The sequence below is a fragment of the Paenibacillus enshidis genome (genome assembly GCF_042136365.1).
Taxonomy (GTDB): domain Bacteria; phylum Bacillota; class Bacilli; order Paenibacillales; family Paenibacillaceae; genus Paenibacillus; species Paenibacillus enshidis.
Genome location: NZ_JBHHMI010000004.1, coordinates 1 through 115,343, shown reverse-complemented (window position 1 = coordinate 115,343; position 115,343 = coordinate 1). Strand labels below are relative to the sequence as shown.

Genomic DNA, 115,343 nt, shown 5'->3' with positions numbered 1-115,343 from the left:
GACGCCAGCGCTCATTTCCATTTTGAGGTACGTAAATATCTGATCGATCATGTGCTGAAGCAGCGGCTCCAATGGCTCCGGCGGACAGTCGCCCTCAAGCAGTACCAGCACGAACACCTGGTCCGAGTAATCGAGCACCTCGATATGCCCCTCTGCCATCTTTTGCGCGTACCCCTGCACAGTCTCCCGGATAATATCCGCCGCTCCATAGCGAAGCAGCTGCCAGTCCCGCTCCTTCAAGCGTGTCAGGAATTCGGGACGATTGAGCTGCAGGCTGACAGCAAGCACGCGCTCGGGTCTACGGAGTCCCACGTAATCCATACGCTCTGGAGACAGCTCCTCCTGCCGATAACGCGTGGATAACAACTCGTGCAGAAACTGCTTTCTCAGATAGGGAAGCATGCGTCCGATCTCCTGCCTGTAGGTCCGCTCCAGCCTCTCGTGCCGCTCGCGCACGTCCTGCTCCAGCAGTACCTCGCGCAGCACAGCCTCAATCTCCTCCACTTCGGCAGGCTTCAGCAAAAAATGATTCACACCCCAACGCATCGCCGCGCGGGCATTCTCGAACTCGTCATAGCCGCTCAGGATGATAATCGGCAGATGAGGGTGATCACGCCTCAGCGTCTGTGTAATCTCAAGCCCTGTCATACCGGGCAAGTATACGTCTGTCATAACCAGATCAGGCTGCACGTGATGGAACAGCTCCAGCGCATCGACACCATTTGAGGCTGTCCCTGCAATGCACAGTCCAAGGGATGACCAGTCAATGTGGTCGGTCAGGGCCCGGAGCATATGCGGATCATCATCAATCAGCATAATGGTCTTCATGCACTCTCACCACCCAGCCAAAGATTCAACTGCTCCTCATTATCGATACGCGGCAGCGTGAGGGTCACCTGCACGCCGCCCGATTCAGCAACCCCCAGCAGAACACCATACGCCGTTCCGCAATACAGCTGAATGCGCTGATGCACATTGCGCACACCAATGCCGCTGGCCTCCTCCAGCTTCCATCCCTCCGGCAGTCCCTGGCCGTTATCCGTGATGCGAATGATCACTTTGGATTGCGGCCCGCCGGGTTCTGCCCGTATCTCCACCCGGATACGCAGCACTCCCCCGGCGGGATGGCCGTGCATGACGGCATTTTCAATGAAGGGCTGCAGAATGATTTTCGGAATGTAGCAGCCGCGCACACGCGGATCAATCTGTTCCTCATAATCGATGGAGAAAGGCAGACGCTCCTCTTGAATGCTGATGTAACAGCGGGCATGCTCCAGTTCATCCCTTACGCGGATAAACAGCCTGCCCCCGCTCAGCCCGATGCGCAGCAGCTTGCTCAGCTTTACGATCATACGGCTGATATCGCGGGCTTGATAATCCATGGCGCGCCAGTGGATCATATCCAGCGTATTGTATAGAAAATGCGGTTTGATTTGCGCCTCCAGCAGCCCGGTCTGGGCTTCCCGTTTCGCCCGGCTTTCCTCGCGAACCTGATCCAGCAGCCCGGTCAGCCGGGAGGCCATATGGTTGAAGCCATTCGCCAGATGGGCATATTCCTCGGTAAAGGACAGCTCGATGCGCGTGTCGAAGTCTCCGCCTTCCAGCTGCCGCATGTGTTTGATCAGCTGCCTTAAGGGCCGTACGATGCCGCGTACGAACAGCCATGCGAGCACAGCCGAACACATCAGTCCCAGAATGGCCACCCCCAGAACCTGCCATCCCGCCGATTTGACCGGAGTCAGCAGCGTGTGTACGGGAATGATCTGTATCAGACGCCACTGCAGCATGGCAGGCCGGGAATAGAGAACAAGCCGCGAGCCGCCCGGACCGGACACCACCTCGAACCCGTCCTCGCCACGCGCTGCGTGTTCCTCAAGCCAGGCCTGATCGATGACGGGGTCCGGCTCCCTGCCGGCTGCCAGCTCCGGGTCCGGCGAATCGGTAGAACTGCCGGCCGTTCCTGCCATGCCCGTTCCACCCATCTGCATGATGACGCTGCCCGCCGTATCCACGAGCAGCACCTGCCCGTCCAGCACAAAAGGCAGATCGGCAAACCTGCGCACGATGTCCTCACGGCTTAACCGGATCAGAACAAACGCCATCGTGCGGCCGCGACTGTCGAAAATGCGCTGGGCATACCCGATCAGCGAATGGCCCGATACATTCTCCTTCAGCGGCACCCAAGCTGCGTCCGCCTGCTCCAATGTGCCAAACCAGGAATCGGCAGCGATCGTATCCACAGGATAGATGCCATCTGCTGTCGTTACCGTCACACCGTTGAAGGCATCGGTGTACAGCTCCACGGAGGTGATGCCCTCACTTACCACCACGGTATGCTCCAGTATTTTGGCAACCTCACGCCGCTGGTGAATCTGCGTCAGCCTTCCGGCCCCGGTCGTTTCCAGCAGGTCCGACAGCTCGCGGTTGCTTGCCAGGGAATAGGCCGTGCCCGTCACGTTCGTGATGAAATCAAAGCCCCGCCGCGTGCTCTCGTTAAGGAGTGCCAGACGCGCCTTGCTGATCTCCGTAAACGTCACTGTGGAGAACGACTGGTAGGCAAGCCACACGATCACAGATACGAGCAGCAGATTAAACGCAATAAAGCAAGTCACCATCAATGTGGTGAGCTTGCTTTGCTGCAGCTTTTGGCGGATGAACAAGGACCAGCTTCGTACCCTCATGCGGAATCCCTCGCTTCGTCTTGGAATTAACCTTTGAGCCCGGAGGTCGCGATGCCTTCCACGAAGTATTTCTGACATACGATAAAGACGATAAAGCAGGGCACGAGTGAAAGGACGGACATCGCGAACATCGGTCCCCAGTCAGATTGGGAACTGGAATCAAGGAAAAGGCGCAGACCTAACGGCACCGTATACTTGCTTACATCGCTGAGATAGATCAGCTGACTGAAGAAGTCGTCCCATGTCCACAGAAAGGTAAAGATCATCGTTGTCACCAGCGCCGGGAAAGCGAGCGGAAGGATGACCTTGGTATAAATGCGAACAGGGCCGCAGCCGTCAATCGTGGCCGCCTCATCCAGCTCCCTGGGCAGCCCGCGGAAGAACTGTACCATCAGGAAAATGAAAAAGGCATCCGTTGCGAGCCATTTCGGCGCTACAAGCGGCAGATACGTATTAATCCATTCCAGGTGGTTGAACAGGATGTACTGAGGAATGAGCGTGACATGATGCGGCAGCATAATCGTCATCAGCATCAGGCCGAAGCCAATCGATTTGAAGCGAAAATCGAGTCTGGCAAAGGCATAGGCAGCCATGGAGCAGGAGATGACATTGCCCAGCACCGCCCCGAGCGACAGCATAACCGAGTTCGTCAGGAAACGGGAAAACGGATTGCCCTGAATCCCTGTCCAGCCGTTCATGTAATTGCTCCAGTTCCATTCCTGCGGCCAAAACCAAGTCTCCGTAAAAATCATATGTCCCGGCTTGAACGAGCTGCCGAGCATCCAGAGCACCGGATACAGCATGACAAAGGCAATGGCCGAAATCAGCACATGCTTCGTGACGATCCATGCCGTAGAGCTGCGTTGTCCGATCATGATTTTCCACCGTCCTCATAGTGCACCCACAGCTTGCTGCTGCGGAACACGAGCAATGTAAACACGCCGATCAGAAGCACGAGGATCCATGCCATGGCGGACGCATAGCCCATCTGGTAGAACGAAAATCCCTTTTTGTAAAGGTACAGGGAGTACATCAGCGTCGAATTGACCGGGCCGCCGCTGCCGTTGCTGACGACGAAGGCCTGCGTAAACGATTGGAACGACGTGATCAGTTGCATGACCAGGTTGAAGAAGATGACAGGTGACAGAATCGGCAGGGTAATGCTGAAAAAGCGCCGGACCGGTCCGGCCCCATCCACGGCAGAAGCTTCGTCATATTCCGGCGGAATCTGCTTCAGGCCTGCCAGGAAAATAATCATGGATGAACCGAACTGCCATACGGACAGCAGCACGATGGAATACAGGGCATATTTCGGGTTGGCGACCCAATCCGGCGCCTGGATGCCGATCATGGCCAGCAGCCCGTTCAGCAAGCCGTCGCCACCCAACATTTTGCGCCACAGCATGGCGATGGCCACGCTGCCACCGAGCAGTGTAGGAATATAATATACGGTACGGTAAATGCCAAGTCCGCGAATGCCTTTGTTCAGCAGCAGCGCCACCAGCAGCGCGAAGATCAGTTTGACCGGGACGGAGACGGCAACATAGGTAAACGTAACCTTCAGGGACTGGATGAACAACGGATCCGAAGTAAACATCGTAATGTAGTTGCTCAAACCGACCCATACAGGGGCGGTCAGGATACTGTAGTCGGTAAACGAAATATATAACGAGGCCGCCATGGGACCAAGCGTCAGCAGCAGCAATCCAATCAGCCACGGAGCGAGGAACAGGAGAGCTGCCCGGTTGTGGCCATATCTCCGTTTCACCCCCCTGGCCGCCATACGCTCGGCTTGCGTATGGCTGACCTGTGTTGCACTCATGTTATAACCTCCCGCTCATTTGAAGTCCGGACGTGTGCAAACCGTTACTTCCCTAAGGCAAGCGCCGCCTTGGCGTTGGCAATGAACTGTGCAATGACCTCCTGAGCGCTGCCCTGGCCGAATGCGATCTGCTCGCTTGCGGTCTTGAAGCTTGAATCCACTTCCGAATATCCTTGCGGGTATGGGGGATCAATCTCGCTGGAGTTTTGTGACACAATGTCGATAAATTTAAAAATCTCCTGCTCCGCGCCTGACAGCGAAGGCTGCAGCTGCTCACGAACGCTGGAATTGACAGGCACGCCGCGCTCCGAGCCCAGAATGGCGGTTGCTTCCGGATCATTCACCATAAAGTCGATAAACATGGCCACCTCTTTGGGATGCTTCGTTTTGGCATAACCGGAGATGAACTGGCCTGGCTTCAAGTATTCACCGATCTGCTGCTCACCCGCGCTATGGGGAATGACCTGGATCGCCAGCTTATGATCCTGATTTTTGTTGACCTGCTGGAATGTGAGCAACTGGTTCGACCAGGTAAACTCCATGGCAGCCGTTCCAAGAGAGATCGGTCGTGTCTCCAGCGCGCTGGTCGTGGAGGCCGTTACTTCGGCAGGGGTGGCCCCACCGTTCTCGCGGAGCGTACCCCACATGTCAAACCACTGCTGCAGTTCCTCGCTGGTTGCCGTCAAGGTTCCTCCATCAAACAGCCCCTTGCCCTTTTGGCGGATAAAAATTTCGAACATGTTGGTCGTTCCTGAAATGTCCACCGAGCCATAGAAGCCTTCGCCCTTGGCAGCCGCGATCTTGGCGGCAATCTTGCCAAAGTCCTCCCACGTCCAGCTTTCTTTCGGTTCCTCGATGCCCAGCTCCTTGAACAGCGTGGCATCGTAAATGACGCCAGGGGCGTTCACGCCAAGCGTGATGGCGTACAGCTTATCATCAACCGTCCCGGCCTTGAGCATGCTTTTGTCATGCTCCCCGGTACGCAGCTCCTTGCTTTCCGCATAAGGGGTCAGATCCAGCAGCGCACCGCGCCGGGCAAAGTCGGTCAAAAAGGCATAATCCATCTGCAAGATGTCCGGGGCGTTGGAGCCGGCGACCTGAGTGGTCAGCTTGTCAAAATAGCCATCCCAACCGGAGTATTCCGGTTTGATCGTAATGCCGGGGTGCTTCTCTTCAAACAGCTTGATGACTTTGGTCGTCAGATCATGGCGGGTCTGCGAGCCCCACCATGTCATGCGAAGCTCAATTTGATCGGCGGATTTCCCCTGGTTATTGCCATCGGAAGAAGACGACGAGCCGGAGGTTCCTCCCGAACAGGCTGTAGCGAGCAATAACAGGGATATGCAGCACAGGGCAACCCACTTTTTCATAGGCAGCATCAATGAATTTCCTCCCCTTTTCTTTTGTAATCGCTTACAAAAAATATTGTAGCGGGATTCCATCCCTGATGACATAAAGAAAAGTAAGCTATCCTGTCAAAAAAGTAAGGGGTTGCCCCTATGGCCGCAAGCGGCACATTTCTGTACCGCCTGCGGTTATACATCGCTTCTTGAGCCCGGGGATTGAGCCTATGTTCAATCTTCGATTCGGTTAAAGTTCCGTAGCGTTCTGAGCGCCTGCAGTGTAAGCACGCCTTGCCACTCTCTCCGGGCCTCCACCCATTCCTTTTCAAATTGATGCCAAGTCCAGTTCGGCTCCCACGAACCATCATCAGCCTGCTGATGAACAAGCAGGTCCAATTCGGCGGGAATGACTTCCGCATACTTTTTATAGTAAGGAGAAGCTGGAGAATGCACCACCTGCAGGGGATTTGCAACGTATCCTGTCCGTTCTCCGGTACGGCTGTCCACGCACCGATCCAGGAACTGCTCAAGTTTATCAGCTATCTTGCTTCCCTGTTCACTATCCAATCTTTCCGCCAAATGCAGGTAGCAGAACAATTCATGCATTTCGGACAGATCGCACTGATTCAGCAGGTACTCCATGGCATGATCGATCAATGGATTCAAACTCGCAAATTTAAAGACAGAGCGATAATCAATCAAAAAAGCAAGGATATCTGCATTGGGATTGCCCCAATGGTCTCTGAACACCCCATAATTCCACCAAACGGCTCTCGGATAGTTTTCAGCTTCCTTCGGGATCATGTCCCAGCCCTTTAACTCCGGCTGATATGTATCTTCAAGAAAATCCAGCGTATTCAGGATCATTTCTGTACGCAGCTCCGAGGGTTCTCCGATCTGCAATATCTCAAGGCCCCGTGTCGTTGCCAGCGCGGAAGATTCCGGGCAGCGGAGGTCCGGTTCCAGACCGTTCCCGAATCCGCCATCATCATTCTGATATGTCTTCAGTTCTGCAAGTACGGCATGAAAAGGACCGGACTCAAATTCATACTCAAACAGGCCCTTTTCCAGCCTCCTGGCCTTATGCTTCATAAATGCCGCAGCCTGCTCAAATCCGCTTTTGGTTAAAAATCCCATAAATAAACCTCCTCATTACAATTATGTCAGACAGTTAAAAGGATTATGATTTGGTTTTCCAGCCTTCACGGTCCGCCAAGCTTTGAATTTGCGCCGTATGATGCCTTACGTGCCAGGCGAATCTTTGCAAAGCAGCATCCAGCGTCATGCCGCCAAGCTGCTCGTTTCTGAAGGTTCTTTGATAATCTTCTTCACTGAGCGTACGCAGCAGCGCTGCAAAACGGGCATGCACCGCCTCGATAAGCAGCAGCGAAGCTTCCGCCCCCGCTGTATGATAATCTGCCCATTCGGCCCAGTCATCCTGCCGGTAGCCGGGGATGACCGGATTATCTTCAGTCAATCCGCGTCTGAAACGAACATACGCATTCATATTGTTGTCCGCCAGATGATGGATGACCTGCAGCACAGTCCAGCCACCTGGACGGTAAGGCGTTCGCAGCTGCTCAGGCGTCCACCCCTTCACAAGCTCCCGCAAAATTTGCGGCTGCTCTGCGATTTCCCCGATATACCGCTCCCGCTGCTCTTTCCCGGCCACAGGCACGTATTCAAACTTTCCGACAGGATACCGAAGCTCATCTGATGCTGGATTCATACTCTTTTCCTCCCCTTTCACACTTTCCTCCCTAGCAAGTATAACTGATCCGTTCACAAAAGACAGGCCGTCAGAGATAACAAAAACTTAACTCTACTAAATTTCCCTTCTAACAAAATGTAACAATATTGTTGAATGTAAATATACATATTTGAGGCCTCCAAGCCGATATTACTTACACATTGTGTTATTACAAACAGGTAAAAGGGGTCTATAGGTATGAAATCAATAACGAGAATGACACTGCATAAGAAACTGATGATCACCTTTATTATCGTCATGCTGATCCCCGCCGTGGCAGTAGGTGCTTTATCCTATAATTCCTCGGCACGCAACTTTGAGCAGCAGATGCTGGATAACGCGCAAGCCAATGTTGACATTGCCAACAAGATGGTGTCACAGCAGATCGGAAGCAAGACGGCGGATATTGAGCATTATGCGCAGCTGTTTAATGCTCAGGATGCTGCTGATCCGGAAGCATCCGGCCTGCGCGACAAGCTGGAGCTTTATCTGGCCACCCATTCGGAGGTGCAGAATTTCTTTATCGGAACGGAAAATCAGGATATTGTACGCGCCCGCGAGGATGCCTCTGACAGCAAAAGCGATCCGCGCGAACGGCCATGGTACAAGCAGGCTGCGGCGAAGCCTGGGCAGACCGTGATTTCTGCTGTTTCCATGAATTCGGACAATATTCCAGTGGTGTTTATCTCCCGCACCATTGCCGACGGACAAGGGGTACTCGGCTTGTCTCTTAACCTGAGCAAGCTGCAGGAGATGACCGATATTCAGGTAGGAAAGAGCGGATATATCCTCATCATGGACCAGAGCAAGCAGTATGTCACGCATCCGACCGAAGAGCTGGGCAAGGTCATTAATGCCGATTATGTAGATAAAATGTTTACTGCTGACGAGGATACATTTACATACAATTATGGCGGGCAGATGAAACAAATGGCCTTTTCCACCAATGAGCTTACCGGCTGGAAGGTGGCCGGAGCCATAATGAGCTCCGAAATCACCGATGCCGTCAAGCCGATCCGTAATACAACCCTGATCGTTATTATCGCTGCCATTCTTGTCATTGGCGTGTTGGCTACGCTGCTTATTCATTCGCTGCTGCAGCCGCTGAAGCGGCTGCAGCAGAATACGGAGCAGATCAGCGGGGGAGATTTGACAGTGCAAGTGGCTACCGCCCGAAATGACGAAATCGGGGAGCTGTCCCGCCATTTCCAGGGAATGGTCGATAACCTGCGCTCCATGATCCTGCAGGTGCAGGAGATGACGGACAGCCTGTCCTCCTCCTCTCAGCAGCTTGCGGCTGGGGCTGAACAGACTACTTCAGCCATTGAGCATGTGACACTCGCCATGCAGGAGGTGGCCTCAGGCACGGAGAAGCAGCTGATGACGATTCATGAAGGGGATGAGCGGATGCAGGAGATGTCCGCCGAGGTGGATCATATTTCTGCTTCCATGCAGCAGATGTCCGAGATTGCCGCCGCCTCCATTACACTTGCGGACTCCGGAAGCGAAGCGATCGGAGATGCTGTCATGAAAATGGACAGCATCCAGACGACCGTATCGGAGCTGGACAGTGTGATTGAAGATTTGAATACACGTTCGTCACACATCGGCAGTATCGTAGGCACCATCTCCGAAATTGCCAAGCAAACCAACCTGCTGTCCTTGAACGCGTCCATCGAGGCTGCCCGGGCAGGCGAGCACGGCCGCGGCTTCAGCGTTGTGGCGACAGAGGTCCGCAAATTGGCCGAGCTGTCCGCCCAGTCCGCACAGCAGATTACTGAGCTGATACACGATATCCAATCCGGTGTGGCAACCGCCACTGGCCGGATGGATGCGGCAAAAGAGCGCGTCGGCGAAGGTATTACGGCCGTGGATCTTTCCGGACGCTCCTTCTCCCGCATTCGCAAGTCGATCGGCAAGTCGGCGCAGCAAATCGATTCCATCGCTGTGGCTGCCGCCGAGCTCGCTCGGAATTCAACCACTGTCGTTCATGCCATGGAGGAGGTCGGCCGTCTTTCCCAGGAAACAGCGGGCAATTCGGAAACCGTATCCGCTGCGGCACAGCAGCAGCTTGCTTCCATGGAGGAGATCGGCAGCTCCGCCGCAGATTTGACCCGGATGGCCGAGCAGCTTCAACAGCTGGTTGCACGGTTTAAGCTGCATCCTTCCCACGGTAAGGCAGACCAATAATATTTATCATACAAAATCAAAGCCGTCCTCAGATAGATTGAAGGACGGCTTTGATCATAAATTAGGGTTTTGGAGATGATTTATCGGGACGTTTTAAGAATCAGCGCCGCAGTTCGATACTGTAGGCGTTTGCCGTCCCGATGCTCAGTTCGGCTACAGCCGCTTGTCCACTCACAACAGTCAGCCCCCCAGCCGCGTTACCGTTGATCAGGATATTATAAGATCCCGGCTGCAGTCCAGTGAGTGTCACTCTCGTTGTATGCGCTGTTCCGGGCGTGGTACTGGTTAGCGAGAAGCGGATATTGCTTTTGTCTTTGGCCACGGTAGCCGTCGTATAGATGTCGCGCTCCAATGACATGCCCAGCTTTTCCGTGATCAGATTCAGCTTCTGAAACACGCCATCCTTCGGAGTTACGACATAATTGCCCCCACTCTCACTCACCTCACAGCCATAACCATACAAGCCGAAGAGCGGGTCGACCACCACGTCAGCACTCAAAATTTTGATCGCGCCCCACAAGCCAAGATCGGCTTCGCCGGACATTCCCCGCCAGCCGTTGAATAACGGTCCGCCTCCAACGCCAAATGCCCCATAATTGCCTTTGGTCATTTGATAGGTCCAGGCCACCGCGCCGATATTGGCCGGGTCTGAGCTGATCTGCCCGGAGTTGATCGCGCTGAGGTTGCCAAGCTTGGAGGCATAGGTCAGGCGCTGCTCAATCTCCGGATTGGCGGAATGATTCCGCACCCAGTCGTCCATCGCATATCCCTGCAGAGCGACGGTGTACTGGAAGTTCCACCACGGTTCCCCGGTAATCGTAACCGGCACGGAGTAAAAATACCATAACGGCATATGCCCACGCGTGGCCCGCACTTTTGTGTTGATTTTCTCCTTCATGGTAAGGTTGTTGTTCATCTTCGCCAGCGTGTAGACGGATTCCTCGCCGGTATTGTCGTAGTTGTACTCCGACCCGTACGGGTACGTTGTATTTTTGAAGTTGTTGTATTTGGTTGCCATTTTACTCACAAGGTCGTTGGCCTGTGTCGTGTAACCCTCATCCCTTAGGGCCTTGATGATGTCAGGTGTCGTCATTTCGCCCATCAGACCGGTATTCCAGTTGTAAGCAACCGGACCATCGTAAAGGGCTTTGAAAATATTGTAGGCGCGCAGCAGGTAAGTCGTACGGGGTTGGATGTAACTAACCATGTTCGGGTACAGCTTGGCAATCTTGTACATGCTGAAATAGGTGTTGTACACGTGCGGATAAGCGTACCCCCGATAAGTTGGCGTCGTATTGGGCTCAGGCATTAAAAAGTCATGAATGAGATAGTCCGAATGATGCCCGTTCATCAGATTGGTCCAAATCGCCGTTTCCAGATACTTGTCCACTGCAGTGATTTCCGAGACGACCGGCTTCTGCACATTCTTCTCAGCCAGAAACTGGCCATGCGTATATCCCCAGTCGTCGCCCCAGCCCCAATATCCGTTAAACACGTTTCTGAGTGACTTGGTCTGCATCATCCAGTCATCGAAGACTTTGTCGCGCAGATCACCCGGCACATTCCACTGCTGCTTCTCGACCATAAAGGTCGCATGGCGCTGCAAAGCATCACCAATCGGCTCGATAGCGTAAAACTGCAGCACAGTTTTTTCGCCATTTCCGTAGTTGACGGTAATATTATTTTGACCCAGGCGGCTGAGCTGCAGCGAATACAAACGGTGACCCCCCGCCGCAGTACCAAGCGGAGTGATTGTCGTCTGGGAAGCATACTGCGCGGCGAGTGACGCAATCTGCTTATTCGTCCGCAGGCTGAACTTGGCGGTCTGATCCGTCGGCACGATCATGCCCGGGATGACGGTAACATCAATCATGCCTTCCCCATACAGCCTGTCTTTTACCGCCTGCTCATTCGCAGCTTTAAAAAATTTGAACGCATACGTTTTGCTTTCTCCAGGCGCCAGCACGAGGCTCGTATTTGGCAAATAACCGCGATTGGTGCTCTTGATCACATTGGAATGGATATAGAACACCGTCAAGCCTTCGGGCCAGCCGCCCTGGTCGGCCGCCCATGTGCTGCCAGAATGCTCTTCGATACGCCAGTTGTCCATATATTCAAAGCCTGCACCAGTGGAGGTGTCGGGCACCATAAGCAGTGTGTTCCCGATTCCGCTGGGCCGCTGAACCGTAATATAGGAATTGTTGTTGGCCACATTGGAGTGGGTAACGACCCGGGTTTCATAAATTTGTTCATTATTGCCCCCGGACCAATACTCATTGAACGGCAACGGCAGGCCGAAATCCCCGATTTCAAGGGGTTGTCCGCTTGTATTCGTCACTGTGATCGACCAGCGCAAATAATCGCTGACCAGAGAGTAGGATTCATCTACTTTAAAATTGCGAATGCCCTGCGCATTGCTGGAGTTTTGATAGGTCACGTTGACCGTGCTGCCATTCTGGCTCTGAGTCCGCCCGTCGGCGGAACGACTGCTCCAGGCTGTCGTCCATGCCCCATTATTCAGGCGGTACGTAAACATCAGCTCGCCCAGCCACTGGTGCTCAGATGTGTTTTGCTGCGGGGCGTTGCTGGCATTCATCACATAGTTGGTCGGGAAGCTGTCACCGACAATCTGCAGGTTCGTAATTTCTCCATAATTTCCGACCGTCACCCGAAAGTTTCCATTAGAGAGGTTGTAGACGGCTGCTTGTTTGAATTCTCTCATACGCTGTTCCCCCTTCATCTAATTCGCAATGACCAAAACAGCTCGCTCCTTCGAATTCATCCGATGCTGTAAACCACCCCCTTTAAGGAAGTAGGTAAACGTTTTCGTGAATGTTCCCACCGCCTGAAGAGGAGGGGGCTTCTTGTTTCGACGATCGCTGCCTTTCTGTAGGAAAGGTCTGACTGGATCTCCACAAGCGTTCGATGCGGCACGCATCCCGTTCGGGGCAAACCCTCCCTACGGTCTCGGTCCATCACGCTACGATGTTCAAAGCCCGCTGCAAAATGACTCGGGCCGAAACGATGTCTCGATCCTGCACCAGTCCGCATTCTTTGCATTCATGAAGCCGGATCGCCAACGTTTTGGGAACATCCGCACCGCATATGCAGGTTTGCGATGTGCCGTGGGCGGGCACTTGTACGAGTCGCTTCCCCTGTCTTGCGGCTTTATACGACAGATATGTGATGAACCTTCGCCATCCGGCATCCGAGATGCTTTTGGACAGTCGGCGGTTACGCATCATGTTCTTCACCTTCAGCTGCTCTACCGCAATCAGATCATGTCCCTGAACGATGCGATGCGATTGCTTGTGCAAGAAATCTTTTCGCTGCCGTGCCACTTTCTGGTGGATGTTCGCCACTTTCCGTTTGGCCTTCTGCCGATTGCGGGAACCGCGCGCTTTGCGGGATAGCTGCCGATGGGCGCGTCTGAGCCGTTTCTCCGATTTTCGCAGATACCGTGGGTTCTCTACCTTCGTCTCATCGGACAGCGCCGCAAACGTGTGTAACCCAACGTCGATGCCCACAGCTGTTTCCGCCGTCTGGTCGGCTTCTGCTGTCTCAATGTTCACACCGATCCCCATGATCCATCCGTCTGCATGCCGCTTTACGTTGATTTGCGTCACATTCGCCCGGTCGAACGGACGATGTATACGCAGACGAACAAAGCCGATTTTGGACAGATAGACGTATCCATCCCGGGCGAAAGTCTTGCCTACCGCACCAGGCTGAGGATATGTAAAGGAGAGATATCGGTCGGCGGACTTATAGTGAGGAAAACCCGCATCGCCGCGAAAGAACCGCTGATAGGCATCATCCAAACGCCGCAGGCAATCTTGTAACACTTGCGAATGAACTTCTTTATATTCGGAAAATTCCTTCTTGAAGGCAGGCAATTCATTTTGCTGCTTGGCGTAGGTGACGGTTTTGCCCTCTTGATTGTAGACGATATCCCGTTGCTCCTTCGCCCGATTGTACAGCTTCCGGCACAAGATCAACGTTCGAATCATGCGTTCTTCCTGTTCGGGGGTCGGGTAGAGGCGAAATTGATACGTGATTTGCACGAAGAGTCACCGCCTTAATGGGAACGTATATTCCCATCATACCACACAATCATTCGACTAGGAAAGCGCCGCCTCATACAATAGATAAGTGCATTTAGGCTTCGCCTAGCCGAGATTTATCCCCTCCTCAAAGTTTTGTGAGCGCTGCTTCCTGAATAAGCTTCGAACAAAACTCGCTTCGGAAGCATAGGCTCAGAGGAAGCGGACTTCTCACGGAAACATGTTAAATCCTGAACGCGTCCTCCTCTCTACAAATCTATTATATGGAATTATCTAAGATTGGAAATGAATACCTGTCCTACTCCGCTCATGGTGATTTCCCTTCCAAATAGATGCTTGACGAAAAGCCTGAGGCGAATTTACTCTATGAATTGAAGTTATTCTTTAATAGAATCTAAATCTCATAGCGCATTGCCGCTGAATAGGAGAGCCAAAGTTGAATAAACAGGAAATACATAACAAAGGAATCGCCTTCAGCATAAGATCAGCCGTCCCTGAAGACGCGCAACAGCTATCCGAATTAAGATTGCGGATTGATGGCGAGACCGAGTATCTGGACAGGGAACCCGGAGAGGCCTTTATAGACGTTCCGGGATTCGAGCAGTTGATAAAAACAGACACAGAGAAGCCACGAAACTTGTTTTTGGTGGCCGAGGTTGGTGACCGGATCATCGGATTTTCCAGGTGCGAAGGCAATGATTTAAAACGGTTTTCCCATAAGGTTGAGTTTGGAGTTTGTGTATTGAAGGATTACTGGGGTTATGGTATAGGAAAAAATCTGCTTCAGGAGTCGATCGGTTGGGCCGATAGCACCGGCATTCAAAAAATGACCCTGAACGTACTGGAGACGAACGACAAGGCCATTTCACTGTATCAAAAACTGGGCTTCGAAATGGAGGGTGTACTAAAGAACGACAAACTGCTGGCCGGCGGCAGGTTTTACAATACAGTGGTGATGGGCAGGTTAAAAGAATAAGCCGTCCCCTCTCTTCGGAAGAGCTGGAGGACGGCTTGTTCGTGTTGCTAATCAAATACTGGCGCTTCTAACTGGCACATTGGACAGAGCAACCTTCTCACCGTTCCGGGATGCAGACAGCATCTCTGCTTCCACGAGCCTGACGGAGAGAAGCGCGCTTTCCGGTGTCGTTCTCCGGATCGGCTCCCCGCTCATGACACGCTCCAGGAAGTAGCGCAGCTGCGGATAATATCCCATTTCATCCGACAGCTCGGCCACAAAGCCCGGAGCGTCGCTCGGGTGAACCTTGACCTTGCCGTTTTCAAACACCAGATTGCCTTTTTCAAAATTCACCCGATATGTCATCGAGAACCCGAAATCCCCTTCCAGCGTCCAATCCACTTGGGCATTCAACACTTTGCCGTCCTCGTAGTGATAGTGGGTTGAGGCAATATCGTATCCGCTGCCCGGGATACAGCTGCGGGCGATGGTCGATACCTGCTCTGGCATCCCGAAAATCCACTGGATGACGTCGGAATCGTGAATATGCATATCAAGCAGCGCTCCCCCGCTGCGCTTGGCTTGCAGCAGCCAGCCCTTTGGAGCCTCGCTGCCGCGAAAGAAGTAGCCGCCTGTCACCTGTCCGAATCTGCCGCTGTCCACCGTCTCCTTCAGGTAGACATAAGCGGGCCAGAAGCGGAGACATTGGCCGATCATCAGCTTTCCCCTGCTTGTGCGGGCAGTCTCTGCCATGCGTGCCGCTTCATCCGAGTTGATAGCCATCGGTTTTTCGCAAAACACATGATAGCCCCACTGCAGCAGATCACAGGCGATATCCGCATGCAGATCAGTAGGCAGTGTAATATCGATCACATCCAGCTTTTCGTTCTGCAGCATGTCCTCCAAATCCTTATATAGCCGGAAAGCGGACAGATCGATTGGGCTTGTGTCCGTCTCTGTGGAGATATTGCCTTCCACCTTCTCATGCTTGAGCTCGTCAATCCGCACATCGCAGATTGCCGCCACTTGAATGGGCATGCCTTCCCTCATCATACGGACATAGTTTTCCAGATGCATATGTCCCATAAACCCGTAGCCTACCAATCCAATGTTCAGCATAAGGCTCTCCTCCCTGATTCAATCACTTTGCATCCTGCAGGATGGCGTCCATCGAGCTGGACGTGTTGTATACAATCTGAACAGAATGATGCTTGTAGGACGGTATCATTTCCGCAGTTACGTAATTGTCGTATCCGATGGCCTGCAGTGCTTCGACGACAGCCGGATAATTCACATCCCCCGCGAGCAGATCAACAAAGCCAGCCAATCCCCCCACTTCGCGCCTGTAATCCTTGAAATGAACCTTCTTGATCCGGTGACCCAGGATGCTGATCCAGTGCTCCGGATACCCGGAATGCACAACATTGCCAACGTCAAAATAAGAACCGACATGATCCGAGCCAACGGTATCAATAAATCCTTTCAGCTCCAGGGGCGAGAGGAAAAACTTGTTCCAGACGTTCTCCAATGCGATGGCAACACCTGCAGCGCGCGCGTAATCAGCGAGGCCGGATACGGCTTCCAAAGCCCGCTCATACACCTTGTCATAGCTTACCGCCGGGAAATCCGGGATAAAATCGACACCTACCGCGCCGGGGATGACCAGAATGGCGTCCACGCCAAGGACCTGGGCAAGATCAAGCTGTTTTTTGCAGATATCAACCGCCTTCTGCCTTACGCCGGGATCATCGCTTGTCATGGAGTAATCCCAATACAGTCCGGTCGCAAGACCCGCGATCTCCAGCCCTGCGCTGTGTACAGAATCCTTAATGCGGGCAGCATCCTTGTCCGTAATGTTCAGCCCCAGTTCTCCCTGTTCGGTAAGAGCCAGCTCAATGCCGGCAAAGCCTGCATCTTTGGCAATTTCAGCACATTCCGCAATAGGCATGTCCCCCGGAAATGACCAAATGTTGATGCCTTTTTTCACAATACCGCCTCCTGTCCTATACAGAGCAGCGCTTGCTTCTCTCTGTAGAAAGGGTATGATTATCCATATAATCACGGATATTTTATCAGAAGACTAGCGGAAATGATTTAGGGAAAGAAGGGAACCTTTTGCACAATTCCGGTCTTTTTCAAAAAACGACATCCTTCACGGAATGGTCTCCGGGCATCCATTACGCCCGCTTTCAGAAGCTTCCCCCGGGTACTCTGCCAGGAAGAAGGATTTATGATTTTGAGCTGCTGTATGTGCGCAAGGGGGAAGCGGCCACACATCTGCAGGACGGGACAACTATTACCATACCGGCCGGGAGGCTGCTCTTTATTCCGGCTGGCGTCTATCATCGAAATGAAGTGCTATCTTCCCCGAATGCCCAATTTATCGGAATTCACTTTGATTTCTTCCATGAAATGATGATTTTGAACGATACGGATATGGTCGTGAACGAGGCTCGGGTTGAGGAGGGAAAATTCGGCGTTGAAGCGGTGGCCGAAGGCTTCGAGCCTTTATCAAGCCGCTGGCTGTATGCTCCCTCTCCACTCTGTGTGCAGCTTATGGAGCAGCTTGTCCACGAATTTACGATGCGCCCGCCCGGCTTCAGTGTCATATGCAAAGGCCTCATGCTCCAGATTCTCGGTCTGCTGCTCAGGGCGCAGAAAAGCTATGATCCTGTGAAGCTGCCGCAGCAGGGCAACCGGATGCTGGAATTAATGGCGGCGATGGAAAGCGATCCTGCCGCCTCGTGGTCCAATCCCCTGCTCGCCGAACGGCTCAGCATGAATGAGGATCATATGATCAAAGTGTTCAAAAAGATAGCGGGCATGCCTCCCGGTGAATATATTCAGATGCTGCGGCTCCGCGAAGCGAGAAGGCTGCTGCGGGAAACCGACCTCACCATCGAGGAGGTTGGACGCTCGGCGGGATATCCGGACATCCATTACTTCAGCCGTCTGTTCCGCAAATGTGAAGGCATGCCCCCGCGCGCTTACCGCAATGTATCCCGGATTCTGTAACAGGCGCAAAAAAGCTGCCCCTGTTCTGAGCTTTATATTGGCCTTAAGCCAGATTGATCTCCCGGATCACTTCAAGCGGCACCTTCGGCTGACGGTCCTCTGTCAGCAGCCCGTTGACCTCCTGCTGCACATCGGTGATCTGTGTGTAGCAATAGCCCGCGATATAAGGGGTGGCCTTAATCGCTGCGGTGATGGCGCGGAACCGTTCAATAAAGGCTTCCTCGGAATCCACCTGGTTCCCGTATCCCCAGCCTTTATCCGTGCGGAACGCAATGCCTCCGAATTCGCTGACAATAATCGGCTGCCCCCGATAGGCGTATCCTTCCGCAAACGCGCGCTTCCATTGATTAAAGGAAATTTGGTTGTTTACGATGCTCTCCTTGTCCTGATACCGCTCCAGAAACTCTGCGCCCTTCTCCACATAATCATGCAGGGTCAAAATATCCGAGACCGTATGCTCCCATCCGTCATTGGTTACAACCGGGCGATACGGATCGATTGCTTTCGTAAGATGATAGATGGATTCCGTAAACTGCTGTTGCATAACATCATGCTCAATCCGCTGTATGCCCCAAGATTCATTGAACGGAACCCAGGTGATAATGCTCGGATGATTGTACTGCTGCGGCACAATCTCCAGCCATTCCCTCGTAAAACGGCTGACCGCGTCGTCATTAAATTCGAAGGTGGCCGCCATTTCCGACCAGACCAGCAAACCCTTCACATCACACCAATATAAAAAGCGCGCGTCTTCCAGCTTCATATGCTTACGGACCCCGTTGTAGCCCATCGCGGCGGTTTTATCGATATCCTCGATAAGCGCTTCCTCAGAAGGAGGCGTCAGGTGGCTGTCCGGCCAATATCCCTGATCCAGAATCAGCCGTTGATACAGTGGGCCGTTATTCAGCAGAATCTGCCCGTTCTCAATCGATATTTTCCGCATGCCGAAATAGGAGTACACCCGGTCGCGCTCCTGCTCGCCCTCATACAGAGCAAACTCCACATCGTACAGGTTTGGCGCGCCCGGCGACCACAGGCTCTGCTTCCATGGACCGCCGGCCTCGTGAAGCACATTGACCTCCACCGTGATCCAGGACCTGTCGGCAGACAGGCTGACCGTTCTCACAGGCTGTCCCTTCAGCTCGATGGCCGCCTCCAGACGCAGATTGCTCTTGCCTTCGAATCCCTTGAGCTGAAAGTCAAAGCGGATCATATGGCGATCGATATCGGGCGTCATTTTGACCGCTTCAATTCTTGCCTCATTCACATACTCCAGCCACACACTTTTCCAGATCCCCGTGCTCTGCACATAAAAGCATTCAAAATTCTGCTCCACCCAGCGCTGTTTTCCCCGCGGCTGCGTGCAGCTCTGGCTGTCCTCCACTTCAAGCACAATATGGTTCTCCGAGCCGTACTTGATATAAGGCGTAATATCAAACGAAAACGCAGCATAAGCGCCTTCATGCTCGCCGGCAAGCACACCGTTCACCCAGCATTTTGTCTTATAATCCACACCCTGAAAGTGCAGAATCGTTCTTTTCGCTGCCGCCTCCTGCGGAATTACCACACTTCTGCGGTACCAGACGAGCGGATGGAAGGTCTCTATTCCGATCCCGCTCGCTTTTGTCTCATAGGTAAATGGCACGATAATTTTTTGCCCTTCCGGAAACTGATCGAACCATTGCTCCTTTTCCCCGACCCCTTCATCATCGAAGCAAAAGTCCCATTCCCCGTTCAAATCCAGCCATTGCTTGCGCACAAATTGCGGCCTCGGATAATCTTTGATATAAGCTTTAGTAGTCATACGGTTTCCACCTATCCTCTTAATATATTTAGGCTATTTAACCCGAGCGCTCCTTGGATCCGGCAAGCATTCCGGTCATCCCTTAATGCCGGACATGCTGATTCCCTTAACGATCTGCTTTTCAAAAATAATGAACAAGATAATGATCGGCACGGAAGCCACCGCATTAATGACCATCGGTTTAACGTAATCCTCCGAGTATTGGCCCATCAATGTGGGAATGCCCATCGGCAGTGTAAACAAATTGTCGTCCGTAATGGACAGGAAGGGCCACAGGAAGTTGTTCCATGAGCCGATAAAGGTCAGAATCGCCATGGAAGCCATGGCCGGACGGGTCAGGGGTAGCATAATATTCATGAAAATTCTCCAGATGCCGCCGCCGTCCATTTGCACGCTCTCCAACAGGTCATTGGGAATCCCGTCGAAGAAGCTTTTCAGCACAATCACAGCCACCGGAGAGGCCAGTGCCGGAATAATGAGTCCGCTGTATGAGTTCAGCAAGTGCAAATCCTTCGCTACCTGATAGAGCGGAATAATGGTCGCTTCTCCGGGAATGAGCAGCCCGCCCAGGATGAAAAAGAACATAAATGTGCGGTAGCGAAACGGCACCTTGGACAGAGCAAATCCGGCCATGGCGGCAAAAATCACGGTCAGCACCGTGACAATCACGGCTACCAGCAGGCTGTTGATTGTCCACTGAGACAGCTTCGTGGTCGTCAAAACCTCCTGATAAACAGCCAGCGAATACGGCGGCTTGAACCAGTCCAGCACAGTGATGATCTTCATGCCCTCTTCCTTGACGGACACGACCAGCATCCAGACGAGCGGAGCCGCAAACATAAGCGCAATGAAAGCGGAGCCTATACGATACAGCCATTTCATCAGCCTTCCGCTCCTTTCCGGTTATTAATCCAGTATTGCAGCGCAGACAGCACCAGCAGAATGACGAACAGAATATAGGACATGGTGGCTGCATAACCAAGATTGTTGTTTTTAAATCCGGTCTGGTAAATTAACTGGATAATCGGACGTGTCTGGTCCAGCGGGCCGCCGCCTGTAATGACATAAATTTGCATAAAGACCTTGAATGAAGCAATGATTTGCAGCATCGTAATCGTTTTGGTCAGCGGAGTCAGGTACGGAAGGGTGATCCGCCAAAAGATTTGGGAATCGCTCGCCCCGTCCAGCCTGGCCGCCTCGTAAATCTCATCAGGTATTTCCTGCATGGCCGACAGGTACAAAATAAAGTTGAACCCGACCGTCCACCACAGAGTGACCACCGTAATGACGACCCAGGCCAGCCCCGTTTCCGTCAGCCAGAAAATTTCAGCATTCTCGGGCAATAACCCGATGACATGCAGTGTTGAATTTACAAGCCCGGTATAAGGCTGGAATACGAACAACCCCAGGTAAGCCGCAACGGCCACGGAAAGCACGCTTGGTAAAAAAAAGATGATGCGGTAAAACTTTTGCAAAAATGATTTCCGGTTGGCGATCAGCGCCAGCAGCAGGGCCAATATAATCATGGTCGGTGTGCTTAAAATGACGAAAAAGGATGAATGCCAGAGCGCCTCCCACACCTCTCTGTCCTGCAGCACCTTGCGGAAGTTGTCGAGTCCGACAAAACTCATTTTGCGGATCAGCGTCCATTTGTAAAAGGTCATTTCAACGCCTTTAAGCATCGGCCAAATGGTAAACAATCCGTATATGATCAGGAAGGGAAGCAGAAATACCAGCGCCTGAACATCCGCTCTCCATTTTTTGATTTTCATAAGCGTCCCTCTTTTGGCACTACTCATTCAGTATTTTCTGAATGGTTGTCTCCATGTTGTCCATTGCTGCAGACGGCGTCATTTTGCCAGTCCATACTTCATTCAAGAATTTGAATGCCGCCTCATCGCGAATTTGCCAGTTTTTCGTGGACTGCTTGCTGAATTTAACGACACTTGCGACCTCGGTGTAATCGCTGCGGTAAGGGAGATCCTTATACTCCTGTTTCTCCAGCACAGATGGTTTGGATGGGATATGTCCAGCCTTCGCCCAAACCTGGCCGTTTTCGGCAACCCAATCGGCAAAAATCATCGCCGCTTTGCGTTTGGCCGGGTCCTCGTCCTGGGTCAGCGGTAAAATAATCGTATGGGAATCCCCCCATGTCGCTTCCTGATCGAAAATTTTCGGGATCGGCATGGCGCCGAACTCCAGCCCTTTCGTGGATTCCCACGTTCCTGTCGCCCAGACGCCGGTCATCATGATCGCAGCCGTGCCGCTCTGGAAGTTTTTATAGAAATCCGGATCGTTTTTCTTGATATAACCTTCCGTGAACAGCTTCTGCACGTAATCAGCCGCCTGAATACCTTTCTCTTTATCGATGGCTGCCAACTTCAGATCATCGGATATCACATCATTGCCGCCCTGTTGTGTATACAAAGCCCACCATAGGCGGTAAGGATCATCGTTAACATTGGAGAAGGCGAATGGGGTAACCTTGGCAGGGAGCTTCTCCTTCAAGGTCTTGAGGAAACTCACAAAACCGTCGGCCGATTGCTCAAACACCGGTTTGCCGTCCTCGCCCAGCAGACCCGCATCCTTCAGCAGCTTTTTGTTGTAATACATAATAAAAGGATGTGTATCGATCGGCACCGCATAATGCTGTCCATCCACGGTCACCGCATTCAAGAGATTCTGATTGTAGGTGTTCCAATCCACACCAGCCTCGGTTGCCGGGGTGTCCAGCTCGGTTACTACCCCTTGATCAATCAGGTCAGGGAGCCTGGAGGTATGGGATATGCCGATATCCGGTCCGTTCCCGTTGCCTACAGAAGTAATCAGCTTCGTGTAATACTCACCCCAGGCCAGCTTCGTATTTTTCACGACGATGTCCGGGTGAGTTTTGTTAAACTCATCGACCAGCGCCTGCATATTCTTGCCATCACCGCCGTCAAACAACGTCCAGAAAGACAAGATCACTTTCCCGTCGCCAGACGAATCTCCGGCCCCCTGATCACTGCTTCCGCCGCTTCCGCCACTCCCACCGCATCCGCTTAAAACCAATGAGAACGAAAGCAGCAGTGTCAATGCCAGCCAGCTTATCTTCCTTTTCATGCGAATCTCCCCTTTGAAGTAGCTTCATAGATACAGACAATAATATCGTTTAATTACATTATTTTTGTATCCAATGCGGATTATATAGCGATTACTCCATTATGTCAACGCTTTCAAACATATTTTTTGTAAATATACTTGTGAAAGTCGCAAGCTTGATCTTATTCGTCATTGCCGAATCAAGATACAGCTTACGAGCACCAGATTGTCCGGAAATGCCATGATCATTAGTACAAAGCTCCGGTATACCCTCTCATCCCGATTGCCGGGACTATGTTACAGCACTTTTAATCATATGGCCTTAATGATACAATATTTTTGTAATGAATATATATTTAGTCGTTATTAAAAAAAACACCTTCAGGCTCATCTCCATATCTATCGACATGGTGACAATCACTTGAAGGTGTTTTAGATTTATCTTAGCGGCGCTCGACGGCTACGCCACCAAAGACTCCCCACAGGTTGGCGGGGTCATTTAAGTATTTATGAGGAAACCCGGGCTCAATCGCGCTTACCGCGTCGAGCCTTTGCAGTTGTTCCTCCGTAAGCTGCAGATCAAGCATATTCAAATTGCTTTCAAGCTGTCCGGCTTTGCTTGCCCCCAGTAAAATGGATGTCACGGACGATTGTGCTCTCAGCCATGCCAGCGCAACATGTGCTGCCGGAGCATTCACTTCAGCTGCTACTTTTTTGACTTCATCCACAATATTAAATACCCGCTCATTCAGCATGCCATGGTTAGCCATCATGGTTACCCGCGAGCTCCAGCCTTCGGATTCCTTGCTGCGCTGCTGCAAATCCTCTCTCGAATATTTTCCGGTCAAAAGACCGTTGGCCAGAGGTGACCAGGCAACAACCCCAAGCCCCAACTTCTGAGCCATCGGAGTGAGCTCTCTTTCCGACGTTCGCTCGATCAGACTGTGTTCATTTTGCAGGGCAACCAGAGGAGACCACCCTCTCAGGTCGGCGATCGTCTGCATCCGCGAAATCTGCCAGGCCGGCGTATCCGATATTCCTACATAAAGCACCTTGCCCGCTCGTACAAGATCATCCATAGCCCGCAGCACTTCCTCAACTGGGGTCGTGTTGTCCCAAGAGTGCAAATACAGCAGGTCGATATAATCTGTTTTCATTCGCGACAAACTCGTTTCAACCGAGCGGATCATGCTTTTTCTGTGATTTCCGCCTGCATTCGGGTCGCCTTGATGCGTATTCATCGTATATTTCGTGGCAAGCACGATGCGATTACGACGCTCGCCCAGAATTTCACCCAGCATTTTTTCCGAGCTTCCGTTCGTGTATCCACTGGCCGTATCGACAAAATTTCCGCCCCGATCGAGATAAACGTCCAGCATGTTCCGGGCTTCATCCGTGCCTGCGCCCCATCCCCAATCCGTACCGAAAGTCATGGTGCCAAGAGCAAGTTCTGAGACGCGTAATCCACTTTTTCCTAAGAAATAATATTTCATATATGCCTCCTATAATTGTGTTAGATTTTCAAAACTCATCGTACGATCCGTTTTTTTATATGAATCACCCCCTTCAAGTAATATCTCTCCACCAATTAATAAAAATTGAATGTTCATTCATTTTATAGTTAAAAAAAGAAGGACTCTTATGCTTTGACAGCATCCCAGCTTCCTTGAATCAAGTCCTTCACATTTTTATCATTAAATTCAAATTCTCTTCTGTAATATTGCTTGGCCAGTTCGGTAACAGGAGCATAAATCAAAACCAACAGCAGCATGGTATCGTAATCTTTAAGCAACTTCTGTTCTTTGCCTTCCTCAATCAATTTATAAAAAGGCTGGAACATCAAACTGGAGTCTTCAAGATACAAATTCTCGACAAGCGGTGAATTGCAAAATTGTTCATAAAAGAGGAATTCATCTTTATGGTTAAGAATGAATTCAATATAGTTGCTCATGATCAGTTCAAATCTTGCCTTGACCGGCAATGGATGATGGAGCCCTTCGAACATACTCGAACTAATCTTTTGCTCGACATTCAAAAACAGCTTCCTCAGCATATCCTCCTTGTTCTCAAAATAAACATAGATCGTTCCTGGCGATACCTGAGCACGTTTGGCGATTTTCGACATGGAAATTTCGGAAAAACCGATCTCGTTCAAAAGCTGAATGGTTGCCTGAAAAATGGCTTCGTTTTTATTTTTGTCTTTATATCTCATGTCCGAATAATAAACGATCATTCAATTAAAGTCAAATCCGGAATGATCGCAGCCCTTCCTTGTGTGTAACGCAATTCCCCTACTACCAAATATATAAATCGTTTCCCTTGAACTTGAGCATAGCTTCTATGAAAAAATAATCGCCGTAAATGATGGATTGATGGTGGCTGCTGGCATGATAGGCGGCAGAGCCGTTCTTAAGAATGCAGTCGCAGCCGGTTGTCCAGTCGGTACGTGTCTGCTCCAGTCTCTGCAGCAGCTTGATCGCGGCCCCCAGGTACAGACCTTGCTCATACGGCCCTACCGCCTTGGCAATCTCAATCAAACCGCAGGCGGCAATGGCTGCCGCCGTCGAATCCTCAAGAAAAGGCTCCTTCGGCTGCCTGAAATCGACCGGAATAATTCCGTTTTCAGGAATGTTGGCGATAAAATAATGGGCGACCCGCTTGGCCGTATACAGATATTCTTCCTTCCCTGTATGGTTATAGCTCATCATAAAGCCATACAAGGCCCAGCTTTGCCCGCGCGTCCAGGAAGAGCCTTCCTCGTATCCTTGCCCCCCATAGGTTTTGACCACTCCGCCTGCAAACGGATCAAATTCAACGATATGGTTAACAGAGCCATCAGGTCTGACAAAAGCATTCATGGTTGTATCGGCATGCCTCTCCGCAATCTGCCGGAAACGGGGATCGCCTGTTTCTGAGGAAGCCCAATACAAGAGCGGAATATTGAGCATGCAGTCAATGATGGCCCAGCCGCGTGTATCTTCGCCCTCCAGGTCGTTCCAGGCACGAATGAATTGCCCTGCCGGATTGTAACGGCCAGCGAGCAGATTGGCCGCATGCATTGCCCGTTTGCGGGACTCCGGATTTCCGGTCAGTTTAAAGTTGGCCACACTGGTAGGCAGCCACATGAAGCCTACATCATGATGCAGACCATAATAGTCGTGGAAGCAGGCATCCAATTTCTGCTCGGAGATTTCAGCCACATCCTTGTATTTCGGATCGCCCGTCGCATGATACATTTGCCACATCATTCCGCCCCAGAATCCGTTGGTCCACCAGCTTATGCCGTCCGCTTCCGTATGGGAAGGGTTATCGAGCGACCTGTCATCATGTTGCCCATCAATGGTCGTATATGGGATTTTGTTTCTCGATTTTTCGCTGACCCAGTCCATTTTGGCCGTAATTTTGTCCACAACCTCGTCTACCCAAGCCATTTTGCTATCTAAAACAAGCATGGATTCACCCCCCTTATCCTTTTGTCGCCCCTGATGAGATTCCCTTAACAAAGTACTTTTGCATGAAAATGAATATAATAAGCACAGGAACAACGGATATGGCTGTTCCGGCAAAAATCATGTCCCATCTCGATGAAAACTCTCCGATATATCGGTAAATTTCTACAACCATCGTTTTCGGCTCCCCGGACGGAAGCGCGAGCATCGGCAGGAGAAAATCATTCCAGATGCCCAGCCCGTTCAATACGACCATACTGGCCGTAACCGGTCCGAGCAGCGGAAACACAATTCTCCAGAAAATCGTGTACCGGCTGCAGCCGTCGATCTCGGCCGCCTCTTCAATTTCCTTGGGGATGCCTTTGACAAAGCTTGTGTAAAGCAAGCATCCAAAACCAACTGCGCCTGCGATATACACAAAAACCGGTCCGGCCAGGCTGCCGTAAAGTCCAAGCATTTTAAGCTCTTTGAACAATGGAATCATGTAGGCCTGAAAAGGAATCATCATGCCAGCAAGAAAGTAAAGGAAAACGAAGTGCGTCCATTTGGCGTTTCTTCTTTCGATCGCATAACCTGCCATCGGAATGATCAGGATTTGCATGACGATCGAAACCACCGTCAGGATCAGGCTGTTGATGATCGCACGCGGAAATTCGGTCTCGGTCAGCAAATATTTGAAATTTTCCAGATACAATGAGGTCGGAAACGACAGCGCATCACGCATAATTTCACCATTGCTCTTGAAGGCAGACATCAGATTAAACAGAATCGGAAAAAAGAATATAACTGCCACCAGCAGCGTAACCGCGAACAGGAGCACTTCGCCTATTTTTTGGCGTGCCTGCATGCTCATATCAATACTGCACCTCCCTCTTGCGGAGAATTTTCACTTGAATAATGGTGATGATCAAGATGATGATAAACAGCACCATAGCAAGCGCTGTACCGAAGCCCTGCCTCAATTCGCCAAAGCCCACTTTGTAAATGATATAGGTTAACGTTTCCGTCGCGAAGCCCGGCCCCCCGTCCGTCATAACCGCAATTTGATCGAATATTTTCAGCGCACTGATCATGGAGAGCACCATACATACGGTCACGGAGCCTGCAAGCAGCGGAAAGGTAATATAACGGAACTGCTGCCAGCCATTCGCACCGTCAATACTTGCCGCTTCGGACAACTCTGCCGGAATGCCCTGCAGCCCTGCCAGATAGATGATCATGTAATAACCGGCGCCCTTCCAAACCGTAGACAGAATGACAGACAGCATAGCGTAGTTGGGATCTCCCAACCAATCCACAGCCCAGCTTCCGAGTCCGGCCGCATTCAGCATTTGATTGACAACGCCAAAATTATAATTCAGGATCATGGCCCATACGAAGCCCATCACGATGCCACTAAGCAAAGTGGGGAAGTAGAAAATGCTGCGAAATAGATTCTTGAACCACTTTACCTTGTCAACCATCAGGGCCATGGCAATGGCCGCAATATTTTCCAGGATGACCAGACTTACGGTCATGATGAGTGTATTCTTCAGCGCATTATGCACCCGGGGGCTATTCCATATCTCAATGAAGTTGGCAAAGCCGATAAAGCGGATATCCTCGCTGATTCCGTCCCAAGAGGTAAAGCTGAGATACACACTGCCAAGAGTAGGAACAATGACAAACAAGGTGTACAGGATGAATGACGGAAGTATAAATACGATGGCAAAAGGGTGCTGCTTTTTCTTTTTTTGAGATGTTGCGGGTGTTCCCATAGAATGCACTCCTTCCTAAAAAGAGGAACCGCCTTCACTCTGGGTGCGAATTCCTCCAAAGGTTCTCTTTCTCACATCTCTTACATCGAATTTGCCTTCACCTGGTTGTCATATTCCGCGTCCACCTGCTGCATATAAGTCTTGACATCCCCGTCGTTCACGACCATCTCCTGCAGCTTTTTGTAGAACCAGTTGCGGAACTGAGGCGGAATCAGATTCTCTCCCCACCAGTTATTGATGGCAAGTGACTTCGTAACCTTCGGGTCGTTCATCAAAGCAAGAGCTGCCTCCATCGCTTCTGCGGTTTCATACGTGACCTTCTCTTTTGTTGACGGAATTCCGTTGATGCTCGCCAGATACTGCGAATATTGCTCCGGCTCGAAGAAGAAACGAATGAATTTTTTGATCGCTTCCGCTTTCTCGGGATCCTTGGCCGCTTCGGCGGACAAAGACCATCCGGCAGGTGATGGAAGCCCTATAATATTCACTTTGCCCGCACGGTCAGGCACGGCATAAAAGCCGTATTCAAAGCTCGGATCGGCTTCTTCGATTTGTGAGAACATCCACGTTCCCGAGTAGAGTTGCGCCGCTTTGCCTGAGATCAGGAAAGAAACCGTTTGATTGTCAGGTGTACTGAGCCAGCCTTTGTCCACGTAATTGTTGAACAGCTCTTGATAATCTGTCATCGCCTGCACGACATTGGCGTCTGTGAAGCTGACCTCTTTGGCCGTTTTCTTGGAATTCCAGTCCGGGTCCTGCGCGTACACCTCATCAATAAGAAATTTGTTTACCCAGAAGCCCATATGGAAAATATCTTTGCCACCAACCACCAGCGGTGTTATACCGGAAGCCTTTAATTTTTCCTGGATGGCGATGAACTCGTCATACGTTTTGGGCAGCTCGGTAATGCCGGCATCCGCGTATGCTTTTTTGCTGTAAATGATGCCTTGCGGCGCATTCATCGATAAAGGCGCATTCCACACTTTGCCTTCTACCGCTGGAGGCGAATCGAACAAATCCAACAGGTCTGACGGCAGCTCCACGATTTTACCCGCATGAGCAAACACTTCCGTATCCCGCATCTCTACAAGATCAGGAAACTCGCCGACTGCATCCTTCGTTTTCAGCCAGTCCAGATACGAGCTGCTGGAGTTTTCACTGAGATCCTTGATTTCAATATCGGGATTGGCTTCCATGAATCTTTTCACGGTATCAGCTATCGCTTTTTTGGCAGCCGGATCACCGGCAGCATATCCGATGGTGAAGCTTATTTTCTTCCCGCCAGGATCAGCTCCGGTGTCACCCGCACCCGTGCTGTTTCCGGCACAAGCTCCTAAAATCATAGCCGTTGCGAGCAGAAGTGCGGTTAACCTGAATTTTGCTTTTTTCAGCATATCTTGCAGCCCCCCTTGAAGTAAGCGTTTTCGTTATTTAGCATAACATGGAGCGTTTTTTGCTTGTATGAACTTTTTTAAGCCGCATATGCGGGGAATTTAAGAAAGCAGACCTTCCAGTTAACGGATACACACTTTTTTTCAAAAAAAGAGTCGCATAACGCGACCCTTATGAAATGATTGCTATTGAATTTAGCGCAAGATGGCCCTGATATTGCAGAGAAAGATTCCCATAATTCCTCCTGTAACAAAACCGCAAGAATTCTACTCCTCCTGCGGTTTTGAAAAACACTTGATCAGCATTTTAGAGTTTACATAATTGTTAGCTTAGTCATTCCTTCTAAACTAACCGTTTCCTTCCTTTCCCCACTCTCATAACGGTAAACTTGCAGTTTAATACTCACTTCATACTCACCAGGATGCAATTCGCTATCTTCATAGTCGCATATATCATATAATATGTGATGGGGTTTATCATAAGAGATGCTTACTGTGCCTTTTCCATTCCCAATCTGGATCTAATATATCCTCCGAAGATATCTTTACCATCTTGCAGAAGCAGTATTTCTCTTAACTCAACTTTCGCAGCATGAAATCGGCAAACAAGCTCTGATATAACTGGGCAAAACGGAGATCCACTGCTGGAGTTGACGTTGAATCAGAGCCGCCAACTTTTTGCCTGCTTTCTTAGCGATTTCGTTGATCAGATCGAGCAGTTGTTGTAAGGCGATCGTCCAGTCTAACGTATCTACTTCATCGCACAGCAAATAAAACAAGCCGCCAAATGAACGGGCGTCCGTACTTTGCCGATGTTGCCAAGCCAGTAGAATATACCTCGAGAACACAATCGTCGTAGGACTGATCAGTAAGTCATAGGAGCGGCCCTGGAACTCTTTCTGCAAGCGAAGCAGCGATTTGGTGCACTTGAAGAAGACCTGTCGGGTAAAGAGCTGGCGCGGTGTCGTCGGACCCGTTTCCAGCCCCTCCCCATAAGAACTGCTCGTGAGGTTTTCCCTCAAGCAGCTCACCCAGCAAATTTCATCGAAAGGGTTATGGGACCTATCCGTATAGTGGACACTTTCATCGGTACGCTGTTGCGCTTTTGAGTGGTTGGACTTTCCAGTCCCAATACAGTCCCAGTACGCCATACAGGTACTCATTACTCCATCTCCGCCATCCGATGCTACTTTTTTCGTCTCCGTTTCCTTCTGGTTAACAGTGTCCGAAGCTTCATCTCCGTGTAGTCGCGTATTTCACTGAAAGCGTCGCTGGCATTCCCTACCCGGAAGTAGTTCACCCACCCGCCCAGTATCGCATTAATCTCCTTCACGATGTCTTGGGTCGGTTTCGAGCCACCACTACGAATCGTTTCGCGAATCCGCGCTTTAACGGCTATCCGGGCTTTCTTCTTCGGTGTCATGAGGATAAAATAGCCCGTTCCACTTCGCTTCTTCGTACGACGCAGATCAAATCCGAGATACGCGAAGGCCTCGCCTTTCAAGGCATTGACCATGCGTGTTTTCTCCAGATTGAGCTCCACACCCAATGGCTCCAATTGTTCCCGCAGCCGCTGTAAAGCTAATTCCGCCCATCCCCGTTTGCTAGGGTGTGTCTGAAAACTAGCTATTGCTTCAAAAGCGAAGCTATAGCATAATTTTACCAAGATGAAATCATGAAGGAACGTGTGAAATGATGCTAAGACGCCATGAAATCAATGACCAAGACTGGGAGCGTATCAAAGATCTATTGCCGCCCGAAAACACAGGTGAAGGCAGACCTTCGAAACCGAATCGAATCATGCTGAATGGAATGTTGTGGAAAGTGAAAACAGGTGCACCTTGGCGCGATCCACCTCCACGTTTTGGTCCTTGGAAAACGGTATATTCCCGCTTTCGTTTGTGGAGTAAAGACGACGTTTTTCAAAAGGGGTTTGAGTCGCTGTCCAGCGATGCTGACTTACAGGAAATTTCGATCGACAGCACTTCCTGCAAAGTTCACCAGCATGCGGCAGGGGCAAAAAAAGGGCCGAACATGCCGAAACCGGTCAAGAAATCGGATGTTCTCGGGGCGGACGCAATACCAAAATCCACGCCGTAGTAGATGCTCTGGGGAATCCGATTCACTTGGTTTTAACGGCGGGGAATCGAAATGACTGTTCGGTGGCTGTTGATGTTCTTTCAGGTGTAACGCTGTCTGGAAGCGTGGTTCTAGCCGATAAAGCCTCCGGAACCCAAGCGATTCGAGATCACATCAAATCTCAGGAAGCAACGTTTTGCATTCCTCCAAAGTCCAATGCTGCAGAACCATGGGAATGTGATTTCAATCGATATAAGGAACGTCACGTCGTGGAATGTTTTTTCAATAAACTCAAGCAATTCCGTGGGATCGCCACTCGATATGATAAACTTGCCCGCAACTTTTTGAGCTTTGCCTATTTAGCTTCTGCTATGATTTTGCTGAAATAGCTCCATTGAGGGTAGTTTTCAGACACGCCCTAGTGCAGATTACTGGAAATAAAGCAACAGTTAGTGGACAACGTCGTGTTGTGTAATTACTATCATGCAATCTAATTGTCGGGCTTGTTTCCGGAACGAAGCACTAGAACTTTATTACGAATCAGTTTATGGATGAAAAGAACGAAATAATCGAAGACGAGTTTTGGTTGAAGTTTGAGTACGCTTTGAGCTAAGCTATGAGTAAACGACTTTAATCGTCGACATTTAATGTCAAAATCCATCTACTTTAATCAGAAGGCCATTTAAGTGTTTGTTTTCTTTTGTATAAACGATACAATATGTATCGTTTGATATTCACTGTTGCGCAATGAAAGTAATTGTATCTGATCATATAAGATATGAAAGTGAGAGAATAACAAAATGAATGATCTTTTTATAACCCCGAATCAATTAGATTATGAGAACAACCCACCGTATATTGTAAAATATTTAAAAGATAAAAATGAAGACATGTATAGTCAATCATTAACTGTTTATAGAAGGATATCTAGTATTTTGAACACTAGAGTATCGCAAGTTTTTCCTGACTACACACTCCACGACGTAAAACATTCGTTGAGAATTATGAATACAATGGCACTTTTAGTACCTTCAATCGAAGAATTAAGTGAGTTGGAGATACTATTTCTAATATATGGAGCACTTCTACATGATATTGGTATGGGGGCAACTGCAGAAGAAATAGAAAGTATAAAATCTGGTAAACTGGTATATGGGGATATTTCATATACAGCACTTTTCAATCGTTTAAAAAATGAAAAGCAGGCAATCCAGGAATTTATTCGTAAGTATCATGCTTTACGTTCTGCTGAATATGTTAAATTGGAGCTCGAGGATTTACTTATAATCCCCAACATGACTTCTGTGAGTATTTCGGACGAAGTGGCATTGCTATGTCAATCACACACTGAAGATTTTTATTGGTTAAAAAATAACACTCAAAAACATGATGTTAAGGGAGTATATCAATACAATCTAAGGTTTTGTGCAATCTTATTGAGATTAGGAGACATTTTAGATTTTGATAGTGAGCGGACTCCACCAAAACTTTTTTTAGCAATTAATCCTCAGGGGATAAGCAAAGGAGAATGGGAGCAGCATTTTGTAGTTCAAAACGCTAAAAAAGTAGAGGAGCTTGGAGATACAGTTAAAGAAATACGATTACATGGTAAGTGCGATAGTCCACATGTTTATCGGAAGGTACTTGGATATATTGACTGGATTAATAATGAGATTGAAAATTCGAATTATCTTTTAAATACAATGGAAAAAAGATATCAATTTTTTTTGAATCCCAAAGTTTCTAATTATATAAATACTGCCGGGTATACTTTCACGGATTTAAGATTTAATATGGATTACTCAAAAATAACTCATTTATTAATGGGAGAACGTATATATGGAAGCAAGAAGTACGGTCTGCGAGAATTGATTCAGAACTCTATTGATGCTTGTAGAATAAGAAGAAGTTATGAGGAAAAAAGGGGCGGTATTGAAACAGAAGAGTATATCCCAACAATAAAGGTTATTTTCGATAAATATAGGAATTTTGTTAAAATTTCCGATAATGGTATTGGAATGAACATAAATATTTTAAAGAATTTCTTTTTAAGTGTGGGCTCTTCTTATTATAATTCTAGTGATTTCCTGGATCAAAACTTGAGTAAAGAGACCATAGGTAACTATGGAATTGGATTCCTTTCATGTTTTATGCTCTCATCTAAAGTGGTTGTAAAAACAAAATATTTCCTAGGTTCAAGTGTATATGAAATTGAACTACTCAAAGATGATGAGTATGTTTCAATAAAGCAGATTTATGAAAATACAGATAGCGGAACCGAAGTTATTCTTGATTATCAACAGTTTATGAGTATTTGGCAGGAGGATATGGCACGAATTAAGTCATTTCTTGAAACTACTTTCTTAACAGACGATATAAATATTCAAATAATTGATTTGGAAACACAAAGCAAGGTATTATTAAAGAATACACTAACTAAATTAAGCAATAATATGAGTATTGACTTGTCGAAATATTTAACAGGAATTACTGGTAATGTCCCTCTTCAGGGTTTGGTCAGAAATATTTTTAGCGAAAATATATCAACACTAGGAGAAACTTATTATTTTAATGGACAAGGATTGATAGAATTTGAAGAATCAAATATTAAATTATTAGATTTAGTTGTTGATGAAAAAATTCATGTTATAGATGTACCACTTATTGAGGAAGAGGATGTTTTATCTACAATGATTGAGGCATTGGATGACGATATTGACGAGGCATTATATATGTATATTGAAAAAAAAGACCCTCAATATATTAGTATTCTTACGTCCAAAGAATACTTTAACACATTAAGCAACGAATATATAGAAGATGGGGAAGAACTACTAAAGGGTCTTCCTTATTCTTTACTGTGCGATTATGGGCAAAGTGAAGATTCATATACAATTGCAAGTGTTGATGTAACAAGAATATTAACTTTAAAAGATTCAACAAAGTTCCTTGAAATAGAGGATCTGTTTAGCACAACAATTGATATTTTCATAAAAGGTGTATTTGTAAAATCAGCTTCTTTACTGATGCCCAATAAATTAAAAAATTTAAAGATTGATAGATTTAAAGTAAATATAAGCCTTGCAAGTATTGTCCCATTAATTTCACGAAATGATTTCGATCAAGATACAGAAAAAGACATTCTGAATTCGATATATCAAGCGATTTTATTAGGGATTTACGAACAACTTGAACAGCTAGATGAAAAAAAACTTATACTTACTTATTTGAAAAAGTATCATTTTGATAGCTGTCTTTTTTTGCGTGAAGATTATATTGGTCTAATTAAATTTTCATAAAGTTTATATGGTTTTCAAAGTAGGTTAAAAAGCGACAGCCTTCAAAGCTAGAAAGCTGTTGCTTTTATCCCGAATCCGTGAAATGAGCTTAGAAATATAGCTTCCTCGGTGGAGTAAAATAAAGAAAAAGGGAGAATTCTCGAACTCCTTACATTTATTATGCCTGTTGATTATCCAGATACCGGGTTAAGACAGTTCGACAGATAAACGTGCTTTCTCAACACTTTAGTCAAAGCGATGATCCATTTGACTTGTAGATGATTATGCAGTATTTGTTCCGTGAAACGGATGAACAACATGATTTTGCAAGGGATCATGAACGATTTTGAATGGTCATACAGCCATCTTAGAATCACATAAACCATCAAAGAGGCAAAAAGCTGGTTGAACACAGCATTCTGCGTTGTGCCAAACAAAATAGGCACATTGAGATTTTGCTTGATCTATCTAAAGAAAACGCCGCAACGTGCCTTGTAGATCTCAGCAGCCTGCTCGGATGACAAATGTATCGAATTGGTTACGACCCGGATTTCATTGTTATTGTTATCTTGAAAGATCACAACGTTAGGTCGAAGCTCTGATTAGCACTGAAGTGTTCCGAGATAGCAAGTGATATCTTGCATGACGTCTGAGGCTTCTACTTTTCGTTCTTTAAGGAACGCGGTTTTACAAGCATTACGTTCTCTTTGATACGAATTACAAAATACTGCTCCTCCCTCGCATACAGATCGAATCGCTTAATTTTGCCGTAAGCGCGGTCGTTCACCAGGATATAGTCCTTGTCTTCGGCAAACTTCTCTCTGACGGGACCATCATGCGTCGTACCGATCGTTTTAACAATCTGGACAGCTTTGCTATGACCTTCGTGTGTTATCTTCAGTAGATTTCCACTTCATTTGACAATTCACTTTCACTTTTGCGCATTTAAAAATCCACACTTCTGCATAAGGAGCGCCAGCGACCAATTAAGTCCTTGAAGGACAAAGGAGTATCCTTGCAAAAGTGCGGATCTCTTCATTTCTTTATTAGAAAAAGAGCCGTCAACCCGGTATTGGAAAACAGAGCAGCACAGAGGTGCCGATGTCCTTCTGGCTGCTCACGGACAGGCCATAGTTTTCTCCGTACATGGACCGGATTCTCTCGTGCACATTTTTTAACCCAACGGACTTGCTTGGGGCGCTGGGCCCGTACAAGGTTTCATTAATGCGTGCCAGCGTCTCTCTGTCCATTCCCGCACCGTCATCATAAATCGTGATGGCCAGGTCTTTTCCCTGCTTTTCTACAGTCACCCCAACCGTTCCTTTTTTCTGCTGGCGCAGTCCGTGCTGGACCGCGTTTTCCACGATGGGCTGCAAACATAATTTCAGGATCGGCAAGTCCATGTCCACGTCAGGAGCGATGTCACACCTGAGCACATATCTGTTGTCATACCGGACCGAAATAATATAGAAATAGTCATGCAAATGCTCAAGCTCCCGGCGCAGACTTACGCGCTCTTCTCCATAATCAATAACGTATTTCAATTGATTGGACAAGGAATGAATCATATCCGCGACCTCTTCCGCCTCTTTATCCACCGCATTCATCCGGATCACTTCAAGGGTGTTGTACAGATAGTGAGGTCTGATCTGGCTTTTTAGCGCATTCAGCTCGGTTTGCTTCTGCTTGATCTGGGCCACATAAGCTTCATCAATATGCACCCGCAGGCGCTCGACCATCCGGTTAAAGCCTTGGGTCAGCCTGCCTATTTCATCGTTGCTGTTGACCGGAAGCATGCTGTCCAGCCTCCCGGACTCCACCACTGCCATTTGCTGAATCAGCTTGCGGATCGGCGCAGCCAAACGGCGGGAGAACCAGGCTCCCATGACAATCAAAGCCACTGAGCAAATCAGGATCGCAATATATACGGTGGCCCGTGCAGAAAAAAGCTGCTCAAACAGTCCTGCCCGATGAATCATTGCAATCAGTTGGCCGTTAACAAAAGGAATGTCTTCACGCAGCACCAGCAGCTCATGATCCTTGCTGCCCGCTAAAATTTCATCCTTCGTCCTGTTGCCCTGATTGCTGAAATAAATATGATGCTCATCATCGATCAGAAGCACCTCGTCCTGCTCCCCAAGATAAAGCTCATTCAAAAATTGCCGGAACACCGCTGTATCAATGTCGAGAAACAAGGTGCCCACCACCTTGGGTTCCCGGGTCAGCACGCCTGAGGTATCAATAAGATTACGCGCAAGCGTGAAAACCTCCCGTTTGGACCCGGTGAAATACGAGTCCTGATGCTTCGGGAAAATAGCTACCTTCGCAGGCTGCGTGCTCATTTTGTCTTTCCATTCCTGCACAGGCAGCAGTTCGCTTCTAAGTCCGCGATTCTCCCGTTCCTGGTAATAGATACGCCCGTCTGCCGCCCGGACAAAATAAGCGCCGGTAATATAGTTATCACTAAAAACGATCGTTTTCAGGAAGGAATCGATGGGCGTCGCATTGATCTGCTCCAGCTCATTGACATTAAACGTCTGATTCCGGTTAATATCTTCGGATACTCCCTCATAACGGACGTTATACATAAGCTTCGAAATGTCATTGTACTGCTGGAAGGCCGAATTAAGATTATAGCTCATATACAGCACCATTTGCTGCAGGTTGCTGGTTGTATATCGTTCTACATAACCCGAGAATATTTGCACGGAAAAAAAGCTTAGCGCAAAAAGAGGGATAAGCCCCACCAGCATAAAGGAAGCCGAAAATTTTACGAATATGCTTTTCATCAACAATCTCCAGAAGCGCATGAAGGCAGCACCTTCTTTGTCCGTTATGGTTAATTATGTTTGATGCTGGCGGAAGCACTGCCGGTATTCTTGCGGCACCTTGCCAAATCTTTTTTTGAACATATCGCTGAAATGTCTCACATGGTTATAACCTACACGGTCGGCAATTTCATAAACCATAAGCTCCGATTCCATCAGCAGCTTAAGCGCGTGCCTCATCCGCACCTCTGTGATATAGTTTTTGAAATTTTGACCGGTATGCTTCTTGAAAAAGCTGCTAAAATAGTAGGGATTCATATAAACAAGGGCGGCCATCGATTCCAGTGTAATATGGCTGGCATAATGCTCTTCAATATACGCTTTGATCTTCGTTAACAGCGCCCGTTCTTTACCCGACAGCTTGCCCGCAAAATGCTGCAGCATTTCCGCTACGATCTCTTCAACCATGCGGGCAACATCCGCGTAGGAAGGACAGGCAGCCAGTTTTTCCAGCAGAGCACCGTGGTCAGCCTGGATGAGCTCCATCCCACTCCCGATCTTCGCAAGCTCCTGATGTATGAACAGCATTGAATTGTAAACCCCCGTAACCGCCAGATTCCTGTTATCCCCTGCCTGAATCCGGATCTGCTCCAGCAGTTGCCGTATCAGCGGCTGCAACTGTTCCTTCTGTTGAGCGGTCAGCGCTTTGACCACATCGGATTGCAGCTCTGCTATGGACTTATCCTCCGGATTACTCCCTGCACGCTGCTCTTCATAACAAATTACCTGGTTTATGCCTGTAAAATATTTTCTATTAAGCGCTTTCAATGCAGACTGGCAGGATGCCTCCGCTTCTTCAATGCCTGTCACACTTACCCCTATACCACACGACACACTCAGCTTTAAATAACCGTTGATTTTATTGCGAAGGTCGTTGGCCAGTTGAAGCGGATACTCTCTCTGCTCATGCTGGATTAGAATGACAAAACATGTTTCTTTCTGCACCAGCCATCCGTTACCCCCGTTCCGTTCCTGCTCCAATGTCTCTCTAATGATATTGGACAATGCGAAGTTTACCAGATTGCGCTCCCGCTCCTTCCACGATGTGCCAGTGCTATTTTCATCGATCTCCAGTACACACACGGTAGTAAATCGGCTGATTGCAATGACGTCCATTTGCGCAAGCGCGTCGAGTGTCTTTTTGTCCCCGTCCAGTAAACCGTCAAGAAGCTGTTCTATGGTGGTGGATCGATTCTTTTTTTCATAATAAGTCAGCATCTCTTTATTTCGCTCACCGTCGGATTCTTCCCGGATGATAGATGCGGCTTTTCCTGCTGCTTTTTCGAGCTGATGTTTATTGATAGGTTTTACCAGGTAATCCAGCGCCCCCAACTGTATCGCTTGACGGGCATAACCAAATTCCTGAAAGGCGCTGATAAAAATCACCTTGGCACGGTATCCCTGTTCATTTAACTCGGCAATAATATCAATCCCATTGCCATCCGGCATACTGATGTCGCTGATAATGAGCTGAGGTTCATGTGTACGGATCAGTTCGCGGAGCTCCTGCCCATCATTTGCTTCGCCTACAATGGTAAATCCAAGCGAGTCCCAGGCTATCAGTTTTTTCAGACCACGCAATATGACGGGTTCATCGTCTGCAAGTAATAATTTAATGGTTTCCATAGAGCGCCCCCTCCTGCTTACCCGTGAGTATTAATATTTACTGTACGCGTGTAAAAACATGGCCTTCATCTGCTGATTAAGATTATAACGACAAACGCTGCCTGAAAAAACAGGAACCTGTGCCGATCATCCGGTCCTGACGCTAAATCCAAAAAAGAATGCATATTTCGCTTAAAAAAGCAGCATACCTCTCCTTCGCCATTCTGCTATTGTGTTTCTTGACTACACAGGAAAAGGAGGAGATTTTTCTGAAGCGAACGTATGGGAGACCGTACCGCACAAGTCTGTGGAGGCGGGTGACAGCCGGATTGACTGCATTCATTTTTGCAGCTATGTGCATTCCCTGGCTATCGCCGTATGCCTCGGTATCTGCAGAGGAGCTGCCTGCTGCAACCAATACGGTAGAGATTACGGAAACAAGCAGCAACGGATTTCTTCATCCAGGCATCGGGGTAACCAAGAACATTCTTGAAAACATGCGGGCACAGATCATGGCTAAGCAGGAACCGTGGTATTCGTATTATAAAGCCATGCTTGTTTCGTCAACAGCCTCTAAAACGGTCACATCCAGCAATCAGGATGCCTCGAATCCCACCACACCGGCGAGTGATGCATTTGATAGTCAGGGTTTTAATGCGCGTTTTATATCCGATGGTTTGAAAGCGTATACACAGGCCTTGCTGTATTATATTACAGGCGATGAAACCTATCGGGCTAACGCGATGCGCATCATTCGCATTTGGTCCCAGATGGATCCTGCCAAATACGTTTATTTTACCGACGCCCATATTCATACGGGAATTCCGCTGAACCGGATGGTAACGGCGGCAGAAATATTACGGTATACGAGTTCACGGACGGAAGCCTTACAGTGGACGGAGCAGGATACGGCTAATTTCAGCAACAACCTCATTATACCGGTAACGGAAACGTTTCTTCACGATAACAATCACTTCATGAACCAACATACCTACCCCCTGTTGGGAGCCATGGCAGGTTATATTTTCACAGACAACAAAGATCGGTACGAAGAAGCTGTAGAATGGTTTACCGTGAACAAAACGGCGAAGGATCAAGGCATTAACGGTTCGATTAAACAGTTGTTCCGGCTCGTAGATACCAATGCGGTTACGGGAGAGAAGCTGGATCAGCCGGTTGTGCAGCATGTGGAAATGGGCAGAGATCAGGCTCACGGTGCCGGAGACATTACGAATGCAGCGATTATTTCCCGGATGCTGCTTGCCCAGGGCACCAAGGTAGACCCCATAGCAGGCACGGTCTCAACCGCTCCGAATGCGGTGGATATTTTTTCTTTTCTGGATCACCGGATTTTGACGGCAGCCAATTATTTCTGGCAATACATGCTGGGCTACGATACCCCTTGGACCCCAGTGGTTTACACCATGGATGAGCACGGTAGTCCCTTGGGCATTTATCGGGTCATATCCGATTTTTACCGGGGCCGCATGAACACCGCCCAGTTTTGGGATATTTACTATTATTATACCTATAGCCAAAAAGTCGATCTCTCGGAAAAAGCGCCTTATTTCTATGAAGCGTTCACGAAACGGATCCCGTCCAATTATTATTATCAGGGAAAGCTGGCCCAAGCCTGGGAAAGCCCGGACGGTGGCGGGGATTTCTGGCTGTATATCCCGCCGCAAGCCGTGGGGGAAGGTTCCAAATATCTGCCCAAGGAAATGACAAATGAAGCTTTGGCAGAAATCGAAGACCGGTACACGGCCCTTGACAGCCATTCGGCGACCAGGCAGGAAGGGAGCATTTCCTATGTGGAGATTATGGCAACGGATGAGGGGAGCACCATTGTGCCTTTGAATCTTTCCTTTGGCCAGCGAACCTCCCCCAAGCTCATCGGCTTGAAAATCAGGACCAACGGGACCGCCACCCTTGAGCTCAGTAAAGAAAGAAACTCCCTCCCCTTCCATACCATTACGCTGCCGGATACAAAGGGGCAATGGAGATACGTCACCTTTGATATGTCCATCAACACGGTTCCCTACGCACAGATCGATGAAAACTATAGCCTTATGTATATGAAGGTAAAGGGCAGCGACAGCAAGGTGGACCTGGATCATTTCCATGTCCAGGCAGGCAGTCAGTTATCCGCTCCGGTATTTAAATCAGGTTCGTCAGCACTGCATCTGATCGCATTTACCGGAGGAACGATCAACGTGGATTTTTCGGCTACGGATGCGAACGTCTCGGACGTTGTCACCTATGAAATGGCAGATGGTCCTGCGGGAGCCGTTTTGGATGGCAATACCGGCGCCTTCACCTGGACTCCCATGCAAACCGGAACAAGCTCCTTTATCGTCGTGGCCAGCGACGGAACGTCGATATCTGCGAAACAAGTGAAGATTGAGGTAACAGCCGACCGGGCGGCCGCCGTTACTGCAGCCTCCACCGCATATAACCCGGCTCAGAGCTATGTGTCAGCTACCCTTGCGACGTACACCAATGCTTATACCGATGCGATCCAACATATTGAGACGGATACAGATGCAGCGTTTTATGCCAAATTGCAATCGCTTCAGACGGCAGTAGAAGGCTTGGAGCTTCTAAACAGTGCTTTGCCAGATGGAAGCCTTGACTTTATCAAAATGGGTTCTGCTTCTTCCTTCGGCAATTACCTGCCAAGCCTCACGGATGATAATGACAACAGCTACGTCGCTTACGGCTTGGCACCGGATCAATACCATACCCTTGATTTCGGCAGCAGGTTTAAAATCACGGCGCAAGCTTTCGAGATCCAGGGCAGAAGAAGCTTCCCCGAGCGCATCGCCGGTCTTGCCGTGTTCGGATCAAATGATGGGGACAGCTGGACACGGTTGACGGATGAGATGACTGTTCGCAGCGAAGAGAAACAACGGCTCGCCGTGAAGGATGAGTATATAAACACCCCATTCCGTTTCTTCAAGCTGGCCATCATTGAGCCGCAAAGCACGATGTTCGAAATCAGCGAATTACGTATCTATGGTCAACGGCATGAAATGTTCAGCAAAATGAGCTCTGTGTCGATCCGTTCGGAGCAAAGTCTGAAAAACCGGATTGTAGCGGGCGATACGGTGAAGCTGGATTTTAAAGCGGTCGAACCGATTCGGGATGTGAAGGTCTTGATTCAAGGGCAGGAAGCGACGGCTGTTACAACCGACAATATTCACTGGGCAGCACAATGGACCGTCGGCCCCGATGCCAAGGATGGGAAGGTCCGCTTTTCGATCAATTACAAACTGATATCGGACGGAACCGCTGGAGATGAAGTGTTCCTGACGACGGACAGCACCCATCTGTTTATAACAGATGAATCTCAGCTGATCCCCAATGTGACGGATATCACCTATCTGATGGATCCCACAACAGCCGGAAATCGAACTCCTGCAGAAACAATGAAACAGGTGAGTTATCTGTTTGACGGGGACCCAGGCACCCATTCCGATTTCCGGCTTGGCAGCAACGGGGCGGGAGGTTTCATTACCTTTGACTTCAAAGCAGATCAGAGGCTTCTTGTTACGAAGGTCGAAATGTTAGCCAGACAGGATCAATACTTTGGCCGGATCAAAGGTGCCGTGGTTCAGGGCTCCAACGACAACGAAAACTGGTCAAACCTCACGCCGGGGGCCTCCGCCCTTCTTGATTGGCAAGTCTTTACAGTAAGTAATGCAACACCATACCGATTTATCCGCATTTATAATTCAGGTTCATGGTTTGGCAATATGGCTGAATTGAGGCTTCATGGTTCTCTGCAGAGTGTGAACGCAGTACCCTAATGATAGACATCCTTACTTTTGAGCAACCAAACGACGTAGAATTTGCACAGATCAGGCAATAAATCAGGTTTGAAAAAAACGGACACCAACAATGTATTCGGTGTCCGTTCTATTCGCCTAATCCCATTCCGTGATTCATCCCAAGCCTTTTAAAGAAATTTCGGGGATGCTGCATGTTTATTTGAAAACCTCCTTGCTCAGTCGTACTCCGTATACCACAAGTTCCTTCAAAAAAGGTTCAACCGCCAATTTGGTAACCAAAACTTGAAATGGATGCAATACAGACAACAAGTCTTCAATATCCTTTGGATGGTAACTGGTACCGGCTTCTGGCAGACACATCTGCTTAGTTTGACCGGAAAGAGAGATGTTTTTGAATGAAATGCTGTCTGATCGCTTATGTCCCGTCTGGATATGTCCAAGAGCTTCAGTCAATACACGACGCAATGCCAAAGTGGGATTTAAATCAATGGCATAATACCAAGTGCCGTTTGAGCGAACCCAGACAATTGGAATGTGGGGATATAAATCTTCACTGTATCCTAAAACCAAGTCCTCTGCTAATGCCCTCAACGATTCAAGATAATATTTACTGCACAGATCATCAAGTTTAGACAGGTCAAACGGAACTACTACAGGAGTAGCCTGTTGCATATCCCATCGATACAAACGGTCCAGTTCACTTTGCAGAAGGGACTGCAGCCCGCGTCCTGCCGCCTCCGAACCAGTCGTCCCTGCACCTACATAAGTATTTTGCATTTTATCTAACAAAAGATGATCGCACAGTCTGGACATATATCTTTCCAACCCCGATAAGCCTGCTTCTCTCCTGGCCTGAGTATGATCCATTCCTGCATGAATCGTGGCTGGAAGCCTCGTGGCAGGACCATCGGAAAGGGGATCCGCTATCTGGATACTGCATAAAGAAAGCGGGAGCTGCTCAAAAGAACTTTCTTCAAGGGAATAAAAGACACCAGTCCGGGAAGAGACAAGTCCAGTAAAATAATTTTGTAATTGTTCCTCATTCATACTGCTTTGCTCCTGATTGAAGGGAATATGGAGGGGGAACCAGTCGGAAAGCGGAATGTGCTGAAGTGTCAAAGGGTGTTCGAAAAAGGAATGGATTTCTCCGTGGATTGGATCTTCACTCAAGATATAGACACTGTTTTGGAGTTCAGGAATGCCGGTACTCAGATACCGTTCTACGTAACTTGATGTTATATGGGACATCCTATCTACAATAGTCGGTGCAGGAGAAGTGGGCATCCGGTTCTGCACATGCAGACGCAGCCAGCAGGACTCCCAGCATGCATCTGTTTCTTTTATCGTAGTTGGACCCAGAATTCCGTATTCATGCGTAAACGTTAAAGGCAGAAGAACCTTTTGCTCCTCTATGCAACAACTGTAAAATTCATGGTAAAGCTCAAGATTGTTGTTTGCTGAAGCTAATAAAACCAGATGAAATGGCTGAACCAGTTCTCTCCATGTCATTTCATCTTTCTTTATTATTGTTATCCTTCCGTCAGATTGCTTCCCGTACAGCATTTCATTCATTTCTTCATCAATTTCGGTTTGAGACGATGAGCAATCATCTGTAATTACGATTGTGAGTGGTTCGGGGATAGCCTGAAGCAAAGAGGGAAGCAAAAACTTTAGAACCGAGCGGTTGCCTGCAACCAATAGTTTATTCATAACACGCCTCCTTTTTTCACTGGTGGACACCGCTTAAAAAGCAGTTTTTTTGCTTTGCAGCCCGGCAAGTCGTAATTATTATATGGCAAACCAAGTTTGTAGGAACACAGAAATACCAGAAAAAAATAAATTCCTCCTGCTGAACAGGAGGAAGTGATGCAACGTGCTATTGAGAACTGTCATTGAACTCGCCCACCGCCGGTTCGCAAAACATATCCAAAATAAGATTCACAAACTCGACCTGCTTTTCTTGCGACTCCTCTTCACCCAAAAAATTCAGTTGAAACGAACGTTGAAAACACCCTCCCAGCAATAAATCCGCTACTGTCCTTGGATGCAATTTCTCGCTGATCCTTCCCAGTTCTCTTTCTTTCAATAAATAGGCTTCCACCGCTTCATTTGATGGCAGATATAAAGTTTACTTTGGGGAACAGTTGGTGTCTGATATTTCAGTGTCAGATATGATGATGAATATGTACGCCAAAACGGAACCTGGTTAATAAAGGAACGTGCTGCCCACTTCATTATTATAGAAGCAAGACCATTACAGGGCTAATTTATTAGATGAAACTAAGCTGTTTATTTTCTAAAGCTCAGGCTGTCGAGAAGACTCGACAGCCTTTTAATTTCTTCTCAGTATTTACATCCAACTTAACCACACTTGCTGTATCCGCAGTTGCTGCAGGTTTTACAGCCCTCGATATTAATCAGCGAAGCCGAGCCGCAGGACGGGCACAGATCGCGAGATGCCGCTGTTTGGTGGCCGTAACCCGTTCCGGCTTCGCCGCCGTGATTGGATTCAAGACTTGCATTTACCTGCTCCGCAGGGGCACCTCCCATGCTTTCCTCCTGTGCCAGCGTAGCCGCAATCGGAGCAGGCGTGTCCGTGTCCAGCTCATGGTCTGCAATCCCATTCTGCACATGAAGCTCAAGCGCCTTCGCCACCGCATCGGCAATGGATTCAACCCGGTTCACGCCAAAGCCGATTGCCCCGGAGCCGCCAATCCCCTTTAAATGCTTCACCAGCAGTTCCACCTTATGGCCATGATCGCCGTAACGCAGGAATAGCGAGCATACACGTCCCAGCGCTTCTGCCATCGCGAACACGTCCGAGCCGGCTTTACCAACGTTCAGGAAAATTTCCGCAGGGATTCCGTTCAGATCGTTGATCGTAATGTAAGCCATGCCGAACGGGGTGTTGATTTTGTAGGTCGCTCCCCGCAGCACCTGCGGGCGGCTTTTATACTGCTTATCCACCACTTTTCCGGGGGGCTGAATTGCCGCCGTTGCTGGTGCTGGGACAGATTCCTTCGCAGTCCCCTCATCTTTTTTTTCGGTAGACAGCACCTGCACGTCGCGGCTGCCGTCCCGGTAGATGGTTACACCTTTGCAGCCCAGATCAAACGCGAGCTCATACAGCTTCTTCGTCTCCTCGACCGTAAAATCGGCCGGACAATTCGCCGTCTTCGAGATCGAGCTGTCCACCCAGCGCTGGATGGCGGCCTGTGCGCGGATATGATCCTCGGCCGACAAATCCATGGCCGTGACAAAGTAGTCGGGCAGCTTTTCACCCGGATGGGCGTCCAGCCATTCCTGTGCAATCGGTACGAACTGCTCGTCAAACCCGAGCCGGCTTTGCCGGAAATATTTAAATGCAAAGTACGGCTCAATACCTGTGGAGGTACCCACCATCGTACCGGTGCTGCCTGTCGGCGCCTGGGTAATGACCGTTACATTGCGCATGCCTTTGGCAGCGACCGCTTCTCCGACTTCAGGATATACCTCGATCATGTTTTTCATAAATCCGCTCAGCACATATTTCTCTGCATCAAAAGCCTGGAAGGAGCCTTTCTCTGCCGCAATATCCGCAGAGGCGAGATAGGCTTCGCGCGCCATAAAGCCATACAGCTTATCCAGGAACTCCAGCGATTCCGGGCTGCCGTAACGGATGTTCAGCTTGATCATCAGCTCGGCCAGTCCCATCGTGCCAAGCCCGACACGGCGCTCTTTCTTCTGGTTTTGCTCATTTTCCGCAAAATGATATGGCGTCTTGTCGATGACATTATCAAGGAAGCGGACCGAATATCTCGTCGTCAGCGCCAGTTCTTCCCAATCGACGTCATGCCGTTCCTCATCATAGAACTTCGACAGATTGATGGCCGACAGGTTGCACACGCCCCAGCCGGGAAGGCCCTGTTCTCCGCAGTTATGAGCCACCATTCCTCCGGCAATCAAGGAGTTGGTCTCCGGCTCATGAATATCATATACGGTAACGAAATCACCTTTTTCGATCTTGTTTACCTTTGAGGCGAATTTTTCCGATTTCCGCGAAGGTCTGGCAATCCGCTCCAACGCCCGCTGTTTTCTTGTCACAAATTTGAAGCCGATCTTTTCTGCAAAGACAACGAGATTGTTGCCACTCACGATTAATTCGTAGGACCCGGAGCTGGAATAAACCTTATGTTCATAAATGGAACTGTTGATTCCATAATTCAGCAAGAGCAACTGTACTCCCTGCAACAGCTTCCGGGAGGCCGAGGTTAATCTCGCTGTCCGGTGCATCTCATCCCTCTCATTCACCGTACCATCAGCGGAGAACAATGCTTGCAGAAAAGCGGTAACGGTAGTTCGGGACGAAGTGAACAGTGCAGACGGAACTTCTTTTTCTGTAGCCCTTACTGCCTTAACCCCCAATTCATAAAGCTGCTCAACAAGCGCTTTCCGCCACCAATACACTTGTTTGGTACCATTGCTTCGCTCAAAAACTTTGGCGGTAACCCCTGTTATTTTCTCTCCTGCCTTAAGCAACTGAGGGATAACTTCGCTGTCTGCCGCGCCAAACACCATACCAACATCCCCACGCTTGGAGATCCAGCCGTCTCCTGTCAGCCATCCAAGGAACAGCCCCCACTCCTCGCCAAGTGCATCTTGGGCTGCAAATTTTCCCTCTCCGGACTGTAAGTAAACGTAATCATCTGCGCTTAATTGTGCAGCTTCTTTCCATCCATGATTGGTGTACAAACGATGCTCGGGAGTCACTGAAAGCTCCATGCCGTTTTGCAATGAAATGTTCAGGGTTTCTCTCTGTCCTGTAGGGAAAACAGTAGCTGTCCTCATTTTTAATCCAGGAACCTCGTAGCTTCTTCCCCCTACAACTTTTGCTTGCTCCACGAGCCTTAAATCTGTTCCGACAAGAAAAGCTTTACCTTGTGTTTTCTTATATAAGTCTTCGATGGTGATAAGCCCATATTCGGTTGTAATCCGTGTGTTCAGGTGAAAGCACGGATTCGTACAGATAATCGGATTAAAATACCAGCTGTTGGACATCTGGTTGTAGTACTCCATGAACACAACGCCGGGCTCGGCTGATTTCCAGGCCGATTCGATAATCGTATGCCAGATTTCACGTGCTTTGACGGTCCGGTAGTGAACGACCTTGCGACCGGCCTGCTTCCATTTGTCCAGGTCGCCATCCCATAGCTCGTCATAATCCGGCGTACTTGTATCTGGAAATACCAGCTCCCAGTCCAGATCCTCCTTGACCGCCTTCATGAAACCGTTGCTCACGCACACCGACAGATTAGCGTTGGTCACCTGCCCCATCGTCTGCTTGACCGTGATGAAATCGAGCACATCCGGATGCCAGTCGTTCATCATGAGCATAAGAGCGCCCCGCCGGCTATTGGACGTATAAAATCCGTTGCCGCAGAGCATGTGCACGTCCTCCACCTCAAAATCAAACACTTCGCTCGGCCCGATCGGTTCAATCGACATGATTCGGTCGGGCACCGTCGCAAGCAGTTGCTCGACCCGTTCCGCCAAAGCCACTTGACCATCCGCTTGCAAACGATCCTTCACTCGGGTCAAAGCCCGAAAGGAAATACGTGCCTTCGTCGCATCCCAAACTCCTTGATAATATTTCCCGGGAACAGCTTCATTTTTCAGGGACAACTCGATGAAGCGGCTCATCTTGTCTTTAAATTCAGCGCCGGTCACGCAGAGCCGATAGATAGTACGCCATCCTTGTCCGCTGCGGTCTGTCGATCTGATATGAGACATAATGCCGTTGACGGCAAGCAACTGCTGCACGTCGCGAAGCATTCCGAGACTGACGCTGTCGATTCCGTGACCTCCTTTGGCACCGCGATCACAACCGTCTGCGTCGAAATAACCGGCGACAAAAGCCCCCATAACACTAGCGGGGGAACGGAAAATCGGTTCGGGCACTCTGATCTCTGCGCTCCGTGCTTTCAGAATTTGGTTTTGTTCAAGCCAATCGACCGCTATCCGGGAATAAAGGGCTACATTTTGGCATGCGCCGTCGCCCTTCTCCACAACCGGTTCGATGTTGAATAACTCCCGCAATATTTCGATCAGACATTGACGAATTTCCGGACGGTCGTCTGCCGTGGCCAGTTTGATCGCCTTCGGAGCTTCCCAGTTGACTTTGCGCCCCCAGTGAACGTATCCGTCCCCATAAAAGTAACCGAGCAAATAAGCGAGCTGTTCATCGAGCTGCTTGGGCAGCTTCACCGCTTCGTTCAGCGTTGTGCTCATTTCAGAGCGATTGTACGGCTTGGCTTGGAGCTGCACATAAGGAACCTCTTGTAGGCCTTCCGCAAGGAGGAGAAGAGTTTCGTCACGGACATCCAGATCCTGCAAAGGAATCGTGACGATGGAGCCGTTGCGAATCGCCCCCATCTTATGGTCCTTAGTCACCTCTACCGTAAACCCGCGCTCGGTCGTAACCCGAAATAAAGGCTTCACTCCGTTGCGAAAAGAGTGTGTGATACGTCGCGGTCCCCAGTGGGTTAACGCGTACAGCGTCTCTCCGCGGTCCAAGCGATCGGCGAGTTCGCTTGCAGGGATAAGGCCACGATTAGTCGCAATCCGTTCGCGGGGACCGAAGCATCCCCCTTGCTCGATCAGCCCTGTCGTATAACTGAACAGACCTCCCCAGGAAACAGCGCCGCTGGAGGAACCGTTCACTCCTTTCACAATAGCCCTCCGTGGACGCAGTGAGGAGAGGTTGATCCCCACGCCACCGCCGCGCGCCATAATTTCCGTCATTTCGGTCAGCGTCTCCATAATGCCGCCCCGGCTGTCCTTGGGCGAAGGGATGACATAACAGTTGAATAAGGTCAGCTCGTCGCTTGCCCCCGCCCCTGCCGCAATCCGCCCGCCGGGCACGAGCTTCCAGTCGTCAAGCACGGAACGAAATTTGTCACGCCATTCCTGCTGCAGCTCCGGAGTTTTCTCCACGGATGCCATGGCCTGGGCGAGCCGATTCCACATCTCCTCTGGCGTCTTTTCTATATTCAAGGTCAGCTTCTCTACATCGGTTTGAACCATTTCACCCGAGCGGGTACGGACCGTCACTTTTTTCCCCTCACGGCTGACGATTTCGCCAACCTCCTTGGTCGGGAATTTCGGGTCATCCTTGGTCAGGACAAGCACGACGTCGCCCACCTTGGCGTTGTTCGTATCCGCATCCTTCCAGGCATAGCGGTCCAGAAATATTTTTTCACTTAACCCTGTCAGTTGCTGCTGCATCGTTTTCAAAGAATCAGCCTCCCTATATGTAGTGATGATTAAGGCATAAACGGATTTCAGCAACCAAATCACTATATATTGTGTTCTTATATCATTTTAACATACCATATATAGGTTCAACCATTTCAAAATTGTGAACTTTGCGGAGAAAAAACACTTCATCTTATAGAGCTTCTCTGCCATTCTTTCACGGCTATGTTATGAACTTTCTGCTTTAAGTCCATACTAATACCTACGAGTATCAGGTGCTGCCATTAGCCTCAGGAAGGAGGACCTATTGTGAGACCATCGACAAATTCAACTGCTGTTCCAACTTCCGCGCAAGAGCTGCCTGTCCCTGTCCATTTTGACTACTCATGGGCGGAGGAACTGGACGCCAGAATGCGCAAAGGAGGTCCCTGGGGGGACTGGGAGCTGTTCAAGCTCGCTATTGAAGCCGAAGAAGCGAACATCGTTCCGAGCTTCGACGAGCTTCAGTGTCTTAAGCATCTGCAGGGACTGACCCCTCTCCCGCACCAGCTGGATACGGCCCGCAAGGTACTATTCGAAATGTCCGGACGCGCCATTCTCGCCGACGAGGTCGGACTGGGCAAAACGATCGAAGCCGGCATGATTCTCAAAGAATATATGATACGCGGCCTCGCAACCAAGGTGCTGATTCTGGTTCCGGCTTCGCTGGTGCTGCAGTGGGTCCGGGAGCTGAACAACAAATTCGGCATCCCTGCCGTCGCCCAAAAGAAAGCCCATTCCTGGCATTCCGATGTGGTCGTCGCCTCCATGGATACAGCCAAGCGTGAGCCGCATTGCGATATTTTGCTGGATACGGATTATGATTTGCTGATTATTGACGAAGCCCACAAGCTGAAAAATAAAAAAACAACCAACTACCAGTTCATGACCAAGCTGCGCAAAAAATACTGCCTGCTGCTGACGGCGACACCGGTACAGAACAACTTGTCTGAGCTTTTCAATCTGATCAATCTTCTAAAACCCGGACAGCTAGGCAGACAGGGAGATTTCGCAGCCAATTTCGTAGTTGACAAACGTCAGCCCAAGAACGAGGAGCAGTTGAAGGACGAATTGGCCAAGGTCATGATCCGGAACCGGCGCGGGGAAGGGCCTGTGCAATTTACAAAAAGGAATGTCTCCAACATCAACCTGGCGCTATCGCCTGACGAACAGAATCTGTATGACGGAGTCACCTCCTTCGTTAAAGATCAGTATCAGGCAAACGGCCGCAATCTGAGCAGCATGCTCTCCATGGTGACGCTGCAGCGGGAAGTATGCAGCAGCCGAGATGCGGTGTTCATTACTCTCGTCAATCTCGCCAAAAAGCTGGCGCCGGATTCCCCGCTGCGCGACCGTATCTGGGAGCTTGTCGCCGCGATCAAGGCGATCCAATCCAATACCAAGGCGGAGAAGACACTTGAGCTGATCCGCGAAATGAACGATAAAGTTATCATTTTCACGGAATACCGGGCCACCCAGGAATACCTGCTCAATTATTTCAGGGAACGCGGGCTTACTGCCGTCCCTTACCGCGGGGGAATGAACCGGGGGCGCAAGGATTGGATGATGGACCTGTTCCGCGGCCGGGTGCAGGTCATGATCGCGACCGAAGCCGGGGGCGAAGGCATTAACCTGCAGTTCTGCAGCCAGATGATCAACTTTGATCTTCCCTGGAACCCGATGCGGGTGGAGCAGCGGATCGGCCGCGTGCACAGGCTGGGCCAGCAGAACGATGTCCACATTTACAACCTGTCCACGACAGGCACAATTGAAGAGTATATCCTGAACCTGCTGCATGAAAAAATCAATATGTTCGAGCGGGTCATCGGTGGACTGGACGTCATTCTCGAACGGCTTGAGCAACGCGAATCCATTGAAAAAAGCCTGTACAAAATTATGCTGGAGTCAGGCAGTGAAGAAGAAATCCGCAGCAAACTGCACTCCCTCGGCCGTTCCCTTGATTCCATCAAACAGGAGGTAGAGCGGGAAGGCCACAGCTGACCTGTGAAAGGAGAACGTTAACTTGTCCATGAATCCTGACGAGATCCAGCGTTATGTAATGGCCTACCTTCGCTCCACCGGCTGCAGCGTTATTGAAAAATCACCGGCACATGTCACCGTCAAGCTGTCCCCCGAGGCGGACAAGGCGCTGACGAACCGGCCGTATTACTGGAGCTATGTCGAGCGCACCGGGGTTCCTCCGGAAACAATGTCGTATACGTTCGTTTTTGATCCGGCGGCTTATGGGCAGTTGCAGCAGAATAGTCCTCCCGCAGCCGCCAATCCGGATTCGAACGGGCTGCTTGCCCGCTATTTCGGGGCCGCTCCGGCTTTGCCGCAGTTGGGTCCGAACCGGATTCTGCGCGAAGAAGTCAGCTTTGGCAGCAGAAGGCTGCAGCAGATTTTTGCCGCGGCCCGCGAGGGAGGGCGTTATGTCAACCTGTTCGAGCAGGCTGGTCCCAAGCAGCTTGATGCGCGCAGACCGGTTAAATATGAAACCTGGCTTGGCGTGTGCTTCAAGGTGGAATTTATCTGCGACCTGAAGCGGGAGGAGATGCACTTTCTCGGTATCTCCATGCGGACAGGACAGATTCAGGAGGACTTCGGCAAGCTGCTGGCTGGCAAGGAGCTCAGCCCGCAGCTTGCAGGAAATATGCATATTCCGGCGGCCAAGCTTCCGCTTGCAGCAGCGGCGGCACAGCTGGAAGCTTATCTGCTTGAGGAGATCCGGGAGCGGGATTACCGATGGTCAGAGCTGGCGAGAGAGCGCCTGTCCGAAGAGCTGGCAGTGATCGACCTGTACTACGAAGATTTGCTGAAGGAGCCTGATGAGGAGAAACGGACGGGCGTGCAGGAGCAGCACAGCGCGCGCCGCCAGGAAATGGCCTGGCAGTATGAACCGAAGGTGCTGATTTCTGCGATTAACTGCGGGCTTTTTCATCTCCGCTAGGGACATATCCTTTCAAAATTCAGCGGTGCCGGCAGCCGAATGCCATGATTCGCCCGCTTCAGGCCATCTGCTTGCTGTCCTAAGCCGTCCCGGCCCTTTAAATCGACAGCGGCATACGCCTTTCTTTATGGCCTGTCCAGCGACAGCAAGCGGCAGCCTTCTCGCCGTGCCCGGTTTATGCTTATCATACGACACTTTGCAGTTATGTAATATGAAAGAGGTGGATATCCATGAAACGCAGAAGCGCATCCGGCAAAGGACCAGGACTTGTCGCTGCGGCCATCATCGCTTTTACGGCAGCGGGGCTATGCTCCCTGCCCGTCCGTGCGGAAACCGATGGACAAGCTCTTGTCTCCTCCGATTCAGCGGCAGAGCTGTCTGATACCCAGATCAGCCAAAGCCGGCCCGACGTAGACAACAAGAGCACTCCGGGCAGCCTCTTGGGTCAAGCCGCAACCGCCAGCACTGCTCCAAAGGCCGTCAAGCTCGCTGCCGAAGCAGCCCGTGCCTCGCTGGCCGGACAACCGCAGTTCAAAGGCTGGGAGAACGCGGATTTAACCTACAGTCCGCTCGGTCCGGGGACGCATGCCTGGCTCGTATTGGTGCGGGGGGCAGGAGAGCCGGAAGGCTATATGATCATAGGCCAGAACAAGGATGGGTCTTTCCGGTTAAATGAATACGGAGCCGGCAGCCTTCCTCCCTTCAGCCTGAATATATTGCAGCCTGTCCTTCAGTCTCTTGCTGCGGCTGCCCGGACCACCGTGGACCATATCCGGGTAACACCCGTATATGAGGAGCCCGCGTTTGCCTATTGGACAGTTCAATCCCCTGCAGCGGAGCATCTTATATATATAGACGCTTTTACGGGACAAGACCTGCCTCTGGGAGAAGCGGGCTGGAGAAGCAAACTCGAACAGGCAACCAGTTCTGCCGGTACAGCCTCTCCGCTTACGGATGCCGCACGGCCCGTTACCGATTCCACCCATGGGGACAACAGTCCCTATGCGGACTTATCATGGTTAAAGCAAAAACCGCTTTCCCTCGGCAGCATCCGCGAATTCGAACAAGCACTGCAGGCATCACCCAAAATGAAGATGATTTACAGCGCTCAAGGGCTTAATTATGTATTTAATTCTCCTTTTACAGTAAACGGATATCAACAATGGAACTCCGGAGATCTTGCTGCACCCGGAAGTCTCTATATACGGACAGATTACATCGGCCAAACTGCCCGGTACCTGCCGTTCAGCCGCCTTGCGGCTGCAGGCGCATTTTATACAGTGCAGGACAAGAATGATTGAGTGAAAACCAGCAAGCCCGTTCCATATCCGGAGCGGGCTTGTCGATGGGCATTATCTGCCTGCCTTCTGCTTCCTGTCTTCGCTTCGCGAAGATTTAAGCCACATGGAGAATGAGAAGGGAAGCATGCCGAACCATCTTGTTCGCCACGATTCTCTCTCCATTCTGCGGGCACGCCGGACATCACGGGGCAGCTCTATATATTTTACAACCTGCTCCGTAATATACCGGACAAGCTCATCACCTTTAGCCATCTTATCCGCCTCCCTGCCACCCTTGCGGGGCAGCCGTTTTTCCCCCTCTTTACTCAGCATGCGCATTTCCCCGTTAAACTAAACAGGTTTGCAGGTGCATGTATGGATTTCCAGAAATTACACATGCTACTGTCAGACCATAATTGTTCCCGGGGGGAAATGAAGATGCAGCTTCGAATTCCTTTTAAAAAAATGTTTGCGATGCTATTGACCATCTTGACCATGCTGTCCGCCGGAGAGCCGTGTTCTGCCGCGGCCGCCTCTCCGCCCAACGAGAGCACCGAACAGCTTCCCAATCTATTTTTCAGCAGACCGGTCGTCATTATTGATGCCGGTCACGGAGGAATTGACGGGGGCACAAGTCACAAGGAAGTTCTTGAAAAGGATATTAACCTGAAAATCGCCCAAAAATTATATCTCTTCCTCCGCAGCAGCGGTTATGCCGCCATTCTGAACCGGAACGGGGATTACGCCCTCAGTGAGGAGAACCGTTGGCTAAAATCTTCAAGACACCGCAGGGATCTGGCGCAGCGTAAAAGTCTGACCGATGAGCTTCCGACTACGCTGCTTGTCAGCCTTCATGTCAACTGGAGCAGGCACAGTGGCAAAAACGGTCCTGTTGTTTTATACCAAAACGTTGCCGAAAGCTTTCTGCTGGCTGATTCGATCCAGCAATATCTGAACAGCTTTTACCATTCCTCCCGCCTGCCCATGTACGGCAAGCCGTTTTATCTGCTCAACCAGATCAACCAGCCTGCCGTCATTGTGGAGACCGGGTTTATCAGCAATGAGCGTGACCGGAAGCTGTTATGTGATCCTGCGGCCCAAAAACGGATTGCATCCGCCATCGCCGACGGAATTATGGCGCACTTAACGGCATGGTAGGCTGGGGTGTCCATCCCCAGACCGTGCTTACCAGCCGCCTGATACCGACCAGCTCCGTTTTTTGCTGAAGCTCGGGGATGGACTGGCGCAGCACGGAGGAGGTATACAATCCGGGCATCCCGACATGGCCGATCATGACACAGGTATCATGGGAGTCCAGCCAATTGGAGACGGTGTTCATCTTCCTGGATACATGTGTCAGCGTGTACACATCATCCAGGAAGATATCGTTATGAACCGGAGGCAGCCCTTTTTCCGTTGCAAGCTCATCCACCACCGACTTATGGCTGGTACGGCTGTCCACAAAGAACATCCCTCTTTCTTTGCACACGTCCAGGATGACGGACATAATCCGGCGGTCCGCCGTAATTTTGGAGCCCATATGGTTGTTAATGCCGACCGCGTGCGGTACATCATCGATGGCCGCCTCTACCCTGGTGCGCACCTCTTCATCCGTCATATCGGACATAATGGCACCGGGTCCCAACCATTCCTTCTTACCCTTGTTAGGCTCCATAGGCAGATGAACAAGCACGTCATGTCCTTTTCGGTTGGCTTCCTCGGCATCCTGCTTCGTGGTGGGCATAAAAGGCATGACTGCAACTGTAATATGTGCTGGCAGATCCAGCATCTCCTTAGTGCCCTTCATTCCGTTGCCGAAATCGTCCACAATAACTGCCGCCAGCTTTCGAGTCCGCTCCGCATAATGTTCAGTATTTCCTTCCTGTTGACTGGCAGGCGCCAGATCAGAAACAGGGGGATTCAAAGGGCCAGCCGCCGACATCAGACCTTTTACGGGGAAAACAGCGTCCATAGCCAGCCCGAAAAAACAGCTTACCCCAAGGACTATACAAAGGTTTTTGAACCCTGAACTCATTTTTCCCATGACCTTACCCTCCTCTTGGCTGTGCTTTCATTGTGTGAGGAAGCAGGCACAAATATGTATGAGTACAGACGATGAGCCTATTCTTTAGGATTCATCATGGTTCGTCATTTTTTGCACTAAACTGCGCAAGCCCTGGTTGGTCTCGTTCAGCTGTACAACTCCGAAGCCGGCTCCTGCTTCTCCCACCCGGGTCTGCAGTGATTCCAAAAACTTCGGCAGGATAATGCTCTTTTGCTTTCATGCCATCCTTCAGCATTTTGAAATCTTTGTGCATGTCCGCTATGGAGCCGCCAATAATGTCCTCTTCTTCCTATATCAACTTCAATCTGTAAATTATTTAGCATAAAAAGCATAGGACCCAATGATTTCCTGTGTAGAAAAAATGGCCTGCTCTTGAAATATAACACCTATAGGTGTTACTATAAACAGAACCAAAAGGTGTTATGAATCGAGGAGGCCTGTCATGTCAACTCAAGGAGCGTTGCCGGAAATTCGTAAAACCGTCATTCTGAATGCTTCCATTGAAAAGGTGTGGAAAGCCGTTGCTACATCGGAGGGAATAGCCGCATGGTGGATGCCCAATACGTTTGAACCGGTAGAAGGACATGATTTCATCCTGTATGCCGGCCCATTTGGCGATTCCCCCTGCAAAGTCACCGAAATTGATCCGCCCCACCGTGTTGCATTCAAATGGGGAAAGGACTGGCAGCTCACTTTTGAACTGTCCGAGCTGGACAATGGAAAAACAGGATTCACGCTAATCCATTCGGGCTGGAATGAAGCCCAGGTTACCGAGTTTGGACAACCTCATTCGGTTGTGCGCGGGATTATGGACGGCGGTTGGGAAGATATTGTCAAGAACAAACTCGTTCAATATGTTGAGGTCTAAACTTGGGCGCACCTGCATTAAAGCATGATGTTTTTCAGGCCATCGCTGATCCCACCCGCCGCAAAGTGTTAAAGCTGCTTGCAAATCAGGACATGCCCATTGTAGCTATATCGAAATGCTTTCCGCTGTCACGGACGGCTATTAACAAGCATTTGCACATTTTGTCCGATGCAGGTCTGGTCAGCCGTGAGAGAATTGGCAGGGAGACTCGCTATAAACTGAAGCCAGAGCCTCTCGCCGAAGTCAGGGAATGGCTCTCCTTCTTTGAAGCGTATTGGGATGAAAAGCTGGATCTGCTGAAAAGCTACGTCGAGAATGACATGGATTGAAATCCGGAAAGCCACCCGGCCATAACACTTGATCATTCTCATACCAGGTCGCACCATAATCATTGCTGAACGATAGCTTGCTGTTGTTGCTGGTCACCGCCAAACGCCCATCCGCCAAATATCCTAAATGAGGCTCATAGACTCCTCTCGCCCCAAGCGTTCCGGGCCCTCCGGCATTGCTGTCGATATTGCTTAGATAAGTCCATGTCGCACCGCCATTCGTACTTTTGTATACGGGAAGATAAAAGGACTCTGCCCAACGCACCGAGCGGGCTGCCAGAAGAATATCCCCATTGGGCAATTGAATCATTTGACCGTTGTCAAGATCGCTGCCCGGATCGCTGATTGTGCCAAGAACGGTCCATGTGCGGGCATTGTCCGTATTCCGAGCCGAACGTACCGGGACGAATCCCTCTGGCATCCGTCCCTGCATCCGTGAAGGTGGGAAAGTTTTGTAATTAATACGTATGCAAAAAAGGCTCTTGATTACAATAATTATGTAATCAAGAGCCTCCCGATTCATTTTCTGATTCAATTTGATCTGCGGCATAATAAACTTTAAGGACAATATCCTGTTCATAATCGCCGAATTGTCTGCCGAACAGGTTCATGCCCCCTTGGTGAACCGCATCGGGCTTTACACCGACCCGGAGTCTGATATTGGGACGCTGCATAAGCTTCAAGTCGCCTATCGTAACATCAGAAATTCTCTCCATGTCGAGCGTTGCCCATTTCCTGTCGATACGCCACGTCTTCAGCAGCCCGTATTGTGTTGACCAATCCGCCCACCAGGACGGATTCAGCCTGCCGCGCCGGTCGCCAAAATCTCCGGGACTTGTCCATGTGCCAATCTCAACACCATTCATCCAAACCGTAATATCAGATGGCCAGTTATTGTCATAGTTCGGCGCCTCGGAGCACATTTCCATAGACAGCTCCACAGCATCGATACGGGCCTTGGGCGGTACCTCAAGTGGCAGCAAATATTCCAAATACCCTTTCCGCAGCCAAATGATCTGTGCTCCAACATGCTTCGGATGATAAAAGCTGGCCGGCTCGTCCTCACGGACGATCATGCCGTCGGCGTTTGCCATCCCACAGGTGGGATGAACCTCACAGTCACTATAATGACCGATCGGCATTTCCATCTCATACGTATTCAAGACCGCTCTTGGCACCGTCTTCTCTATATTGAAGGCAATACGAATGTCGTCATAATTACGGCTGCACACCTTCATCGCCCCCCGGGAAGCCGGGAGGAGCTCCGTGTTGATCAGTTTGGCTGCCTCCAGTATTTTCACATTATTGGCTACCGTCGACACCGGGAGTTTTAGCGTTTCTGCAATTTCCACAATATTCATATTCCTTGTGCTGAGGAGCTGTAGCATATCGACACGAGCACGGGTAGACAAGGCATGAGCAACAGTTACAAGTTTATCTGGATCATCGAAGCTTAATTCCAGCATGTCAGGTGTCTCCTCTAATATCATTGATTACAATGATATTACCTGAAATCGTTTTTGTTATCAATATTTTGGAATTTTATCGGATGGGTTTAAATGCATCGTCAAATGCACGCTCCATTTGATTTGCCTCCTTAGAGACCGCAAAGAAGACTAATCGTCCCTCCGTCTTTAACACATGATTTTCGACCAAAAAATATTCGTCTGGACGATAATCCGCAAATTTTATTTTCTGCGCGGCAATTCGCTCCTCGATCTTCTCTTTGACGATTTCCGCTTGAGTCTGTTCCTTTACTTTGATCACGGCCCATTCGTCCGCTTTCACATTCGATACCGATGTGTAAAGAATAAAGTCTTCCACGATATCCGCATCAAGCTTATACAATTTCTGCAGCTTTGCATGATCCCCCTTCTTCATCTCTTTTAGGTCCACCGTCTGTTCGATGCTCTTGCCCACTTCAGCGGCCGAAAGCTTTTCCGTCGCCTCGCTGCCCTTGCCCACACATCCGGACAGAACGCCGATCGTAACAGCTATAACAAGAAAAATAGTGAGAATGCCCCTCCTACTTGTTGTCCATTGTTTTTTCATTTAACATCACTCCGATAAATATTGGATGGACGGGTCTTCCGAAAATGTGTTCACATTGTAAAGCAGCAGCATCTCCTGAATCCCCTGTCGATTTACAAACTCCGCCAGATCCTGCTCGTAATAACGAAGATCCACCACGTCGATTTCGCTGAAATGCTTCAGCAGAAAGGGAATGAAGCTGTTCGCGTACGAATCTTTGACCACCAGCAGCTTTTTTTCGTTCGTTTGGGCCGTTTCGATTCGAATCAGCCCATGGTTGCCGTTCAGAAATACCGCGTATTTATCCTTCTTCTCCAGTTGCTCCGGCGCATACAACGAATTCGAGGCCTTGCCTTCGTCGACAAACGTTACGGTATATTTCCCCTGATCCTTTGGCCGATACAGCTCGATGCTGTCAGGCTGCACATGCCTGAAACCGCTCTTCGAATAAAGCGATCCGTAAAATTCACCGGTTGCCTGCCGAACAATAAAGTCCTCCTCCTTTTGCGGGTTCAATCCCATTTGCTTGCACAGCTCAAGGTAAGCGGTATAAGCGCCTTGAGTCGTCCAGTGGTGGTCGGTTTTATAAAAAACATGCTCCCTCTTCGCATACAACGCGGGAAATACATCAACAAAATGAATATCAGGAGACAGCAATCGCCTGATTTTATCCAGATAACCTTCTTCAGCACCGGTTTCGGCGTATTTCGGAAGCTTGTCCTGAAGCACAGCCGCCGCCGTGGGCACGATCATCATATATTTGCGCAGGCCGGATGTGGCATCGTCAAATGCTTGGATGGCCTCCATCTTCGCCTGCAAATCCCCTTCCACGGGAGGGACAAACTTCTGAATCAAATACCCGTCTTTTCCAAGGTAAACCCCGTTACTCTCCTTTTTCCCCAGCAAACGGTCCATATCGGTTTTCGCCCCAACCCACAGGTCACGAAGGGCAAACTGGTCGGATACGTAGGTCTCAAAATCGGAAGTAAAGGCACCTGACAGCAATGCTGTCATAGAAAACTGCGGCATCTGCTTCAGCACCCGGTTCTCCGCTTCCGAAAAGGCGCGATCCGGCACAACCAGATTAAGCACGGCAATCATGCCCGTAAACAACAGCAGCAATAAAGCCAGACATTTTCCGTTGAATTTGTCGTTCCCGTCCATCGTCCCCCTCCTTAGAATCGAAAGTATAGAAACGGATTATAGGTTGCATCCACCAGGTACGCCGTTGACAGCACCATGAACAGAACATACATAAACGGAACGACTATTACACCGGCAGTCCTCCACCTTTGCTTCATGTACGTCAGAACCTTCCCGGGAAGCGGAGTGGCACAGAGAGCCAATACGATCAGCAATACGGCATTCGCTGACAGATCGTACAACGCCTGCCGATCCGCAAATCCATGTCCGCCAAAGCCAAACATCACGCCGGTGAAACGCCAGGCGGAAGCCAATTGCTCCATTTCAAACAACACCCAGCCGATGATCACAATCAGCAGCGTGTAAACATGGCTGGCAAAAACAGGCAAACGCCCAAGCCACCGCAACAGAAACAGCTTTTCGATCATCACGAAAAAGCCGAAATACAATCCCCAGACGATAAAATTCCAGCTTGCGCCATGCCATAATCCGGTCAAAAACCATACGGCCAATACGTTGCGAAGCTGCTTCATCATCCCATGCCGGTTGCCGCCAAGCGGGATATATACATACTCGCGGAACCAGGCGCCGAGTGAGATATGCCATCTGCGCCAAAACTCCGTCACACTCCTCGAAATATACGGGTAACGGAAGTTTTGCATGAAATCAAAGCCGAACATTTTGCCAAGACCACGGGCCATATCGGAATAGCCGCTGAAATCGAAATAAATTTGCAGGGTAAATGCGATAATGCCAAGCCAGGCGGACAGGATGGAGAGTTCAGCGGTCGGCTCCGCTTTGACGCTTGTCCACAGCAATCCGATATTGTTGGCAAGCAGCACCTTTTTCGCAAGGCCCCTGATAAACAGCTCTGCCCCTTCGCCAAAACGATCCAGCGTCACTCTGCGGGAAGCAAGCTGTGCCGCGATATCGCCGTATTTCACAATAGGACCTGCCACAAGCTGGGGAAACATCGCCACATACGTCCCAAACGCAATGATATTTCGCTGTGCCTGCACCTTGCCCAGATATACATCCACGACATAAGACATCGTTTGGAAGGTATAAAAGGAAATACCCACCGGCAGAGGCAAATCGGCCATTTGAATCTGCAAATGAAATATATGGTTGATATTGTCGATGACAAACCCGCCATATTTAAAAAAACCGAGAATCCCCAAGCTGCCAGCCATCGAACCGAAAAAAAACATGCTGGCGATTGGCTTGCGGTGCCTGTATTTATCGATCATAAGCCCGTTGAAGTAGTCAAACACCGTCGAGAATACCATAATCACAATGTATACCGGCTCGCCCCATGCGTAAAAAATCAAGCTTGTGATGAGCAAAACAGCATTTCGCAGCTTCCTTGGCGAGACATAATAAAGCAGAAGAGTGAAGGGCAGGAAAAGAAACAAAAAGACAAGACTGCTAAAAACCAACCCTCATCACCTCCAAAGAAACAGACCCGCTCGCATGTTATTTCACTTGCCCCTTCAGCAGCTCCAGCAGCTGCACATAAAATTCCGGTTTAAAATGAATGCCGTCCGCATCGTAAAAATCAGCGCCGTTTGCAAAGAGCGGAGACAAATCGGTAAATTCGACCTGCTCCTTGTCTGCCAGCTCTTTTACAGCCTGATTGTAATCCCCGATATTTTTGTAGCGGGGTTCCTTCTTCAGCGCTTCAGCACTTACCGGGGTAACCGTTAACAGTGTGATCCGGGCTTGCGGCAGTTTCACCTTGATCGAATCAATTAGCTTAGCGTAGTTGTTCATGGAATAGGTCGTCGGATCATCTGTCGGCCATAAAATATCATCTGAGCCCAATTGGATAAAAATCTGCTTCGGATTACGCTTGGTGAGCTCGTCGATGTCATCAAACGCAAATTGTGCTGTTTTCCCCGCGCCAGCGAGCACATTTTTCTCGTCCAGCACATCATGGAAGGACAGCCCCTCCGTAATGGAATCCCCGAAAAATACGCTATCTTGAAAGATCTGTTGATACGATTTGGCGGTCGGCTCCGGTGCTGCAGCACCCGTGTCTCCCTGTTCCTGCGCTTGAAGCGTCGGCTGTTGTGCGGTCACGTCAGGCGTTTGCTTTCCGCATGCCGCCAGTGCCAGCGTGATGCTTCCCATTAGTAATGGCAAAACGATTTTTTTGTTCATGTCATCTACCTTCCTTTCGAAAAAGAGTGTAACCGCGTGAGATCAAGATAAAGTGCAGATTCAATCAAAATGGTTTATAGATTGGGAGAGTTGTCATATAAACAAAAAAGAGCTGTTCGTCCAAGGACCGAATGGTCCTCAGAGACAGCTCCTTTTTCCAAAATGCTCGTCATCCTACGCCTTTTTATACAAATAAAAATAAAACAGGACTCCGTCCCGGGTGTTCATCACTCCATAAGGAACGCCTTGCAGCTCCAATATTTTTTTGGAAATGGCAAGGCCGAGTCCCGTTCCTCCGGTCGACCGCTGGCGGGAAGGTTCGCCGCGATAGAAACGATCCCAGATTTTCTCCAGCTGCTGTTCCGGAATACGGGCTCCTTTATTTTCAATACATATTTTCACCCGATCATGCTCTTCCATGGTGTTTATGAAAATGTACTCTTGCTCCGGCGTATAAAGAATTGCGTTCGTAAGAAAATTGACAAGGACCTGCTCAATCCGCAGCTCATTGCCGACCACCTCGACAGGTTGAAGCGAAGCGTGCAGACGCAGCTGTTTTTTTCCCATGTCCGCAGCTAATTTGGCACAAATGCGCTCAATGAGAATGTCGATATAAAATGCATCTATCTCCATTTTGTACGTTCCCGATTCATACTTCGCCAGCTCCAGCATATCCCCGATGAGCAGATTCATCCGGTTCACTTCATCCTCCATCGCCGCAAAATAGTGCTCCCGCTTATGGCTTGCTACCCCGTCCTTCAGCACGGAAAGACAGCTTTGAATGACGCTTAACGGGGTCTTAAGTTCATGCGACACACCGGAAATAAACTCCTTCCTCGTATGCTCAAGCTGTTTTTCCTTCTCAATATCCTGCTCCAGCCTGACGATATAGGCATGCAGCCGTTCGGAGAGTTCGTTAATGCTGCGTGACAAGTCACCGATCTCATCGTGGGTTGTGACGGGAATTTTTTCAGAAAAATCGAGCGCCGCCATCTGCTGTGCCGTTCGATTGATACGTAATAGCGGCCTCGTGATTTGACGGGAGTAATAAAACGAGACCAGCAAGACGAGCAGCACCGCGGCGGCAATGATGTATACATAATATTGTTGAATCATCCCCGCAGCTTCATTCACCGGCTGCAGCGATGTGACCGCAAATAAGTATCCGGGTTTTCCGCCGCCTGTATCCTGAACCGGATCAATAAATATTTTATAATCCACGTGGTTTTCTTCGTAATCAATGACCCGGCCCATGTCCGCCTGCGGATAATCTCCATACAGCAGGTCCGCTTGGAAAGCTTGAACCCGTTCCAGCAGCAGTTGGTTCGTATAACGCGAAACCGCCGCTCCTTCCGGTATCCGCAGCTTCGTAATCGTGCCTTTTACCAGAATGCTGGGATACTTTTCGTGGTACTCGCCTGGACTTGCATATCTGGTGACGACTTCGTATTCTTTGTTCACCAGCTGCCGATTTTCGAGATGGTTTTCCTCCCGCAGATTGGATACGCTTCTCCCCATCCGCTGAATGACCAACTCATCATTCATCAGCAGGCCTTCCATAGCGATGGGTTCCCCTTTATTAATCCATGGAGCCTTAAACGGATTGTCGCTATAAAAATCTTCCACATTCATGAAGCTGTACAGCGGAACCTTGATCGTGCGGCCGGAAAATGCAGAATCTCCGTCAACCTGGTCCAGCTTAATTTCCATGAAAAAATCATCGGTGTATTTCAAATACCCCATTGCGTCAAGCGGTGCGACCCAGGTGTTATAACGTTCATAAAAATCCTGTTCCAGCGTGCCCGCCTGCTCTCCATTGACCGCCCGTTGCAGCAACCCCTGTTCGTATACCCCGAGTGCCGTTTTTACGTCCTTCACCTTCTGATGGACATAAAATCGCTCAAAAAACACGGTTTGTCCGACAAAAATAACTGCGATCAGGAACAGGCATAACCCGGACGTTAACAAAAACAGCTTGAGTACGATGCCCCTTTTCATGGCTGATCCTCAAATTTGTATCCCGAACGCACTACCGTAACGATATGCCTGGCATGATCCCCGAGCTTGGAACGCAGGTTGCGGATATGGCTGTTGACCGTGCGATCATCGCCGACAAAATCATATCCCCAAATTTTTGTAATCAACTGTTCGCGGGTGATGATGGTGCCTTTGTTTTTCATCAGGCAGGCTAAAATTTCGAATTCCGTGTGCGTTAAGCTGCAATTTGTCCCATCTATCAAAACGGTTCGGGACGGAAAATGAATCGAAATGCCGCTGCTGGTCAGCGTAGCATTCTCTTCTTCGCGAACATGCTGGCGCTGCAAAAGCCGCCTCACTCTTGCGAGCAGTATGGGTGGACTGTACGGTTTGGCAACGTAATCGTCAGCGCCAAGCTCAAAGCCAAGCAGCGTATCATCTTCGTCCGAACGGGCCGTCAGCATAATGATCGGGACATTCGATGTTTTGCGGACCCGCTTGCACACAGACCAGCCATCCAGCTCAGGCAGCATGATGTCCAGTATGATCAAGTCCACCTCATGTTCTTGAAATAACAAGAGTGCTTGTTTCCCATCTGGAGCTTCAAGCACGCTATAACCCTCTTCGAGCAGATAATCCTTCATAATTTCCCGTAAAATATGTTCATCTTCTACAATCAATATCGTTCTTGGCATATGATAACCTCACAACGTTTTCTAGCACCCCATCTTCTTAACACCACTTATTCCATAATCTTGTCTGGCTTGGCAACCTCCTGAATCTTGCTCTCTATGTGCTGCTCGCTTCCAAGGTAATATTTCGCTATCGGATGTAACTGGTCATCTAACGTATATACTAGCGGAGTACCCGTTGGCACATTCACATCAATAATCTCTTCCGAACTGAGATTGTCCAAAAACTTGATTAATGCCCGCAAACTATTGCCATGTGCAGCGATAATTACTTTTTTACCTGCTTTGATCTGTGGCGAAATTTCCTTATCCCAATAATCCCTGACCCGAACAACCGTTTCCTTGAGGCTTTCCGTTAACGGGATAAATGCATCATCAATGTCGCGATATTTAACGTCGTATCTTGGATTACGGTCATCGTCCTTTGTCAAGGCCGGGGGCAGCACATCATAGCTTCTGCGCCATAATTTAACCTGCTCTTCTCCATATTTCTCAGCGGTGGTAGTTTTACTTAAACCTTGAAGCGCACCATAATGACGTTCATTTAGCCGCCAAGTCTTATATACAGGGATCCACAGCAAATCCATTTCTTCAAGCACATAATCCAGTGTTTTAATCGCTCGCTTCAAATATGAGGTGTAGGCTACATCAAATACGAACTGTTCTTCCCTGAGTAGTCTGCCGGCGTGCAAAGCCTCTTGAATACCTTTATCCGACAAGTCTGCATCCATCCAACCTGTAAATAAATTCGCTTTGTTCCACTCACTTTCTCCATGTCTAATCAAAACCAGCTTATACATCTCTCTACCTTCCCTTTCTGATGAGTTTTTTCCATATTGTCGGTTACCGAACTATCTAGTCTACCCGCTGCGCCTTTCTGCTAAACCCTGATACTATTCTATACTGCCCTGGCAATGCAAATAAACCCGCCGACCCATAATAGGTTGGCGGGTTTTGTTTATGACTCGACTGTCGGGTTAAGGCTCGATCCCCCACACCAGAACTCCGTCTTGGTATAGCGTCACTTTTTCCCAGTCGGCGAAGGAGGTTTTGGTCGCATCGTACGAGTAATCGTCGGTCTCGTCAAAATTGCTCCAGTTCGACTTGGCCATTCGCGTCTGGATTTCTCCGGTTTGTCCGCCCGGAGCAAGCGTGCCTGCGCCAGCCGTGAAACCGACCTCCATATAACTGTCCGTGAACGTGACCGTCACGTTAGAAGAGCCGATTTGCGCCCAGTCGACCCAGGCTTGCATCGCTTCACTGCCGTCTTCGGTGAAATAGTAGCGCAGCTTCAAATCGCTCAGCTGGACGGCGTCCTGGCCGTTGTTCTTAATATTGAAGTGCGGCCGGATTTGGTTGTCGGTTGCGCTGGAATCGCTGTTGCGGTACTGCACCGCCAGATCGCCCCTAGGCGCTTCCTGCGGAGCCGCGCTGGCGACGCCCGAGTCCGCGCTTTCGCCCGACGAATTGACGGCGCTGACGACATAGTAATACGTCGTGCCGTTCTCTACGGCGTTATCCGTATAAGACGTTCCCGCGACGGATTCCGCGATCGTCTCAAACGGGCCGGACTCGCTCAGCGCGCGCTTGACGTTGTAGCTGTCCGCGGCGGACTCCGCCTCCCAGGTCAGTTTCACCTGCGCGTCCCCGGACTCCGCCGCGAGGCCCGCAGGCGCAGCCGGAGCCGGCTTGACGGCGGGAGTCGCGGTGGCCACGGCCGAATCCGGGCCTGTCCCGACTGCGTTGACGGCGCTGATCACGTAAAAATAAGCCGTACCGTTCATGACGTTCGTATCCGTAAAGGTCGTCGCAATCCCCGTCTCGGCAATAGGCACAAACGGGCCGGACTCACTTGCCGCGCGTTTGACGATATAGTTCTCCGCACCGCGGACCGCGTTCCAGTCCAGCTTCACTTGCTGGTCGCCCGCCGTTGCGGTCACCCGCGCCGGAGCGGCCGGAGGCGTATTCTCGCCGCCGTTATCGGTTAGCGGAATGGCCGGATAGGCGTTATTCACGAGCTCGACAAACTGATCGTGGAACCAGTGACCTGAAATCGGGGCATTCGGTAAAGCTCCTGTCAACGTGCCGTTGGACGTTGTGTAGGTCGGATCGCACATCCGGTCGAAGCCTTTGCCTTCGTTATTCGGAATTTGCGTGCTTGAGCCGTCCGATTCTCCGGGTGGCTTCACCCAGACGAACGCATCGACACGCGGATAACCCTGCGGATCCGCCTCAGGCCGCACACCCATCCCCGCGCCCGCAGCGTTGCACCAGTTGCCGCGATGCAGACGCTTGTCTACACGGCCGGAGTTCACATAGGTATTGATATCCGAACCGGACGCGCCGGTCGGCCGATCGGGCCCGCCCCATCCGTTGCGCGAAGTGTCGATCAGGAAGCCGATGTCGGACGGCCAACCTTTGGCCACAAAGCCAGAGTAGAGCGCCGTCGTAAAGTCGGCCTCATCGAAATACGGGTTCCATTCATAGAACTTCGCCGAACGAATCGGCTGGCCGTTGATCGTCAGATTCGGATCCGGCAAATTCGGTTCAACGAGCGGCGTCGTATTGGCCGTATTGGTAATGAAGCCGTCAACGCTGTCCAACCCCGCCTCCGTTCCTTGAACTACAGATGTATACAGATTAATCGACGGCTGGAGGTTGGAATCCCATCCTAGCCAACCGGAGTGGCCGATGTCCAAATATTTGTAGACGTTCGGGATATCAGCCAGTTGATCCAGCGTATAGCGGACCGCATCCCGGTAGATATTGGTCGAGTTCGCCGCCGCACAGGCCGGGTCGTTCAGGTTCGTCACCAGGTTCGGCAGCGAATCCGGTTCGATCACTGCAATAATGCGAATATCTTCGTATTTCGGGTCAGCGAAAAGATTTGCGATCACATCGATATATTCCGTTTTGTATCTTTGCAGCGCTGCCTGCGTAAGCGGCAGTTCGCCGTTTGAAGCCAAGGCATGACAGTCGCGACCAGGCAAATTGTAGATAACGAAGCTGGCCGTGATCGGCGTGTCGCCCTGCTGTTGCGCCAGCGCATTGTCCAAATGCTCTTCCAGACTAAGGCGCCCGCCGGCGGCTTCGCCGCCATGAATCGCCGCAATCCGGTCCAGCCAAACTGCCGTCGGATACGACTTGACCGTCTCCATCTTGGCCGCCAGTTCATCGTCTCCTACGCTGGCAATCGACATATCGACGGATTTTGCGTAATCCGGATTCAAATACGCCGTAGCGCCGATAAACGGATTGTCCACGTGAGCTGGGGACGCCTCCCCTGTCCCGGCCGGCAAAGACAACGGAACGGCTAATGCCGCAATCAGACAGCCCGCGAGAAAGGGCTTCATTTTAGGAAAAAACTTTCTTTTCATCTCGTTTCACTGCTCCCTTCATTGTTTTTTTTATATTCCATCAGGACTCCAAGCCTCCTCCTACGGGCAAATACGCCCGATCTCCGGAGATATCTACCGATAGCATCACTCTCCTTATCGTTTGATAGAGGTGCGAGTGGAAAATAAGTAGATGTAATGTAAATATAGTTAAGTATGCGCTTTCATTTCCAATCTCATCATAAGACAATAGGGATATTTTGTCAATCCAAAAAAACGCCTTCAAAAAAAACATCTCAAAATATTCAATTTTTGCTTGAATATTTCGAGATCTGCAAGCGCCGTACCATTGATCGGCTCATTCAGGAACGCCACTTATTCCATAATCTTGTCTGGCTCGGCAACCTCCTGGATCTTGCTCTCTATGTGCTGCCCGCTGCGTCTTTCTGCTATACGTCTATTGGCTACAGCAAAATACATAGGCAGGAGGTATATTCCTTAATTCTCTTTTAATATTGATTTTACCGAAATAATTTCCAATTAAATCTTTCTTTAATAAAGTGTACTGAAAAGTAATAAACTTGCCCCCCTGTCTCAAATGCGTTTGTGTCAGCCGTAGAATGTTTGAGGATATACTATGCGGTAAACTTGCAAATGGAAGTCCTGAAACAAAATAATCCACCCATGGAATCTCATACTTAATCATATATTTCTCTATATGCTCTGCAGAATCATTAATAATATGAAGGTTAAGTTCATGTTCAAATTTCTCTTTTAAAAGGTTACAAAATGCTTTGTTACTTTCGAAAAGCAATACTATGGTGGTTTCTTTCCTATTTCTTAAGATTTCTTCAGTAAATACCCCCGTACCCGGACCATACTCCACAATGAAGCTTGCTTGGTTAAAATCGATATCGTCAACCATCTTGCTTGCAAGATATTTCGAGCTTGGAAGCAGGGCTCCTACCGTTCTTGGCCTGGTGATATATTGTTTTAGAAATGATAACACTCCCATTTCAATCCCTCCCTTTTTTAGGCTTATGGACTATAACAGCACTTGCAATGTAATTTTGAGGCAGAATCCATGCATTGCATATTCCAATAATGCAAAAAGCTCCTGAATCTCTACTAGAGATAATTCAGGAGCTCATTCGTATCACGATGCGGTCGAGAGGACTCGAACCTCCACGGGGGTTAGCCCACACGGACCTGAACCGTGCGCGTCTGCCAATTCCGCCACGACCGCAAATTATAATGAGTGCTTTGAATTTTTTTATTCGCAGCAACAAGATTGATAGTATCATATTTACCAATTAACAGTCAACACAAAATTGACAGATTCCAAGGACCTGTCCATAACAACCCCGAAAAGCCCCCACTAGGGAGGCCCTATCGATTGTGCTTACGCGCGAATGACAAATTCATGGCTTCAGCCGCCTGATTTCGTTATACGCCATAAGCAGCGGTGCCACGCCGTGCCCGTTGTTCTCGACGATCTTCTCGCCGAAAACGTAGTACTCGTAAGTGCCGTCGCGCAGCTCTCCCGTTTCCGGCTTCCTGCCGAGGCCGGCGCTGCGGCAGATGCCCCCCAGCAGCACTTCTCCACTCTCTTCACGCAGATAGCGGCTGATCGTTCCATCGAACGCTTTTTGGCCATAGGCGGCGTACGCTTGCGGCAGGTAGCCGAGCCGGACTCCCTTCAGAATGGCATACGCAAGCATCAGCGTTCCACTCGTTTCCAAATAATTTCCTGCCCGCACACCCTGATCCACCACCTGATACCACATGCCCTCGCTGTGCTGATGCGGCAGCATACCGTCCACAAGCTCATGCAGGTATTGTTTCAGGAAGTCGCTATCGACCGGCTCTCCCTCCAGAATCTCCAGCATATCAACCAGCGCCATGGCGTACCAGCCAGCCCCTCGCCCCCATACATGCGGCGAATAACCCGTCGCCGGGTCGGACCAGAACATGTGCCGGCTCTCGTCGTACGCATGCCGATACAGCCGTTTTGACTCGTCAAAGAGAAAACGGCGAACATTGCGGAACTGGGCGAGCGGATCGCTGTAGTCTTTCCCCTCCACAAATCGCTTGATGTAGGACGCATAGAACGGCTGCCCCATATACAGACCGTCAAGCCATACCTGATAAGGGTAGTTCTGCTTATGCCAGAAGGAGCCTGCGCCTGTTCGCGGATAAACCGCCAGCTGCTTGTAAAGCAGGTCCAGGACCTGTTTGTATTTCGGATCTCGCTCTTTGTCGTATAAAGCGAACAAGACGGTCGCCGTCCGAATCTGGTCGATATTGTAATTTGCCGGGTCGATGACGGGAATCCGGCTTTCTTCGTCGTACAGGCCATCGATGAATCCTTTGACGAAGGCGTATTCCGCCTCGTCGCCTGTCTGCGCATAGCTGTCCAAATACGCCTTCAGAATGCAGCCTTCGATATAATGCCATCTCAGCGAATACCATTTGGGCTCCGCCATGTATTGCGCTTTAAGCCGATCAACTAACGCATAAGACAAGATAACCAGCACCTCCACAGTGAATCACGATATTTCTATTGTCATGATGGTTTTCGCAGGCATGATCATTTCCATAGTCATGATGATTTGGAATGTTCTTCACGATACTGCCCCGGGGTCATGCCCGTCTGTTTGCGAAACGTGCGGATAAAACCCGTAGCATTCCTGTAGCTCAACCGTTCGGCGATTTCGTTGACCTTCAGCGAGCTGTCCTTCAGCCACAGCTTTGCCATGTTGATCCGGTACTCCGTCAAATATTCGCTGAACGTCACACCGATTTCCTTCTTGAACACCCGGCTTAAGTATACCGGATGGAATTTCAGCTTCTCCGAGCACGCGTCCAGCGTGATGTCCTGATCGTAAGCATCATGAATCATCTGCACCACTTGGCGGGCGATGCTCATATATTGCGAATCGATCTGCTCCTTCAGGAAGGACAAGGCCAGAGGAAACAGCTTCGTTTTGAACCAGGACTCGATGTCCGCCGCCGTGCTCAGCTTCAGGAATTGCTGAACCGCCGAGTTAGTGCCAAGCAGACTGTTCAGAGCCCCCCCGTGCTGCTGAACAAGCCGGTATATCCGCGTGATCAGCTCAAGCATCAAAATTTGAAAATCGTTGAACGGAACGTTCTGTTCCATGATCGACCTCACATACCTGTCGAAATGCTCGAGGGCCGAAGCCTCATCGCCCGCCTGCAGCGCATGGATCAGGCTGTTCTCCAGATAAGCCCAGGAAGCGTCCGGTTGAATACTGACCACGGAAGACGATTCGATATCATCATAGCTCACGATTACATGATAGCCGAGGCTAATTCTCCGCTTCAACGCCTCCAGCGCTTCCGAATAAGCGTTCATGGCACCTGCATATCGGTGAAACGCCCGGCTGATGCCGATGCTGACCTGGAGCTGAAGCAGCTCGCGCACCTTGCTTTGAATTTGGCCCGCCAACTGATGAAACAGCGCTTTTAGCTCATCAGGGCGGTCCAAATCGCTTGTAATCAGCGACACCTGGGACTGGTCCAGCAGCAGCGAGCCGATCAGGTTGTGGGACGGAATCAGCTCTCCGACGATATTGTGTATTGCAAACAACAACAGCTCTTTATCCTTCTCCGTATATCTCGTGTCCTGCAGCGTATCAATCTGAATGACGAGCACGCCGAGCAACGCGCTGTTGTCGGCAATCCCGTACACGCCGCTTTTGTAAACAAACTCGCGCTCAGTCACCTGGCCCATGAACAGCTTGTGCAGAAAAAACTCCTTGATCTGTCCGCGCTGCCCTTGCAGCTGCTGCTGCAGCTGCTGCTGAAGCTGCCTGCGCGAGCTAAACAAGATGTGCAGGCGCTCCTCAATATAGGCGAACTCGTCTTTTTTGCCGGCATCGTCCGCTTCTCCGCCAAACTGCTGCATGATCGCGAACATCCGCCGGATCGGCTCGTACATTCGTCGGCTTCCGAAATAAGCGAATACCGCAATCACGGAAAAAATAAGCACACAGGCGTTGACCGTAACGAGGGCGATTTTGCGTGATTCCTTGGTAATCTCCTGGATGGATACGATCGACACGTAAGTCCAGTTATGAGGGTCGGACCCGAGAACATTGACGGCCAAGCCCTGTTCTTCAAAATACCCCGTCTCCACTGCTGAATACGCTTTCAATTCTGTCAAAACCGCATCGCCGATCTTGGGCGAGCCCGGACTGGACAAAAACGGCTCACCCTCGCTGTTTAGCACATAAATGTTTCTCCACTCCGTATTTTGCCGCAAGTCTTGTTCCAGCTCATTGTAAGACAAATCGACGATCAGCATCCCTTTCGGCTGAGAAGAGGAGTTGATCATTGGCAGCTTGACAATCAGGCGGATTTTATAAGGATCTGCCACTTCGTCTGCCGGCTGATCCGCCTGGTTCGCAGCCTCCGCGCGCCAATACATCTTCTTCGATTGCAAAGCGTACTCGCTCATCCGGTCGCGGTCGGGGAATGTCCCGGAAGGGGTAAATCCGAGCTCGCTGATCATCCAGTCGTGGTCGAGATTGATCAGAAAGGTGTCGGTCACGCCTGCAATGGAATGAAGATTGTATAAACCTTTGGATAAAGCCGTTATGTTCTGAAAATCGTCGGCCGTCAATGCGCGGTCGTACAAGTTGGCCGCCAGGGGAGAGTTGATATACTGCACCGCGCCCATTTCCACATTTTTGAATATTTGCTCGATTCGCGTTTTGTTTTGCAGCAAAATCTGCTCATTGCTTTCGTTGACTTTTTTCTCAATATCCTGTTTGGCAATGAAGTAGGAGATCGTCCCGGTGGAGACGACCGGAACGGCAACCAGCAGCAGGGTGAAGACGAACAAACGGACTAAATATCTGGGCATCGGGCATCCTCCCCCTTCGACTACTGTATCAGGCGTGCAAGGTTATACCGACACCCATTATACCAGAAATTTGCTTCCGAAAGTCTGGTTCCGGCTCTCCTCTTATTTGTCCAGCTTGTTGTACCCTTCCGTAAACTCTTCCATCACCTTGTCACCACCGGCTTTGCGCCAATTGGCTACTTCCGCTTCCCAGCCTGCTTCATCCACTTTGCCCATGATGAATTTGGTCTGGGCATCGCGGATCATCGTATCCAGTTCGCTGCCTCTCTCCGTATAAGTCGGCGACAGCAGAGTCAACGCCACATTCGGAACGGCATGCTCCAGGTTCGCAGCAACGATATCCCAGCCTTTAGCCTGCAGCTCGTTCAGCTTGAGCGGAAGCCCTTGTCCTCCCACCTCAAACGACGGCAAGCTGTCGCGGTACGGCTTCACTTCAAGATTGAACAGTGTCAAATCGGTAATGTCCGCTTTTCCATCCTCTGTTTTTTTGAAATGCTTGCCTTCGATCCCCCGGCTCAGCAGTGTAGACATGTCAGGCTCCAGCAACTTGTCGAAGAAGGCCAGCAGCCGCTTCAATTCCGCTTCCGAAGTCACGGACGATTTCGGGAATACGAAGAAGCCATTATTGCCCGGCTCCGCCGGCAGGCGATAGCCCGACGGCCCTTTGAACTGCACAACATCAACAACCGCATGAGGCACCGCCTTGGATACATTGATGTACGATGTGGCCGCAGCGGACGCCACCGCATTGCGCATTGCAGCTTGACCCGCATTCCATTTGTTATCAGCATCGGCCGTTTGCACGACGGAGAAATCCTGATTGATCAATTTTTCCTCATATAGTCTGCGGAGCAGCTTCATCGCGTCCATATAAGGCTCGGTCATGAATTCCGGAATGACTTTGCCGTCCACAACTCCCCACTTGTTCGGGGCGCCTTGCGATACAGCAAGCCGTGTCAGGAATGCGCTGCTGGCGGCCGGATCGTTGTACGATTTGTCAAGGAACAGCAGATATGAATCCCTCTGCCCATTTTTGTCCGGGTCCTTCTCGGCTACGGCCTTCGCCGCCTGATACCAGTCGTCCAGCGTAACCGGAATCTTCAGCCCCAGCTCATTGAACCAGTCCTTGCGGTAAACAATGCCTGCGCGGCCGATATCCCGATAGAGCGGCAGTCCGTACAGCTTGCCATCCACTTTGATATTGTCGTAATGCATGGGGTTGATCTCAGCCAAATTTTTGTAGTCCTGCAGGTATGGGCCGATCTCCCAAAACAGGCCGGACTGAATTGCGTTCAGCGTTGAAGCGTTATACGTAATCTTGAACGCTTTCGGCATTTCATCGGAGGCAATCATAATGTTTTTCTTGTCTTCAAACGCCGCGGCCGGAATCCATTGAATATCAATTTCCGTACCCGTGTATTTTTCGATGGCCTGCTCGACCTCTGTGTCTTTGCCGGGGGCTTCCCCGACCTGCGGTGTGGCGATGGTCACTGCCAGGGGCCCGTTCTCCGCCTGCGCGCCGTCCTGTCCTGCTTGACCATTCTTCTCTCCACAGGCGGCGAGAATACTTGCTGCGGCGACCAGGATGCCGAATGCGGTTACGACGGATATGACATGCTTTTTTTTCATTAGCGAAACCTCCTGTATGATAGGTATGGGATGAAGACATTTAACCTTTAACCGAGCCTAGCATGACACCTTTCGCGAAATATTTTTGCAGGAAAGGATATACGATGACGATCGGAATCGTCGCGATCACGATCGACGCCATGCGGATCGTCTGCGGCAAATACTCCATCGGCTCCGCCTGTGCGGTGGAATCGCCGATCATGTCCTGGGACAGCAGCACAATTTGTCTTAACACGATCTGCACCGGCCATTTTTCGGAATCGTTGATATACATCACCGCACTGAAATACGAATTCCAATGAGCGACCGCGTAAAAGAGCCCGAACGTCGCCATCGCTGGCATCGACAAGGGCAGCACGATCCGGAACAGGATGCCCAGGTCGTGACAGCCGTCGATTTTCGCCGCTTCCTCCAGTCCTTCCGGAATCTGTTGGAAAAAGTTTTTAAGCACGATCAGGTTGAAGGCGCTGATTGCGCCGGGGATGATCAGGGACCAGTAGGTGTCGATCATACCGAACGCTTTGACAACGAAATAGGTCGGGATAATGCCGCCGCTGAACAGCATCGTGAACAGCACCAAGAACAGCACGACACCTCTTCCCCGTAATGTCGGTCTGGCCAGGGGATAAGCCATAAACGAGGTGAGTAGCAGATTGATCAGTGTGCCGAGCACGGTAACATAGACCGATACCAGGATGCTGCGGACCAGCGTTTCGGTAGAAAAGATGTACTGGTACGCGCCGAGCGTAAACTTCGTCGGAAACAGCATAAGTCCTCCCTTCGCCACCTCCTCGGGAGTCGCGAACGATACGGCCACAATGTAAATAAAAGGAATAATGGTGATGATGGAACTGAGAGTCAGCAGCGAATAGTTGATGAGTGTGAACATGCGGCTGCTGATCGATTTATCCGCCAAAGGCATGGCCTGATCGACTCCTTCCGCTTAGTAAACGCCTTCTTCGCCCATTTTTTTGGCCAGTCGGTTCGCCCCGATGACGAGCACCAGACCAACCAGCGATTTGAACATGCCAACGGCCGCGCTGTAGCTGTATTGCGCCTGCGTCAATCCCTTCATGTACACGTATGTGTCGAACACCTCGCCGACCTCCCGGTTCATGGAATTCAGCATCAGGAAAATATGCTCGAAGCCCGTATCCAGGAAACTGCCCAGCCTCAAAATAAACAGGATCACAATCGTGCTGCGGATCGCCGGCAGCGTAATATGCCACAGTTGGCGCCACCGTCCGGCTCCGTCGATGCGGGCCGCTTCATAGAGCTGAAGATCGACGCCGGACAAGGCCGCCAGGAAAATAATCGTGCCCCAACCCGCTTCCTTCCAGATCGACTGACTGACGATCATCGTCCTGAACCATTCCTCGCTTAATAGAAACGGGATTTTCTCCATACCCAGCCTGGCGATGAATTCATTCACAACGCCCCCTTCGGTCGTGAACAGCACGTAGAAGATGCCGACAGCGACGACCCATGACACAAAATGCGGCAAATATACGAGCGTTTGCACGAATTGCTTGAACAGCTTCATGCGCACTTCATTAAGCATCAGCGCCAGAATGATGGGCAGCGGGAAAAAGAAAACCAGGTTGTACACGGCAAGCAGGAACGTGTTGCGGAACAGCATCCAAAATTGCGGCTCCGTAAAAAAACGCTCAAAATGCTTCAGACCCACCCAAGGACTTTCCCAAAAACCCAAATGCGGTTTGTAGTCCTGAAAAGCCATGACCAGACCGGCCATCGGAAAATATTTGAATATGACGAAATACAAGACGCCCGGAAGGAGCAGAACGTACATCCAACGGTCTCTTAAGATGTCTTTAACAAACTGCGATCGGATCCGTTTCTTCTTCACTCCTAGTGACGCCTGGGCAGCGTATTGCTGGTCCATCTCCTGACCCTCCCAACCTGATGATGTTTTTTTGAAGCGCTTACATTTCACATCATAGGTTCTTCCTGCATGACAGGCAATCATACGCTGCTAACCGTTTGAATTTTAAGCAATTCTGCGCCTTTTTAGTACGTATTTTGCGCGAATCATATTCTCTTTCAGCCGAATCGTACTGATTTAACCTGCTGCGGGCCACTGTGCCGCCGCACGGGGTAAGCCTTTATCGGTTCTTTTGAAAATAGGTCCATTCGTGTCTTGGTGTCCCTGCATGCTGTCTTTGCACGATTATCCCTTTCGTTCAGGGGGCAGGGTTGAGGGTTGGAGCCGGCAAGGGTAAAGAAATAAAAAGAGAGAAGAAGAAGAAGATGGTCCAAATGAGAAGACTAACTTGAAATAAGAACATACGTACGCTAATTCTTGATTCGGGGGGCGAGCAGACATGGAAGTCCAGGCCGTCGTTATCACAACGAGCAGGCCTGCAGACGAAAAAGTTCAGGCTGCAGAAAAATCACGGTCTGTTCGTTTCCCCTTGCCTTGTCCTCCATCTACTGTCAGGTCTGCTTTACTTCACTTAATCCTGCTTCCTTCTCGTTCTCCTAAACCCATCCAATTTATCTTGAACCTAATGATCTTCGAAATACAACAATTTCTGGTACCTAGCCTCCATAAATACATACATTTTCAATTATTTTTGCCGTTAAGATACGCGCGGATGACAATATCTTGATCATGATTACCGAATCCGGAACCATAGAGTGTCAATCCCCCTACGTTAACTGCCTGCTCATCAACCGCAAATCGAAGTGTCCAGAACGGTTCCCGCAGCTTGATATCCGCGAGGGTCACCTCCGACATCCGCTCGCCATCTATAAATGTACCCGATGCGTCAATGCGGATCGTCTTCAATAACCCGTATTGATTCACATTTCGATGCCACCATTCGGGTGTAAATCTGCCGCGCGCAGCTCTTCCGAAGTCAGCCAGACTTGTCCATGTGCCAAGAGAGGTGCCGTTGAAGGTGAACTCAATATCCGAAGGCCAATAATCTCTTAAGCCAGGAGCTTCTGAAGCAATCTCCATTGAGATTTCGATGGCTTCCGCGATTTGATCGGCAAGCAAGTAGTTAGGCATTTTGTATTCAACATAACCCCACCCAAACCACAGAATGGCGGCGTGAACCCGCTCGGGATCGAGAAAGTAGCGCGGGTCATCCCACACTCCGATTTCTTTCTCACGCGTACCGAGCCCGCAAGTAGGATGGACTTCAAAAGCGGTGTAGTGACCAACTGAAATACTCTGCTCGCTGATCTTCGCGGTGTGGCTGGCAGACGGCAGCTCAATCTCGATATTTTTTTGTTTGAGGAAACACATTTTATGCGTTCCCCCGCTCAGCCGTACCCTGTGACTTCCGACGAGCCCGGCTTGTTCAAGTTTGCGGATATGCATGGTAGTGATAGAGGAGCTGAGTCCCAACTGATCCGCAATATCCTTCACATTCATCTCGTGATCGGCAATGAGGCTCATAATTTTCCATCTGACTTCACTGGCCAACGCCTCGTATAACGGCATAAATTTCGCTTCCCCGTTCGCTTTGATGATCATCATCATCTCCTGACTGCATCTATTGAAATCACATATATATTAATTTAAAAGATTTAACATGAACCATCAAGCCTAATCCATTGCAAGGTTCTAAACAATAGTGTTTAATTTCCTTAGCTACTGATCACATTAGATTTATATCATTGTGAATTTATAAAAGAGGTGGACTATGAAATACAATAACCCGGTCATCAAAGGATTTTATCCTGACCCTAGTGTATGTAAAGTAGAAGATACCTATTATCTGGTCTGCAGTTCCTTTCAGTACTTCCCCGGTGTTCCGATTTTTGAGAGCAAAGACCTGCTTAACTGGAAGCAAATCGGCCATTGTCTAACAAGAGAGAGTCAGGTCCAACTCGGTAAGGTGGGCAGTTCCGGCGGAGTTTTCGCTCCCACGATCCGATACAACAACGGGAAATTCTACATGACCACGACCAACGACACCACTCGTCACAATTTCTATGTATGGACTGACGATATTTACGGTGAATGGTCTGAACCGATCTATGTGGATCAGGGAGGAATCGATCCCGATTTGTATTTTGAAGACGGAAAGGCCTTCTTTATGAGCAACGGGAAAGATGATTACGGGATTGGCGGGATTGCTCAGTGTGAAATTGACATTGAAACAGGCGGCAAGCTGTCGCCAAGCCGTTCGATTTGGCGTGGAACAGGCGGACGATATTTGGAAAGCCCGCATATGTATAAAATGAATGGCCGGTATTACCTAATGGTGTCTGAAGGCGGAACGGAATATGGCCATATGGTCACTTATGCACGGGCAGATTCGATCTCCGGTCCGTTCGAAGCCTACCCGAACAATCCGGTACTGACCAATCGAAATCTGGGCGGTTATGAGGTGCAGGGGGCTGGCCATGGTGATCTGATTCAAGATCATGAGGGAAATTGGTGGATGCTGCATCTGGGCTTCCGTCAAATCGGCCGCTGGCTTACCTACCATCACCTTGGCCGCGAAGTTTTCCTGACACCGGTTACTTTCAGTGAGGATGGCTGGTTTACAGCAGGACATAACGGCACCACCCTTACCAGCTTTGAGACCGACCGTATCCCAACCCATGTCGTGCAGCAGGAGAAAAAGATCTTTACTTTCGAGAACACGGAATGGAACTTGGACTGGTGTTATCTCCGTCATCCTGTTGCGGAGAATTATGTGTTAGAGTTTGATAAGGTAAAGCTTAAAGGGACCGGGGTAACTCTGGATGTGCCGGAATCCCCGACATTTATAGGCATTCGCCAAAGGGACTTCAATGCGGAAATCTCTTGCGATGTACAGCTTGCAGACGGGGAAGCGGGCATCACGCTTTATATGGATGAAAATCACCATTATGATTTAGCCATACGTAAAGATAAGAACGGATATAAAGTGATCGAGCGCCTGAATATCGGTGATATTAAATCCGTTGAATATGAAGTAGACCTGGGAAGTACGAGCCAGGCTCCTCTGATGATACGGGCAAGTCATGAGCGCTATAGCTTCCTCATTCATGCAAACGGGAAAGACATCCCCTTGGGCACGGCGCAAACCCGATATCTTTCCTCTGAAGTAGCGGGAGGATTTACAGGCGTGCTTATCGGTTTATATACCTGTGGTGAAGGCTCTATGGCCGAGTTTTCGAACTTTAAGTGCGAGTACCTTTAACAGATATATATCGCAGATGAGCAGGCATTCCCGATTACGGCGACTGCCTGCTTTACATTTCGTCTCAAATTCAGCAAACCCTATCAATTTCATACTCAACAGAGTCGTCAGCTTCGCCCGTCAAACAAGTAAAGCAAGAATTCCATTTTATGTTCATCTTGAATACAGCTCAAAGCTTTCTTCGGCTCAAGTGATGAGCAATACCTTGCAAATTCCAGGTATGTAAAAAAGCTCCTGAATCTCCGCGAGAGGAAACTCAAGAGCTCGTTCATTGTTAAGTTGGTGCGGTCGAGAGGACTCGAACCTCCACGGGGGGTTAGCCCACACGGACCTGAACCGTGCGCGTCTGCCAATTCCGCCACGACCGCAAATTGTAACGTCATCTTTGAAATTATTATTTCACAGCGACAAGATAGATCATAACATATATATCATTAAAAGTCAATAATAATATATATATTTTGGGCAAAGGCATTTCCCAGAAGCGATTTCGAAAAATTTCTGTGCGAAAAGAGCTGATTTTTCCATATTTATATTGATTGACGCTCATACGTTCGGTTATAATAAGAAAAAAGAACATGCGTTCTCTCAATGTGGTTATGCTGCTAACAAATAATCGAAAGCGGTGACTGGATATGATTACTGCAGTCGTTACGAAAGAAGATTTTGCATTAATTAAGAGCTATCTGTTGCTGCTGTTTATTCAGAAGGTTTTTGAGCGAGACAGTAATATATTGGAAGATAGCGGTGTACTAAGAACACCGGACTTATACGTCGAGCTTGTGAATTCCGGAGCGAACCGAACCGGCATTCTGATGTCCGAGGTCAAACATGAGTTCAGAAAGCGCGGCATCGCTGTTCATCATATCCGGCAAAACGAATCCGCTATGCAAGCCTCCTGCACCTGCGGGAATTCCCAAGGTGAAATCAGCATCCCTATGCCTGAATTCCGTCAGGAAATGTACGAAAGAATGCGGGCTTACCTGGGATTGACAACCTCCTTGCCGATCACTTCAGTGTCCACAGGAGTTGAACTGTACAAACGTATCGAACCGTCCCGCTATACCGGACGCCGTTCCAGACCAGTTACAGCGATGTTCACCTCCGCGCAGCGCAGACCGCTTCGCCGTCCCGCTGCTGCAGCAGCAAGAGGTTAATGAACAATAGGGTAGGAAAACCCGAAGATTTCCTGCCTTATTGTTTAGTCCTGTCTTGGTTAGTGGTGTCATCCTGTACCATTTCCAGGATGTCCGGGCGGGGTTCTTTGAACGGCTGCACCGTGTAATTTCTGCTGAGCTTGACGACTCTCCGATTCGGTCTGCGGATCAGCAAATGCTCGTCATCCCACGCAAGCACGATACCAACAACATCATTTTCCTTCAGACCGTCCCGAATCACACGAACTTTTTCACCGGAAACCCGATAGACATCAAGTACTTCATCACTGCTCATTGACTCACCTTCTCCCTTCTCTACATCATCGACCTATGAAGAAAAGACCTAAATATAATCATTTAGGCCTCGCTTTTGTGTATATTGAATGCCGACTAAGCAACAATTGTCCTGAATGATTAACGCTGTGCGTGCTCTTTGCTATCGTTCTTCTCAAACCAGAAATCAAGCACTTTTGCAGACAACACACGTTGTTCTACATACGCTACCTGGTGAAGAGTAAATTGTTCCTTCCAAGGAAAAGACAGGTCCTCGCACAAATTAACGAGCGTCAGTAATTCAGACCAAGCTACATATCGCTTATACCAGAAAAATTGAGGATGTTCGATCATATAGGGATACAGATCATCAAACTCTGTGTGCTTACAATCCAGGGCACGTTCAAAATGAGTTTTTGCCGCCGCCAACTTTTCCAGAAAGTATTGCTCCGTCAATTGCTCTTTCCCCATGTTGCTGCCTCCTCTCCCAAAACCTTATCTATATTATAAGCGATAATACCTTCGTTGCAAAGGCATTGCAATAAATTAGGTCAAGGAATTGGAGAAATGTTACTATTCTGCAAACTGGACAGTTCCATCAGACAAGGATGCGATTCGGACAAGCGATTCAATCCGGATTCCCTGCTCGCGAATAGTCCGTGCCCCTGCCTGAAAGCATTTCTCGACGACTACTCCAAAGCCGACCAAATGCGCGCCGGAACGCTGGATAATTTTCACCATTCCTCTGGCCGCATCACCGTTCGCAATAATATCGTCAATAAACAGCACCCGGTCATTCTCATGAATAAATTGCCGGGACAGCATGATGTCTGTTACGATCCCTTTCGTAAACGAAGGCACCCGCTCGGAGAGCGCATCAGGGTCTGCCAGCAGCGTTTTCTTGCGCCGGGCAAACACAAGCGGTACCCCCAACTCATACGCCGTGGCGAATGCTACAGCAATACCGGAGGATTCTACTGTGACTACCCTTGTAATGTTCTCATCACGAAACCGTTCAGCAAATTCTTTTCCCATCTGCATCGTCAGCATAGGATCCACCTGATGATTCAATAGTCCGTCCAGCTTCAGAACCTGATCCGAAGCGACAACGCCTTCTTCCAATATGCGTTTTTTTAAAGCTTCCATATTTATTACCTCCCATGCCGAACCTACTGCCGTAAAATTACCACAGTGGGCTCCAGCTTTCAAGCTAAAGTGCTCAACCTGTAGAATTGCGCCCGACGATCGTGCGGGTAATACTTTTAAGATCTGAAGTCATGTCCATCACCGGCAGGACATACCTTGTATTATGCGCAGTTCTCATGAGTACAAGGATTGGGGGAGGGACATGAGACGCAATATTCACGTACTTCAGATCGCTTTTACATACATAGGGACCATCGTAGGGGCCGGTTTTGCAACTGGACAGGAAATTTTACAGTTTTTCACCCGGTTCGGAAGCCTGGCGACCGCTACAATCATGCTGGCAACCGCTATTTTTATTTGGCTGGGCACAAGGCTCATGCTCATCGCTCATGAGATCTCCGCACATTCCTACGAGGATGTGAACCTGCATCTGTTCGGCCCGAAAGCAGGAAAATGGATCAGTTGGATTACACTGGTCATTCTGCTCGGTGTGAACAGCGTCATGCTGGCGGGCTCGGGCTCGGTATTTATGGAGCATCTGCATTTAAACTACCAGACCGGCCTGCTTCTCACCCTGCTCTGTACGTTTTTGCTGCTTAGAAAAGGAATGCATGCCATCCTGCAAATGAACTCCATCCTGGTGCCTGTAATGATGCTCCTGTCTTTTTTAATGATCATCAGTACACTGAATACGCCCAATTATGACAATTTTATTGTCATCAAGACCGATCATCACCCGCTGGCCGTATGGCTGGCTCCGGTTCTGTACACTTCCTTTAATCTCAGCATGGCGCAGGCCGTGCTTGTCCCCCTTGGAAGTCAAACAGCATCCAAAAGCACGATCCGCTGGGGGGGCGTACTCGGCGGAATCGGTGTCGGGATTATGCTGATGGCGGCCCATTTTGCCATGTCAGCCCAAATGCCGGGTATTCAGCAGTTTGAAATTCCAATGGGAAATGTCGCTGTCCAGCTTGGAATCGCCGTGCAAACCGTCTATATGATTATGATTTTCCTGGAGATTTTCAGCACCTTCGTAGCCGATATCTATGGCTTGACCCTGCAGCTGCAGAAGTATGTGTCCGTTTCGCCCCGTATCATTACATTGTTCATTATGCTCGTCTGTTTTCTGATCAGCCAATTTGGATTCAGCTCACTGCTATCCCTCTTGTATCCCATCTTCGGCATGGTTAGCGTGTTTTGGGCAGGGGTGCTCATTTATTACGGGCATAAAGGGCATCCCCTGACTCCGTTTAACCGCAGAAACGGTATCCTTACAGGCAGACTCAAGCAGACTACCTACAAAAGGTGAACATCACTTATTGGCGTATTCAAGATACATCTTCTTCAGCTCATGGACTGCCCTGCTGAGCGAATAATTGGCTTTCGCCCGCTCACAGGCAGAACGGGCAAGCTCATATCTGTACATCGGATCGGCAATCACCCCGGCAAGCGCCTCCGCCAAGGCTACAGGGTCATTCGGTGGAACGAGCAGGCCGTTGACTCCGTTCTCAATCTGCTCGGCGATACCGCCCACCTCCGTACCGACGAGGGCAAGACAGCTGAGCGCCGCTTCCGCGAATACCGAACCGAATGCCTCCGCCCGGGAAGGCAGGACAAAAATATCGAAAAAAGGCATAAATTCTTCCGGGTGGAGCGTGTAGCCGTAAAAAATCGTTTCATTGTAGATGCCCAGCTGCTGTGCCATCTTCTCAAGCTCAGGACGAATTGGACCGTCTCCAATGATATGAAGCACGTATTCGACCCCTTGCTTCTTCAATTCCGCACATGCCCGCAGCAGCACATCGAGTCCCTTGGCAGGGACGAGACGGCATACCGTAATCAGCTGGGCGACCTCGTTTTCATGCGGGATCGGCTTAAATCTCCGTTCATCATAGCCGTTCGGAAGAACTCTGATATCTTCATGGCGATCCACATAAGGAGCCATATACCCGCGGAACGATTTGGAAACCGTCATCAGTTGGTCCGTACAATATTCAAGCTCCCGGTACATGGATACCAGAAATTGATGCTCAGGCCCTCCTTCTGCAATTTTTCCATTGAGGATCAGCTCACGTTCGTAGGAGGAGTGAAGCGTCTGGATCAGCGGGGTATCGGGAAAGACGCTTCTCATAGCCAGACCGGCAATGGGGTGATGCGCATGAATCAGGTCAAACGGTTTATGAATGCGCAGCCGGGTCCACCATAGATAGTCGCGGTAGGTTTGGATATATTTCTGTACGACCGGGCTCTCACCGTATTGGGTCCAATCAAAGGTGTGGAACTTGATCTCTTCTTTCCCCTTGTTGCGGATTCGTTTCGGCAGCGAGAACAATTCCATCTCCCAGCGCGGTGAGGTGAACCGTTCCTGCAAATAAGGAATCATCGACGATACGCCCCCCGGCTGTTCCGGAGGGAAAAACAATGCCTGCAGCAGTCTCATATATGTTGCTTCCCCTTTCAAGCAAGGCCGTATTGCTACTTGCCAATCATCAGAATGCAGTTGAATGATTTGTATGATATATTAAATTTCTGATGAGCTGTTCCTACGACATCCGAACGATGCAAATACAAAAAAATTGTAGCGGATTAAGAGCCCACATTCAACAGATAGTAATGGAATGGGTTTCCATGTGCAACGCGTATATCTCTGTTTATTATATTCCTTATGTCTCGGGGGTGTCAGAAGCGCGTCGAGTGGAAATAAGTATGGTCTTCTCATATTATCGCATGTGGCACGGGAAGCAGCAAAGCGTTACCACAATGCAATTTTAGCACTAAAGGAGCCTCATCATATGGACAAGCCAACGTTGCTATCAGCATACACCGAACAAATTGCCGGCCTGCTCGGACCAGAAACCCGGGCATTTCTGGAGTCCTACAGCCAGCACAAAGTACAAGGACTCCGCATCAATCCGCTGAAAGCCACCCCGGAGCTGCGGGAAACGATCATCAGCGAATGGAATCTGAAAGCTGTTCCGTGGTGCTTCGAAGGCTATTATTATGAAGAACCTCATCGTCCTGGCAAGCATCCCTGCCATGCAGCCGGGCTTTATTACATCCAGGAGCCGTCGGCCATGTCAGCGGTGGAGCTCCTTGATCCCCGTCCCGGTGAAAATGTTCTGGATATGGCTGCCGCCCCTGGTGGCAAAACAACACATATCGCCTCCAAATTATGGGGGCAGGGGCTGCTCGTATCCAATGAAATCCATGCCGGAAGAGCGAAGATACTGGCTGAGAACGTCGAGCGTATGGGTCTGAACAATGTGATTGTAACCAACAGTACGCCTGCGGGACTGTCCGAGCGCTTTCCCGCTTGCTTCGACAGAATCATGCTTGACGCCCCCTGCTCGGGCGAAGGCATGTTCCGGAAGGACGCGGAAGCCGTCCGCGAATGGAGCCCTGAACTCGTCGCCATGTGCGCCTCAAGACAGCAGGACATTCTCCGGGATGCATATAAGCTGCTGAAGCCAGGCGGCTGGCTGGCCTATTCGACGTGCACGTTTAATAAAACGGAAAACGAAGAGGTCATGGCCTGGTTTGTATCCGAATTCCCGGATATGAGCCTGGTGCGGACCGAACGCATCTGGCCTCATATACAGCGGGGGGAGGGGCATTTCGTTGCCCTGCTTCGCAAGGACGACACTGAAACGAATGAAACAGCCCGCACTAAAGACACCACCAAAGCCAAGAACAGCCGCAAGCGACCGTCCAGAGAACTGGACAGTGCCTGGGCAGGCTTCAATGCCTGGCAGAAAGCCGATCTTCCGGGATACACTCCTGGGCCGGGAAGGCCGCTTTTATTCGGCGAATCCCTCTACTGGCTGCCTGAAAACGACGGATTCGCCATTCGGGACGAACATTTGACCGGATTAAAGCTGCCCCGGGCAGGGCTGCATCTTGGGGAATGGAAGAAAAACCGCTTTGAGCCTGCCCATGCGCTGGCCATGGCTTCCAAGCCCGATGAAGCGCGCGGTGTATTCAACGCTTCTGCGGAATCGGAGGAAATCCGGTCATTCCTGCGCGGGGAGACGCTGGCAGTGGATGCTGCGCTTAAAGGCTGGGTGCTTGTTGCGGCAGACGGGCTTCCATTGGGCTGGGGCAAAGCAAGCTCAGGCCAATTAAAGAACCATCTTCCCAAAGGACTGCGCCAGCTTCATTAAAACATCAGCCTCCATCTGTGGAAATCGCAGCATGGAGGCTGTTTAATTTTGTAAGGGTTCCCTTCAGCTTAAGCAATATTTGATGAGGGCATGTCTCACACCCTGTTCATTATTGGATAAAGTGACCTCATCAGCCGCAAGCTTCACTCCTTCAGGAGAATTGGCCATGGCTATGCCTTTGCCTGCGTAGGCCAGCATGCTGAGATCATTGTAATAATTGCCGATCGCCATAATAGCATCGGGTGTTACTCCCCGCTGCAGCGCCAGTTGATGCAGCGCTTCCCCTTTGGACGCTTGCTTGTGCATCAGATCGATAAAAAAGTCTCCGCTGCGCAGCATATTAAACGGCTGCTCCCAACTGCTCCAATCCCGGTATACCTCGTCCAGCCGCTCCATGGAGCCAAACGCCGTAAACTTGACGAGCGGTTCCGACCAATCAGCCCATCGCGGCAGCTGCAGCGGCTCCATCAGAAATGTCTCATACATGCTCCGTACTTCCAGCTTCAGTCCCTCAAGCTGATCCACATACAATCCAAATGCCGTATTGACGTCAAAATGAACTCCGTTTTCCTTGCAGTAGCTTATGTATGGTTCCAGACTGCGTGTATCCATTTGGTATTGGAGCACGATCTCCCGGGTTGTCGCATCCACTATAGCCGCCCCGTTATGAGAAATGACATATCCAGTCAGACCCATGCGCTCCATGAGCGGAATGGCTCCAAACGGAGCGCGTCCCGTACAAAGTACGATTTCCGCGCCCTGGGCAGCAACCTCCCGGATCGTGTCCACCGTTTCAGGGGCAAGCTCGTGCTGATCATCAAGCAGCGTGCCGTCGACGTCAAGCGCAATTAGTCGGTAACTCATGTATATCCCATCCTTATCTGTATAATCAGCAATCCCTTTAGTGTCCCTCCGACATCTCCCGGTTCAGCGAAGCGAGCTCCTCTGTACTCAGCTCACGGTATGCACCAAGAGGAAGCCCCGGATCAAGGCGCAGAGGGCCCATTTCCGTTCTTTTTAAATACAGCACTTTTTTGCCGATAGCTTCAAACATCCGCTTCACCTGGTGGAACTTGCCCTCATGGATAACAAGCGAGATATAAGAAAGAGGGCCACCCTCCGTTTGTGTTTTGGACAAAAGCGTCAGCCGGGCAGGCAGCGTTACATACCCGTCATCCAGCTCAACCCCCTCCGCGAAACGGGCTGCATCCTCTTCCCCAACGTCCCCCGCTACTGTTGCCTCATAGGTTTTGGGGACATGACGGCGCGGGGAAAGCAGCTCATGGGCGAGCTTGCCGTCATTCGTCAGCAGAAGCAGCCCCTCGGTATCCTTGTCCAGCCTGCCGACCGGAAAAGGCTCAAAATGGCGCTCTTCCTCATCCAGAAGATCAAGGACCGTCCGCTCACGCGCATCCTCCGTCGCTGATATTACCCCTGGAGGCTTGTGCAGCATGAGGTAAATGAACTCCTTGTAGTTCACGGTTTCCCCCTCTACCTCAATCCGGTCCCGGTAAGGATGAACCTGCATGCCGCTGTCTTTGGCAACCGTGCCGTTAACGGTGACGCTGCCCTGCTTGACCTGTCTTTTAATATCGCTGCGGGAACCGAACCCCATGTGGGTGAGCAGCTTGTCCAGCCGCTGTGTCTGTTTGCCTTGCCCCTTCATACGGAAGTCCACCTCCATCCTGCCGGATATTCATTTTTCAGCATGCCGTCCTGCCATTTCCCCCATCCTGAAGCATATCCGTCAATACAGATCAAAGCGTAGCCCTTTGTGGAAGCTCCTTCGGTAAGCACAACTCTGTCCTCTTCCATCGGCAGCGTTTCGCCTTTAAGATAGCGGACAGCCTCCGGACTGCTCCCGTCCAGCACAATAGACCTGACAGCGTCATTTCTATGCAGTGCCGTCGCCAGCGGATGAGAGGGAGCAAAGCGCCCGTTTTTGACCGTGCCCACGAACCAGCCCGGCCGGACCACCTTCAGGCCGTTCAGCATATCCGGGTTCAGCGGCGATTGGTAGACGCGGTCTCCGTATACAACGGTGCGGCCCGGAAGCTGCAGCTTGAGCTGCCCTGCGGCAAATGCAGCCAAAGCCTCTGCAGCGGTGTGCTCTGCCCCCGCCTTGCCGCTACGGCGGCCCTCTCCGGTTTGCCCGCGGCCACTCTTGTGCCGCTGCGCTTTGGCTCGGCCGCGTGTACCCGCCACTTCCCCCGCTGATCGCTCAGATATAGGCAGCGTTATATCGAAAGCCGTCTCCTCCCCGGCATCCCCTTCCCATTGCAGCACGGCTGCAAAATGGCCTTCTCCCTCAATCCGGTGCGGCCACAGTCTGCCGGTCCCTGCTAACTGCTCAATATCGGGATACCGTTCCCGGGACGGAATCCATTCCGGCCGCCCCGGGGAAAATCCGGGCTTGCCTGTTAACGGCACCACACGGAATCCGGGATTTGCCTGCAGAAATTCCGCGATCATCTCCTCGTTCTCCTCCGGTGCAAACGTACAGGTCGAATAAACGATGACACCGCCCGGAGCGAGCAGACGTGAAGCGATACGCAGGATATCCCTTTGCATCACCGTACATTTCTCGACCGAATGAGTCTCCCACTGTCTCGCCATGTCCTCGTCCTTTCTGAACATGCCTTCACCGGAACAGGGAGCGTCAATCAGCACCTTGTTAAAATAATGCGGAAAAGCTTCCGCAATCCGATCCGGGGATTCATTCAGTACCACCGCGTTGCGTACTCCGTAGAGCTCGATATTTTTGGCCAAAGCCTTGGTGCGCTCTGCATGAATATCATTGGTGACGAGAACGCCGCTCCCCTGAAGCTTGGCCGCAATTTGTGTCGATTTCCCTCCCGGTGCGGCGCACAGGTCCAGAACCCGGTCCCCGGGCTGAATGTCAAGCAGCTCCACGGGAGCCATGGCACTCGGTTCCTGGATGTAATACAAGCCTGCATGGTAATAAGGGTGCAGCCCGGGCTTGGACCCGTAAGGAACGTAGAAGCCTGCCGGACACCAGGGAATTGGCCGCAGCTCAAAAGGTGATATTTTCACAAATTCTTCTACTGATATTTTCAGTGTATTCACGCGTATTCCCGTATGAGGCACCGCATCATAGGCCGCCATAAAAGCCGCAAATTCCGTCCCCAGCAGCCCGCGCATTCTCTCTACAAAAAGTGCCGGAAGTTGTACAGCCATCTCATCTGATCATCCTGTTCTGTTGAAAATCATTCGGTCTTCATTTTATCAGCCGCTCTATATTTTAACACAAATGACGGACGGGTTATCCTGTACGCTGAAAAAAGCATGTCAGGTTTTATGTGTTCCCCCTTGTTTCACTACACGCTGTAATGCTGTATAATGATAGACAGTCGCCATACTATTTATACTTTGATAGGAGAGATTATTTTGAAAGCAAACAACAAAAAGCTTATTCCGATTATCGGCTTCTTTGTCGTACTGGCCGTGCTGATCGGTGTTCTGATTGCCATTAATGCAGGCAACCGGAGCGAGCTGTACAACAAATCTGTTTCCTCCCTCGACCCTGCTACCCGAGAGCAGCTGAATGACCCTAACTATCAGCAAATCATTCTGCCGGATGCTCTTCAGCAAAAGATCAACAACAAGGAAAGCTTTTTCGTCTACTTTTTCGCTTCCGACTGTCCTCACTGCCGGGTTACTACTCCTCAGCTTATGCCGCTGGCAGACCAGGAAGGCATCACCCTGCATCAATTCAATCTGAAGGAATTCGAAGAAGGCTGGAACCAATACCATATCGAATTCACACCTACCCTGGTGTACTATGAAAATGGCGTGGAAAAGGAAAGAATCGTGGGCGGTCTGAGCGAAACGGCCGGAGACAACGGCAACACACTGGATCAGTACAAGACCTTGTTTGAAAAATACAAAACAAACGCCTCCTGACTTCTGACTCCTGATAGAACCCATAGAAAAATAGAACAAAAGAACCTCCAATATCACCATTGTGCATTGAAGGTTCTTTTGCTTTATTCATTCCGACCAGAGTCTTCTTTCCGGCGGCTGGCAAGAATGATCTCTCTTTCCTTATGCTTGGCCCCCCTCTGCGGTTTGACCTGCTGCGGGATGTTGGGGAAGATCCGGGCTGATGCCTGATCCACTTCCCGCTGCAGCTCCGGGGCGGTGATGCGGATCGTCAGGTCATAGAAGCCGAAAGGAGTCTGTTCATAGGCTGCCAGCAGCTCCGTGTAATGAGCCGTCTCGCTCACCAAACGGCCCGTATCAATCCCGAGAGCCTCCTCCTCCGCAGCCTTCAGCTTCTGCAGCGCGCTTTCCAGCATCATCCCTGCCCCGCGCACGTTGCCGTTGCGGAAATGAAACAGGCCGACTGCAAGCTGGAGTAAGCCTTTATACAGCGGATTCCGTCCGGTTTCCAGCCACAGCTCCTCCAGCACCTCATGACACTCGAAGTAATCGCGGTCCCGGTTAAAATATACGAGGTACGCTATATAAAGCGGTGGATAGTTAACCGCCATGCTCAAACTTCATCCCTGTCCTCATCCGTTTTGGAGCTGTCGAGCAGCCTCTTGATCTCGTCCAGCAGCTCCTTGATGCCTTCCATATCCTGTCGTTCCCACAGTTCATTAAACCGGTTCTGGGCCTCGATCGCTTCGTTCACTTTATGGTAAAAATAGAGCTTGTGCACCGCGGTTAATGTCTTGGATACGATGTTGGATTGGTCCTCAAATGTTTTTTGCGCGTCCAAAATTTCCAGACGAATCGCGGACATTTCATTATCAAGCACAGAAGCCGCCTCCGCCGCTTTTTTAAGCCGCTGCTTTATTACCTCCGGCAGGCTTTCACGGTATTTATAGCTCAGTGAGTGTTCAATGGTTGCCCAGAAGTTCATCGCCAAGGTCCGGATTTGAATCTCGGCCAGCACGATTTTCTGGCCGAGGGCCGTTTGCACCGGGTACTCCACGATCATATGGAAGCTGCGGTATCCGCTTTCTTTAAAATTGGTGATATAGTCCTTCTCGTATAATACGGTTAAATCCTTGCGTCTTCGGATATACTCGGCCACACGGCGGATATCTTCTACAAACTGGCACATAATGCGGATGCCGGCGATATCTTCGATTCCGGTTTCCAATTGGTCCATCGGTACCTGCAGCCGTTTGGCCTTATCCAGAATGCTGGATATTTTCTTGATTCGACCGGTAACAAACTCGATCGGCGCGTATTCCTCGCGTTTTTTCAGTTCCGCACGCATCGTTTTGAATTTGACCTTCAACTCTTCAACTGTCTGTTCGTATGGAAGCAAAAATGTTCCCCAATCTCTTCCATCCATATCATCGCGCCTCCTGTCCGTTCGTCTGCTTACCGGTGGTCAGCGCCCACCGCCTCGCTGATGTGTTTAAAGCCGTCCTGCCGCAGCAGCTCGCGCAAGCCGGCATGAATTTTTCCGTTAACACCCGGTCCTTCATAGATAAGAGCAGTATATATTTCAACCAGACTGGCTCCGGCCTTGATTTTGTCGTAAGCATCACGGCTGTCGAAGATGCCGCCCACTCCGATAATCGGCAATTTTCCGCCTGTTTGGTGGTAGACACTGCGGATCACCTCTGTCGACCGCTCACGCAGGGGCTTTCCGCTGAGCCCACCGGTTTCTCTGGCATTTTCATGCGTCAGTGCGTCGCGCGAAATCGTCGTATTGGTGGCGATAATGCCGTCCACGCCACTGGCTGCGATCACTTCTGTCATATATTCAAGCTCCGCGTCCGTTACATCAGGGGCAATTTTGACCAGAACTGCTTTGGACTGCCCCGATTTTACCGCTTGAACCCCCATTTCCGCCTTGACTGCAGCGAGCAGCTCTTTCAGTTCACTCCCATGCTGCAGCTTGCGAAGATCAGGCGTATTCGGGGAGCTGATATTCACCACAAACAAATCCGCATACGGGTATAAAGCGGCTATACATTTCTCATAATCCGTATAAGCCTCCTCATTGGGTGTCACCTTATTCTTGCCTATATTCACGGCGACCGGGATCACTCTGTTCTTCAAGGAAGCCAGTCGTTCCGCCATTTCCGCTGTCCCTTTATTGTTAAAGCCCATCCGGTTGACCAGCGCCTCATCGGGCGGAAGCCTGAACAGGCGGGGCTGCTCATTCCCAGGCTGGGCGAGCGGCGTAACGGTCCCGACTTCAATAAATCCAAAACCGATGGCAGAGAAGCCGCCCACCGCTTCTGCATTTTTATCTAGCCCCGCAGCCAGCCCGACCGGGGTCGGGAAATGCAGTCCAAATAAATCCACAGCCAGATCGGCTGTTTCCCGCACACCATACATGCCGCGCAGCAAGCCAGTCCCGCCGGGTATCCCGGCCGCCTGCTTCATGCCGTCGATCACGATATGATGCGCTTTTTCAGGGTCCATTTTAAAAAACACAGGTTTGGCAAAATTGCGGTACAACACTCCATCCACTCCGTTCTCTACCGTCTCCGCTTCAGCGGCGTCTCTACTGACTACTCTGAAATAGTTTAGCTTTTTCTTTCCGAAAAAGAAAGTAATAAGGATCACTATTATGGGACAAGCAGGAGAGTGAAAGCACCTTAGCGAATCCATTGCAAAGGAAGTGCAAATGATATTTCAAGAAGGAGTGATTTCCATGTCAGTCAAAAGAAAACCACCTGCCCTGCAACAGAAAAAGGAAGAGGTAAATAAAAAAGCTATTGCCTGGACTGCCGGCAGTCTGGTTCTTCTGCTTTTGCTTATCGTGGTCGTCATTGTGCTGGCCAATGCTGGCAATCAATGAAGCCAGTGGTAGATTTTGCGCGGATTGGTCTGCTCGCTGACCTGCTCGCTTGTGAAGCGGACACCGGGGACAAGCACCTGATCAGGCAGACCGCCTGACTGGATCGTAACCTTGGTGCCTGAAGGCACCAGGGCGAACAGTTCTTCGACGTCCTCCTTGCTCATACGGACACATCCCAGGGACTCATCCTTGCCGATGCTGTCCGGCTCATTCGTTCCATGGATGGCATAGTTGGTATCGGACAGCTGCATGCCGCGGCTGCCGAAATCTCCATCCGGTTTGCCGTTCGGGTTCACAACCTTATCCGAAATCTCAAAACTGCCTTCGGGGGTTCTGTTTCCGCCAAGCCCCACTTTATAGTTGCGGATCATGACGTTCCCGCTTACAACAGCAAGACGGTGGTTGGATGTGTCCACGATGATCCGCAGCGGCTCGGTGAAATAAGGGGCTCCGTCCAATGAGGAGGCAAGCGCCGCCCCTTGGGCGGATGGCTGATTCTCTGCCAAAGCCTCTCCGCCCTTAGAGCTGGCAAGGCGTTTTTTTAACAACGGAAAGGCCGGTTTCATGCCCTCCGATATCCCGTCCATCACATTGTCGGGAAATGCCCCTGTCAGGTCGTTCAGACGCTCCGGAAGCTTGCCGTATCGTTTGCGGTAGGCAGCGAGCGAACTGTTAAGCACAGCCAGTTCAACCTGTCCGGAAGTCCAGGCCGCTGCTTTCGCTTTGACGCTTGTGACGTTCTCAGGCTGGCAGCGGCAGTGCGCAGGATCAAGGGACTGCACCAGCACCTTGCCGCTGCCTTCTTTGTCCAGCCGGTATACGGCTTTAAGCTGCTCACCCCACAACAGCCAGTCCCCTTCCTTTTCCATTCCAAGAATGGCAGTGCTCGCAGGAAGATTGACTTGGCGGCCGAGGAGAGAGCCCAGCTTCACAGACATCGGTCCCGGGCTGCCGTCTGCCGCCGTAAATTTGACATCCGGTTTGGCGCTGCCCGCTGCCGGACTCCCCTCTTCCCGCAATCCCTGCTCTCCAGCACCTTCCATACCGGCTAAAGCCTGCTCGCTTTCAAGCTTAGTGTTTGCCATTCCGCTCCCCGGTGAGATCTTCCCGGGCGCATGAGCCGGCGGCATCATAATCAGCAGCAGAAAAAGACTGCTGACCAGCAGCGTGCGAAGGCGGGTGTTTCTTTTCTCCTTCGCACGGGCGATCTCCACAAGCTTGTTCTGGTATTCCTCCCACACATCCTGGGGAATCTGTTTTTTCTCGAACGCTTCGAACACTTCTCCCGCTTTATTGAAGCAGTAGTTTGCTTTACCTTCCTGTCCGCTGTTCTGATATTCCTTGCCGAGCAAATACCAGCCCATTTTATTGTCCGGATGCATTTTTACATAAGTTTTAAGATGTGATGTATCGCTCACGGAAACCCCCGGTTGTATTAGTCATGCAAACCCATCTATGTATATTTTTCGGCTTGAGTTGTTATGCTTTATATAAGTCAGTAAGAAAAATGACATCTCCCACCGCCATTACGGTAAAAGATGCCATTTTCAATGTTACGGCAGTGCTGATATAAATTAATTTTTGTTAAAAGGCTCATCTGATATCTTGATCGAATCCGTCGGGCACCCGTCGCAAGCATCCTGCATATCATCGTACAGGTCTTCGCCAATCGCTATAATGCCGCGGTTGTTATCCCCTTCAAAGATGACTTCGGCAAGACCCTCATCATCATAATCATAAATGTCAGGTGCTGTTGCGCCGCAGGCGCCGCAAGCGATGCATGTATCCTTCTCAACCCAAGTATATTTAGCCATAGTATTCTCTTCCTCCTATACAATAAAACCAACCTGTCTTCTTTCCATCTATAGAAACATATTAATACAAAAATATTGTGAATACAAATGATTTTAACCACACGGAACGTCTATTTTAGTCCAAGGCCGGCAAATTATCCTTTTGCAGCGAGGTTCCCCGCAGCGTGCTGTTGCGAAGCAGGACGGATGGATCATCTCCCAGCATGCCTGCTGTCAGCACCGCATTTTCGCCAAATTTATCACGCAGCGCATCCATTGCTTTGATCAGGCTTTCTTTTTTGGGCTGCTTCTCATAATCAAACAGATCCAGTTGCACTGCCGCCTCTTCCTTCGGTACGAGCTGCTGCAGCGTAATGCCGAGCAGTCTGACCGGCTTTTCCTGAGTCCAGTGACGACGGTAAAGCTCACATGCTTCCTTATATATTAGTTCGGCATCCTCCGTCGGATGATTAAGCATTTGGGATCGGGTAAATGTCCGCATCTCAGGTGTTCTGATCGTAATCTGCAGTCCTCCTGCCAGCATGTTCTGCCGCCGCAGCCTTCGCGCCACCTGATCGCTGATATTCAGAAGTATTCGCCGAACGTCCTCCTCCTTATTCACGTCCTGCGGAAGAGTTGTGGTGTGTCCGATGGACTTGTTTGGCTCTCTCTCCGTCCGGACAGGAGATTGACTGATACCGTTGGCGGCAAGCTTCATCCATGAGCCGTTCACCCCAAAATGCTCGATAAGCTGTTGCTCGTCTGTCTGAGCCAGCTGGCCTATTGTCCGGATGTTAAGTTGCACCAGCTTGGCGGCCGTTTTACGGCCGATTCCGAATAACTGGGCACAGGGAAGCGGCCATAATACCTTCGGCACGTCACGCAGCCTGAGAATCGAGATCCCGTTCGGTTTTTTCATGTCAGAGCCCATCTTCGCCAGCAATTTATTGGGCGCGATTCCGATAGAGCATGGCAGGGACAGCTCTTCGGCAATACGTCCCTGAATCGCTTCAGCGATTTCAACAGGGGTTCCAAACTGCTTGGAGCCGGTAATGTCCAGGTAGCATTCATCTATGGATGTAGCCTCAAGCATAGGCGTATAGGAATACGCGATTTGCATAAAGTCTCTGGAATACTGCCTGTAAAGATGAAAGTTCGGCTGAATGATGATCAGGGAAGGACAGATGCGGAGCGCCTGATTTACAACCATGCCTGTCGATATGCCCAGCTTGCGGGCTTCGTAAGAGCAGGTGACGATAACTCCTTTACGCAGCTCGCTGCTCCCCGCAACGGCGGTCGGGCGTCCTTTATATTTATGCGGCTCTTCGGCGGCATGTACCGAGCAGTAAAATGCGTTCATGTCGACATGAAGAATGACACGGCCATCCGCCGGATAATAGTCACTGACCTTTTTCACTTGCAACCCTTCTTACTCTAAGTGTATTTTATAATCGCCGGGATGATCCGAAAAAAATCGCAGTAGTTCTAATTTTACATCAGCCCCATGCAAATTTCATGCCCTGGAACGCCCTTCTACCGTAAAATCTCTTATTTAGGTTACACTTCGCGCAATTAATTGCTATAATCATATAAATTATAGATCTTCATTACACAAACGCTTTACTGTAATTTATTCCAATCCAAAATTCGCTTATGAGACGCATTCCAAAAGGAGGATCTTCATGTCAAAGACCATCTCCATCTTTGATACTACCTTGCGAGACGGAACCCAGGGAGAAGGCATCAGCCTGTCTGCGGACGATAAATTGAAAATTGCCAAAAAGCTGGATGATCTTGGTGTACATTATATTGAAGGTGGCATTCCCGGCAGCAACAGCAAGGACATCGAATTTTTCAAAAGAGTTCAGCAGCTTGGCCTGAGCGCCAAAATCACGGCATTCGGCAGTACCCGCCGTAAAGACAGCGTTGCGGAGCAAGATGTCAATTTGCAGCGGATTCTTCAATCCGGGGCGCATGCAGCTACGCTGGTCGGCAAGTCATGGGATTTTCACGTGCATACCGCGTTGCAGACAACGCTGGAAGAAAATCTTGCCATGATTTATGACTCTATTGCTTTCCTCAAGCGAAACGGCATGGAAGTGATATTCGATGCCGAGCACTTTTTCGACGGTTACAAGCATAATCCCGAATACGCGGTTTCGGTTATGAAAAAAGCCCAGGAAGCCGGTGCGGACTGGCTTGTTATGTGTGATACGAACGGCGGGTCCATGCCTCATGAAATTCACGAGATCGTGACTAGCCTCGGCCAAGCCGTTGAATCGGCCCGTCTCGGCATCCACACTCATAATGACTGCGAGCTGGCGGTAGCCAATGCGCTCACTGCCGTCCAGGCCGGGGCAAGACAGGTTCAGGGCACCATGAACGGGTACGGTGAACGGTGCGGCAACGCCAACCTTTGCTCCGTCATCCCGAACCTGCAACTCAAGCTGGGTTATGAGTGCATTGCAGGAGAGCAAATGAAGCAGCTTACAAACTCCGCCCGCTATATCAGCGAAGTTGCCAATGTCAATATGCCTGTGAACCAGCCCTACGTTGGCAACGCCGCTTTTGCCCATAAGGGAGGCATTCACGTTTCTGCCATTATGCGCGACTCCCGTACGTATGAGCATATCGCTCCAGAGGAGGTCGGCAACAAGCAGCGCGTCCTCGTATCCGAGCTGGCCGGGCAGAGCAACGTGCTGTCCAAAGCGCAGGACATCGGCATCCATCTGGATCCGAGCAGCGCGGAGGCCCGCTCCGTCATCGACAAGATCAAGGATCTGGAGCATCAGGGCTACCAATTCGAAGGGGCTGATGCGTCGCTGGAGCTGCTTATCCGTGAGGCCAACGGTGAAATGAAGGAGCTATTTACCTTCGAGTCTTTCAAGGTGCTAGTTGAGAAATCCGCCGGCAGATCCGTCGTATCGGAAGCATTTGTCAAGCTGAATGTGGCGGGCAGCAGCGTATATACGGCCGCGGAAGGGAACGGACCGGTCAATGCGCTTGACAATGCTCTTCGTAAAGCGTTGGCTCAATACTTCCCTGCTCTGCGGGATATGCATCTGTCAGACTACAAAGTCCGTGTGCTGGACGAAAAAGACGCTACTGCGGCAAAGGTCCGGGTTTTGATCGAATCAAGAAATTACGAAAATACGTGGAATACGGTGGGTGTATCCGGCAACGTGATCGAAGCAAGCTGGGAGGCGCTGGTGGACAGCTTCCGCCATGCCCTGCTCTCCCAGAACATCGAGCTTCCTCCTTCCGGAGCGGCCGCTTCTTCCAACGGAATTGTCAACCATTAGTCTATATTTCAGCTGTAGCTCCGGGTTCAATGTACAAGGTCCCGGAGCTTGTTCACTTCGTATCCAGTCCCTCTGTCAACTTGCGGATTTTGTCCTCCAGCTCTGTTTTGCTGTACACACCCAGCAGCACCTCACGTACCGTTCCATTTTCGTCAATAAGCACACTGGTAGGAAAAGCAGCTCCCCGGTAGACGTCAAATACTTCTCCTGACTTGTCCAGCAGAATCGGATAGGCTAATCCCAAAGATTTTGCAAATTTCCTTACATCTTCCTGGCGGTCATATTTCGTAACATTGATGCCGTATACATCAAGCTTTGTTCTGTATTTGGCTGATAGCTCATTGAGCAGTGGCGCCTCAATCCTGCAGGGATCGCACCATGAAGCCCAGAAGTTCAGCAGCTGTATTTTGCCATTCCCTTTGCCTACCGTATAGGTTCTGCCATCCAGGCCCTTCAAACTGCTAACAGGCGCTGTTGCCCCCTCCTGTGCCATAACAGGAGCCGTTTCCGCTGCTGCCGGGTCATCAGCGAAGACAGGTGTCAGGTTTGTTGATGTGATTCCCGCGAAAGCTGCCCCAATGCTCAAGCCTGCCATCAAAATGGTTTTGATTTTTGTATACATCATGACCTCCATGTTTTTTAATACAGTCTCCCCTATTGCCACATTTTTATAGCTATCTTTGATCTTTTCATCCCTGCATGATCTGCAGCCAGACGGGTTACATTACTGACGACAGAGAGTGAAAGGACTGGTACCATGAACGGCACAAGTGGCAAAAGCAGATGGATGCCAGAGGGAAGACAGCTCCGCAGCAGGCACATCAGCCACACCAGGCACAAAGGGGAGAATATAAAAAAATCATCGAAAGGCGGAGGCAAGTGGGGTGAATATACGGCCCTAGCCAGCGTTCCTCTCGTTCTGGTGCTGGGCAACTCGATGATTGTACCGATTTTGCCTGAGCTGCAAAGCAAGCTGCACATCAGCCAATTTCAAAGCAGCCTCGTCATTAGTCTATTTTCCATTGCCGCAGGAGTCATCATCCCTGTTTCCGGTTATTTATCCGACCGTTTTTCCCGTAAAAGCGTCCTCATCCCAAGTCTTATTGTGTATGGCAGCGCGGGCATTCTGGCAGGCATGGGAGCGGTTTGGAATTCCTACACGGTTCTTATTATCGGACGGGTTCTACAGGGGATTGGAGCGGCAGGCACTTCAGCCATTGCTATGGCATTGGTGGGAGACATGTATAAAGAAGGAACCGAATCCCAGGCTCTCGGCTTAATCGAAGCCGCCAATGCTGGCGGTAAAGTATTAAGCCCGATTCTGGGTTCGCTGCTTGCCTTAATAATCTGGTATGCCTCCTTTTTTGCATTTCCGTTTTTTTGCCTGCTTTCCCTCCTGGCCGTCATTTTTCTGATACATGAACCGAAGAGCAAACGCGAGCCGGTTCCCATCGGCAAATATGTTCATAATATAGCCAGCGTGATCAAGGAAAAAGGAAGATGGCTGCTAAGCTCTTTTTTCACAGGAGCTGTAGGGTTATTCATTTTATTCGGTATTCTGTTTTATTTATCCGATACGTTAGAAGAACCTCCTTATAATATCGACGGAGTAGTAAAGGGGCTAGTCTTAGCCATTCCGCTGCTTGGCATGGTGGCCACCTCATTTATAACGGGTTCAAAAATAAAGAAAAACGGCACCCTCATCCGCCGCTTGATCATTATCGGGCTGCTGACGATGGCCGTCTCGCAGGCCGCCGCCATTTTTAGCGGCCGGAACATTTATTTCTTAATCGGACTGTTGACGTTAAGCAGCATCGGAACCGGTCTGCTTTTGCCATGTCTGAATACGATGATCACCGGTTCGGTCGAAAAAAGCCAGCGCGGGATGATTACCTCCCTGTATAACAGCCTGCGCTTTTTCGGTGTGGCCTTTGGACCCCCGCTCTTCGGCTGGCTGATGGGGATATCCCATGCGGCCGTATTCGGCAGCGTGGCAGTGCTGTCTATGCTTACCTTTTTTCTGGCCTTCAAGCTGATCAAGCCTTCGGAAACGGTTCAGTAACCCCTTGCAGGGATTTCCCTCGCGCATTAGTATTAGACATATGATTACAAAATAAAAGAAGCTCCCACCCAGGGAGCTTCTTGTTTGAGGGAGCAAATATACTATTGGTTCATTCATCCGTACATATTCCTTCCGTTCTGCTGGAACGCCTTGAGCGATATGTCCGCTCCTGCCTGCCACAGGAAGCCTGCGGAGCACTGCTTGGATACACAGAAGGGATATATATCCAAATCTCTAATTTTATACCTATCCCTAACATCGCCGCTGATCCATGCCATCATTTTGAGTTTGACGGACCGAACTGGGTGACTTGTGTGATGCAGGAGAAAGCTCTAATCGGCATATTTCATTCTCATCCCGCATCCCCCCCTGTTCCATCAGAGGAAGATTTGCGGCAACTGCAGCTGTTTGGCCCCGGATTAACGGTCTATTTGATCACAGGAACCGATCATTCAACCGGGGGAGTTTCCACCGCATCTTATTTGGTTATCTCCGATGCAGGTTCTCCATCGGCACTATCGCTGAAGCCGATACCTTTAAGCGTGACTTAGATGGTTATACAAATCCGCCAGATTGGTGACGCCGCGTTTCATAATTTCCGTCATGTAGCAGACCCATAATTTTGCGGTCATCTTCGCGTCTTCGAGCGCATGGTGCCGGCCTACTACAGGTATGTCTTTAGATTGAAGCAAATCATCCAGAGTATAGCTGCCGTACGGGTCCAGCCATCTGGCCAGCATCATCGTATCGATCACCCGATGGGTCAGCTGAACCTTGGATGTTTTCCAAAGCGCGGCATTCAGAAAAGCTTTATCATGAGAGCTTGCATGAGCGACAAGCACCCTGCCGCCGACAAAGGACATAAAGTCATGCAAACCGTCGATCAAAGCCGGAGCATCATCGCTCATTTCCTGGGTAATACCCGTCAATTCTGAAATATGCCCAGGAACCGGTATGTTCGGTTTAACCAGTGTATAGAACTGCTCCTTTTCCATAATCGTGTCACCCACCACACGCACAGCACCGAAGGACAATATTTCATCCCCATGCTGTGGCGAAAAGCCGGTGGTTTCCAGATCAAACACCACGGTCTCTAGCCTTTCCAATGGAGTCCGCATGGCTTCCGACCGGCGCTGCTCACGGGCAAGTGAGCGGATGAATGCCATTTGCTGCGCGGTCGGGGTCCCCAACACGGAAGCAATCGCTGACGGCATACCACCCTGGCGGAACACACTCCAGAATCCGCTGCCACCCCTAACCGGCTCTTTCATAATTTTCTCCTTTCCATGAAGCGAAGCTGCCTCTGCAGCGCCCTGTGCACTCTTCTGACCACAGTGAGGCTTTCCCGGAGCTCATACCATAGCTCACGCTGCTTCAGTTGTTGAACAGGCATATAACCACTGCTGACCAGGAACCCCTCCTCTTCCTCACAAGGCGTGCTGTTTCGAAAATGGAGTGCGATTAGAAAGGCCCGCTGACAGGAATCCAATAGCGGAAAGGGAGCTGCTTCGAGCGAAGCCAGTTTTTTCAGTCGTCTTAAAGTCGATGTTTCTGTTACGCCATTTTGCAGCGCCATGAACCGGACAGAGTTCACCAGCGGAATATAGCAGCCATACTTGATATCGAAATCCCCGGCATGCTCACCGAAACGCTCGGTGACAATTTGGCCTAGAATATTCAGTGTCGCTTTATGTTTGACTGTATTCCGCAGAACTGCTCCCGCAAGCCCGGGATCCCTGCGAAACACGGCGCTGAAGAACTCCTTCCACTGTCTGGACAAGCCTTCATCTCCCGCGATATGCCTCATATCAGAGGCGATAATCAAATGCCGGATTGAATCCCAGTTGTAGTCGGAGCTCCACTCCTCGAGCTGTTTCTTCCATGCTACGGTCTCCTGCCGCCATAATGGCTCCGAGCACATGACCTTTCCTTCACATTTACGGTAACCGAGCCACTCAAGCATATCCGAAAGACGTGATCCGAAGGACGAAAAATAAGCTTCCTTCCCCTCGTCCGCTTCATCGCTGATGATCATTCCGTTATCCTGATCGCTCCAGGGCGTGGATTCCGAGCGACCCATACTCCCGAAAGCTATAAAGGCATAAGGGACGGGAGGAGGGCCGAAGCCATCCTCAACCATCCCCTGTTCGCATAACTGTACAGCTTTTACGGAAATTGCATCATGCATCTCATTGACCTGCTTGAGCCAAGCCTCCGTGGAGGCTTCCGCCCGTATTTCCAGCAGGCGATGCTGGGTATCAATCCTTGCCTGTCGCAGGCGATCAGGCGAATCGGCGTTATGAATCGCCTCAAATGATATTTTGCACGCTTCTATGTGCTGCGATTCCATACCGCCAGCCTCCCTCGCTCGACCCAACCGTCATCATTAGTTCAATGTACGCTTTTCAGCATCCGCAAGCAGCTTCATTTGCTCCGGGTAACCGTATGTGCCATGTTCGCTCATATCCAGACCCATCGTTTCCTCTTCTTCGGTAACACGGATGCCCATTACAGCTTTCATCGCACCGAGAATAATGAAAGAAACGACCAGAACGAATGCAAATGTGCCTACCAGGCCGAGCAGCTGTACACCCAGCTGTCCGAAGCCTCCGCCATAAGCCAGGCCCGGTTTACCTACACCTGTGATTTCCACCAATTCAGGTTTAGCAAAGATACCTGTGGAAACCGCACCCCACATCCCTGCAACACCATGCACGGAGAATGCGTAGATGGGATCGTCAATACGTCTGCGCTCCAGCCATTGGGCAGTGAAGAAGGTGATAATACCTGCAACCGCACCGATAATAACAGCCGCCCATGGAGCAACAAATGCACAAGAGCCTGTAATCGCGACGAGAGCCGCCAGCACACCGTTCAGCATGCTCGGAATATCTGCTTTGCCAAATACCATCCAGGATACAGCCAGGGCGAAGATGGCACCTGCTGCAGCCGCAATGTTGGTTGTCAGCGCCACGTAACCGAAGAAACCGTCGTTCATGGCAGAAACCGCGCTGCCCGGGTTAAATCCAAACCATCCGAACCAGAGGATAATTACACCAAGAATGGAATACACCTGGTTGTGACCAGGAATCACATTTGGCTTGCCATCCTTGTTGTATTTGCCGAGACGCGGCTTCAGCAAAATGGTAGCCACCAGCGCAGCCGTCGCACCCGTCAAGTGAACTACCGTCGAGCCTGCGTAATCCTGCATGCCAAGCTGAGCGAGCCAGCCGCCGCCCCATACCCAGTGAGCGACAACAGGATAAATAACGATGGAGAACAAAATGCCGAAAACAATATATACGCTCAGTTTAGCGCGTTCAGCCATACCGCCGCAAGCGATGGCCAGCGAAATGGCGGCAAAAGCAAAGTGGAACAGGAACATGATCGTTACTGGAACATCGTAAGCTGACAAGGAATCAAAAGAAGGCGCCGCATCGGTGCCGCTTACGAAGAAACCCGTAAGTCCCATAAAACCGTTGCCGCCATCATTGCCGAACCCCAGACCGAAGCCCAGCGCCCAAAACGCCAGAGCGGAAACACCAAGCGTCAATACCGTTCTTCCCGCTACGTGACCGGCGTTCTTCATTCTTGTTGATCCCGCCTCAAGCAAAGCAAATCCGGCTTGCATGAAAAATACGAGAATAAACGCCAGGAAGGTGAACGCAGAGTTCAGGCCAGCCTGAAGTTGAACGTTGGTAGGCCCCTCCTCCGCTGCAAACGCTCCGACCGGAAAAGCCAGAATGGTCAGCAGGGCAAGCAGTGGAATTAACCATTTTTTCTTCATCAAGAACACTCCCCTTAATGTCACTTATCTTTACACAATATGAAATCGTTAATGTCATTATAAGCAGAAGATAAGAAAGTTGACAAGAGAATTTTTCAAAAGAATGAAAAAACATAAACAGGCTTTAGTCCTATGCCTATAAGTCCTTTCTCCTTATCTCTATTTCCGTGAAAAAGCGTGACGTTTGACTGTACGGTTGCGGATCATGTATCATTAAATAATAGCAATGAAGCCACTGCTTGTGGGGCCAATGATTTATCAGGAATCGCGAGGTGAGCGCAATGGGGATATGAAGCTGTACCGGATCGGTGAGCTTGCCAAAGCCGCCGGGGTAAGTGAACGGACAATCGATTATTATACGAAGATGGGACTTATTGCTCCCGAAGAACGTTCTTTGAAAAATTATCGCCTTTACAGTGATGAAACCTTGAACAGGCTCGAACGTATTAATCAGATGAAACAAGAGAAATATAGCCTGGAGGAGATCAGGCAATCGCTTGAGAAATGGAGCGGGCTGTCCAGTGAGGAACAGGTAACCGACAAGCTTACGACCCTTGAGATGCATATGCAGCGCCTGGAGAGGGAAGTGAATGAGCTGCAGCCCCTACTGAAGCAGTTAAAGCCGGTTCAGGCCCGCAAAGTGCTTACAGGTCTGCTGCCGCAAAGCGCAGCCTGTATAGAAGCGCTGAAGTATTTGCTTGAGCACAGTATGTAGTTTCTCTTGTCCAATTCTATTCTATTTTATTTATTTTGGAGGTAATTGAAAATGAGTGGCATGTATCTGTTGGTGATCATTGCCTTTATCTTTTCGTTGTGGGCGCAGTTTCGTGTCTCCGGCACGTTCAAGCGCTGGGCCAAGGAGGGCAACCAGCGCGGCATGACAGGTTACGACGCAGCCCGTCATATGCTGGATTCCAACGGGTTGCACGATGTTCCGATTGAACCGGTGAGAGGCACGCTCTCTGACCACTATGACCCGATCAATCGGGTTGTCCGTCTATCGGAGCCTGTATATTACGAGAGCTCCATCTCGGCCATCTCCGTTGCCTGTCACGAGGTGGGTCACGCTATTCAGCATAAGGAGCATTATCCGTTCCTGACGATGCGGCACCGCATTTTCCCGGTCGTGAACATCGCTTCCGGCATCGCGCCATTCCTGCTGATTGCCGGAATGTTGTTCAGTTCTTTTAATCTGATCGGTCTCGGGATCATCTTCTTTTCCGCTACCGTAGCTTTTCAGTTGATCACGCTTCCGGTTGAATTTAACGCTTCCAACCGTGCACGTGAAATTATGGTCTCGGAGGGTTATATCCGCAATGATGAAGAGCGCGGCGTAGCCAAGGTGCTCAACGCAGCGGCACTGACCTATGTGGCGGCTGCACTGGTCTCCTTGCTCGAGCTGATTCGTCTTATCGGGATCTTCAACAACCGCGAATAACGTGTAATCACAAAAAACAAAATGAATGGCGCCCTGAGCTTCAGCTCAAGGGCGCCTTCTTTTTACTTTCATGAAATATCAGGCTTGCAGACAGCTTCAATATTCTGCTGCAATCCAAAATAATTCAGCAAAAATGTCCGGAATGATTGCGCCACTAACGGGAGCTTGCCATCTGTCCGATGAATCAGGCCGATGGTGCGGGTGACCTTCGGCTCCGATATTTTCACTTTGGCCGGCTCTAAGCGGTTCGTTTGAAACAATGCCATTTCAGGCAGCAGACTGACCCCCATACCTGCAGCCACCAGCCCCCGGATCGTATCGGTCTCCTCCCCTTCAAACGATACATGAGGCGTAAACCCTGCCTGAATGCACGCATCCCACACGATGGGCCGCAGTGAGTATCCACTTCCGAATAAAATAAACTTCTCATCCTTCAGTTGCTCCAGCCGGATGCTCTTCTCCCCTGCAAGAGGATGATTCGGAGGCAGTATCGCATGAAGCTCCTCCGTCAGCACAATATCTCCGCCGATTTGTTCATGACTGTGTGGAAAAGGCGATACAAACGCCAGATCGATCTCACCTGACAGCACATCCCGAATGAGTGTAGGATACATCCCCTGCTTAAACCGGAATTTCACTTTGGGATAGCGGTTGCGAAACTCAGCCACAACAGAAGGAATTAAATGAATGCCCAGACTGTGCGGAAATCCGATCCGGATTTCGCCATTTTCCGGATCCAGAAACTCATGGACCTCCATTACAGCCCGCTCAAGATCCTTCATAATGCCTTCTACCCGTTTGCAGAAGAGCTGCCCGACCGGCGTAAGCTGCAAGTTGCGGCCTTTTTGCATAAACAAATGGACGCCCAGCTCCTCTTCCAGCTGATGAATCTGTCTGCTTACTGCGGACTGGGCTACATGAAGCTCTTCTGCGGCTTGCGTTACATGTTCTTTTTGAGCTACTTTTACAAAATACTGCAGCTGTCTTAGTTCCACTTCACTTTATCGCTCCATTTCTTGTTTGCCTATTACGGTAAGGCTGATCAGGCCTGTGTGCGGCGCTTGAACAGGCGGATCATGAGGCCATAGATAAAGAATCCGCTGATCAAGCCGCCAAAGTGCGCCATCCAATTGATGTTCGCCATGGCCAGTGAGAAGATTACACCGAGGATCAGCAGCGAATACAACGTTTTTCGCGATGCCTCGTCCATCATATGACGCTGGAGCAAGGCGATGTATAAAAACGCGCCATATATCCCGTAGATGGCTCCGGAAGCCCCGATGGAAACGGTAATTTGCCTCATTGAGGTGAAGTAGGCATCCGACATGATGTTCCCCACAATACCTGTACACAGATACAAAGCAAGGTAGCGCACAGAGCCGAGCAGCCTTTCCAAAGGCGGCGCAAACACCAGGATGGCAAAGGAGTTGAATAACAGATGGCTGAATCCCCCATGTAGAAAGATGGAGGTCACATAGCGCCAGTACTGTGTATCGTATATCCCCACATTCAATTGGGCCCCCAGCTCGACCAGCACGTTTGTGGTAAATCCCCCCTTGAGGATCACCAGCCCTGCCATAATCAGATTGGCCAACAAAATAAGACAGGTTACGGGATAATAACGAATGTAATTGTTCCAGCTTTCATGTCTTAAAAAAATCAAAATATGGCCCCTCTCTGCATTACCGTTTTCTAACAAGTGGACATCATCTTTCACAAAAGATTATAATGGATTTTGGCACCAATCACCAATGTTATAAGGAGGAAATACATATGACCCAGGAACGTACCGGTGTAGCAACCTTCAAAGGCAATCCGATTACCCTCATCGGACCGGAATTAAAGGCCGGCGATAAGGCTCCTGATTTTACGCTGAATAAAAATCTGCTCGAAGAGGCTTCACTGAAGGATTTTGCCGGCAAAATCAAACTTGTCAGTGTAGTGCCTTCTCTGGACACCGGAGTTTGTGACGCGCAAACCCGACGCTTCAACGAAGAAGCAGCAGGCCTTGGAGATCAGATTGTCGTGCTCACCGTCAGCGTGGACCTGCCGTTTGCCCAGGCACGTTGGTGCGGAGCTGCCGGAGTTGACCGTGTCATTACCCTGTCGGATTATAAACATCACTCTTTCGGCGAAGCCTACGGTGTATTTATCAAGGAGCTTCACCTGGACATGCGCTCCATCTTTGTCATTGATGCAGACGATAACATCGCTTATGTAGAGTATTTGACAGAAATGGCCAACCATCCTGATTACGAGAAAGTGATCGAAGCTGTGAAGAAGCTTGTTTAAACCAAAAAAGCGAGGAAGGCCAGTCCTTCTCTCGCTTGATTTTTTACAGGCACACTCCGCCCTTACTCGCGAATTCTGTAGGCACCCATTTTTTTATCCAACACGCCATACAACTGCAGGATAATACGATAGTTGGCCCCCAGATCCCCCATGGAGCCCCGTGAAGCAGAGTATATATCGATCGCGCTGCGCACCGGAGAAACTGAAAGAATCGAAACAGTAATATCGATAACACGCCCGAAAGCGGTACGCTTCTCCAGCGTAATTTCCCCTACCGAGGATACCTCATGCAGCACCTTGAATCCGGGTATCTTTTTTAATGTCGATGAGACTTCTTCCCATGCCTTATCCCTCGATAAATTATAGTATCGTGTTTTGAGCAGGGGATCCTTCGCCTTGTCACCCGTACCTTCGTGACTGCGGATTATCCCCACAAGCGTCCTTTTCAGCGACAACCTATTTCCTCCTTCACCATCACCGTGCCTTGCGGCATTCTCTGCAGATGCGTAAAGCACTTAATCTATTGCAAACGCTTTAATACATTCTGAATGTACGAACCCTATCCCTAGGCAGACGGTATTTTGCTACTAACAGTTTATCATTGTTGCACAACAAAAAACACCCCTGTTTCTTCGTGAAAAGAAAAGAGATGTTTCTCATTGAACAATTGGCCCCGCCGTTGCCGTCCGACCATAGTGTCTTCTGAACCTGCTTCAGCAGGTGGGTGACCGCAGGAACAGCATTTGAAGTCCCCTTGTCGGAAGTGACAGGGCTTTTCAGCCGCTCTCCATGTAGGTCTCCCTAGACATCATCATTGGTTCAAAACAACGAATGATCGTAACGTACACAGCAGGAGGTGTTGAAACTTATTATAGACGTTACCACCAAAAAAGTAAATATTGACGAGAAATGTTTTAATTTTTCGTTTCCTCTGCTGCTACCTCTTTCCCTTCCAGCTCACCGTCCGTCTGCTGCTTCTGCAGTTGCTCCTGCATCTTCAGAAAAGTGCCATAGAAATTGAAAAAAGCAAACCAGGCGATGATGCAAGGAATGAAGAAAATAAACAGCACGGGATAGCGAATCCCTACATATACAAGCACAGCGCTGCCGAGCAATGTGGAAAATACACGGAATGGCCGGATCAGAGTGAGCAGAATCGCGTTTTTGATAATCTGTCTGGTGCTCATATGATAATGCGCCACCATGGAGAAGAAATTGAACATCGACACAAACAGGATAATTAGCAAAATCAGCATAATTACGCCGATCATCTGCAGATTCGGAAACTGCGTCATGTACACGGTGTAATCCACATACATCACAATGGTCAGCAGCGTATAGAACAGCCCGCCGATCAGGCTTTGCTTGTAATTTTGTTTGAATCCGGCAAAATAGGTGCGGAATACGGGGATGTCGCTATCCCCCATCACCCATTTCCGCACAACTGTAAACATGGCTGCCGTTGCCGGAAATAAAGTAAGCGGTGCCACAATCGCCATCGCCCAATTCATTTGCAGAGATTCATTGGTCAGTTGCTGGCTCATGACGATCAGCTTCATGATCAAAAAAAACAGAAAGGGCGACGAGCAAAGCGCCCACAGCAGGTTTGTGGCGGCAAAGCGAGTAATCCATTCCGTCAGGCGGTAGAGGCCGCCCATGGCTCCCTTGAATTCCAAATTTAGTCTCCCCCTCAGCGGTTGCCCAATCTCATTCGGTTATTATTTATACTATAACTTAATTGGACCCGTTTCCGCCACCCGCACAAGCAAAAAGCCGGAGTGTCACCACTCCGGTCCATCTGCCTGTCTTTTTACCTCTGCTTAACCAGCGGCAAAATCCTAGGATTCAAACGAATCCTCTCTTCTTGGCCGACGTGTATCCGAGCCTTCGCCGGTACGCGGCTTGCGTTCCCCGCGATCACGGTTGTACCCGCCGCCACCGCTGCGGTTGTCACGGTTGTAGCCGCCTCTTCCGCCACGGTTGTCGCGGTTATAGCCGCCACGTCCGCCGCCGAAGTTGGAAGGCTTGCGTCCGCCAGAACGGATATCCGGTTTGCGACGTTTTGCACGAATCGGATCCTCCGGAGTCAGCTCGATCTGCGCATCACGCTTCTCGCCTGTCAGGAGCTTCATAGCGGCTGACAGCAGCTGCACGGAGTCGTACTGCTCCAGCATTTGAATGGCAAGTCCTTTGTATTCATTCAGTTCGCCCTGCTCCACGATCTCAAGCAGACGCTCGGCTGTAATGCGCTGTTTGCCTTCGATGGCTTCCGCCAAAGTAGGCAGCGGTTTGCGTGGAATACGGTGGCGCGTCACACGCTCGATAAAATGAAGATGATCGATTTCACGCGGAGTCACAAAGGACCATGCTGCCCCTTCCTTGCCCGCGCGTCCAGTACGGCCGATCCGGTGCACATAGCTTTCAGGGTCCTGCGGAAGATCGAAGTTCACAACATGGGTTACACCGGATACGTCCAGACCGCGTGCGGCCACGTCCGTCGCAACCAATACATCGATGCTGCCGTCGCGGAATTTGCGCATTACTGTATCACGCTGGTTCTGCGATAGGTCGCCGTGCAGTCCGTCAGCGGAATAACCACGTTTTTGCAAGGCCTCGGCCAATTCATCGACACGGCGCTTGGTACGTCCGAACACGATAGCCAGCTCAGGGGATTCCATATCCAGCAAACGGCTCAGAGCCTCAAATTTTTGACGCTCAGGAACCTCGATATAGGCTTGGTCGATCAATGGAGCGCTGACCTGCTTAGGAATCACCGATACATGCTCCGGATTTTTAAGAAACTGCTGCGCCAGCTTTTGAATATTCGGAGGCATCGTAGCCGAAAAGAGCATCGTCTGACGATCTTCCGGAACCTGCTTGAGGATGGATTGAATATCTTCCATAAAGCCCATATCCAGCATTTCATCCGCTTCATCCAGTACAACGGTGTTTACGTCTTCCAGCTTGATGGTTTTGCGGTTGATATGGTCAAGCAAACGTCCTGGTGTACCGATAATAATTTGGGGTTTCTTCTTAAGGGCACGGATCTGGCGCACAATATCTTGTCCACCGTAAATAGGCAATGTGCGAAGACCTTTGAAGCGGGAGAGTTTTTCTATTTCTTCGGCCACCTGGATGGCAAGCTCACGTGTAGGCGCCATAATGAGGGCTCTGATTTTATCATCCGTTTTGGAGATTTTGCTGATCAGCGGAATACCGAATGCTGCAGTTTTGCCTGTACCGGTCTGTGCCTGACCGATCATGTCGCTGCCTGTCAGTGCGATAGGGATCGATTTCGCCTGAATCGGAGTTGCCTCCTCAAATCCAAGCTCCGTAATAGCTTGAAGTACCTTGGGTTCGAGATCAAATTCTACAAATGTTGTCAAATTTATTCATACTCCTTCTTGTAACGGATATAGTGGACAATCCGCGGTCTTGTCTGTATTCTTAAGTAGCAGTATTATGGTATAGGTTTTCCCTGCAGCAGCGGCAGCTTACAGCTCATTTTCATCCGTACGAACCATGTATTTCCGCATCACAGAGGAATGACCTTATCACATTTTTCAAAAAATACGTCTGAGTGCCAGTGAAGCATTTCAAATTTAAAGCGTTCAGCTTGGAAATAGCTCCCTACTCAAGAATATCCACATCGCATTATAGCATAAAACAAATCAATTTTACCAGCAAGCTGGTTTACACATCTTTAAATGAGGTGAACTTCACCGTGCCAAGGTTGGCCTGGAACAGTTTTGTTATCATTCTCGGTGCCGCTGCCATCGCAAGCGGTTTTAATTTGTTTTTGGTCCCGCATCATCTGCTCAGCGGAGGCGTCTCCGGCTTATCCATGCTTGTCGGGTATTTTACAAGTGCGAATCTCAGCGTGATGTACTTCGTGTTCAACATTCCCATTCTGCTGGCGGGTTTATTCATTCTGGGCAGAAGGTTCATCGGACTAAGCATCCTGTCCGTTGTCGCCACCACCTGGCTGATCGCTGTCATTCCCGTGGGCACGCTTGTCTCGGATGCCCTGCTTGCCTCCGTATTCGGCGGAGTGCTTGTCGGCATTGGTGCAGGCATTTCGTTTCATGTCGGTGGCTCCTCGGGCGGCTTCGATATTGTAGGCTCGATTGTAACCCGCTACCGTGATTTTCCTGTCGGCACGGTGCTTGTAGGTCTGAATGGACTGGTCGTTCTTGCAGCAGGCTATTTGAGTGATGACTGGAATAGTGCGCTTGCCTCCATGGTATCCATTTATATCACCGGCAAGGTCGTCGATATTATTCATGTGAGTCATACCAAAGTAACGGTGTATATTATTACTGACCGGACTGAAGAAATGCTGTCCCGCCTGCTCACGCTTCCGCGCGGGGTCAGTAAAATCAAGATCGAAGGTGCCTTTTCCCATAAGGAAAAGGATATGCTGATGACGGTAACGACCAGATATGAGCTTGCTGAGCTGAAAAGGATCATCAAGGAATCCGATCCCGCAGCGTTTGTTAATATCGTGGAAACGGTAGGTGTGATGGGTGCTTTTCAGAGAAGATAATCAGGTATCCGTGCACGAATGAACTGATTTATGTTAAACTTATAGTGCACGGTTCCACTAAGACCAGCTTTTCCGGCTTTTCACAGGGCCTCGGCTTTTCCGATTTGCGCACTGAATGATTCGTTGTGAATGATTCCGAGCAGAAACAGGAAAGGGTGATTTTTGTGGAAATGGAGACTGTAAAATTATCCGACATCGTGATGAAGTGGTTTCCTGAAATGCTTCCTTTTCTCAGGGAGAATGAGCTCAACTCCCGGATTGTGCTCAGGGATGGCATCGGCATTCTTGAAGCCGATGATGCTATGGAGATTATTCAGTACAGCATTTGCGAACACCAGAACCATTCTTTTCTTCATTAATTTTCTGGCAAGGCCTCAGCTAAAATAATGTACGACACGCCGCTGCACCGCAGGAACTGTCCTGCGGTACAGCGGCTTTTTTTGTTTTGGACATGCATATCATCGGCCGTTTCAGTCATCCAATAAAGGGTATAGATATTCTGGCATGTTAGAGCCTGATCGTTGTATGAATGGTTACAAACATGTCCTTTTTCGACAAAAAACATCTAGTATAATCAGGTAGACATAGCAAGAAAGGGAGAGAATTCGTAAAGATGAACATCTTATGGGCAATCATGGTCATGTTTGGAGCCCTCGGAGGAACGGGAGATCCGGGAGACACGGCAGGCGGTGCGTCTGTAAAGTCCTCTTTGGAAACAGCGATCAACAGTGCAATCATCCGGTCACAGGGAGCAGGCGCTGCTGTCGTGAACGCAGACAATCCTCCTGCCAAGGTTGACCCACAGCCGGGAGCGCCACGCGTAAAGGGGATTTACGTGACGGCATACAGCGCCGGCGGAGAACGCATGGCCAAGCTGCTCAAGCTGCTGGATGACACTGAGCTGAACTCCATGGTCATTGATATCAAGGACGACGCGGGATACATAACCTACCCGACCCCAAATGCAAAGCTGAAGAAAATGGGCAAACCCCAGCCTTTTATCACGGATATTTCGGCTTTGATGATCCGGTTGAAGAAGCATAACGTCTACCCTATTGCCCGTATCGTCGTATTTAAGGACACAGTCCTTGCCAAGAACAATCCGAAGCTGTCCTTCCGCAACCCGGACGGCTCCTTATGGAAGAATGGCGGCGGCGACAGCTTTGTAAATCCGTACAGCAAGGAAGTATGGGATTACAACATTGAAATTGCCAAGGAAGCGGCCAAACTTGGCTTTAAGGAAATCCAGTTTGATTATGTGCGTTTTCCGGAAGGCTTTGAGAAGAAGGCCGGCAAGCTGACCTATGCCAAAACCGATAAATCGCGGGTGGATGCCGTTGCGGAGTTTGTCCAGTATGCCCGCAAGCAGCTCGCACCCCTGGGTGTCAGAGTATCGGTGGATATTTTCGGATACGCGGCATCTGTCCCTGCGGCGGAGGGCATAGGGCAGGATTTTGTGAAAATATCGGAGAACGTGGATGTCATTTCGCCAATGGTCTATCCAAGCCACTACTCGACAGGCTGGTATGGTGTTAAGGATCCCGATAAAAATCCTTACAAGGTCATCAAGGGCTCCATGGAAGATACGCATAAGAAGCTTGAAGCCACCAAGGATCTGAAGCCTGTCATCCGTCCATGGATTCAGGATTTTACAGCCAGCTGGCTCGGCAGCGGACATTATATCAAATACGGAAAGAAGCAAATCGAAGACCAGATCCGCGCCATGAAGGAAGCGGGTGTTGATGAATATTTGCTCTGGAACGCCTCGAACCGCTATACTTCTGGTGTCGATTATTAATCTTACAGCCATTATCATTCATCCTTGCAGGAGACCCGCAAATGCCGAGGCCACTGAAAAAGTCCCTAAAGTCCAAAAAGAGACAACTTCTCATTTTTATGAGGAGGTTGTCTCTTTTTTTCG

The 115,343-nt window shown here is 50.0% G+C and carries 91 protein-coding genes, 2 tRNA genes, 1 other RNA gene and 4 pseudogenes (1 of these 98 running past the window's edge); 27 read left to right on the top strand and 71 right to left on the bottom strand.

Features of this window, described 5'->3' with window-relative positions; genetic code table 11:
- The 7 genes from ACE41H_RS06675 to ACE41H_RS06645 form a co-directional block, all read right to left on the bottom strand.
- Positions 1–828 carry the 5' portion of a response regulator gene (locus ACE41H_RS06675; protein WP_375354195.1) on the bottom strand. 777 nt of this gene lie to the left of the window's left edge, so the window shows 828 of its 1,605 coding nt (coding positions 1–828); its start codon is at positions 826–828; its stop codon lies off the left edge, out of view.
- The gene (locus ACE41H_RS06670; RefSeq protein ID WP_375354194.1) at positions 825–2,681 is read right to left on the bottom strand and encodes a sensor histidine kinase; all 1,857 of its coding nucleotides are present in this window, start codon (positions 2,679–2,681) and stop codon (positions 825–827) included. The genes ACE41H_RS06675 and ACE41H_RS06670 overlap by 4 nt, the downstream gene beginning before the upstream one ends.
- Positions 2,682–2,707: 26 nt before the next feature.
- Positions 2,708–3,556, bottom strand: a complete 849-nt coding sequence (locus tag ACE41H_RS06665; protein ID WP_375354193.1) for a carbohydrate ABC transporter permease — start codon at positions 3,554–3,556, stop codon at positions 2,708–2,710.
- Positions 3,553–4,464 (bottom strand): carbohydrate ABC transporter permease, encoded by a 912-nt coding sequence (locus ACE41H_RS06660; RefSeq protein WP_375354497.1) that lies wholly within the window; start codon positions 4,462–4,464, stop codon positions 3,553–3,555. The genes ACE41H_RS06665 and ACE41H_RS06660 overlap by 4 nt, the downstream gene beginning before the upstream one ends.
- An 83-nt stretch (positions 4,465–4,547) precedes the next feature.
- Positions 4,548–5,882, bottom strand: a complete 1,335-nt coding sequence (locus ACE41H_RS06655) for an ABC transporter substrate-binding protein (protein ID WP_375354192.1) — start codon at positions 5,880–5,882, stop codon at positions 4,548–4,550.
- 195 nt (positions 5,883–6,077) lie between these two features.
- Complete coding sequence (locus ACE41H_RS06650) at positions 6,078–6,983, bottom strand: hypothetical protein (protein WP_375354190.1); 906 nt, start codon at positions 6,981–6,983, stop codon at positions 6,078–6,080.
- 43 nt (positions 6,984–7,026) lie between these two features.
- Positions 7,027–7,575 (bottom strand): YfiT family bacillithiol transferase, encoded by a 549-nt coding sequence (locus ACE41H_RS06645; protein WP_375354188.1) that lies wholly within the window; start codon positions 7,573–7,575, stop codon positions 7,027–7,029.
- Between the two features lie 219 nt (positions 7,576–7,794).
- Here ACE41H_RS06645 and ACE41H_RS06640 point away from each other — a divergent pair, with 219 nt between their 5' ends.
- Positions 7,795–9,786: a methyl-accepting chemotaxis protein gene (locus ACE41H_RS06640; protein WP_375354186.1), complete on the top strand. Its 1,992-nt coding sequence runs from the start codon at positions 7,795–7,797 to the stop codon at positions 9,784–9,786.
- 106 nt (positions 9,787–9,892) lie between these two features.
- On the opposite strand, the pseudogene ACE41H_RS06635 reads toward ACE41H_RS06640, so the two are convergent.
- A pseudogene (locus ACE41H_RS06635) lies at positions 9,893–12,508 on the bottom strand (DUF5695 domain-containing protein); the annotation flags it as partial.
- Positions 12,509–12,761: 253 nt separating this feature from the next.
- A complete protein-coding gene (locus tag ACE41H_RS06630; RefSeq protein WP_375354184.1) occupies positions 12,762–13,850 on the bottom strand; it encodes an RNA-guided endonuclease InsQ/TnpB family protein in 1,089 nt (362 codons plus the stop codon).
- A 436-nt stretch (positions 13,851–14,286) separates the two neighbouring features.
- On the opposite strand from ACE41H_RS06630, the gene ACE41H_RS06625 reads away from it, so the two are divergent.
- Complete coding sequence (locus tag ACE41H_RS06625) at positions 14,287–14,826, top strand: GNAT family N-acetyltransferase (protein WP_375354183.1); 540 nt, start codon at positions 14,287–14,289, stop codon at positions 14,824–14,826.
- A gap of 51 nt (positions 14,827–14,877) precedes the next feature.
- On the opposite strand, the gene ACE41H_RS06620 is transcribed toward ACE41H_RS06625, so the two are convergent.
- Both ACE41H_RS06620 and ACE41H_RS06615 read right to left on the bottom strand, forming a co-directional pair.
- Positions 14,878–15,924 carry a Gfo/Idh/MocA family protein gene (locus ACE41H_RS06620; RefSeq protein WP_375354182.1) on the bottom strand — a complete coding sequence of 349 codons (1,047 nt, stop codon included), beginning with the start codon at positions 15,922–15,924 and terminating at the stop codon, positions 14,878–14,880.
- 22 nt (positions 15,925–15,946) lie between these two features.
- The gene (locus ACE41H_RS06615; RefSeq protein ID WP_375354180.1) at positions 15,947–16,792 is read right to left on the bottom strand and encodes a sugar phosphate isomerase/epimerase family protein; all 846 of its coding nucleotides are present in this window, start codon (positions 16,790–16,792) and stop codon (positions 15,947–15,949) included.
- A gap of 128 nt (positions 16,793–16,920) precedes the next feature.
- Here ACE41H_RS06615 and ACE41H_RS06610 point away from each other — a divergent pair, with 128 nt between their 5' ends.
- On the top strand, positions 16,921–17,820 hold the full coding sequence (locus ACE41H_RS06610) for a helix-turn-helix domain-containing protein (protein WP_375354179.1): 900 nt from the start codon (positions 16,921–16,923) through the stop codon (positions 17,818–17,820).
- Positions 17,821–17,863: 43 nt separating this feature from the next.
- Here the strand turns inward: ACE41H_RS06610 and ACE41H_RS06605 are convergent, their stop codons facing one another.
- The 12 genes and pseudogenes from ACE41H_RS06605 to ACE41H_RS06550 all read right to left on the bottom strand — a co-directional run.
- Entirely contained in the window at positions 17,864–19,624 is a 1,761-nt protein-coding gene (locus tag ACE41H_RS06605; protein ID WP_375354178.1) for a glycoside hydrolase family 2 protein, read from the bottom strand.
- Between the two features lie 75 nt (positions 19,625–19,699).
- Complete coding sequence (locus ACE41H_RS06600) at positions 19,700–20,506, bottom strand: carbohydrate ABC transporter permease (protein ID WP_375354177.1); 807 nt, start codon at positions 20,504–20,506, stop codon at positions 19,700–19,702.
- Positions 20,506–21,396, bottom strand: a complete 891-nt coding sequence (locus ACE41H_RS06595) for a carbohydrate ABC transporter permease (RefSeq protein ID WP_375354176.1) — start codon at positions 21,394–21,396, stop codon at positions 20,506–20,508. Before ACE41H_RS06595 ends, ACE41H_RS06600 begins: the two co-directional genes overlap by 1 nt.
- A gap of 19 nt (positions 21,397–21,415) precedes the next feature.
- Positions 21,416–22,726, bottom strand: coding sequence for an ABC transporter substrate-binding protein (locus tag ACE41H_RS06590; RefSeq protein WP_375354174.1), 1,311 nt, complete (start codon positions 22,724–22,726; stop codon positions 21,416–21,418).
- A gap of 422 nt (positions 22,727–23,148) precedes the next feature.
- The gene (locus tag ACE41H_RS06585; RefSeq protein ID WP_375354173.1) at positions 23,149–24,198 is read right to left on the bottom strand and encodes an aldo/keto reductase; all 1,050 of its coding nucleotides are present in this window, start codon (positions 24,196–24,198) and stop codon (positions 23,149–23,151) included.
- A 146-nt stretch (positions 24,199–24,344) separates the two neighbouring features.
- Positions 24,345–24,938, bottom strand: a complete 594-nt coding sequence (locus ACE41H_RS06580) for a TetR/AcrR family transcriptional regulator (RefSeq protein ID WP_375354171.1) — start codon at positions 24,936–24,938, stop codon at positions 24,345–24,347.
- Between the two features lie 61 nt (positions 24,939–24,999).
- Positions 25,000–26,157: a glycoside hydrolase family 88 protein gene (locus ACE41H_RS06575; RefSeq protein ID WP_375354170.1), complete on the bottom strand. Its 1,158-nt coding sequence runs from the start codon at positions 26,155–26,157 to the stop codon at positions 25,000–25,002.
- Positions 26,158–26,170: 13 nt separating this feature from the next.
- A complete protein-coding gene (locus ACE41H_RS06570) occupies positions 26,171–27,007 on the bottom strand; it encodes a carbohydrate ABC transporter permease (protein ID WP_375354169.1) in 837 nt (278 codons plus the stop codon).
- Between the two features lies 1 nt (position 27,008).
- Entirely contained in the window at positions 27,009–27,911 is a 903-nt protein-coding gene (locus ACE41H_RS06565) for a carbohydrate ABC transporter permease (protein WP_375354168.1), read from the bottom strand.
- 80 nt (positions 27,912–27,991) lie between these two features.
- On the bottom strand, positions 27,992–29,305 hold the full coding sequence (locus ACE41H_RS06560; protein WP_375354167.1) for an ABC transporter substrate-binding protein: 1,314 nt from the start codon (positions 29,303–29,305) through the stop codon (positions 27,992–27,994).
- A 575-nt stretch (positions 29,306–29,880) separates the two neighbouring features.
- Positions 29,881–30,243, bottom strand: a pseudogene (locus ACE41H_RS06555) (IS4 family transposase); the annotation flags it as partial.
- 142 nt (positions 30,244–30,385) lie between these two features.
- A pseudogene (locus tag ACE41H_RS06550) lies at positions 30,386–30,914 on the bottom strand (group II intron maturase-specific domain-containing protein); the annotation flags it as partial.
- 80 nt (positions 30,915–30,994) lie between these two features.
- Here ACE41H_RS06550 and ACE41H_RS06545 point away from each other — a divergent pair.
- Both ACE41H_RS06545 and ACE41H_RS06540 read left to right on the top strand, forming a co-directional pair.
- Positions 30,995–31,770, top strand: a pseudogene (locus ACE41H_RS06545) (IS5 family transposase).
- Between the two features lie 411 nt (positions 31,771–32,181).
- Positions 32,182–34,680 (top strand): HD domain-containing protein, encoded by a 2,499-nt coding sequence (locus ACE41H_RS06540; RefSeq protein ID WP_375354166.1) that lies wholly within the window; start codon positions 32,182–32,184, stop codon positions 34,678–34,680.
- A 1,040-nt stretch (positions 34,681–35,720) separates the two neighbouring features.
- Here the strand turns inward: ACE41H_RS06540 and ACE41H_RS06535 are convergent.
- Together ACE41H_RS06535 and ACE41H_RS06530 are read right to left on the bottom strand one after the other, a co-directional pair.
- Positions 35,721–37,448 carry a cache domain-containing sensor histidine kinase gene (locus ACE41H_RS06535; protein WP_375354165.1) on the bottom strand — a complete coding sequence of 576 codons (1,728 nt, stop codon included), beginning with the start codon at positions 37,446–37,448 and terminating at the stop codon, positions 35,721–35,723.
- Positions 37,449–37,502: 54 nt separating this feature from the next.
- A complete protein-coding gene (locus ACE41H_RS06530) occupies positions 37,503–39,113 on the bottom strand; it encodes a response regulator (protein WP_375354164.1) in 1,611 nt (536 codons plus the stop codon).
- A gap of 308 nt (positions 39,114–39,421) precedes the next feature.
- Here ACE41H_RS06530 and ACE41H_RS06525 point away from each other — a divergent pair, with 308 nt between their 5' ends.
- A complete protein-coding gene (locus ACE41H_RS06525) occupies positions 39,422–42,901 on the top strand; it encodes a discoidin domain-containing protein (protein WP_375354162.1) in 3,480 nt (1,159 codons plus the stop codon).
- A 177-nt stretch (positions 42,902–43,078) separates the two neighbouring features.
- On the opposite strand, the gene ACE41H_RS06520 is transcribed toward ACE41H_RS06525, so the two are convergent.
- The 3 genes from ACE41H_RS06520 to ACE41H_RS06510 form a co-directional block, all read right to left on the bottom strand.
- The gene (locus ACE41H_RS06520; RefSeq protein WP_375354161.1) at positions 43,079–44,593 is read right to left on the bottom strand and encodes a hypothetical protein; all 1,515 of its coding nucleotides are present in this window, start codon (positions 44,591–44,593) and stop codon (positions 43,079–43,081) included.
- A 166-nt stretch (positions 44,594–44,759) separates the two neighbouring features.
- Positions 44,760–44,969: a hypothetical protein gene (locus tag ACE41H_RS06515; protein WP_375354159.1), complete on the bottom strand. Its 210-nt coding sequence runs from the start codon at positions 44,967–44,969 to the stop codon at positions 44,760–44,762.
- A gap of 275 nt (positions 44,970–45,244) precedes the next feature.
- Positions 45,245–50,146, bottom strand: a complete 4,902-nt coding sequence (locus ACE41H_RS06510) for a ribonucleotide reductase barrel domain-containing protein (RefSeq protein ID WP_375354495.1) — start codon at positions 50,144–50,146, stop codon at positions 45,245–45,247.
- Between the two features lie 279 nt (positions 50,147–50,425).
- Here ACE41H_RS06510 and ACE41H_RS06505 point away from each other — a divergent pair, with 279 nt between their 5' ends.
- The 3 genes from ACE41H_RS06505 (at position 50,426) to ACE41H_RS06495 (ending at position 54,406) form a co-directional block, all read left to right on the top strand.
- Positions 50,426–52,156 carry a DEAD/DEAH box helicase gene (locus tag ACE41H_RS06505; RefSeq protein ID WP_375354157.1) on the top strand — a complete coding sequence of 577 codons (1,731 nt, stop codon included), beginning with the start codon at positions 50,426–50,428 and terminating at the stop codon, positions 52,154–52,156.
- A 22-nt stretch (positions 52,157–52,178) separates the two neighbouring features.
- Positions 52,179–53,105, top strand: coding sequence for a YqhG family protein (locus ACE41H_RS06500; RefSeq protein WP_375354156.1), 927 nt, complete (start codon positions 52,179–52,181; stop codon positions 53,103–53,105).
- Between the two features lie 230 nt (positions 53,106–53,335).
- Positions 53,336–54,406 carry a hypothetical protein gene (locus ACE41H_RS06495; protein ID WP_375354154.1) on the top strand — a complete coding sequence of 357 codons (1,071 nt, stop codon included), beginning with the start codon at positions 53,336–53,338 and terminating at the stop codon, positions 54,404–54,406.
- A 51-nt stretch (positions 54,407–54,457) separates the two neighbouring features.
- On the opposite strand, the gene ACE41H_RS06490 is transcribed toward ACE41H_RS06495, so the two are convergent.
- On the bottom strand, positions 54,458–54,718 hold the full coding sequence (locus tag ACE41H_RS06490) for a YqzE family protein (protein WP_375354153.1): 261 nt from the start codon (positions 54,716–54,718) through the stop codon (positions 54,458–54,460).
- 105 nt (positions 54,719–54,823) lie between these two features.
- Between ACE41H_RS06490 and ACE41H_RS06485 the strand changes: the two genes are divergently transcribed.
- On the top strand, positions 54,824–55,543 hold the full coding sequence (locus ACE41H_RS06485) for an N-acetylmuramoyl-L-alanine amidase (protein ID WP_375354151.1): 720 nt from the start codon (positions 54,824–54,826) through the stop codon (positions 55,541–55,543).
- Here the strand turns inward: ACE41H_RS06485 and ACE41H_RS06480 are convergent.
- Entirely contained in the window at positions 55,518–56,429 is a 912-nt protein-coding gene (locus ACE41H_RS06480) for a divergent polysaccharide deacetylase family protein (protein WP_375354150.1), read from the bottom strand. The two genes, ACE41H_RS06485 and ACE41H_RS06480, sit on opposite strands and share 26 nt — an antisense overlap.
- A gap of 463 nt (positions 56,430–56,892) precedes the next feature.
- Between ACE41H_RS06480 and ACE41H_RS06475 the strand changes: the two genes are divergently transcribed.
- Together ACE41H_RS06475 and ACE41H_RS06470 are read left to right on the top strand one after the other, a co-directional pair.
- Positions 56,893–57,318: an SRPBCC family protein gene (locus ACE41H_RS06475; protein WP_375354148.1), complete on the top strand. Its 426-nt coding sequence runs from the start codon at positions 56,893–56,895 to the stop codon at positions 57,316–57,318.
- 2 nt (positions 57,319–57,320) lie between these two features.
- Entirely contained in the window at positions 57,321–57,647 is a 327-nt protein-coding gene (locus ACE41H_RS06470) for a metalloregulator ArsR/SmtB family transcription factor (RefSeq protein ID WP_375354146.1), read from the top strand.
- A 503-nt stretch (positions 57,648–58,150) separates the two neighbouring features.
- Here the strand turns inward: ACE41H_RS06470 and ACE41H_RS06465 are convergent.
- From ACE41H_RS06465 to ACE41H_RS06385, 17 genes are all read right to left on the bottom strand, one after another.
- Complete coding sequence (locus ACE41H_RS06465; RefSeq protein WP_375354144.1) at positions 58,151–59,113, bottom strand: ArsR/SmtB family transcription factor; 963 nt, start codon at positions 59,111–59,113, stop codon at positions 58,151–58,153.
- Positions 59,114–59,189: 76 nt separating this feature from the next.
- Entirely contained in the window at positions 59,190–59,699 is a 510-nt protein-coding gene (locus tag ACE41H_RS06460; RefSeq protein WP_375354142.1) for a DUF4358 domain-containing protein, read from the bottom strand.
- Positions 59,700–59,705: 6 nt separating this feature from the next.
- On the bottom strand, positions 59,706–60,842 hold the full coding sequence (locus ACE41H_RS06455; protein WP_375354141.1) for a DHHW family protein: 1,137 nt from the start codon (positions 60,840–60,842) through the stop codon (positions 59,706–59,708).
- 11 nt (positions 60,843–60,853) lie between these two features.
- Complete coding sequence (locus ACE41H_RS06450) at positions 60,854–62,260, bottom strand: MBOAT family O-acyltransferase (protein ID WP_375354139.1); 1,407 nt, start codon at positions 62,258–62,260, stop codon at positions 60,854–60,856.
- A gap of 37 nt (positions 62,261–62,297) precedes the next feature.
- Entirely contained in the window at positions 62,298–62,984 is a 687-nt protein-coding gene (locus tag ACE41H_RS06445) for a GDSL-type esterase/lipase family protein (RefSeq protein ID WP_375354137.1), read from the bottom strand.
- Positions 62,985–63,158: 174 nt separating this feature from the next.
- Positions 63,159–64,982: a sensor histidine kinase gene (locus ACE41H_RS06440; RefSeq protein WP_375354135.1), complete on the bottom strand. Its 1,824-nt coding sequence runs from the start codon at positions 64,980–64,982 to the stop codon at positions 63,159–63,161.
- Positions 64,979–65,656 (bottom strand): response regulator transcription factor, encoded by a 678-nt coding sequence (locus ACE41H_RS06435; RefSeq protein ID WP_375354133.1) that lies wholly within the window; start codon positions 65,654–65,656, stop codon positions 64,979–64,981. The genes ACE41H_RS06440 and ACE41H_RS06435 overlap by 4 nt, the downstream gene beginning before the upstream one ends.
- 47 nt (positions 65,657–65,703) lie before the next feature.
- Positions 65,704–66,453, bottom strand: a complete 750-nt coding sequence (gpmA, locus tag ACE41H_RS06430) for a 2,3-diphosphoglycerate-dependent phosphoglycerate mutase (protein ID WP_375354131.1) — start codon at positions 66,451–66,453, stop codon at positions 65,704–65,706.
- A gap of 177 nt (positions 66,454–66,630) precedes the next feature.
- The gene (locus ACE41H_RS06425; protein ID WP_375354129.1) at positions 66,631–69,030 is read right to left on the bottom strand and encodes a glycoside hydrolase family 6 protein; all 2,400 of its coding nucleotides are present in this window, start codon (positions 69,028–69,030) and stop codon (positions 66,631–66,633) included.
- A gap of 415 nt (positions 69,031–69,445) precedes the next feature.
- Positions 69,446–70,003, bottom strand: coding sequence for a class I SAM-dependent methyltransferase (locus ACE41H_RS06420; RefSeq protein ID WP_375354128.1), 558 nt, complete (start codon positions 70,001–70,003; stop codon positions 69,446–69,448).
- Positions 70,004–70,150: 147 nt separating this feature from the next.
- A tRNA-Leu gene (locus ACE41H_RS06415) sits at positions 70,151–70,234 on the bottom strand.
- A gap of 175 nt (positions 70,235–70,409) precedes the next feature.
- Positions 70,410–71,513: a glycoside hydrolase family 88/105 protein gene (locus ACE41H_RS06410; RefSeq protein ID WP_375354127.1), complete on the bottom strand. Its 1,104-nt coding sequence runs from the start codon at positions 71,511–71,513 to the stop codon at positions 70,410–70,412.
- 77 nt (positions 71,514–71,590) lie between these two features.
- Positions 71,591–73,879 (bottom strand): helix-turn-helix transcriptional regulator, encoded by a 2,289-nt coding sequence (locus tag ACE41H_RS06405; protein WP_375354125.1) that lies wholly within the window; start codon positions 73,877–73,879, stop codon positions 71,591–71,593.
- Between the two features lie 102 nt (positions 73,880–73,981).
- Positions 73,982–75,508 (bottom strand): extracellular solute-binding protein, encoded by a 1,527-nt coding sequence (locus ACE41H_RS06400; protein WP_375354123.1) that lies wholly within the window; start codon positions 75,506–75,508, stop codon positions 73,982–73,984.
- 40 nt (positions 75,509–75,548) lie between these two features.
- Positions 75,549–76,430: a carbohydrate ABC transporter permease gene (locus ACE41H_RS06395; protein WP_375354122.1), complete on the bottom strand. Its 882-nt coding sequence runs from the start codon at positions 76,428–76,430 to the stop codon at positions 75,549–75,551.
- 21 nt (positions 76,431–76,451) lie between these two features.
- Positions 76,452–77,411 (bottom strand): ABC transporter permease, encoded by a 960-nt coding sequence (locus ACE41H_RS06390; protein ID WP_375354121.1) that lies wholly within the window; start codon positions 77,409–77,411, stop codon positions 76,452–76,454.
- A 681-nt stretch (positions 77,412–78,092) separates the two neighbouring features.
- Positions 78,093–79,013, bottom strand: a complete 921-nt coding sequence (locus tag ACE41H_RS06385) for an ArsR/SmtB family transcription factor (protein ID WP_375354119.1) — start codon at positions 79,011–79,013, stop codon at positions 78,093–78,095.
- Between the two features lie 169 nt (positions 79,014–79,182).
- Here ACE41H_RS06385 and ACE41H_RS06380 point away from each other — a divergent pair, with 169 nt between their 5' ends.
- Positions 79,183–80,673: a glycoside hydrolase family 43 protein gene (locus ACE41H_RS06380; protein WP_375354117.1), complete on the top strand. Its 1,491-nt coding sequence runs from the start codon at positions 79,183–79,185 to the stop codon at positions 80,671–80,673.
- 280 nt (positions 80,674–80,953) lie between these two features.
- Here ACE41H_RS06380 and ACE41H_RS06375 read toward each other — a convergent pair.
- Positions 80,954–81,041: transfer RNA gene (locus ACE41H_RS06375), tRNA-Leu, on the bottom strand.
- A 267-nt stretch (positions 81,042–81,308) separates the two neighbouring features.
- Between ACE41H_RS06375 and ACE41H_RS06370 the strand changes: the two genes are divergently transcribed.
- Complete coding sequence (locus ACE41H_RS06370) at positions 81,309–81,830, top strand: YhjD family protein (RefSeq protein ID WP_375354116.1); 522 nt, start codon at positions 81,309–81,311, stop codon at positions 81,828–81,830.
- A 37-nt stretch (positions 81,831–81,867) separates the two neighbouring features.
- Here the strand turns inward: ACE41H_RS06370 and ACE41H_RS06365 are convergent, their stop codons facing one another.
- The 3 genes from ACE41H_RS06365 to ACE41H_RS06355 all read right to left on the bottom strand — a co-directional run bounded on the left by ACE41H_RS06365 (position 81,868) and on the right by ACE41H_RS06355 (position 83,249).
- Positions 81,868–82,125 carry a hypothetical protein gene (locus ACE41H_RS06365; protein ID WP_375354114.1) on the bottom strand — a complete coding sequence of 86 codons (258 nt, stop codon included), beginning with the start codon at positions 82,123–82,125 and terminating at the stop codon, positions 81,868–81,870.
- Between the two features lie 119 nt (positions 82,126–82,244).
- Positions 82,245–82,574 carry a hypothetical protein gene (locus ACE41H_RS06360; RefSeq protein ID WP_375354113.1) on the bottom strand — a complete coding sequence of 110 codons (330 nt, stop codon included), beginning with the start codon at positions 82,572–82,574 and terminating at the stop codon, positions 82,245–82,247.
- A 102-nt stretch (positions 82,575–82,676) separates the two neighbouring features.
- Positions 82,677–83,249, bottom strand: a complete 573-nt coding sequence (locus ACE41H_RS06355; protein WP_375354111.1) for a xanthine phosphoribosyltransferase — start codon at positions 83,247–83,249, stop codon at positions 82,677–82,679.
- 202 nt (positions 83,250–83,451) lie between these two features.
- Here ACE41H_RS06355 and ACE41H_RS06350 point away from each other — a divergent pair, with 202 nt between their 5' ends.
- The gene (locus tag ACE41H_RS06350) at positions 83,452–84,558 is read left to right on the top strand and encodes a YkvI family membrane protein (protein ID WP_375354109.1); all 1,107 of its coding nucleotides are present in this window, start codon (positions 83,452–83,454) and stop codon (positions 84,556–84,558) included.
- Positions 84,559–84,561: 3 nt separating this feature from the next.
- Here ACE41H_RS06350 and ACE41H_RS06345 read toward each other — a convergent pair whose 3' ends face one another.
- Positions 84,562–85,689: a glycosyltransferase family 4 protein gene (locus ACE41H_RS06345; protein ID WP_375354107.1), complete on the bottom strand. Its 1,128-nt coding sequence runs from the start codon at positions 85,687–85,689 to the stop codon at positions 84,562–84,564.
- A gap of 352 nt (positions 85,690–86,041) precedes the next feature.
- On the opposite strand from ACE41H_RS06345, the gene ACE41H_RS06340 reads away from it, so the two are divergent.
- Positions 86,042–87,409 carry an RsmF rRNA methyltransferase first C-terminal domain-containing protein gene (locus tag ACE41H_RS06340; protein ID WP_375354105.1) on the top strand — a complete coding sequence of 456 codons (1,368 nt, stop codon included), beginning with the start codon at positions 86,042–86,044 and terminating at the stop codon, positions 87,407–87,409.
- 63 nt (positions 87,410–87,472) lie between these two features.
- On the opposite strand, the gene ACE41H_RS06335 is transcribed toward ACE41H_RS06340, so the two are convergent.
- Genes ACE41H_RS06335 through ACE41H_RS06325 form a run of 3 tightly spaced genes read right to left on the bottom strand, consistent with a single transcriptional unit; the run spans position 87,473 to position 90,607 of the window.
- Positions 87,473–88,273 carry a Cof-type HAD-IIB family hydrolase gene (locus tag ACE41H_RS06335; RefSeq protein ID WP_375354103.1) on the bottom strand — a complete coding sequence of 267 codons (801 nt, stop codon included), beginning with the start codon at positions 88,271–88,273 and terminating at the stop codon, positions 87,473–87,475.
- Positions 88,274–88,310: 37 nt separating this feature from the next.
- Positions 88,311–89,075 (bottom strand): pseudouridine synthase, encoded by a 765-nt coding sequence (locus tag ACE41H_RS06330; protein WP_375354102.1) that lies wholly within the window; start codon positions 89,073–89,075, stop codon positions 88,311–88,313.
- On the bottom strand, positions 89,072–90,607 hold the full coding sequence (locus ACE41H_RS06325) for an RsmB/NOP family class I SAM-dependent RNA methyltransferase (RefSeq protein WP_375354100.1): 1,536 nt from the start codon (positions 90,605–90,607) through the stop codon (positions 89,072–89,074). The genes ACE41H_RS06330 and ACE41H_RS06325 overlap by 4 nt, the downstream gene beginning before the upstream one ends.
- A gap of 162 nt (positions 90,608–90,769) precedes the next feature.
- Here ACE41H_RS06325 and ACE41H_RS06320 point away from each other — a divergent pair, with 162 nt between their 5' ends.
- Entirely contained in the window at positions 90,770–91,333 is a 564-nt protein-coding gene (locus ACE41H_RS06320) for a thioredoxin family protein (protein WP_375354098.1), read from the top strand.
- An 83-nt stretch (positions 91,334–91,416) separates the two neighbouring features.
- Here ACE41H_RS06320 and ACE41H_RS06315 read toward each other — a convergent pair whose 3' ends face one another.
- The 3 genes from ACE41H_RS06315 to ACE41H_RS06305 are packed head-to-tail and all read right to left on the bottom strand — an operon-like array spanning position 91,417 to position 93,862.
- Complete coding sequence (locus tag ACE41H_RS06315) at positions 91,417–91,923, bottom strand: DUF309 domain-containing protein (protein ID WP_375354096.1); 507 nt, start codon at positions 91,921–91,923, stop codon at positions 91,417–91,419.
- Positions 91,924–91,925: 2 nt separating this feature from the next.
- A complete protein-coding gene (gene yjbM, locus ACE41H_RS06310; protein WP_375354094.1) occupies positions 91,926–92,738 on the bottom strand; it encodes a GTP diphosphokinase in 813 nt (270 codons plus the stop codon).
- A 29-nt stretch (positions 92,739–92,767) separates the two neighbouring features.
- Positions 92,768–93,862, bottom strand: a complete 1,095-nt coding sequence (locus tag ACE41H_RS06305; RefSeq protein ID WP_375354092.1) for a quinone-dependent dihydroorotate dehydrogenase — start codon at positions 93,860–93,862, stop codon at positions 92,768–92,770.
- 193 nt (positions 93,863–94,055) lie between these two features.
- Between ACE41H_RS06305 and ACE41H_RS06300 the strand changes: the two genes are divergently transcribed.
- Entirely contained in the window at positions 94,056–94,202 is a 147-nt protein-coding gene (locus tag ACE41H_RS06300) for a hypothetical protein (protein WP_375354090.1), read from the top strand.
- Here the strand turns inward: ACE41H_RS06300 and ACE41H_RS06295 are convergent.
- The 3 genes from ACE41H_RS06295 to ACE41H_RS06285 form a co-directional block, all read right to left on the bottom strand.
- Positions 94,196–95,620 carry a L,D-transpeptidase gene (locus ACE41H_RS06295; protein WP_375354088.1) on the bottom strand — a complete coding sequence of 475 codons (1,425 nt, stop codon included), beginning with the start codon at positions 95,618–95,620 and terminating at the stop codon, positions 94,196–94,198. The genes ACE41H_RS06300 and ACE41H_RS06295 overlap by 7 nt on opposite strands.
- Before the next feature lie 156 nt (positions 95,621–95,776).
- The gene (locus ACE41H_RS06290) at positions 95,777–96,016 is read right to left on the bottom strand and encodes a ferredoxin (protein WP_375354086.1); all 240 of its coding nucleotides are present in this window, start codon (positions 96,014–96,016) and stop codon (positions 95,777–95,779) included.
- 115 nt (positions 96,017–96,131) lie between these two features.
- Entirely contained in the window at positions 96,132–97,412 is a 1,281-nt protein-coding gene (locus ACE41H_RS06285) for a DNA polymerase IV (protein ID WP_375354084.1), read from the bottom strand.
- Between the two features lie 265 nt (positions 97,413–97,677).
- On the opposite strand from ACE41H_RS06285, the gene cimA reads away from it, so the two are divergent.
- The gene (cimA, locus tag ACE41H_RS06280; RefSeq protein ID WP_375354082.1) at positions 97,678–99,297 is read left to right on the top strand and encodes a citramalate synthase; all 1,620 of its coding nucleotides are present in this window, start codon (positions 97,678–97,680) and stop codon (positions 99,295–99,297) included.
- Positions 99,298–99,349: 52 nt separating this feature from the next.
- Here the strand turns inward: cimA and ACE41H_RS06275 are convergent, their stop codons facing one another.
- Positions 99,350–99,922: a TlpA family protein disulfide reductase gene (locus ACE41H_RS06275; RefSeq protein ID WP_375354080.1), complete on the bottom strand. Its 573-nt coding sequence runs from the start codon at positions 99,920–99,922 to the stop codon at positions 99,350–99,352.
- A gap of 162 nt (positions 99,923–100,084) precedes the next feature.
- On the opposite strand from ACE41H_RS06275, the gene ACE41H_RS06270 reads away from it, so the two are divergent.
- Both ACE41H_RS06270 and ACE41H_RS06265 read left to right on the top strand, forming a co-directional pair.
- Positions 100,085–101,359 carry an MFS transporter gene (locus ACE41H_RS06270; protein WP_375354493.1) on the top strand — a complete coding sequence of 425 codons (1,275 nt, stop codon included), beginning with the start codon at positions 100,085–100,087 and terminating at the stop codon, positions 101,357–101,359.
- 104 nt (positions 101,360–101,463) lie between these two features.
- On the top strand, positions 101,464–101,910 hold the full coding sequence (locus tag ACE41H_RS06265) for a M67 family metallopeptidase (protein ID WP_375354078.1): 447 nt from the start codon (positions 101,464–101,466) through the stop codon (positions 101,908–101,910).
- Here the strand turns inward: ACE41H_RS06265 and ACE41H_RS06260 are convergent.
- Genes ACE41H_RS06260 through ACE41H_RS06250 form a run of 3 tightly spaced genes read right to left on the bottom strand, consistent with a single transcriptional unit; the run spans position 101,896 to position 105,146 of the window.
- On the bottom strand, positions 101,896–102,630 hold the full coding sequence (locus ACE41H_RS06260; protein ID WP_375354077.1) for an exonuclease domain-containing protein: 735 nt from the start codon (positions 102,628–102,630) through the stop codon (positions 101,896–101,898). The two genes, ACE41H_RS06265 and ACE41H_RS06260, sit on opposite strands and share 15 nt — an antisense overlap.
- Positions 102,627–103,709, bottom strand: a complete 1,083-nt coding sequence (locus ACE41H_RS06255) for a DUF294 nucleotidyltransferase-like domain-containing protein (RefSeq protein ID WP_375354075.1) — start codon at positions 103,707–103,709, stop codon at positions 102,627–102,629. The genes ACE41H_RS06260 and ACE41H_RS06255 overlap by 4 nt, the downstream gene beginning before the upstream one ends.
- A 36-nt stretch (positions 103,710–103,745) precedes the next feature.
- Complete coding sequence (locus ACE41H_RS06250) at positions 103,746–105,146, bottom strand: ammonium transporter (RefSeq protein WP_375354074.1); 1,401 nt, start codon at positions 105,144–105,146, stop codon at positions 103,746–103,748.
- A gap of 289 nt (positions 105,147–105,435) precedes the next feature.
- Here ACE41H_RS06250 and ACE41H_RS06245 point away from each other — a divergent pair, with 289 nt between their 5' ends.
- Both ACE41H_RS06245 and ACE41H_RS06240 read left to right on the top strand, forming a co-directional pair.
- Entirely contained in the window at positions 105,436–105,861 is a 426-nt protein-coding gene (locus ACE41H_RS06245; RefSeq protein WP_375354491.1) for a MerR family transcriptional regulator, read from the top strand.
- 51 nt (positions 105,862–105,912) lie between these two features.
- Positions 105,913–106,584, top strand: coding sequence for a zinc metallopeptidase (locus ACE41H_RS06240; protein ID WP_375354073.1), 672 nt, complete (start codon positions 105,913–105,915; stop codon positions 106,582–106,584).
- Positions 106,585–106,652: 68 nt separating this feature from the next.
- Here the strand turns inward: ACE41H_RS06240 and gltC are convergent, their stop codons facing one another.
- Positions 106,653–107,579 carry a glutamate biosynthesis transcriptional regulator GltC gene (gene gltC / locus ACE41H_RS06235; RefSeq protein ID WP_375354071.1) on the bottom strand — a complete coding sequence of 309 codons (927 nt, stop codon included), beginning with the start codon at positions 107,577–107,579 and terminating at the stop codon, positions 106,653–106,655.
- Between the two features lie 47 nt (positions 107,580–107,626).
- On the bottom strand, positions 107,627–108,247 hold the full coding sequence (locus ACE41H_RS06230) for a rhomboid family intramembrane serine protease (RefSeq protein WP_375354069.1): 621 nt from the start codon (positions 108,245–108,247) through the stop codon (positions 107,627–107,629).
- A gap of 110 nt (positions 108,248–108,357) precedes the next feature.
- Here ACE41H_RS06230 and tpx point away from each other — a divergent pair, with 110 nt between their 5' ends.
- Positions 108,358–108,876 carry a thiol peroxidase gene (tpx, locus tag ACE41H_RS06225; protein ID WP_375354067.1) on the top strand — a complete coding sequence of 173 codons (519 nt, stop codon included), beginning with the start codon at positions 108,358–108,360 and terminating at the stop codon, positions 108,874–108,876.
- Positions 108,877–108,938: 62 nt separating this feature from the next.
- Here the strand turns inward: tpx and ACE41H_RS06220 are convergent, their stop codons facing one another.
- The 4 genes from ACE41H_RS06220 to cshA form a co-directional block, all read right to left on the bottom strand.
- Complete coding sequence (locus ACE41H_RS06220; RefSeq protein WP_375354065.1) at positions 108,939–109,331, bottom strand: DUF1499 domain-containing protein; 393 nt, start codon at positions 109,329–109,331, stop codon at positions 108,939–108,941.
- A gap of 211 nt (positions 109,332–109,542) precedes the next feature.
- Positions 109,543–109,735, bottom strand: a non-coding RNA gene (ssrS, locus tag ACE41H_RS06215) — 6S RNA.
- A gap of 55 nt (positions 109,736–109,790) precedes the next feature.
- Positions 109,791–110,552: a YesL family protein gene (locus ACE41H_RS06210; protein WP_375354063.1), complete on the bottom strand. Its 762-nt coding sequence runs from the start codon at positions 110,550–110,552 to the stop codon at positions 109,791–109,793.
- 162 nt (positions 110,553–110,714) lie between these two features.
- Positions 110,715–112,262, bottom strand: a complete 1,548-nt coding sequence (cshA, locus tag ACE41H_RS06205; protein WP_375354061.1) for a degradosome RNA helicase CshA — start codon at positions 112,260–112,262, stop codon at positions 110,715–110,717.
- A 338-nt stretch (positions 112,263–112,600) separates the two neighbouring features.
- On the opposite strand from cshA, the gene ACE41H_RS06200 reads away from it, so the two are divergent.
- The 3 genes from ACE41H_RS06200 (at position 112,601) to ACE41H_RS06190 (ending at position 115,220) form a co-directional block, all read left to right on the top strand.
- A complete protein-coding gene (locus ACE41H_RS06200; protein ID WP_375354059.1) occupies positions 112,601–113,422 on the top strand; it encodes a YitT family protein in 822 nt (273 codons plus the stop codon).
- A gap of 164 nt (positions 113,423–113,586) precedes the next feature.
- Positions 113,587–113,781: a hypothetical protein gene (locus tag ACE41H_RS06195; RefSeq protein ID WP_375354490.1), complete on the top strand. Its 195-nt coding sequence runs from the start codon at positions 113,587–113,589 to the stop codon at positions 113,779–113,781.
- Between the two features lie 254 nt (positions 113,782–114,035).
- A complete protein-coding gene (locus tag ACE41H_RS06190) occupies positions 114,036–115,220 on the top strand; it encodes a putative glycoside hydrolase (protein ID WP_375354057.1) in 1,185 nt (394 codons plus the stop codon).
- The last annotated feature ends 123 nt before the right edge of the window (positions 115,221–115,343 follow it).

Bases quoted from the DNA above. Each gene is read 5' to 3' on its own strand.
- ACE41H_RS06330 (WP_375354102.1), bottom strand. From the start codon at position 89,075: ATGAAGGGGCAAGGCAAACAGACACAGCGGCTGGACAAGCTGCTCACC.
- ACE41H_RS06540 (WP_375354166.1), top strand. From the start codon at position 32,182: ATGAATGATCTTTTTATAACCCCGAATCAATTAGATTATGAGAACAAC.
- ACE41H_RS06385 (WP_375354119.1), bottom strand. From the start codon at position 79,013: ATGATCATCAAAGCGAACGGGGAAGCGAAATTTATGCCGTTATACGAG.
- ACE41H_RS06535 (WP_375354165.1), bottom strand. From the start codon at position 37,448: ATGAAAAGCATATTCGTAAAATTTTCGGCTTCCTTTATGCTGGTGGGG.
- ACE41H_RS06420 (WP_375354128.1), bottom strand. From the start codon at position 70,003: ATGGGAGTGTTATCATTTCTAAAACAATATATCACCAGGCCAAGAACG.
- ACE41H_RS06600 (WP_375354177.1), bottom strand. From the start codon at position 20,506: ATGAAATGGCTGTATCGTATAGGCTCCGCTTTCATTGCGCTTATGTTT.
- ACE41H_RS06390 (WP_375354121.1), bottom strand. From the start codon at position 77,411: ATGGACCAGCAATACGCTGCCCAGGCGTCACTAGGAGTGAAGAAGAAA.
- ACE41H_RS06465 (WP_375354144.1), bottom strand. From the start codon at position 59,113: ATGCTGGAATTAAGCTTCGATGATCCAGATAAACTTGTAACTGTTGCT.
- ACE41H_RS06440 (WP_375354135.1), bottom strand. From the start codon at position 64,982: ATGAAAAGGGGCATCGTACTCAAGCTGTTTTTGTTAACGTCCGGGTTA.
- tpx (WP_375354067.1), top strand. From the start codon at position 108,358: ATGACCCAGGAACGTACCGGTGTAGCAACCTTCAAAGGCAATCCGATT.
- ACE41H_RS06260 (WP_375354077.1), bottom strand. From the start codon at position 102,630: ATGAAAGAGCCGGTTAGGGGTGGCAGCGGATTCTGGAGTGTGTTCCGC.
- ACE41H_RS06360 (WP_375354113.1), bottom strand. From the start codon at position 82,574: ATGGGGAAAGAGCAATTGACGGAGCAATACTTTCTGGAAAAGTTGGCG.
- ACE41H_RS06300 (WP_375354090.1), top strand. From the start codon at position 94,056: ATGTCAGTCAAAAGAAAACCACCTGCCCTGCAACAGAAAAAGGAAGAG.
- ACE41H_RS06655 (WP_375354192.1), bottom strand. From the start codon at position 5,882: ATGCTGCCTATGAAAAAGTGGGTTGCCCTGTGCTGCATATCCCTGTTA.
- ACE41H_RS06445 (WP_375354137.1), bottom strand. From the start codon at position 62,984: ATGAACAAAAAAATCGTTTTGCCATTACTAATGGGAAGCATCACGCTG.
- ACE41H_RS06425 (WP_375354129.1), bottom strand. From the start codon at position 69,030: ATGAAAAGAAAGTTTTTTCCTAAAATGAAGCCCTTTCTCGCGGGCTGT.
- ACE41H_RS06620 (WP_375354182.1), bottom strand. From the start codon at position 15,924: ATGCTGAACATTGGATTGGTAGGCTACGGGTTTATGGGACATATGCAT.
- ACE41H_RS06605 (WP_375354178.1), bottom strand. From the start codon at position 19,624: ATGACTACTAAAGCTTATATCAAAGATTATCCGAGGCCGCAATTTGTG.
- ACE41H_RS06575 (WP_375354170.1), bottom strand. From the start codon at position 26,157: ATGCTTGTTTTAGATAGCAAAATGGCTTGGGTAGACGAGGTTGTGGAC.
- ACE41H_RS06335 (WP_375354103.1), bottom strand. From the start codon at position 88,273: ATGAGTTACCGACTAATTGCGCTTGACGTCGACGGCACGCTGCTTGAT.
- ACE41H_RS06455 (WP_375354141.1), bottom strand. From the start codon at position 60,842: ATGGACGGGAACGACAAATTCAACGGAAAATGTCTGGCTTTATTGCTG.
- ACE41H_RS06565 (WP_375354168.1), bottom strand. From the start codon at position 27,911: ATGGGAACACCCGCAACATCTCAAAAAAAGAAAAAGCAGCACCCTTTT.
- ACE41H_RS06670 (WP_375354194.1), bottom strand. From the start codon at position 2,681: ATGAGGGTACGAAGCTGGTCCTTGTTCATCCGCCAAAAGCTGCAGCAA.
- ACE41H_RS06660 (WP_375354497.1), bottom strand. From the start codon at position 4,464: ATGGCGGCCAGGGGGGTGAAACGGAGATATGGCCACAACCGGGCAGCT.
- ACE41H_RS06290 (WP_375354086.1), bottom strand. From the start codon at position 96,016: ATGGCTAAATATACTTGGGTTGAGAAGGATACATGCATCGCTTGCGGC.
- ACE41H_RS06530 (WP_375354164.1), bottom strand. From the start codon at position 39,113: ATGGAAACCATTAAATTATTACTTGCAGACGATGAACCCGTCATATTG.
- yjbM (WP_375354094.1), bottom strand. From the start codon at position 92,738: ATGGATGGAAGAGATTGGGGAACATTTTTGCTTCCATACGAACAGACA.
- ACE41H_RS06255 (WP_375354075.1), bottom strand. From the start codon at position 103,709: ATGGAATCGCAGCACATAGAAGCGTGCAAAATATCATTTGAGGCGATT.
- ACE41H_RS06395 (WP_375354122.1), bottom strand. From the start codon at position 76,430: ATGCCTTTGGCGGATAAATCGATCAGCAGCCGCATGTTCACACTCATC.
- ACE41H_RS06435 (WP_375354133.1), bottom strand. From the start codon at position 65,656: ATGCCAAGAACGATATTGATTGTAGAAGATGAACATATTTTACGGGAA.
- ACE41H_RS06350 (WP_375354109.1), top strand. From the start codon at position 83,452: ATGAGACGCAATATTCACGTACTTCAGATCGCTTTTACATACATAGGG.
- ACE41H_RS06190 (WP_375354057.1), top strand. From the start codon at position 114,036: ATGAACATCTTATGGGCAATCATGGTCATGTTTGGAGCCCTCGGAGGA.
- ACE41H_RS06520 (WP_375354161.1), bottom strand. From the start codon at position 44,593: ATGAATAAACTATTGGTTGCAGGCAACCGCTCGGTTCTAAAGTTTTTG.
- ACE41H_RS06485 (WP_375354151.1), top strand. From the start codon at position 54,824: ATGCAGCTTCGAATTCCTTTTAAAAAAATGTTTGCGATGCTATTGACC.
- ACE41H_RS06340 (WP_375354105.1), top strand. From the start codon at position 86,042: ATGGACAAGCCAACGTTGCTATCAGCATACACCGAACAAATTGCCGGC.
- ACE41H_RS06320 (WP_375354098.1), top strand. From the start codon at position 90,770: ATGATAGACAGTCGCCATACTATTTATACTTTGATAGGAGAGATTATT.
- ACE41H_RS06250 (WP_375354074.1), bottom strand. From the start codon at position 105,146: ATGAAGAAAAAATGGTTAATTCCACTGCTTGCCCTGCTGACCATTCTG.
- ACE41H_RS06510 (WP_375354495.1), bottom strand. From the start codon at position 50,146: ATGCAGCAGCAACTGACAGGGTTAAGTGAAAAAATATTTCTGGACCGC.
- cimA (WP_375354082.1), top strand. From the start codon at position 97,678: ATGTCAAAGACCATCTCCATCTTTGATACTACCTTGCGAGACGGAACC.
- ACE41H_RS06270 (WP_375354493.1), top strand. From the start codon at position 100,085: ATGCCAGAGGGAAGACAGCTCCGCAGCAGGCACATCAGCCACACCAGG.
- ACE41H_RS06665 (WP_375354193.1), bottom strand. From the start codon at position 3,556: ATGATCGGACAACGCAGCTCTACGGCATGGATCGTCACGAAGCATGTG.
- ACE41H_RS06590 (WP_375354174.1), bottom strand. From the start codon at position 22,726: ATGAAAAGGAAGATAAGCTGGCTGGCATTGACACTGCTGCTTTCGTTC.
- ACE41H_RS06355 (WP_375354111.1), bottom strand. From the start codon at position 83,249: ATGGAAGCTTTAAAAAAACGCATATTGGAAGAAGGCGTTGTCGCTTCG.
- ACE41H_RS06380 (WP_375354117.1), top strand. From the start codon at position 79,183: ATGAAATACAATAACCCGGTCATCAAAGGATTTTATCCTGACCCTAGT.
- ACE41H_RS06570 (WP_375354169.1), bottom strand. From the start codon at position 27,007: ATGAGCATGCAGGCACGCCAAAAAATAGGCGAAGTGCTCCTGTTCGCG.
- ACE41H_RS06595 (WP_375354176.1), bottom strand. From the start codon at position 21,396: ATGAAAATCAAAAAATGGAGAGCGGATGTTCAGGCGCTGGTATTTCTG.
- gpmA (WP_375354131.1), bottom strand. From the start codon at position 66,453: ATGTATAAGCTGGTTTTGATTAGACATGGAGAAAGTGAGTGGAACAAA.
- ACE41H_RS06580 (WP_375354171.1), bottom strand. From the start codon at position 24,938: ATGATCGTTTATTATTCGGACATGAGATATAAAGACAAAAATAAAAAC.
- ACE41H_RS06400 (WP_375354123.1), bottom strand. From the start codon at position 75,508: ATGAAAAAAAAGCATGTCATATCCGTCGTAACCGCATTCGGCATCCTG.
- ACE41H_RS06560 (WP_375354167.1), bottom strand. From the start codon at position 29,305: ATGCTGAAAAAAGCAAAATTCAGGTTAACCGCACTTCTGCTCGCAACG.
- ACE41H_RS06475 (WP_375354148.1), top strand. From the start codon at position 56,893: ATGTCAACTCAAGGAGCGTTGCCGGAAATTCGTAAAACCGTCATTCTG.
- ACE41H_RS06650 (WP_375354190.1), bottom strand. From the start codon at position 6,983: ATGGGATTTTTAACCAAAAGCGGATTTGAGCAGGCTGCGGCATTTATG.
- ACE41H_RS06315 (WP_375354096.1), bottom strand. From the start codon at position 91,923: ATGGCGGTTAACTATCCACCGCTTTATATAGCGTACCTCGTATATTTT.
- ACE41H_RS06645 (WP_375354188.1), bottom strand. From the start codon at position 7,575: ATGAATCCAGCATCAGATGAGCTTCGGTATCCTGTCGGAAAGTTTGAA.
- ACE41H_RS06495 (WP_375354154.1), top strand. From the start codon at position 53,336: ATGAAACGCAGAAGCGCATCCGGCAAAGGACCAGGACTTGTCGCTGCG.
- ACE41H_RS06480 (WP_375354150.1), bottom strand. From the start codon at position 56,429: ATGGGAAAAATGAGTTCAGGGTTCAAAAACCTTTGTATAGTCCTTGGG.
- ACE41H_RS06325 (WP_375354100.1), bottom strand. From the start codon at position 90,607: ATGGCTGTACAACTTCCGGCACTTTTTGTAGAGAGAATGCGCGGGCTG.
- ACE41H_RS06345 (WP_375354107.1), bottom strand. From the start codon at position 85,689: ATGAGACTGCTGCAGGCATTGTTTTTCCCTCCGGAACAGCCGGGGGGC.
- ACE41H_RS06460 (WP_375354142.1), bottom strand. From the start codon at position 59,699: ATGAAAAAACAATGGACAACAAGTAGGAGGGGCATTCTCACTATTTTT.
- ACE41H_RS06365 (WP_375354114.1), bottom strand. From the start codon at position 82,125: ATGAGCAGTGATGAAGTACTTGATGTCTATCGGGTTTCCGGTGAAAAA.
- ACE41H_RS06370 (WP_375354116.1), top strand. From the start codon at position 81,309: ATGATTACTGCAGTCGTTACGAAAGAAGATTTTGCATTAATTAAGAGC.
- ACE41H_RS06240 (WP_375354073.1), top strand. From the start codon at position 105,913: ATGAGTGGCATGTATCTGTTGGTGATCATTGCCTTTATCTTTTCGTTG.
- ACE41H_RS06245 (WP_375354491.1), top strand. From the start codon at position 105,436: ATGAAGCTGTACCGGATCGGTGAGCTTGCCAAAGCCGCCGGGGTAAGT.
- ACE41H_RS06585 (WP_375354173.1), bottom strand. From the start codon at position 24,198: ATGAAATATTATTTCTTAGGAAAAAGTGGATTACGCGTCTCAGAACTT.
- ACE41H_RS06490 (WP_375354153.1), bottom strand. From the start codon at position 54,718: ATGCTGAGTAAAGAGGGGGAAAAACGGCTGCCCCGCAAGGGTGGCAGG.
- ACE41H_RS06640 (WP_375354186.1), top strand. From the start codon at position 7,795: ATGAAATCAATAACGAGAATGACACTGCATAAGAAACTGATGATCACC.
- ACE41H_RS06405 (WP_375354125.1), bottom strand. From the start codon at position 73,879: ATGCCCAGATATTTAGTCCGTTTGTTCGTCTTCACCCTGCTGCTGGTT.
- ACE41H_RS06275 (WP_375354080.1), bottom strand. From the start codon at position 99,922: ATGATGTATACAAAAATCAAAACCATTTTGATGGCAGGCTTGAGCATT.